Source organism: Variovorax sp. GW822-FHT04A09 (genome assembly GCF_058801005.1).
Genome location: NZ_JBXAMV010000001.1, coordinates 1688514 through 1799662, shown reverse-complemented (window position 1 = coordinate 1799662; position 111149 = coordinate 1688514). Strand labels below are relative to the sequence as shown.

Here is a 111149-nt window from a genome sequence, read left to right as displayed (position 1 = left end):
GCCGTCGCCGTCGAAGTCGACCGCGTACTTGGCGATGCTGCTGGGCATGAACTGCGGCATGCCCATGGCGCCGGCGTAGCTGCCCACGGGTGTGAGCGGGTCGTCGGCGGTGCGGCTTTCGGTGCTCAGGAAGCTCTCGAGTTCGCCGCGGAAGAAGGCGATGCGCTCGGCCGCGCGTGGGTGGCCCTGCGGGAAGTCGAAGGACAGCGTGGCCAGCGCATCGATCACGCGGAAGTTGCCCATGTTGCGGCCGTAGATGGTCTCGACGCCGACGATGCCGACGATGATCTCCGGCGGCACGCCGTAGGTGGCCTCGGCGCGCGCGAGCGTCTCGGCGTTGGCGCGCCAGAAGCGCACGCCGGCCGCGATGCGCACCGGGTCGATGAAGCGGCTGCGGTAGGTCTGCCAGTTCTTCACCGTGCCGACCGGGCCCGGCAGCATCAGGCGCGGCACGTTGGGCAGGAAGCGCGCGGCACCGATGGTGGCGCGCACCCAGTCGCGGTCGAGGTTGCGGCGCTGGGCGACGTCGTCGGCGAACGCCATGGCGTCGTCGCGCGTGGCGTAGGGGGTGCTGCCGCGCACCGGCGTGACGGCGGGGCGGCCATTGGCCTGGGGCTTCTGGGCCAGGGCGCCCGTGGGCCAGGCGACGCAGGCGGCGAGGAGGGCGGTGGCGGCCACTGCGGCGCGCAAGGGCGTGGGAAAGGCGTGTGACATGGGCACGATTGTGCCGCCCGTGCGCATGCGCACTTTCGGGGGACACATGTGGTTGCAGCCGCGCGTCAGGCGCGCGGCGGCGTGGGCGGCCAGGGCAGCCGGCGGAACTCGGCGCGCAGCGCGGCGAGCGAGGCCGATGGGCCGGATGCGGCGGGTGCGTAGCGCTGGGCTTCGAGCTTCAGCAGCCAGTCGCGCACGGCTTGCGCGGCGGGCCCGAAGCGGGCATCGGCGGCCTGGGCCATCTGGCGCGGCGGCGCTGTCTCGGGCAGCGGCAGGCCGGCCTTGGCCAGGCGCGCGCGGGCCCGGCCCAGCAGGCGCAGCCACGGGTCGTGCCGGCTGCGCTCCCACAGCGTCCAGCCGGCGCCGGCCAGGCTCGCGGCCACCAGCAGGTACAGCAGCACGTAGCCCAGGTCTTCCAGGCTCGGGGCGTTGAAGCCGAGGGTCTTGAGCAGGTCGAGCTGGCGGCTCTGCGTGTAGTTGAGCACCCACTGGTTCCAGCCGTTGTTCACGGCCTCCCAGGCGGCGCGCAGGTTCTGCACCAGCGTCGGGCTCATGACGCCGATGGCGCCTGCGAACAGTCCGGGCTGCGGCGTGAGGCGCTGGAACTGCCCGATGCGCCCCGGCGCGACCGAGCCGGTCGGGTCGACGCGCACCCAGCCCGCGCCCTCTTGCCACACCTCGGCCCAGGCGTGGGCGTCGCTCTGGCGCACCACCCAGTAGTTGTCGACGTTGTTGAGCTCGCCGCCCTGGTAGCCGGTGACGATGCGCGCCGGGATCTGCAGGTTGCGCATCAGCACCACGAAGGCCGAGGCGATGTGTTCGCAGAAGCCTTCCTTGCGGTCGAACCAGAACTCGTCGGCGGTCTCGTTGCCATACACGCCGGGCTCCAACGTGTAGGTGTAGCCGCCGGTGCGCAGGCGTTGCAAGGCGGCCTGCACGAAGGCGTTGGCATCGGCGCCGGCCAGCGCGGGGTCGGCACGCATCTGGGCGGCGAGGGCGGCGGTGCGCGGGTTGCTGCCGGGCGGCAGCACCAGGTAGGGCTGGAGCCGGCCACCGGTGCGCACGATCGGGCCGCTCTGGAACTGTGGATGGCTCTCGGCGCGGTAGCGCACGAGGTCCATGATCGGCCGGTTCACGAACCACTGCAGGTCGGGTGTGCCGGTGACCTCGTAGCCGGGCACCTCGGGCGCACGTGGCGCGGCGTCGAGCGTGAGCAGCCACGGGCGCTGGCTGGCTTCGAGCGTGACCTCGTAGCGCACCGGCTCGCCGCGCGTGCGCAGGTTCGGCATCGCCTGCCCGCTGCGCGCCCAGGTCGGCAGCGCGGTCCACTCGCGGCCGTCGAACTGCGCCAGCACGGGGCCGCGGAAGTACAGCTGGCTTTGCGGCGGCGCGCGGTTGTCGTCGAACTTGATGCGCGCCGCGATGCTCCCGTCGAGCGCCAGCTCGGCGATGGTGCCGACCCGCATCGTGTTCGACAGGCCGGTGCGCCCGGCCATGGCGTCGCCGGGCGTGCCCCACAGCGGCGCGAAGCGCGGGAACAACAGGAACAGGGCGAGCATCACGGGCGCGCCCGCCAGTGCCATCCAGCCGGCCAAACGCGCAGCCTGCATCAACGGCGGCCGGCCCACGGGCATGTGGGCGTTGACCAGCGCCGTCAGCAGGCCCAGCAGCGCCAGCAGCATGGTGAAGGCGGTGAGCAGCGACTGCGAATAGAAGAAGTTCGTGAGCATCGCGAAGAAGCCCAGGAAGAAGACCACGAAGGCGTCGCGCCGCGCGCGCAGCTCCAGCGTCTTGAGCGCCAGCAGGCACACGACCAGCGTGACGCCCGCGTCGCGGCCCAGCAGCGTGCGGTGGGTGGCGTAGGTGCCGGCCAGCGCCAGCGCCAGCAGCGCGATGCGCCACCACTTGCTGGGCAGCGGGCGCGCCTGCACTGCCAGCGAGGCGCGCCACAGCAGCACCATGGCAGTGATGGCCGAGCACCACCAGGGCAGCTCGTTCACCTGCGGCAGCAGGATGAGGCCGATGACGCACAGCAGGAACAGCGTGTCCCGTGCGTCCCTCGGCAGCGCGGTGAGTTCGCGTACGACCCGATTCATGCGGCGACCTCGTTCATGCGCACAGCGCCAGCGCCTCGAGGCAGGCGCGCCGGTGCGCCTCGCCCTGCGACGGTTTCACCGTGCGGCCGGCGACGCGCACGCCGTAGTCCACGCCCAGCCGGTCGGCCATCAGCACCCAGGCGCACAGGCGTGACAGGCGGGCCTCGATGTCGGGCAGCGCGGCGGCGTGCGCGTCGAGCCAGAGCTCTTCGCGCTGCGTGTGCTGCGTGTCGCGGCTCACGAGGTCTTCGGAGCCGTTGGCCTGCGCGCGGGCGGCCTTCTTCCAGACCACGAGCTTGAGCGGATCGCCGCGCCGGTAGGCGCGCACGCCGTCGTACTCGCCGGCGTTCTGCGCCCGCATCGCGGCCGACGCGGCGGCTGGGCCGGACAGGGGTTCGCCCGGCGGCAGCGGCGGCGGATGGGCTTCGGGCGTCGGGTACACGAGCAGCTGCGCGGCCGGGCGCCAGACCGTCCACACGCGGAAGGTGCCGAGCGGAAAACGCGTCTCGGCCGTCAGCGGCGGCACCGGGTGCAGGCCGCGCCGCTCGGGCTGGAAGGCGATCTCCACCGTGGCCGTGCCTTCGGCGGGCACGTCGGTCCAGGCCCACTGGCCGCTGCCGCGCACGGCCATGCCGATGCCGTAGCGCACGCTGCGCCGTTCGTTGTGCAGCACCACGCGCAGCACCGCCGCGGCGCCCGCGAACTGCGCCTCGGGCGGCACCATGCGCAGCGCCAGCCCGCGCAGCGTGGCGTGGCACACATGCATGCCCACCGCGACGCTGCCGGCCAGCAGGAAGGTCAGCAGGTAGCCCAGGTTGAGCTGGTAGTTGATCGACGCCACCAGCAGCACCAGCAGCGTGGCCGCCAGCGTCCAGCCGGCGCGCGTGGGCACGATGTAGACGTTGCGCTGGGTGAGCTCGAGCGTGTCCGACGGGGCCCGGCGCGAGAGGAACCAGCCGTCGATGCGCGAGCGCAGGACGCCGACAGGGCTCACGGCAGCGGCACCTCGGCGATCATGGCGCGCACCTGTTCGACGGCGCCGCGGCCGGCGTCGCCCACCGGCGTGAGGCGGTGCGCGATGGTCTGCGGCAGCACGGCCTGCACGTCGTCGGGCGCGACGTAGTTGCGGTTGGCCAGCAGCGCCTGCGCCTTGGCGGCGCGCAGCACGGCGATGCCCGCGCGCGGCGACAGGCCCTGCAGGAACCAGCGGCCCGAGCGGGTCGCGGCGATCAGGTCCTGCAGGTAGTTCAGCAGCGGCTCGGCCGCATGCACCTGCTGCACGCGCTGCTGCAGGGCGGTGAGCTCGCCGGCGGTCAGCATCGCGGGCAGGCCGGCGAGCATCTCGCGGCGGTCGGCACCGGCCAGCAGCTGGCGCTCGGCCGCGCGGTCTGGGTAGCCCAGCGAGATGCGCATCAGGAAGCGGTCGAGCTGCGACTCGGGCAGCGCGAAGGTGCCGAGCTGGTCCTGCGGGTTCTGCGTGGCGATCACGAAGAAGGGCGAGGGCAGGGGGCGGGTCTCACCCTCGACCGTGACCTGCTTTTCTTCCATCGCCTCGAGCAGCGCGCTCTGGGTCTTGGGGCTGGCGCGGTTGATCTCGTCGGCCAGCAGCACCTGCGCGAAGATCGGCCCGGGGTGGAACACGAAGGCCTGCTGGCCCCGGTCGTAGATCGCCACGCCCGACAGGTCGCCCGGCATCAGGTCGGCCGTGAACTGCACGCGCGAGAACTGCAGGCCGAAGGTGTGCGAGAGCGCATGGGCCAGGGTGGTCTTGCCGACCCCCGGCACGTCCTCGATCAGCAGGTGCCCGCCCGCCAGCAGACAGGCCACGCAGTCGCGCACCTGGGCCTCTTTGCCAACAATCACCGTGTTAAGCTGACTCAGCAAAGTGGCTAGCTTCGCAGCAACGTCCATATTTGTATCCATATGCAAACGATACCGTAAGACCTTGCGGCCCCATGCTGCGTGAGGTCTAGACGCGACGACACGAGACACGGCGAGAGATGGGCAAGACAGGCTACTTCACGCATCGCGACTTCTGGAAGCACGACATGGGCAACGGGCATCCCGAATGCCCCGAGCGGCTGGATGCCATCGAAGACCGGCTGCTGTTGACCGGCGTCGGCGACGCGCTGGCGCGGGGCGAGGTGCCCCTGGCCACGCTGGAACAGATCACCCGGGCCCACAGCCACGCGCATGTCGAACACCTCGAGGAGCTGCAGCAGCGCCTCGTGGCCGATGCGCCCGCCGGCGGCCCCGACCATGCGCAGGTCGACCCCGATACCGTGCTCACCCGCTTCACCCTGCTGGCCGCGCGCCGCGCCGCGGGCGCCGCCGTGGCGGCCACCGATGCCGTGATGGCCGGCGAAGTCGAGAACGCTTTCTGCCCCGTGCGCCCGCCGGGCCACCATGCCTGCCGCGAGCAGGCCATGGGCTTTTGCTTCTTCAACAACGTGGCCATTGCCGCGCGGCACGCGCTCGAGGTGCATGGCCTGGACCGCGTGGCCATCGTCGATTTCGACGTGCACCACGGCAACGGCACCGAGAACATCTTGTCGAACGATCCGCGCGTGCTGATGGTCGGGTTCTTCCAGCATCCGTTCTATCCGTACAGCGGCACCGAGCACCCGGCCTCGAACATGCTGAACCTGCCGATCCCGGCCTACACCAAGGGCATGGACGTGCGCGAGCTGGTCGAGGCGATCTGGATGCCCCGGCTCGAGGCCTTCAAGCCGCAGATGGTGTTCATCAGCGCCGGTTTCGACGCCCACCGCGAGGACGAGCTGGGCCAGCTCGGCCTCAACGAAAACGACTTCGCCTGGATCACCGGCCGCGTGCGCGATGTCGCCAAGCGCCACGCGCGCGGGCGCATCGTCTCGCTGCTCGAGGGCGGCTACCACCTGGACGCCCTGGCGCGCAGCGTGGAAGCGCACATCCGCGTGCTGGCGGACCTGTAACCCGGTTGGCGCCCGCGGGGCGTCCTGTTTCTTTCATCGATGAATTTCAATTTCGACGACTTCCTCCAGCGCCTGCGACAGGTCGACGCGCACGGCCTGGGCATCGAACTCACCGTGCTCGTGACCTGCGTGGCCGTGGCATGGGCGGTATGCAAATGGTTCGGGCGCGACCAGCCCAAGGATTCGATCTGGTTCGGCGAGCGCACCTTCGACGGCCTGCTGTTCCCGTTGCTTGCGCTGGTGCTCACCGGCATTGCGCGTCGCCTGGCGCTCGACCTGCTGCCGGTGGTGCTGGTGCTGCGCATCGCCGTGCCGGTGTTCCTGTCGCTGGCGGTCATCCGCCTGGTCGCGCGGGTGCTGCGGGCCGTGTTCCCCACCTCCAGCCTGGTGCGGCTGATCGAGCGCACCATCTCGTGGCTGGCCTGGATCGCCGCCGTGCTGTGGATCGTCGGGCTGCTGCCGCCGGTGCTGGCCGAACTGGACGACATCACGCTGGCCTTCGGCAAGACCCGCGTGAGCCTGCAGACCATCATCCAGGGCGCGTTGTCGGCCGGGCTGGTGCTGATGATCGCGCTGTGGATCTCCAGCACCATCGAGAAGCGCATCCTGCGCGAGGCCGTGAGCGACCTGTCGATGCGCAAGGTGGCGTCGAACGCGGTGCGTGCCTTCCTGCTGCTGATCGGCCTCTTGTTCGCGCTGTCGGCGGTGGGGGTCGACCTCACGGCGCTGTCGGTGCTGGGCGGCGCGCTGGGCGTGGGCCTGGGCTTCGGCCTGCAGAAGCTGGCGGCCAACTACGTGAGCGGTTTCGTGATTCTGCTGGAGCGCTCGATCCGCATCGGCGACAACGTGAAGGTCGACACCTTCGAAGGCCGCATCACCGACATCAAGACGCGCTACACGCTCATCCGCGCGGGCAACGGGCGCGAGGCGATCGTGCCGAACGAGTCGCTCATCACCGGCCGTGTCGAAAACCTGTCGCTGGCCGACCGCAAGTTCAACATCACGACCAACATCGTGGTCGGCTACGAGAGCGACGTGGCGCAGGTGCAGGGCATCCTGTGCGACGCCGCCAAGGCCCAGCCGCGCGTCATGACCGATCCGGCGCCCATCGCCTACCTCGTCACCTTCGCGCCCGACGGCCTGGAGTTCAGCCTGAACTTCTGGGTCGCTGACCCTGACAAGGGCAAGGACAACGTGCGCTCGGCCATCAACATCGCCATCCTCGAAGGGCTGCGCGCCGCCCGCATTGACATTCCCTATCCGCAGCGGGTGCTGCGAGTGGAATCTTTGCCGGCGGGAGTGGCCGCAGCGCCTCCCGCTGTTTTATAATCACGGAAAAGCACGATCGTTCTTTTTTATGGCCCTCGAGGCCGACAAGAAGAATGGAGAGGCAGCCAAGGCCGGCGTCCTAAAATGGCAGGCTGCTCTCGAAGCCCCCCTTTTTGCAATCCAATGGAGTCAAGTCAATGAAGGTTCTTGTGCCTGTCAAACGGGTCGTCGATTACAACGTGAAGGTGCGCGTCAAGAGCGACGGCACCGGGGTGGACATTGCCAACGTCAAGATGAGCATGAACCCCTTCGACGAGATCGCTGTCGAAGAGGCGGTTCGGCTGAAGGAAAAGGGCCTGGTCACGGAAGTGATCGCCGTCTCGTGCGGTGATGCCAAGTGCCAGGAAACCCTGCGCACCGCGATGGCCATCGGCGCGGACCGCGGCATCCTGGTCGAGGCCGCTGAAGAGCTGCAACCGCTGGCCGTGGCCAAGCTGCTCAAGGCGCTGGTCGACAAGGAACAGCCCCAGCTGATCATCCTGGGCAAGCAAGCCATCGATGACGACGCCAATCAAACGGGCCAGATGCTGGCTGCACTGGCCGACCTGCCGCAAGCCACCTTCGCCTCGAAGGTCGACCTGGCAGCCGACAAGGTCACCGTCGCACGCGAAGTCGACGGCGGCATGGAAACCCTGACGCTCACGCTGCCTGCGGTCATCACGACCGACCTGCGCCTGAACGAGCCGCGCTATGTGACGCTGCCCAACATCATGAAGGCCAAGAAGAAGCAGCTGGACACCTTCAAGCCGGAAGACCTGGGTGTGGACGTGAAGCCCCGCCTGAAGACCCTCAAGGTCAGCGAGCCCCCGAAGCGTGGCGCCGGCATCAAGGTGCCCGACGTTGCCACCCTGGTGGACAAGCTCAAGAACGAAGCCAAAGTGATCTGAGGAAGAAACGAACATGACCGCACTCGTCATTGCCGAACACGACCACGCCAGCATCAAGCCGGCCACCCTCAACACCGTAACTGCAGCCCTGGCTTGCGGTGGCGACGTCCACATCCTCGTGGCCGGTGCCAACGCAGCAGAAGCTGCCAAGGCTGCCGCGCAGATCGCCGGCGTGTCCAAGGTGATCGCTGCCGACAGCGCATCGCTGGCCGAGAACCTCGCCGAGAACGTCGCCGCACAAGTGCTGGCGATCGCCGGCAACTACAGCCACATCCTGTTCCCCTCGACCGCCAACGGCAAGAACGTCGCACCGCGCGTGGCCGCCAAGCTGGACGTGGCGCAGATCAGCGACATCACTTTGGTTGTCAGCCCGGATACGTTCGAGCGCCCGATCTACGCCGGCAACGCCATCGCCACCGTGCAGAGCACCGACGCCACCAAGGTGATCACGGTTCGCACGACCGGCTTCGACGCCGCAGCCGCCACCGGTGGCAGCGCGAGCGTTGAAACGGCTGAAGGCGTCGCCGACAGCGGCAAGAGCGCCTTCGTGGGCCGTGAAGTCACGAAGAGCGACCGCCCCGAACTGACGGCCGCCAAGATCATCGTCTCCGGTGGCCGGGCTCTCGGCAGCGCCGAGAAGTTCAACGAAGTGATGACGCCGCTGGCCGACAAGCTCAACGCCGGCCTGGGCGCCAGCCGCGCCGCCGTCGACGCAGGCTACGCGCCGAACGACTGGCAAGTGGGCCAGACCGGCAAGATCGTCGCGCCGCAGCTGTACATCGCTGCGGGCATCTCGGGCGCGATCCAGCACTTGGCCGGCATGAAGGACTCGAAGGTCATCGTCGCGATCAACAAGGACGAAGAAGCGCCGATCTTCTCGGTGGCCGACTACGGCCTCGTGGCCGACCTGTTCACGGCTGTGCCGGAACTCGTGAAGGCGCTCTGATCGCTTCAACGCATTGAGCCAGAAGGCATCGTTCGCGATGCCTTTTTTACATCTGCCGCCCCCCACCGCGGCCCCTGGAGAGAAGACATGAGCTACACCGCCCCCCTCAAGGACATGCTGTTCGACATCGAACACCTGGCCAACATCGGCGAGATCGCCAAGCTGCCCGGCTTTGAAGACGCCGGCCTCGAAACCGCACAGGCCGTGCTCGAAGAGTGCGCGCGCTTCAACCAGGACGTGGTGGCGCCGCTGAACGTCGAAGGCGACCGCAACCCCTCGTCGTTCAAGGACGGCGAAGTCACCACCAGCAAGGGCTTCAAGGACGCCTTCGCGCAGTACGTGTCGGGCGGCTGGCAGGGCCTTCAGCATCCGGCGGACTTCGGCGGCCAGGGCCTGCCCAAGACCATCGGTGCGGCCTGCGGCGAAATGCTCAACTCGGCCAACATGAGCTTCGCGCTGTGCCCGCTGCTGAGCGACGGCGCCATCGAGGCGCTGCTCACCGCCGGCTCCGACGAGCTCAAGGCCGTGTACCTCGAGAAGCTCGTGAGCGGCCAGTGGACCGGCACGATGAACCTCACCGAGCCGCAGGCCGGCAGCGACCTGGCCATGGTGCGCAGCCGCGCCGAGCCGCAGCCCGACGGCACCTACAAGGTGTTCGGCACCAAGATCTTCATCACCTACGGTGAGCACGACATGGCCGAGAACATCGTGCACCTCGTGCTGGCCCGCGTGACCGGAGCGCCCGAGGGCGTGAAGGGCATCAGCCTGTTCGTGGTGCCGAAGTTCATGGTCAACGCCGACGGTTCGCTCGGTGCGCGCAACGACGTGCACTGCGTGAGCATCGAGCACAAGATGGGCATCAAGGCCTCGCCGACCGCCGTGCTGCAGTACGGCGACCACGGCGGCGCGGTGGGTTACCTCGTGGGCCAGGAAAACCGCGGCCTCGAGTACATGTTCATCATGATGAACTCGGCCCGCTACGCCGTGGGCATGCAGGGCATCGCGATCGCCGAGCGCGCCTACCAGCACGCCGTCGCCTACGCCAAGGACCGCGTGCAGAGCCGCCCGGTCGATGGCTCGATCAACGCCAGCGCACCCATCATTCACCACCCGGACGTGAAGCGCATGCTGATGACGATGCGTGCCTACACCGAAGGTTGCCGCGCGATGGCCTCGGTGGCCGCCGCCGCCTACGACGCCGCGCACCACCATCCCGACGCCGACGCGCGCAAGCAGAACCAGGCCTTCTACGAATTCATGGTGCCACTCGTGAAGGGCTACAGCACCGAGATGAGCCTCGAAGTGACCTCGCTGGGCGTGCAGGTGCACGGCGGCATGGGCTTCATCGAGGAGACCGGCGCAGCGCAGTACTACCGCGACGCGAAGATCCTCACGATCTACGAAGGCACCACCGCGATCCAGGCCAACGACCTCGTGGGCCGCAAGACCGCACGCGACGGCGGCCAGACCGCCAAGGCGATCGCCGCGCAGATCGAGAAGACCGAGGCCGAGCTCGCCAAGAGCGACAGCGCTGCAGCTGCTGCCGTCCTCAAGCGCCTGACCGCCGCGCGCCTGGCGTTCATCGACGTGGTCGATTTCGTTGCCGGCCAGACCAAGGCTTCGCCGAACGCCGTGTTCTCGGGCAGCGTGCCGTACCTCATGCTCGCGGGCAACCTGGTGGCCGGCTGGCAGTTGGCGCGCTCGCTGATCGTGGCGCAGGACCAGGCCTCGCACAACGTCGACGTCGCCTTCATGCAAGCCAAGATCGCCACCGCGCGCTTCTACGCCGAGCACATCCTGAACAAGGTGCCGGGCATCCGCGACAGCATCGTCGAAGGCGCCGAGAGCGTCACGGCGCTGGCGCTCGAAGCGTTCTGACGCGCACGCCGCTGTCGCCGATCTGACGGGCGGCAGCGGCCCCTTGCTCTTATAAAACCGAACCCCTTCCCGGAGACGACATGTCCAAGCTGCCTTCTGTTCTCGCGAACCTCCCGCTGCCGATCATCGGCTCGCCGCTGTTCATCATCAGCAACCCCAAGCTCGTGATCGCGCAATGCAAGGCCGGCGTGGTCGGCTCGATGCCGGCGCTCAACGCCCGCCCGGCCGCCCAGCTCGAAGAGTGGTTGATCGAGATCACCGAGGAGCTGGCGGCCTACAACAAGGCCAACCCGGACAAGCCGGCCGCGCCCTTCGCCATCAACCAGATCGTGCACAAGAGCAACGACCGCCTGGAGCACGACATGGAGATGGTCGTGAAGTACAAGGTGCCGATCGTGATCACCTCGCTGGGCGCGCGCACCGACGTGAACGACGCGGTGCACAGCTACGGCGGCGTGACCTTGCACGACATCATCAACAACAAGTTCGCGCAGAAGGCGATCGAGAAGGGCGCCGACGGCATCATCGCCGTGGCGGCCGGTGCCGGCGGCCACGCAGGCGTGAAGAGCCCGTTCGCGCTGGTGCAGGAAATCCGCCAGTGGTTCGACGGCCCGATCGCGCTGTCGGGCTCCATCGCCTCCGGCGGTGCGGTGCTCGCGGCGCAGGCCATGGGCGCCGACTTTGCTTACATCGGCACCGCCTTCATCGCGACCGAAGAAGCGCGCGCGAGCGAGGAGTACAAGCAGGCCATCGTGGACGGCAACTCGGACGACATCGTCTACTCGAGCCTGTTCACCGGCGTGCACGGCAACTACCTGGCGCCCAGCATCGTCAAGGCCGGCATGGACCCGGCCAACCTGCCCGAAGGCGACGTGACGACCATGAACTTCGGCGGCGGCGAAGGCAGCAAGGCCAAGGCCTGGAAAGACATCTGGGGCTCGGGCCAGGGCATCGGCGCGATCACCGAAGTGGCGAGCGCAGGCGCCTTCATCGAGAAGCTCAAGCGCGAATACCAGGAAGCACGACAGCGATTGGCACTTTGAACGGTTCGCACGCACCGGCATCGACCTCCGCTGCGAGCGGTGGCGGCGGGGTTGTGCCCGCGCGGCAGGGGCGCATGCCGCTGCTCGACGTGGTCAAGGGCCTGGCCTGTGCGTTGATCGTCGGGCACCACCTCGCGCGCTACGGCCCGATGCCGGCCGGCGCGCAGGTGCTGGCGCCCGATTTCTTCGGCTGGCTGGCGAACGACGGCCGGCTCGCGGTGCAGGTCTTTCTCGTGATCGCCGGCTTTCTGGCCACGGCGAGCCTCGCGCCCGACGGCGTGCTGCGCGTGGACCGGCCGCTCTCGCGGATCTTCCAGCGCTATGGCCGGCTGGTCATGCCGTACCTGGCGGCGCTCACGGTCTGCGTGCTGGTGGCCGAGGTGGCGCGGCCATGGCTGGGTGAGGAGGTGGTGCCGGCCGAGCCGAGCCTCGGTCAGCTGCTGGCGCACGGGCTGCTGCTGCAGGATCTGCTGAACTACGAGTCGTTGTCGACCGGTGTCTGGTACGTGGCGATCGACTTCCAGCTCTTCGCGCTGGCGCTCGCACTGGTCGGGCTGCCCGCCGTGCTGCGACAACCCACTTCGGCCGCGCGCTGGGCGCCGGTGGCGCTGGTGTTCATCGTGGCCGTGGCGTCGCTCGCACTGTTCAACCGGCAGGCGCGGCTGGACGAAACGGCGTTCTATTTCTTCGGCGCCTACGGGCTCGGCATGCTGGCCTTCTGGGTCGGCCGCGCCACGCGCACCAGCACCTGGTGCAGCGCCGTCGCGCTGCTGGCGCTGGTGGGGGCGGGTGCGCTCGCCATCGACTGGCGCAGCCGCATCGCCATCGCGCTGGTGACTGCGCTGCTGATCGCGGTGGCACAGCGCCAGCGGTGGCTGTCGCCCGCCCACTGGCCCGCGGCGGCCGTGCCGCTGCAGCAGCTGGGGCGCATTTCGTACTCGCTGTTCCTGATCCATTTCCCGGTGCTGCTCGCCGTGAACGCGCTGGTGGCGGGCCTGGGGCCGCACGGGCCGTGGGTCGACCTGCTGGGCATGATCGCGACCTTCGGCCTGTCGGTGGGCGCGGCGGTGCTGCTGTACCGCGGGGTCGAAGCCCGGCCGGCGTCGCTGCGCAGCGTCTGCACACTTTTTGCCGCATTGCTCGTCAGCGGCCTCATCGTGTCGTACTGAAAGGCGCCGCACCCGCTGCGGTGCGGCCCTTTTTCTTCCCATTCCTTTGCAAATCTGTTGCCTTCGGGCTTCAGAGCGGGCAGTCTGCGCGAACTGCCCCTGTTGTGTATGATTGTGAATCTTTCAGTAAATACTGAAAATACACAAAATCAAGGAATGACAGAACCATCGCCGCCACGATCGCCGTTGAAGGCTTTCACGTCGCCCGACATCGGCAGCGTGGTGCAAGGCGTCGCGGCGCTCGCGTGGCTGCCGCAGGCGGCGCTGTTGGCGATGGCGGTCCAGGGACTGGCCAGCGGTGAAGGCATGGCGGCCGTGCTGTGGCCGGCGGTGGGCATCCTCTTGCTCGGCCTGCTGCGCGCGGGCTGCGAAGCCTGGGGCGTGCGCCGCACCTTCGGGCGCGCGAGGGCGCAGTTGACGGCCTTGCGTGCGCAGACCGCGTCCGCATTGGCGGCCGGTTCGCCGCTGGACCGCGAACGCGCGCCCTCCGGTCTCGCGGCCAGCGTGCTCGCCGAACAGGCCGAGGCGCTGGTGCCGTACCTCGTGCGCTACCAGCCCGCGCGCTGGCGCGCGACGGTGGTGCCGCTCTTCCTGCTCGCCGCAGTGGCCTGGTTCTCGTGGGCCGCGGCGCTGGTGCTGCTGGTGGCGGCGCCGCTGATTCCGATCTTCATGGCCATCGTCGGCTGGCGCGCCAAGGCGGCCAGCGAGGCGCAGATGGTCGAGATGGGCGGCATGAACGCCTTCCTGCTCGACCGCCTGCGCGGCCTGGCCACGCTGCGCGCGCTCGACGCGGTCGACGCCACGGCCGACCGGCTCGGCGCCTCCGCGCAGTCGCTGCGCCAGCGCACGATGGCGGTGCTGCGCATCGCGTTCCTGTCGTCCGCTGTGCTGGAGTTGTTCTCCGCGCTGGGCGTGGCGCTGGTCGCGGTCTACATCGGTTTCCACCTGCTGGGTTCACTTGGTTTCGGCGCCTGGGGCCAGCAGCTCAGCCTGGGCGAAGGCCTGTTCGTGCTGTTGCTGGCGCCGGCCTTCTTCGAGCCGCTGCGCGAGCTGTCGGCGGTCTGGCACGACCGCGCGGCCGGCGAGGCGGCGCTGAAGGCGCTCGATGACCTGCAAGGCGGCGCGCTGCCATTGCCCGGCGCGGGTGTCGCGGTCACGCGCGCAGCGACCGGTGCCGCCGGCGCGGGCGCCGCACCGGCCGTGACGGTCCACGGGCTGCATTTCTCCTGGCCCGGCGAGTCGACGCCGCTCTTCGATGGCTATGAATTGCGCATCGGCGCCGGCGAGCACATCGCGCTGGCCGGCCCGAGCGGATCGGGCAAGACCGCGCTGCTCTCGCTGCTGGCCGGGCTGATGCCGGCCACGCGCGGCGAGATCGCCATCGGCGGTGTGCCGCTCACCGAACACACGGCCGCCACATTGCGCCAGCGCACGGCGTGGATGGGGCAGAAGCCCCACGTCTTCGCCGGATCGGTCGAAGCCAACGTGGCGCTGGGCCGTGCCGACATCGGCACGCCCGAGGTGGCCGAGGCGATGCGTTTCGCGGCGCTCGACGACGTGGCGCAGGCCCATCCCGGCACCGCGCTGGGCGAGGGCGGCAGCGGCCTGTCGGGCGGCGAGGCCGTGCGGCTGGCGCTGGCGCGCGTCGCGGTGCATCCGCATGCCGACCTGATCCTGGCCGACGAGCCCACGGCCCACCTGGACACCGCCACCGCCGCGCGCGTGGCCGACGCACTGGTGGCGCTCGCCCGCGGCCGGACCTTGATCGTCTCGACCCACGACCCGGTGCTGGCCGCGCGCATGGACCGCACGGTGAGCCTCGGCCCCGAGCCGCCGGTGGAGAAGGCCGCATGAGCAATCACGCGACCCGTTCCCCCCGCTGGCGCGACCTGCGCCTCGTGCTGCGTCCCTTCCTCGCGACCCAGCCGCGCGCCTTGCTGCTGGGCTGCCTGCTGGCCGCTGTCACCGTGCTCGTGGGCATGGCACTGCTGGGCCTGTCGGGCTGGTTCATCACCGCGACCGCGCTCGCGGGCCTGCATGCGGCCACCGCCTTCACCTTCGATGTCTTCATGCCGTCGGCCGGCATCCGGCTGCTGGCGCTCGGGCGCACCGGGTCGCGCTACGGCGAACGGCTCGTCACGCACGACGCCACCTTCGCCGTGCTCGCCGAGCTGCGCGTGCGGTTGTTCCGCGGCTGGGCACGCCCCGAGGCCGCGCGCGACCTGCTGATGCGGCCGGCGCGGCTGCTGTTCCGCCTCACGTCCGACATCGACGCGCTCGAGTCGCTCTACCTGCGCCTGTTCGTGCCTGCTGCTGCGGCGCTCGGCGCGGCGCTGCTGGCGGGCATCGTGCTCGGCTTCATGCATGTGGGGATGGGCGCGGCGATCGCGCTCTGGCTCTGCGCCGTCGGCTGGGGGTTGGCGTTCCTCATCGCACGGCGTGCGCGGCAGCCGGCCCGGCAGCGCGCGCATGCCGTGGAAGCGCTGCGCGCGCGCGCCGTCGACCTGGTCGCAGGCCAGGCGGACCTCGCGATGGCGGGCCGGCTCGACGCCCAGCGCGCCGCGCTGATGAATGCCGACGCGCACCTCGCGCAGGCCGATCTCGCACTGAACAAGCTCGAAGCCGCGGCCGGCTTCGCCTACGGCAGCGCGGGCACGCTGACGTTGGTCGGCGTGCTGTTGGCTGTCGGCGCGCTGGTGAGCGAGGGCGTCATCGGCGCACCCGGCGCGGCGCTCGCACTGCTGATCGCGCTCACTGCCACTGAACCGTTCGCGGCGCTGCGGCGTGGCGCGCTCGATGCCGGGCGCACCTGGCTGGCCGTGCGCCGGTTGGCACCACGGCTGGACCCGTCGGTGGAAGAGGGCGCGCGCCCCTCTCGCACCGCGCAGACGGCGGCCGTGCAGGTCGACCAGCTCACCGTCATGCATCCTGGCAGCCTCGTCGAAGTGCTCAGCGGCGTGTCGCTGCACCTGAACGCGGGCGAGCGTGTTGCGCTGATCGGCGCCAGCGGCGCGGGCAAGTCCACGCTGCTCTCCGTGATTGCCGGCGACCTCACGCCACGCGCCGGCCAGGTGCAAGCGCAGCCGGCCTGCCTGCTGACCCAGCGCACCGAACTCTTCCAGGACAGCCTGCGCGACAACCTGCGCCTGGCCGATCCGCAAGCGAGCGACGAGCGCCTCTGGTCCGTGCTGCACGCCGCTGGCCTCGACGCCGATGTGCGCGCGCTGGCCACCGGCCTCGACACGCGCCTGGGCGAAGGCGGCCTCGGCCTCTCGGGCGGGCAGTCGCGCCGGCTCGCGCTCGCGCGGCTGCTGCTGCGGCCCGTGCCGCTGTGGCTGCTCGACGAACCGACCGAGGCGCTCGACGCCGCCACCGCGCACGACGTGCTGCAGCGCCTGGCGCAGCAGGCCGGCCCGCGCACGCTGCTGATCGCCACGCACCTGCGCCGCGAAGCCGCGTTGGCCGACCGCCTCGTGTGCATGGCGCAGGGCCGCATCGTCGCCGACCTGCGCCGTGGCACGGAGGCCTTCGAGGCCGCGCTGCGCAGCCTGCGCCCCGATTGATGAGTTGACCGACCGAGCAACGAACGAACAGAGAACACATAAAGGAAGCCCCATGGACCTTGACATCGTCGCGCTCTCGCGCCTGCAGTTCGCCGTGACGGCGCTGTACCACTTCCTGTTCGTGCCGCTCACGCTCGGACTGTCGATCATCCTGGCCATCATGGAGACGGTCTACGTGATGACCGGGCGCGTCATCTGGCGCGACATGACCAAGTTCTGGGGCGTGCTGTTCGGCATCAACTTCGCGATGGGCGTGGCCACCGGCATCGTGATGGAGTTCCAGTTCGGCATGAACTGGAGCTACTACAGCCACTACGTCGGCGACATCTTCGGCGCGCCGCTGGCCATCGAAGGGCTCATGGCCTTCTTCATGGAAGCGACCTTCGTGGGCCTGTTCTTCTTCGGCTGGGACAAGCTCTCGAAGGTGGGCCACCTCACGGCCACCTGGGCCGTGGCCATCGGCTCCAACTTCTCGGCGCTGTGGATCCTCATTGCCAACGGCTGGATGCAGAACCCCGTGGGCGCGGCCTTCAACCCCGCGACCATGCGCATGGAGGTGACCGACTTCGCCGCCGTGCTGACCAACCCCGTGGCGCAGGCCAAGTTCGTGCACACCGTGTCGGCCGGCTATGTGTGCGCCGCGGTGTTCGTGCTCGGCGTGTCGGCGTGGTACCTGCTCAAGGGCCGCCACATCGAACTGGCCAAGCGCTCGATGACCGTGGCCGCGTCGTTCGGCCTGGCCGCCGCGCTGTCGGTGGCGGTGCTGGGCGACGAGAGCGGTTACCTCTCGGGCGAACACCAGAAGATGAAGCTGGCCGCCATCGAAGGCATGTGGGAGACGCAGCCCGCGCCCGCCGCCTTCACCGTGATCGGCTTCCCCGACCAGAAGGCGCGCGAGACGCACTACGCGATCCACATCCCGGCGGTGATGGGCCTGATCGGCACGCGCTCGCTCAACACCGTGATGCCCGGCATCGACGAGCTCGTGAAGCGCGCCGAAGCCCGCATCCGCGAGGGCCTGAAGGCCTACGACGCGCTGCAGAAGATCCGCGAGGCCGGCGGCACCGACAAGGTCACGCAGGGCGTGCGCGGCGACTTCGAGGACAACGGCATCAACATGGGCTACGCGCTGCTGCTCAAGCGCTACGTGGACGATCCGCGCCAGGCCACCGACGAGCAGATCGCCAAGGCCGCGTGGGACACCGTGCCGCAGGTGGCGCCGCTGTTCTGGCTGTTCCGCGTGATGGTGGGCATCGGCATGCTGCTGATCCTGCTGACGGGCACCTTCTTCGTGCTGTCGGCGCGCCGTGCGCTCGACCGCCACCGTTGGCTGCTGAAGGTCGCGGTGTGGGCGATTCCGCTGCCGTGGATCGCCATCGAATCCGGCTGGCTGGTGGCGGAGTTCGGCCGCCAGCCCTGGGTGATCGAGGGCGTGCTGCCGACCGCGGTGGCCGTGTCGAACCTGGGCGTGACGACCTTGCTGATCACGCTCGCGGGCTTCATCGCGATCTACACCACGCTGCTCATCATCGAGATGAAGCTGATGCTCAAGGCCATCCGCAAGGGCCCCGAGGTCGAGCATGCGCCCACCGAGGGCGATGCGCGCTCGCACATTCCACCGGCGCGTGCCGCCACGTCTTCCTCTTCTGCCTCGACCGGGAGCGCCGCATGATCCTCCACACACTCCTCGACTACGACACCCTGCGCTTCATCTGGTGGCTGCTGATCGGCGTGCTGCTGGTCGGCTTCGCGGTGACCGACGGCTTCGACCTGGGCGCCGGCATGCTGCTGCCCTTTGCCGCGCGCAACGACATCGAGCGGCGCGTGGTCATCAACAGCGTGGGCCCGGTGTGGGAGGGCAACCAGGTGTGGCTCATCCTGGGCGGCGGCGCCGTCTTCGCGGCCTGGCCGCAGCTGTACGCGGTGTCGTTCTCGGGCTTCTACCTGGCGATGTTCGTGATTTTGTCGGCGCTGATCTTGCGGCCGGTGGCCTTCAAGTTCCGCAGCAAGCGCGAGTCGCCGCAGTGGCGCGCGCGCTGGGACGGCGTGCTGTTCTTCAGCGGCTTCGTGCCCGCGCTGATCTGCGGCGTGGCCGTGGGCAACGTGCTGCAGGGCGTGCCGTTCCGCTTCGGCGCCGACATGCACATCTTCTACGACGGCAGTTTCTTCGGCCTGCTGAACCCCTTCGCCATCCTCTGCGGGCTGGTGTCGGTGGCGATGCTGGTGATGCACGGCGCGGCCTGGCTGCTGCTCAAGACCGCCGGGCCGGTGGCCGAGCGTGCACGCAGCTACGGCATGGTCGCGGCGGTGCTCACGCTCGTGTTCTACGCGCTGGCCGGCGTGTGGCTGGCCATGGGCATCGGCGGCTTTCGCATCAGCAGCGTGGTCGACGCGGTGGGCCCGTCGAACCCGATGCTCAAGACCGTCGAGCTGCATGCTGGCGCCTGGATGGGCAACTACGCGGCGCACCCCTGGACCATCGCCGCGCCGGCGGCGGGCTTCGTCGGCACGCTGGGCGCATTGCTCGGGCTGGTGCTGCGCCGGCCGGGATTCGCGCTGCTCACGGCGGCACTGGGCATCGCCGGCATCATCCTCAGCGTGGGCGCGTCGATGTTCCCGTTCATCCTGCCCTCGTCGATCGACCCGCGCGCCAGCCTCACGGTGTGGGATTCGTCGTCGAGCCACCTGACGCTGTTCATCATGCTGGTGGTCACCGCGATCTTCATCCCGATCATCGTGGCCTACACCACCTGGGTCTACCACGTGCTGTGGGGCAAGGTCGACGAGCAAGCCATCCGCGACGAGAGCGGACACGCCTACTGAAACGGGAAGGAAAAAGACATGTGGTACTTCGCCTGGATCCTCGGCCTGCCGCTGGCCGCCGCCTTCGCCGTGCTCAACGCCATGTGGTACGAGCTGATGGACGACGAGGCCATCCGCAAGGAAAAGCTCGGCACGCCGGAAACCCCGCAGGGGCAGGAACGGCTGTGAGGGCTGCGAAGGCGTAGCCCTTCGCCCGTTTCCTTCGCCTCGCCGCGCGACTCAGCTGTCGCCCGCGGGGCCCTTGCTCTTCTTCGACGCACCGCCCGTGAGGCGGTCCTTGAGCGTCAGCACCTTCGTCACCGTCGCGCCCATGCCCATGAGCTGCATGGCGGTCTCGGGCGCCAGGCGCTGTACGTCGTCGAACCACTTCATCAGCCGGTCGATCAGGTCGTGCATCTCGCGCATGCGGGCCTGTGCGTGGCGTTCGGCGTCGCTGGTGGGCGATTCGAGCAGCGCGTTGCGCAGCATCGAGAGCGTGGGCTCGATCTCGCGGCGCCGGCGTTCCTCGGCCAGCACGCGGAAGATTTCCCACACGTCCTTCGGCGCCTCGAAGTACTCGCGCCGGTCGCCCGCGTGGTGGCGCAGGTGCACGAGGCGCCAGGCCTGCAGCTCCTTCAAACCCATGCTCACGTTGGAGCGCGAGAACTCCAGCATCTCGGCGATCTCGTCGGCATTGAGTGCGCGCTCCGACAGGAAGATCAGTGCGTAGATCTGGCCGACGGTGCGGTTGATGCCCCACTTGCTGCCCATCTCGCCGAAGTGGGCGACGAACTGGCGGTTGAGGGGAGGGAGGTCGGGTGCGGAAGCCATGCGGCAGATTGTCGCGCCGGATTGCTGGACGTACGGAAGTTTCCGAAAACCCAGCAAGGCGGCGGGGTGCATGAATAACTAGTTTCGGTGATGGGTGGGAAACAAATTATTTACAAAAATAAACGTTTACTGACGGTTTGCCCATTTCTGGTGCAGTCGGCCTCTCTTTTCAAGGTTTTTCTCCCCATGAACAAAGCACATCGCAGCCTCTGGAACTCGTCGTTGGGGGCCTGGGTGGCTGTTTCCGAACTCACGCGCGCACGCGGCAAGCTCGCGGGCGGTGTTGTGCTGGCGGCGGCGGGACTGCTGGCCGGGGTGGGCGCCGCAGCCGCAGTGCCGGACATCATGCTCAACACGTCCGACCGGGGGTGGCAGAGCGATGTCGATCCTCATGTGGTGGGGAACTACAACTACGTCACGGGCTCGGATTGCACTTCTGCCTGCAGAAATTACCGGTCGTACTTTGTCTTCAACGTACCGAACCTGTCCCTGGCGCCGGACCAGGTGATCACGGCGGCGTTTCAGTTCAATGCCTTCAGCCTGGGTGGCATACCGGCCGCAGGCACGGTGCTGCAATTCCACCGGTACACGGGCGACATTCCAGGGCTCTCCTCTCCCGGCGTCGACCTCGCGAGGTTCGACGAACTGGGAAGCGGCCTCGCCATCGGCCAAGCCGAGGTGTCGCCTTCGACGCCGAATTCCAGCGCGCTGACCGTGGCGCTCAATGACGCGGGCTTGGCCGCCATCCTGGCGGGGCAAGGCGGCCAAGTCGCCTGGGGCGGAAGCCTGGCGAGCGCGCTCGGGGGCTACACGTCGTACGTGGCTGGGTACTCGAGTGGCCTCCCGTCTGATGGCAACACGACCCTGCGCCTGACGCCGGTAACCTTGGCTGCCGGCACCTACTACTGGGACCTGGACGGCACATCGGCTGGCGCGGGCGGCAGCGCGCCATCGGGCGTGTGGGGCCGTACGAATGCGCAGCGCTTCTGGAACGTCGACGCGGGCGGAGTTGGCCCGACCGTGGCGTGGATCGACGGCTCGAGCGCCGTGTTCGCGGCGGGCAGCGATGCCACTGGCAGCTACACCGTGACCTTGGGCGACAACGTCACCGTTGCCGGTGTCACCTACCGCGGTGGTGCGAGCGGCAGCCAGCTGACCCTCACGCCTGGCGCGGGCTACAAGATCGGCCTGGGTGCTGGCAACAACGTGTTCGACGCCCAGGCCGCCACGCTGGCGGTGCGCGCGGAAATCACGGGTGGAGGAACCCTGGTCAAGGAGGGCGCGGGCACGCTGAGCCTTGAGGTTGCCAATACCTACACCGGCGGCACGACCCTCAACGCCGGCACCCTGGAGATCCGCGACAGCGGGAGCATCGTCGGCAACATTGCCAACAACGCCGCGCTGGTGTTCAACCGCAGCGCCGACACCACCTTCGCCGGCAACATCAGCGGCACCGGCAGCCTGCTGCAGAAGGGCGCGCGCAAGCTGACCCTGACCGGCGACAACACCTTCACGGGCACCACCACCGTCGTGGCCGGCAACATCCTGCAGATCGGCGCGGGCGGCACCACCGGCAGCATCACGGGGACCATCGCCAACGACGGCGACCTGGTCTTCGACCGCGCGGACAGCCTGAGCTACGCAGGCGTCATCAGCGGCTCCGGCACCCTGTCCAAGAACGGCACGGGTGTGCTGGAACTGACGGGCGCCAGCACCTACACCGGCGCGACCGAGGTCAACGCCGGCACGCTGCGCGTGAACAACACCACCGGCAGCGCCACGGGCACGAGCACGGTGCAGGTCAAGAACGGCGCCACGCTCAGCGGCGGCGGCAGCATCGCGGGCCAGGTCACCATCGCCAACGGCGCGACGCTCGCACCGGGCAGCAACCTCGGCACGCTGACCACGGGCATGCTGCGCTTCGACCCCGGTGCCTTCCTGAACTACGAGCTGGGCCAGGCGGGCACGGTAGGCGGTCCGCTCAATGACCTCGTCAAGGTCAACGGCGGCCTCGTGCTCGACGGCACGCTCAACGTGGCGCAATCGGCCGGCGGCACCTTCGGGCCCGGCCTGTACCGCCTGATCAGCTACACCGGTTCGCTGGTCGACAACGGCTTGAACATCGGCACAGCGCCCGCGGGCACGGCGGCCGGCGACCTGCACGTGCAGTCGTCGGTGCTGGGCGAGATCAACCTGATCAACAGCAAGGGCGTGTCGCTCGGCTTTTGGGACGGCGCGGGCGGCGACGCTTCCACCTACAACGACGGCACGATCAGCGGCGGCTCCGGCACCTGGCGCATCGGCAACTCCACCCTCAACGATCCGTCCGACAGCTGGACCGGCGCCAACGGCAAGACCAACACCGGCTGGAAGCAGAACCAGTTCGCGCTGTTCGGCGGCGCGGCCGGCACGGTCCGGGTGGACAACACGGGCGGCGCGATCAGCATCGATGGCGCGCAGTTCTCCACCAGCGGCTATGTCGTCAACGGCGACGCACTGACGCTGGGCAATGCCAACACCGTCATCAAGGTCGGCGACGGCACGGCCTCGGGGGCGCAGATGCAGGCCACCATCGCGTCGGTGCTGACCGGCGCGGGCGGCCTCACGAAGGACGACCTGGGCACGCTGGTCCTCCAGGGCGCCAACACCTACACCGGCGGAACGCTCGTGCGCGCCGGCACGCTGCAGGGCGACACCACCAGCCTGCGCGGCCCCATCGTCAACGACGCCCGGGTGGTCTTCGACCAGGTGGCCAGCAGCAGCTTCGCGGGCACGATGAGCGGCGCGGGCAGTCTGCGCAAGATCGGCGGCGGCGAGCTGCTGCTCAATTCGGCCAACAGCTACAAGGGTGGCACGCAGGTCGACGGCGGCACGTTGAATGTGGGCGCGACAGGCGCGGTGGGCACCGGCCCCGTGGGCGTGAGCAGTGGCGCCGGCCTGGTCTTCAGTGGCAGCGCGGACGCGGAAAACCTGCAGATCACGGCGGGCGCTGCCCAACCGGGCAACGGTGGCTTCGTCCAGTTCCAGGACAACGCCTCGGCCGGCCGCGCGACCCTGGTGGCGCATGCCGGTGGCTCGATCGACTTCCGCGGCAACGCAACCGCCGGCAACGCCACCATCGAGAACCGCGGCGGCCAGGTCACGGTCTGGTTCGACGCCAAGGCGGGCAAGGCCCACATCACCAACTTCGCCGGCGGCGCGACCAACCTCTGGGACGATGCCTCCGCCGAGCAGGCGACCATCGTCAACGAGGCTGGCGGGACGCTGGACATGCGCGACAACGCAACGGCCGCCCAGGCGAGCGTGGTGAACAAGGCGGGTGGCACGGTCTTCCTGTCCAAGCTCGGCACGCCGGGCACCTCCATCGGTTCGCTCGAAGGCGCAGGCCGGGTGCTGCTCGGCGCGAAGGCACTGACCACGGGCGCCCTGAACACCGACACCGAAATCTCGGGCGTGATCTCCGGCGTGGGCGGCTCGCTCGTCAAGGTAGGCACGGGCACGCTCACGTTGTCGGGCGAGAACACCCACACCGGCGGCACGGCGCTGCGCCAGGGCCGCCTGAACGTGGGCCACAACCAGGCGCTGGGCACCGGCACGCTCTCGATGGACGACGACACCACGCTGGGCTTCAGCGCGGACGGCCTGACGATCGCCAACACGATCAAGCTGACGGGCAACAACGACCCGGTCATCGACACCGGTGCGTTCAGCGGCACGCTGAGCGGTGCGATCAGCGGCGGCGGCTTCATCACCAAGCAGGGCACGGGCACGTTGACGCTGTCGGGCGCCAACACCTACACCGGTGCGACGAACGTGGCGCAGGGCACGTTGAAGGCCGGCGCGGCGAACACGCTGAGCGCGGCTTCTGCGCACAGCGTGGCCACAGGTGCCACGCTCGACCTAGCGGGCTTCAATCAGACCGTCGCGTCGCTGAAGAACAGCGGCACCGTGTCCCTGGCCGGCACGACCGCAGGCACGACGCTCACGGTCAAGGGCGCTTACGTCGGCACGAACGGCGTGCTGAAGCTGAGCACGACGCTCAACGGCACCGGCCCCTCGGACCGCCTCGTGCTCGACGGCCTCACCGCCGTCGCCAGCGGCAAGACCCAAGTGCAGATCAGCAACCTCGGCGGATTGGGTGCACTCACGAGCGGCAATGGCATCGAAGTCATCACCGCACAGAACAGCGCGACCACCACCGCGCAGACCACGAAGGACGCCTTCTCGCTGGCCGGCGGCCACGTCGACGCAGGCGCCTACGAGTACCGCCTGCATGCCGCCGATGCGAAGGGCGCGGGCGAGAGCTGGTACCTGCGCTCCACCACCGATGCGGTGGCGCCGGGCCAGCCGGTGGGCTTGCCCGTCGTCACTTACCGACCGGAGGCTGCGCTCTACGCCGCGCTGCCGGGCCAGCTGCGCCAGGGCAACCTCGCGATGCTGGGCGATGTGCGCAAGCGCGTGGGCGACGACGATGTGAAGGGCGCCGCGAGCACGCCGACGGGCTCCGACCGCCGCGCCTGGGCCCGCGTGCTCTCCACCGACATCGACATCCAGCAGGGCGGCACCGTCTCGCCCACCAGCAAGGGCCGCCTCACCGGCTTCCAGGCCGGTACCGACCTGCTCGCCACGCCGAACTGGCGCGCCGGTCTGTACGTCGGCCAGCTCGACGGCGATGCCCGCGTGAGCGGCTTTGCCAGCGGCATCCGCAACCTCGCGGTGGGCCGCAACGACCTGCGCAGCCAGTACGTCGGCGTGTACGGCACCTACACCGCCGACAGCGGCTTCTATGCCGATGCCGTGGTGCAGTCGGGCCGTCACCGCTACACGGTCGAGCCGATGCTCGGCGCGGGCGTGGGCGGCAAGGGGAACAGCCTGCTGGGCTCGATCGAAGTGGGTCAGTCCTTCGCGATCGGCGGCAGCGGCTGGCGCGTCGAGCCGCAGCTGCAGCTGATCCACCACCACATGGACCTGGGCAACTCGGCCATCGTCGGTGCCATCGCGCAGCCGCAGGCCGACAGCAGCTGGATCGCCCGCGCGGGCGTGCGGGTCAAGGGCCAGCTCGACACCGGCCTGGGCGTGCTGCAGCCCTACGGCCGCGTCAACATCTACAAGACCTCGAGCGGCACCGACATCGCACGCTTCGTGAACGGCGCGACCACGACCGACATCGTGGCACCGACCGGCGGCACCAGCACCGAACTCGCAGGCGGCTTCACGCTGGCGCTGAGCCAGGCGACCAGCCTCTACGGCGAAGTTGGCAAGCTGTGGTCCTCAGGTGGCGATGCCAAGGTGAAGAGCTCGATCAACGGATCGCTCGGCGTGCGGGTCAAGTGGTAGGCGGGTAGCTTCAGGCCTCGGGGTCGGGTCCAGGCCGCCGCCGGTACGACCCCGGCGCCCCGCCGGTCCAGGTCTTGAATGCGCGCTGGAACGCCGCGCTGTCCGAAAAGCCCAGCTCCTCGGCCAGCGCCGCCAGCGGCACGGTGCTGGTGTTCAGGCGCACGATGGCCACGTCGCGCCGCAGCTGGTCCTTGAGCGACTGGAACGAGGTGCCCTCGGTGGCCAGGTGGCGCTGCAGCGTGCTCACCGACATGTGCAGGCTGCGCGCGGCCGTGGCCAGGTCGGCCCAGGCCGGGCGGTGCTGCTGCAGCACGGTGCGCACGCGCGCGCTCACGGCCAGCTCGCCCAGCGGCGGCAGGATCACGTGGGCCGGCGCGGCGGCCAGAAAGTCGCGCATGGCCCGCGCGTCGCGGCGGATCGGCGTGGCCAGCGCGCTGGCGTCGAACCACACGGCCGACAGCGGCTGGCCGAACTGCAGCGGCGCGGGAAACACCTTGTTGTAGCGCGCCGCGTAGGGCGGCTGCTCGAAGCCGAAGTCGAAGCGACGCGCCGTCAGCCGGCCGCCGTGCAGCCAGGCAAAGAGCCGCCAGTACACGCGCAGCATCAGCTCGTGCAGGAAGTTCAGCGGCGCGCTCGGCATGCCCTGCACCCGCAGGCCGAAGCCCGCAAGCGGCCCTTCGTGCAGCAGCACCATCTCGAGGTCGTCCTGCAGCAGGCTGAAGGTGCGGGCCACGCGCCGCAGCGCCACTTCGAGCGTGGGGGCACCCATCGTGGCGCGGGTCATGAGCGCGAAGCTGCCGCAGCGCAGGCGGCGCGACAGGAAGCACAGGGCCTCGTCGTCCAGCCGCTCCATCAGCAGCGCGAACAGCGCCACGTACTGCTCGGCCGTGACGCGCGCGCCCGGCGCGTCGAGCAGGGCGGGGGCGATGCCGGCGTCCTGCAGCGCGGTGTCGATGCAGATCGGCGCGTCGTCGCCGCGCGCGCGCACGCCCGAGAGCATGCCCTGGACGAACACGATCGGGATGGTGACGGGCGGTTGCAGCATGCGTGAGCGGATCAGATCCGGTGGCGGCGCGGGTGTCGATTGAGGTTTTCTGCCATGCGGGCGATGCGAAGCGCAATCGCCGCGGCACGGCGCGGTTTCTACCATGCGCCTACACAAGAACCGAACGGAGACAACCGCCATGTACCTGACCCAGTCGCTGCACCGCAGCGTGCAGCAGCACCCCGACCGGATCGCCGTGCGCGCCGCCGGCCGCACCCTGAGCTTTCGCGCCTATGCCGAGCGGGTCGCGCGCCTGGCGGGCGCCCTGCAGGGGCTCGGCATGCAGCCGGGCGACCGCGTCGCCATGCTGGCGCTCAATTCGGCGCGCTACCTCGAATACCAGATGGCCGTGCCCTGGGGCGGCGGCGTGCTCAACCCCTGCAACATCCGCTGGTCGGCGGCCGAAATCCTGTACTCGCTCGACGACTCGGGCTCCACGCTGCTGCTGGTGGACGACACCTTCCGCGCGGTGGTCGAGCAGATGCGCGGGCAGGCGAGCAGCCTGCGCGAGGTGATCTACTGCGGCGACGGCCCGACGCCGCCCGGCATGCTCGGCTACGAGGCGCTGCTGGAGGCCGCCTCGCCCGTGCCCGACGCCGGCCGCTGCGACGACGACCTGGCGGGCATCTTCTACACCGGTGGTACCACCGGCTTTCCCAAGGGCGTGATGCTGAGCCACACCAACATGGGCAGCTCGGGGCTGGCCCTGCATGCCGAAGGCCTGGCCGCGCCCGACGGCTGCTACCTGCATGCCGCGCCGATGTTCCACCTGGCCGACATGGGCCTGGCCGCGCCGCACTGGCTGGAGGGCAACACGCACGCGATCATTCCGGCCTTCAGCCCCGAGGCGGTGCTGAACGCCATCGAGAACGACCGTGTCACGCACGCGCTGCTGGTGCCCACCATGATCCAGATGCTGGTCGACCATCCGGCGATGCGCGAGCCGCGCGACCTCAGCAGCCTGAAGTGCATCACCTACGGCGCTTCGCCGATCTCGGAGGCGGTGCTGACCCGCGCGATGGCGGCCTTCCCGGGCGTGGACTTCGTGCAGGCCTACGGCATGACTGAGCTGTCGCCGCTGGCCACCGTCAACCCGGCGCGCAACCACACGGCCGAAGGCCAGCGCCGGGGAAAGCTGCGCTCGGCGGGCCGCGCCAGCTACTGCACCGAGGTGCGCATCGTCGACGCCGAGGGCAACGAAGTGCCGCGCGGCACCGTGGGCGAGGTCGCGGTGCGCGGCCCCAACGTGATGCAGGGCTACTGGAACCAGCCCGCGCAGACGGCCGCGGCCGTGCGTGGCGGCTGGATGCACACGGGCGACGGCGCGTACATGGACGACGACGGCTACATCTTCGTGGTCGACCGCCTGAAGGACATGATCATCAGCGGCGGCGAGAACATCTATTCGGCCGAGGTCGAGAACGCCATCAACCAGCATCCGGCCGTGGCGGCCTGCGCGGTCATCGGCATCCCCAGCGAGGAGTGGGGCGAAGCCGTGCATGCGGTGCTCGTGCTCAAGCCGGGCCAGCAGCAGCTGGCGGCCGACGCGCTCATCGCGCATTGCAAGGCGCTGATCGCCAACTACAAATGCCCGCGCAGCGTGGCGGTGGTCGAGGCGCTGCCGCTGTCGGGTGCGGGCAAGGTGCTCAAGACCTGCCTGCGCGAACCGTTTTGGCAAGGGCGCCAACGAAGCGTAGCCTGAGCCCTGTGCCTCTTCCTCTTTCACTCGTTCATTCACTTCAGGAGCCCCTCATGAGCCAGGATGTCCACGTTGTCGGTGTCGGCATGATCCCCTTCACCAAGCCGGGCGCGAACCAGCCCTACCCGCAGATGGCCGCACACGCCACCAATGCCGCGCTGAAAGACGCCGGCATCGGCTATGAGCTGGTGCAGCAGGCCTACGTCGGCTACGTGTACGGCGATTCCACCGCCGGCCAGCGCGCGCTCTACGAAGTCGGTATGACCGGCATTCCGGTCGTCAACGTCAACAACAACTGCTCCACCGGCTCGACCGCGCTGTTCCTGGCGCGCCAGGCCGTGGCCAGCGGCGCGGCCGACTGCGTGCTGGCACTGGGCTTCGAGCACATGAGCCCCGGCGCGCTGGGTGCGGTGTTCAACGACCGCCCGAGCCCGTTCGACCACTTCGAATCGATCACCGACGAGCTGGTCGGCAACGAGCAGGTGCCGTTGGCGCTGCGCTACTTCGGCGGCGCGGGCCTGGCCCACATGCAGCAGTACGGCACGCAGATGTCGACCTTCGCGAAGATCCGCGCCAAGGCCAGCCGCCATGCATCGAACAACCCGGTGGCGCTGTTTCGCACCGTCGTCACCGAAGACGAGGTGATGGCTGCGCCCGTCATGTGGCCCGGCGTGATGACGCGGCTCATGGCCTGCCCACCGACCTGCGGCGCCGCAGCCGCCATCGTCTGCTCGCCGCGCTTCGCCGAACGCCACGGGCTGGACCGCAGCGTGCGCATCAAGGCCCAGGCCATGACCACCGACCGCGCCATCACCTTCGAGGCGCGTGACATGCGCGAGGTGGTCGGCTTCAGCATGGCGCAGGAAGCCGCGCAGAAGGTCTACGACGCGGCCGGTGTCGGCCCGCAGGACATCAACGTGGTCGAACTGCACGACTGCTTCGCGCACAACGAGCTCATCAGCTACGAGGCGCTGGGCCTGTGCCCGGTCGGCGGCGCGGAGAAGTTCGTGGTCGACGGCGACAACACCTACGGCGGCAAGGTCGTCACCAACCCCTCGGGCGGCCTGCTGTCGAAGGGCCATCCGCTGGGCGCCACGGGTCTTGCGCAATGCACGGAGCTGGTCCAGCAGCTGCGCGGCACGGCGGACAAACGGCAGGTCGAAGGCGCGCGGATGGCGCTGCAGCACAACCTCGGGTTGGGCGGCGCCTGCGTGGTCACGCTGTACGAACGCGTCTGAGGGCAGGGCCACCCATGATCGACAAGAAATGGATCGGCCATGAGCTGTCCGCCTCGGTGCTGCCCATCGAGCGCACCCGGCTGCAGTTCTTCGCCAAGGCCATCGGCGAGACCGACCCGGTCTACACCGACGCCGCTGCGGCGCGCGACGCCGGCTACCCCGACCTGCCGGCACCGCCCACCTTCCTGTTCGCCGCCGAGCTGGACTCGGGCGCTTCGGACCAGTTGCTCACCGACCTGCAGATTCCGTTGTCGAAGCTGCTGCACGGCGAGCAGAGCTTCAGCTACCACCGCCCCGCCTGCGTGGGCGACACGGTGACGGTGCGTTCCACCATCAGCGACATCTACGACAAGAAGAACGGCGCACTCGAATTCGTCGTGAAGACCTCGCGCGCCACCAACCAGCGCGACGAACTCGTGGCCGAGCTGCGCACAGTGATCGTCTGCCGTCATTGAGGAAACGAGCATCCATGGCCTCCATCACCTACGACACCGTCCAGGTCGGCGACGAACTTCCCGCGCTGCAACTCCCGCCGGTGAACCGCACCACGCTCGCGCTCTTCGCGGGCGCTTCGGGCGATCACAACCCGATCCACATCGACACCGACTTCGCGCGCAAGGCCGGCATGCCCGACGTGTTCGCGCAGGGCATGCTGGGCATGGCCTGGCTCGGCCGGCTGCTCACGCAGTGGGTGCCGCAGGCGCAGCTGCGCCGCTTCGACGTGCGCTTCCAGGGCATCACGCACCTGGGCCATGCCGTGCGCTGCACCGGTCGCGTGGTCGAGAAGCTGGAGCTGGGCGGCGAACGCTGCGTGCGCGTGGAAGTGCTCAGCGCCAACCAACACGGCCAGACGCGCATCGCGGGCGAAGCCCTGGTGGCGCTGCGCTGACCCCTTGAACGAACGAATGAAAGAAGAGAGAAGAGACATGACACCCAAACTCGAAGGCAAGGTCGCCCTCATCACCGGCTCGGGCCGCGGCATCGGCCGTGCGATCGCACTGAAGCTGGCCTGCGAAGGCGCACGCGTCGTCGTCAACGACCTCGACGCCGAACCGGCCGAAGAGACCGTGCAGGCCATCCGCGCCGCGGGCGGGCAGGCCGTGGCCTGCGTCGGCAGCGTGTCGGCGCCGGACTTCGCCGAGCGCTTCGTGGGCACGGCGGTGAACGAGTTCAAGGGCCTGGACATCATCGTCAACAACGCTGGCTACACCTGGGACAGCGTGGTGCAGAAGATGACCGACGAGCAGTGGTACGCCATGATCGACGTGCACCTGACGGCGCCGTTTCGCATCCTGCGCGCCGCGCAGCCCGTGATCCGCGCGCTGGCCAAGGCCGAGGGCGAAGCGGGCCGGCGCGTGGTGCGCAAGGTGGTCAACATCTCGTCGGTGGCCGGGCTCTTCGGCAATGCGGGGCAGGCCAACTATTCGACCGCCAAGGCTGGCATCGTCGGCATGACGCAGACGCTGGCCAAGGAGTGGGGCCGCATGAACGTCACGGTGAACTGCGTGGCCTTCGGCTTCATCCAGACGCGGCTCACGGCCAGCACGGCCGAGGCCACCACAGCGAACATCGAGGGGCGCGAGATCAAGGTCGGCGTCAATCCCGGCCTGCTGGCGATGATGGAACAGTCGATCCCGCTGGGCCGCGGCGGCACGCCCGAAGAAGCGGCCGGCGCGGTGTACCTGCTGTGTGCGCCCGAGTCGGACTACGTGAGCGGCCAGACGCTCATGTGCACCGGCGGGCTCACGGGGATCTGAGATGCAGTTCGAAGAAGGCATTGCCTGGGGCGTGCAAGACGGCATCGGCCGCATCGTGCTGAAGCGGCCCGAACGCGCCAACTCGGTGTCGCTCGCAAGCAGCCGCGCGCTGGCGCGGGCCATCGACGAAGTGCTCGAAGCGGCACCGCGCGCCATCCTGCTGACAGGCGAGGGCCGCGTGTTCTGCGCGGGCGGCGACATCGACAGTTTCGTGGCGGCGGGCGACAAGCTGCCCGAACTGGTCGACGCCATCCTCGACCGGCTGCATCCCGCACTGCTGCGGCTGGCCCAGAACCCGGCGCCGCTGGTGGTGGCGGTGAACGGCACGGTGGGCGGCGCCGGCGTGGGGCTGGCGCTGTGCGGCGACTTCGTGCTCGCCACCGAGTCGATGAAGCTGCGCACGGGCTACGCGGCCATCGGGCTGTCGCCGGACGCGGGGAGTTCGTATTTCCTGTCGCGGCGCGTCGGGCCGGTGCGCGCGCAGCAATGGCTGATGCTGAGCGACCCGATCGACAGCGCGTGCTGCCTGGCGGCGGGCGCGGTCGATGCGCTGTACCCGGACACCGAGCTGGCGGCGGCTGCCGAAGCGCTGGTGACACGGCTGGCGAACGGTGCCACCGCATCGTTCGCGGGCATCAAGGCGCTGTGCGGCGGTGCCACCGCGCGCCCGATCGAAGAGCACTTCGAGATGGAACACCGCCTGCTGCGCCGACGCGCGGGCAGCGCGGATGGGCGCGAAGGCGTGAAGGCCTTCACCGAGAAGCGTGCGCCGCGCTTCTCGGGCCGCTGAGCGCGGCGGGCTGCTGCAGGCTCAGCTCTTCTTCTTGAAGAGCTTCGTGAGGCCCCACAGCGCGGCACCGCCCGCCACCACGGCGACCTTCGCGAACTTGGCCAGGAAGGCGAGGGCGACCGCGAACAGGCCCAGCTTCTTCGCGGCCGCGCCGGCCACCAGCGCGGCCAGGCCGTAGGCGGCGACCTTGTCGGTGGACGAATTGAAGTCCGCGTACTTCTTGCCGTCGTCGTACTGCAGCGCGCCGAGCAGCTTGGTGGCGTCGGGCTTGTACTTCTCGAGGTCGTTCGCGTTGGTGATGAGGTTCAGGCTCAGGTAGCCCTCGCGGCCCAGCGCGTAGGTGTTGTAGTTGACGCCGGGGTTGCCGCCGTCGCTGCCCTTCTTCTTCGACAGGGCCGACCACACCAGCCGGTGCGTCGCGGCGTCGTACTGCGGCTTCTGCGCCCAGCCCGTGACCTCGATGCCCGGGATGCCGCGCTTGGCGCGTTCCTCGTTCGCGGCCTCGGTGCCTTCCTTCAGGCTCGTGAGCAGTTCGTCGGCGTTCCAGTCCTTGGCGTCGTCGTCCTTGATGTAGCCCTCTTTCACGAACTTCACGACCGCCATCCAGTCGCCGTCGTCGGCGGGGAAGATGGCGCCGATGAAGGTGTCGTCGGTGCGGTTGCCCATGCTGCGCATGAGCTGCGCGGCGGCGGGTGTGGGCACCCAGACGTAGCCCGCGGGCAGCTTCAGGTGGGCCTGGTCGCGCAGCGTGATGTCGGCGGGGCCGGCTTTCTGCACGGCCTTGGCGGCCTTGAAGGCGGCTTCCTGCTCGGCTTCGAGCGAGCTCGCGGTCGAGGCTGTGGAAGCGGTGGTGGGGGATGCGGCGTTGCTGAGGTTGGTGGCCGTCAGGGCGCACGCGAACAGCAAGCCGGCCGTCAGGCGGGCAGTATGAATACGCAAGTTCTCTCTCCTCGGTTGTTGTCGTTTCTGGTGAGACGCGAGGAGTTTATCGGCGCGCGAAGCCGCGCCGGCCGTGGGTTTCAGGGCCAGGGCGTGGGCGGCGGAATCTCGCACACGGGCTCGACGTCGATGCTCTTGAAGTCGGCCGGTGAGACGATTTCCAGGTACTCCATGTCGGGCGAGTAGTCGAAGAGAAAGTGGCGGATGCCGGGGCGCTGGTGCACCACGTCGCCTGCTTCGACGCGCGTCTCCTTGTCCTCGTACATGAAGCGGGCCCAGCCCTTGAGCATGATGACGATCTGGAAGTCCGCCTCGTGGCGGTGCCAGCCGGTGCCCGCTTCCGGTGCCATGTTGGCCTTGACCAGGTGCGCGATCACCTTGCCGTGCGTGGCGGCCGCAATGCCGAGGTCGCGGTACAGGAAGAAGTCTCGCAATCCGCCCGAGACGTACTCGGTGTCACCGGGCTTGACGTGGGAGAACTGGGTGGCGGTTCGGTCCAGCATGGGCGCTCCTTCGCGGGGGATGATGCTGCGATGCAGCATGCATAAACCGTTCCTGCGCACGGCCCATTGCTTGACGGCTCACGGGCCGCTTCAGATACTCAACCGCATGGTTCACTCAGATGCCCTGGACGCCGTGTTTGCGGCCCTGTCCGACCCGACCCGCCGCAGCGTGCTCGAAGCGCTGGGCGAGGGCGGCCTCAGCGTGACCGAGCTCGCCGAACCGCATGGCATGTCGCTGACCGGCTTCATGAAGCACCTGCGCGTGCTCGAAGGCGCCGGCCTCATCTCGCGCACGAAGGCGGGCCGCGTCGTGCGCTGCGAGCTGTCGGCGGGCCCGATGCAGGAGGCTGCCGTGTGGCTCTCGCGCTACGAGAAGTTCTGGACCGGCCGCCTCGATGCACTGGCGCGCTTTCTCTATCACCAGGAGGACACCGAATGGCGAAACCTTCCCCCGGCCCCACCACCAACCCCATCACCGAGCGCCCCTCGCTCACGCTCCGCCGGCACTTCCGCGTCAGCCCCGCCAAAGTCTGGCGCGCGTGGACCGACCCGCAAGCGCTGAAGCACTGGTTCGGCCCCGAGGAAATCGTCGACGTGCCGCTGGCCGAGGTCGACCTGCGCGTGGGCGGGCGCTTTCGCGTGACCATGTTGGCGGCCGACGGCGAGACGCACGACGTGAGCGGCACGTACCTCGAGGTCGTGCCCGAGCGCAAGCTGGTCTTCAGCTGGGCCTGGCGCAGCACGCCCGAGCGCGAGTCGCGTGTCACCGTGCAACTCGAACCCGATGCGGGCGGCTGCGAGCTCGTGCTCATGCACCAGCAGTTCTTCGACGAAGCGGCGCGCGACGGCCACAACCACGGCTGGACCGGCTCGCTCGTCAAGCTCGAGAGTTGGTTGCTCGCCGGCGACACCGGGTGACGGCACAACCGACGGCCATCGCCGACACGCTCGACGCGATCTACCGCACCGAGTCGCGCCGCATCTTCGCCACGCTGGTGCGCCTGCTGGGCGATTTCGACCTGGCCGAAGAAGCCTTGCACGACGCCTTTCGCGCCGCGCTCGAACAATGGCCGCGCGAAGGCGTGCCGGCCAATCCGCGCGCCTGGCTGGTGTCGGCGGGGCGCTTCAAATCGATCGACGGCATCCGCCGGCAGGCGCGCTTCACCGCGTGGGACGACGCCACCGCCCACACCGACACGCTGGCCGACCCCGCGCCCGCCTGGCACGAAGCCGACCCCGATGCCGACGCGCTCGAGGACGACCGCCTGCGCCTGGTCTTCACCTGCTGCCACCCCGCGCTCGCGCCCGACGCCCAGGTGGCACTCACGCTGCGCGAGGTCTGCGGGCTGGCGACCGAGGAGATCGCGCGCGCCTTTCTCGTGCCCGCGCCCACCATCGCGCAGCGCATCGTGCGGGCCAAGGCGCGCATCCGCGATGCGGGCATTCCGTACCAGGTGCCGGGCCTGGCCGAGCTGCCCGAACGGCTCGACGCGGTGCTGCGCGTGGTGTACCTCGTGTTCAACGAAGGCTACGCAGCCTCGTCGGGCCAGAGCGTGACGCGCGCCGACCTCTCGGCCGAGGCGATCCGGCTCGGGCGCTTGGTGGCCGAACTGCTGCCCGACCCCGAGGCGCTGGGCCTGCTCGCGCTGATGCTGCTGCACGACGCGCGCCGCGCCGCGCGCACCTCGGCGCAGGGCGAACTCGTGCTGCTCGACGCGCAGGACCGCAGCCTGTGGCACCGTGGGCAGATCGGGGAGGGCGCGGCGCTGGTCGAGCGCGCGCTGCTGTCGCGCCGCTTCGGTCCGTACACCTTGCAGGCCGCCATCGCTGCGGTGCATGCTGAAGCGGCCGAGGCCGCCGCCACCGACTGGCCGCAGATCGTCGGCCTGTACGACGTGCTGCTGCGGCTCGACCCCTCGCCCGTGGCCGAACTCAACCGCGCGGCGGCCGTGGCGATGCGCGACGGGCCGGCTGCGGGGCTCGCGCTGATCGACGCGCTGCTCGCGCGCGGCGAGCTGGCGAAGTACCACCTGGCGCACGGCGCGCGCGCCGAACTGTGTCGGCGCCTGGGCCGCACCGACGACGCGCGTGAGGCTTATCTGCAGGCACTGTCGCTGGTCCGCCAGCAGCCCGAGCGGCAGTTCCTGGAGCGGCAGCTGGCCTCGCTGCCGGACACGAAAAATTTTTGACAGCCCTTGTCGATTCCGGCCGTCGCCGTTCGACCAGTGGTGTCCCCACTCACATCTGCAAGGAGATTCCGCATGAAATACCTCTGCCTCGTTCACTGCGACGAAGCGGTGCTTCGCGCGCTGCCGCCCGACGAGCGCCGTGCGCTCAATGCCGACTCGATGGCCTACGACCGCCTGCTCGAAGCCGCCGGCCACTTCATCGCCGCCGAGGCGCTGAGCCCGGTGCGCGCCGCCAAGGTCGTGCAGGTGCGCCAGGGCCAGCGCTCGCACGTCGACGGCCCCTATGCCGAAGCGCGCGAGCAACTGTGCGGCTTCATCCTGGTCGAGGCGCGCGACCTGAACGCCGCGATCCAGCTGGCGGGCCGAATTCCGATGGCGCGCTATGGCGCCATCGAGGTGCGTCCCATCGACGTCATGGAAATGATCGAAAACCCCGAGGGGAATGCCGCATGAGATACCTTTGCCTGATCTACGGAACCGACGCGCAGACGAGCCACTTCTCGGCGCAGGACATGGACCACTACATCAACGAACACATCGACTACGACGCCCACCTGCAGGCGCTCGGCAAGCTCGTCGTGGCCGAGGCGCTGCAGCCGGCCGGCACGGCGGTCACGGTGCGCATGCGCAACGACAAGCTCTCGGTCACCGACGGGCCGTTCGCCGAAACCAGCGAGCAGTTGGGCGGCTTCTACCTCGTCGAAGCCGACAGCGAAGAAGAAGCGCTGCAGCTCGCGGCCGGCATTCCCTCGGCGCGCTTGAGCAGCATCGAGGTGCGCAAGGCCCGGTCGGCAAGCGACAGCGGAGCCGGCCCATGAGCGGCGCACCCGACCGGGCGGCACCCGCCCGCGCCACGGCGCGCGAATGGACCGGGCTGGCGGTCATCGCGTTGCCGTGCATGCTCTATTCGATGGACCTCACGGTGCTGAACCTGGCGATCCCGTCGATCAGCGAGGACCTCAAGCCCACCGCCTCGCAGCTGCTGTGGATCGTCGATATCTACGGCTTCTTCGTGGCCGGCCTGCTGGTCACCATGGGCACGCTGGGCGACCGCATCGGGCGGCGCCGGCTGCTGCTGATCGGCGCGGTGGCGTTCGGCGTGGCCTCGGTGCTCGCGGCCTTCTCGACCAGCGCCAACATGCTGATCGCCACGCGCGCGCTGCTGGGCGTGGCGGGGGCGACGCTGGCGCCGTCCACGCTCTCGCTGATCCGCAACATGTTCCTCGACCCGGCGCAGCGCACCGTGGCCATCGGCGTGTGGATCTCCAGCTACTCGGCCGGCGCGGTCATCGGCCCGGTGCTGGGCGGCGTGCTGCTGCAGTTCTTTCCGTGGGGCTCGGTGTTCCTCATCGGCGTGCCGGTGATGGTGCTGCTGTTGGCGCTCGGCCCTTGGCTGCTGCCCGAGTACCGCGACCCCGACGCGGGCGCGCTCGACCTGGCCAGCGTGGCGCTCTCGCTGGGCGCGGTGCTGGCGGCCATCTACGGCATCAAGCAGGTGGCCGAGCACGGGCCCGACGCGGTGTCGCTGCTGGCCATCGCGGCCGGAGCGCTGCTGGGCTGGCTGTTCGCGCGCCGGCAGGGGCGGCTGGCCAACCCGATGATCGACCTGCGCCTGTTCAAGCTGCCGGCCTTCAGCGTCTCGCTGGGGGCCTACATGCTGGCCTGCTTCGTGATGTTCGGGCTCTTTCTGTACAACGCGCAGTACCTGCAGCTGGTGCTGGGCCTGCCGCCGCTGGCGGCGGGCCTGTGGAGCATGCCGGGCGCCGGCGCCTTCATCGTCGGCTCGATGATCGTGCCCGCGCTCACGCGGCGCCTGTGCCCGGCCTACGTGATGGGCGGCGGGCTGGGCGTGGCGGCGCTGGGCTTCGGCATGCTGGTGCTGCTGCCCGCGCAGGGCGGGCTGGCCTGGATGGTGACGAGCGCGGTCATCTCTTCGCTCGGCCTGGCGCCGGTGTTCACGCTGGCCACCGACCTGGTCGTGGGCAGCGCGCCGCCCGAGCGCGCGGGCGTGGCCTCGGCCATCTCGGAGACCAGCTCCGAGTTCGGCGGGGCGCTGGGCATCGCCATCCTCGGCAGCGTCGGCGCGGCGATCTACCGGGCGGCCATGGCCGACGCCGTGCCGGCCGGGCTGGCCGGGCTGGCCGGTGCCGCGGCGGTTGAAGCCGCCCGCAGCACGCTGGGCGGAGCAGTCGCGCTGGCCGGGGAACTGCCCGGTACCACGGGCGCCGCACTGCTCGACGCAGGGCGCGACGCGCTGCTGCGCGCCCTGCGGCTGGTGGCCGGCCTGTGCGCCGTGGTGCTGCTGTTCGTCGGCGTGCTGGTGGCGGTGCGGCTGCGCGGCGTGGGCGCGTCGCATGCGGAAGAGGTCGCCGCACCCCCGGGCGGCGCCGCATTGCCGGAGCGTTGACGAGCCTCCATACTGGGGCTTCCACGACGCACCCCACGACCGAACGGAGGCCCCATGAGCAACGAACTGCGCAAGAAGCTGCATGACCTGGCGGAACTGTCCGACAGCACCTCCGACCCGCAGACCAAGGCCATCGTCGAGGCGATCCGGCTGCAGACGGCGGTGTTGAACGAGCGGCTGTTCAGCATCGAGCTGCAGCTCGGCGCGCTCGCCAAGCGCATGGAAAACACCACCGACTGAGTCGGCTGCCGCTTTGTGGGGATAATCCCCGCCATGAGCGGCAACACCTTCGGAACTCTCTTCGCGGTCACCAATTTTGGCGAGTCGCACGGCCCGGCCATCGGCTGCGTGATCGACGGCTGCCCCCCGGGCATGGCCCTCAGCGAGGCCGACATCCAGGGCGACCTCGACCGCCGGCGCCCCGGCACCAGCCGCCACGTCACCCAGCGCAACGAGCCCGACGCGGTGCAGATCCTGTCCGGCGTGTACGAAGGCAAGACCACCGGCACGCCCATCGCGCTGCTGATCCAGAACACCGACCAGCGCAGCAAGGACTACGGGCAGATCGCCCAGCAGTTCCGCCCCGGCCACGCCGACTTCACCTACTGGAAGAAATACGGCATTCGCGATCCGCGCGGCGGCGGGCGCTCCTCGGCACGCCTCACCGCGCCCATGGTCGCGGCCGGCGCCGTCGCCAAGAAGTGGCTGGCCGAAAAATACGGGATGGTGTTCCGCGGCTGCATGACGCAGATCGGCGAGATCGCCATTCCCTTCGAGAGCTGGGACCACGTCCCCAACAACCCCTTCTTCGCCCCCATCGCCGACGTGAGCGCGCTGGAAGACTACATGGACCGCCTGCGCAAGGCCGGTGATTCGTGCGGCGCGCGTATCCGCGTCACCGCCACCAACGTGCCCGTGGGCCTGGGCGAGCCGCTGTTCGACAAGCTCGACGCCGAGATCGCCTACGCCATGATGGGCATCAACGCGGTGAAGGCCGTGGAAATCGGCGCCGGCTTCGACAGCGTCACCCAGCGCGGCACCACGCATGGCGACTCGATCACGCCGACCGGTTTCCTCAGCAACAACGCCGGCGGCATTTTGGGCGGCATCAGCTCGGGGCAAGACCTCGAGGTGAGCATCGCGATCAAGCCCACCAGCTCGATCATCAGCCCGCGCCAGTCCATCGATGTGAACAACAACCCCGTCGAGGTCATCACCAAGGGCCGCCACGACCCCTGCGTGGGCATCCGCGCCACGCCCATCGCCGAAGCCATGCTCGCGCTGGTGGTGATGGAGCACGTGCTGCGCAACCGCGCGCAGTGCGGCGACGTGAACCCACCCGCTGAGAAGAGCGAAGCTGCGTCGCCGCAGTCGTCTTTCCTGTAGTGTCTGCCGCGCCACCTGTGGCCGCCGGGCGCGGCCACCTGTTGGCGTTCGCTGGCCTGTCGGCCAGCTACTTCGCGCACATCGGTTTCTTCAACCCTTACCTGCCGCTGTGGCTCAAGGACCTGGGCCTGCCGATCTTCACGATCAGCCTGCTGGCCTCGGTGCAATCGATCACGCGCGTCTTCGCGCCCTATGCCTGGGGCGCGCTCAGCGACCACACCGGCCAGCGCGTGAAGCTGCTGCGCTTCAGCGCCGCGGTGGCGCTGGCCAGCTCCTTCGGGCTGTGGTGGCACGGCGGCGCCTGGTGGCTCGCGCTGGTGCTGCTCGTGATGTTCACGCACACCAGCTCGATGATGTCGCTCACCGAAGCGGCCATGGCGCAGATCGTCGCGGGCGACTGGGGCCGCTACGGGCGCATCCGCCTGTGCGGCTCGGCCGGTTTCCTGGTCACCGTGTTCGTCGCGGGCGAGTGGTTCGAGCGCTTCGGCATGAAGCACTTTCCGTACTGGGCCGCCGGCACGCTGGCCGTGGTGTTGCTCGCGACCATGAAGCTGCCCGACCTGCGCGAGCCGCCGGCCGCGCACGACGCCGTGAAGGAGCCCATCGGCCCCGTGCTGCGCATTCCCGCCGTGCGCTGGTTCTTCGCGTCGCTGTTCTTCCAGGTGATGTCGCACTTCTCGGTGTACGCGTTCTTCTCGCTGTACCTCGATTCGATCGGCTACGGCAAGAGCACCATCGGCCTCTTGTGGGCGCTGTCGGTGGTGGCCGAGATCGTCTGGTTCTTCCTGCAGGGCCGGCTCATCGGCCTGTTGCCGATGCCGCGCTGGATGCTGGTGTGCGGCATCGCGGGCGTGGCGCGGCTCGGCCTCACGGCCGGGCTCGGCGGCTTCATCGCGGCGCTGGTCATCGCGCAGTGGCTGCATGCGCTGAGCTTCGCGGCGCACCACACGGCCTGCATCGCCGTGGTGTCGCGCCGCTTCCCCGGCCACCTGCGCGGACGCGGGCAGGCGCTGTTCACGGTGATCGGCTACGGCTTCGGCGGCGTGCTGGGCGTGCTGCTCGGCGGGGCGGTGGCACAGGAGCTGGGCTACCGCACGATGTTCGCGCTGGCGGCGTTGCTGGCGGTGGCGGGGACGCTGTGTGCGTGGCGGATGGTGGTGCTCGAGCCGTCGGGGCGCGTGGCCAAGGCCTGAGCCGGGTTCAGGGGAGGGCGCTTCGGGGGCGAAGTGTCATGGGCCGTACATGACCGAGTCATGGCCGCGACCTACGCTGGGTGCTTCCCAACGTTTTCTCTTGTCATGTCCGATTCCGTCGATCCGCGCGGCGCACGCGCGCTTGCGCTTTCCCCGTCTTCTTCTTCCCCCTCCGCTCCCGACACCGAACGCGTCCCGCCACGCCGGCAGATGCTCAAGCTCGGCGCCTCCCTGCTCACCGTCGGCGGCAGCAGCGCCCTCATCGCCGCCTGCGGCGGTGGTGGCGGCGGCAGCGCCGGCTTTGGCCCGCTGCCGGCCCCCGCACCGGCGCCCAACCCGCCCGCGCCGGAACCCGTCGTGAGCAAGCGTTCGAGCTTCGCGCTGGCCGTGATGCCCGACACCCAGTTCTACGCGCGCTACGCCACCGCCGCCGAGAGCGACCAGTACGACAAGCGCTTCGGCAGCGCGCCCTTCGCGGCGCAGACGAAGTGGATCGCTGCCAACGCCAAGGCACTGCATATTCCCTTCACCATCCACCTCGGCGACGTGGTCGACCAGGTCGGCAAGCCCGACCAATGGAAGGTGGCCGATGCCGCCATGAAGGTGCTCGAAGACGCGAAGCTGCCCTACAGCGTGCTGGCCGGCAACCACGACGTGCTGAACGACGTCGACTACGGCGTCGACCCCGTCAACGGCACCGATGCCGCCCGCAACCTGGCCGCCGAGCCCTACCTGCAGTGGTTCGGCACCGAGCGCGCGAAGAAGCAGGCCACCTTCGGCGCGCGCGACACCAGCGGCTTCCACGAGTACCACGTGTTCGAGGCGCAGGGCCAGAAGTTCATGGTGCTGTCGCTGTCGTGGCGCGTGTCCGACGCGGGCATCGCGTGGGCGCGGCAGGTGATCGCGAAGAACCCGACGCTGCCCGTGATCCTGGTCAACCACCAGCTGCTCAACATCGCGCCCGACGGCACCAGCCCGCTGGAAACCGACTACGGCAAGATGCTGTGGGAGAAGCTGATCCGCGACAACGACCAGATCTTCATGACGCTCAACGGCCACCACCACGGCGCCGCGCACCTCACGAAGACCAACGACTTCGGCCACAAGGTCGAGGAGATGGTGGTCGACTACCAGATGGCCTACCAGGGCGGCAACGGCCTGATGCGCCTGTACGAGTTCGACCTGACGAACAAGCAGATCAAGGTGCTGTCGTTCTCGCCCTGGGTGCCGCAAAAGCCCGCCGCCACGCTGAACGCCTTCGACCAGGCCGTGCTCACCACGCCCAACGAGGCCTTCACCATCGAGATGGATTTCGCGCAGCGCTTCGCCGGCTTCAACAAGGGCTTTGCCGCGGGCGAGGCCACGGTCGAGCAGTCGTTGGTCGAGCAGGCGAAGGCGCTGATCCTGGCCAACTACAAGGACCCCGAAGCCACCGTGCAGCGGCCCGCCGCCGATGCGGAGGACTACCCCAAGGTCGCGAACACGTTGGCGCACTGGCGCTTCGTCGGCGGTGCGGTGAACCAGCCGGTGCTGCCGGGCACCGTGATCGCGGACGTGACGGGCGTGAACCCGCTGCGCCGCGATGCCCTGAACCAGAGCGTCATCCGCAATGCAGCCGACGGCGACATCATCTGGACGGACGACCGCCACCGCCTCTCTGCCGCGCCGGGCTCGGTGCGCTTCCTGAACACCAACAGGAACGAACCGCCTCGGATGAGCTACTTCCTCACTGACGCGGCAGCGCCGATCAATGCGCACACGCTGGATCAAGGCTACACGGTCGAAGCCTTCGTGAAGATCGACAAGGCCTGGACCAGCGAGAACCACAAGTGGATGAACATCATGACGCGCGACGGCCTCAGCGGGAAACTGCCCGGTTTCCTGGGTGACGCCGAGGCGCCGCCGATGCTGTTCGCCATTTCGAGCCTGCGCGAAGTGCAATGGGAGGTCGTGCCGAGTCCGGCGGGAACGCCCCGGGCCAAGACCAACTGGTCGGGCGAGGTCATTGCCGACCGCTGGGTGCACATCGCGATCGTCAATGACCCGGTGTCGCACGACACCACGATGTACGTCGAAGGCGCGCCGGTGTTGCGTAACGCCGCGGCGGCGCAGGGCCTGGCTTCGGTCTCGGCCACCTCGCAATGGGTGGTGGGCGGCGGCTCCTGGAATGGTGCGCGCGCCGACGGCTTCTTCGGCCACATCGGCGAGGTGCGCGTGGTGGCCTCGGCCCTGGCGCCGTCGCAGTGGCTGACGGCGCGCAGGGCGGGCTGAGCGCCCTGCGAGGTCGGTAGGTAGCCCGGGAGAAGGGCTACTTCTTCTTCCCGGCCTTCGCCGGCTTGCCCTTGGCGGGGGCGGCACCCTTGCCGCTCCCGCCGGTCTCCTTCTCGAACACCGCAAAGTACTCCGAAGCCATCTTGCGCAGCGAGCGCCCGATGTTCGCGTAGTCGTACTCGTTGAGGTTGGCCAGCGACACGCGCCCCGAGGGGTGCTTGCCGCCGAAGCCGCGACCGGGCAGCAGCACGATGCTGGTTTCGGCTGCGATGCGGAACAGCGCTTCGTTCGGCTGCAGCTTGGTGAGAATCCACTTGCCGAAGCGCTCGCCGTGCATCTGCGTGGCGATGTCCTGCAGGTCGAGCAGGTGGTAGTAGCTCACCGAGTTCGGGTCGGGCGGCAGGGGCAGGCCCAGCTCGCGGTACAGCGCCTCCTTGCGGCGCGAGACGATGTGCTTCATCGACTTCTTGTAGGTCTCGCCCTCGTCCATGAGGCAGAACAGCGAGAACATCACCATCTGCGCCTGCACGGGCGTGGAGAGGCCGGCTGTGTGGTTCAGCGCCACGGTGCGGCTGTCGGCCACGAGGCGGTCGATGAACTTCAGCTTGCGCGGCTCGGTGGTGATGGAGCTGTAGCGCGCGTCGAGTTCCTTGCGCTTGGCCTCGGGCAGGGCGGCGATCTTGCGGTCGAGGATGTTGTCCTCGTGCGTGGCGACCACGCCCATGCGCCAGCCGGTGGCGCCGAAGTACTTCGAGAACGAATACACCAGGATGGTGTTCTGCGGGCAGATCGCGAACAGCGACAGGAAGTTGTCGGCGAAGGTGCCGTACACGTCGTCCGTGAGGATGATGAGGTCGGGCCGCTGCTTCACGATGTCGGCGATGTAGCCCAGCACCTCGTCGCTGATCTTCACCGAGGGCGGGTTGCTCGGGTTGCACAGGAAGAAGGCCTTGACCTTCGGGTCGAGCAGCTTCTGCAGCTCCTTCTTGGTGAACTGCCAGTTGTTTTCCGGCGGCGCATCGATCAGTGCTTCGATGAGCTGGTAGTCGTTCAGGTGCGGGATCTCGATGTAGGGCGTGAAGATCGGCATGCCCAGCGCGATGGTGTCGCCGGGCGACAGCAGGTGGTTCTCGCGCAGGCTGTTGAACAGGTAGGTCATGGCGGCGGTGCCGCCTTCCACCGCGTACATGTCGAACTTGCCCACGAAGGGGTGGGTGCCGATCATTTCCTTGTGGATGTACTGGCCCACGACGATCTCGGTCAGGCGCAGCATGCGGTCGGGCACCGGGTAGTTGCAGCCCAGGATGGCCTCGCACATCTCGTAGATGAAGTCGCCGGCCGACAGGCCCAGCTGGTCGCGCACGTAGGACACGGCGGCCTCGATGAAGCGCACGCCGGGCTCGCCCTCGTGCGACTTGGCGAAGAGCTCGAAGCGCGCCTCGATGCCCTCGCGCTGCGGAAAGCCGCCCACGTCGGCCATGTAGATGTACGAGCGCTCGGCCTCGGTCATCGCGAACAGACCGAACTGGAAGAAGCCGTGGCGCGGGGTGGTGGCCAGGAAGTTCGGGTTGCCGCGGCCGGCGTTGAGCATGAGGCGGTCACTCTGTCGTGCGACCTGGATCAGCGCATCCTTCAGTTCGAACGGGCTCAGGCCGCCCAGCTTTTTCACGTCGCCGAAATCCATGGAGTACTCCTTGGTTGATAAAAAGAAAGAAGAAAGAAAAGGGAAGGCGCGATGCTCAGACCAGCGCCACGATCAGCGGCCCCAGCAGCGTGAGGAACACGTTGGCCAGCGCATAGGTGATGGCGAAGGGCACGGTGGGAATGGCGTTCTCGGCCTTGCCCAGCACTTCGCCGAAGGCCGGGTTGGCGCTGCGCGAGCCGCTCAGCGCACCCGCGAAGACGGCCGTGTTGTCGTAGCGCAGCACGTAGCGCCCGAACAGCATCGTGAGGATCATCGGTACCAGCGTGACGACCACGCCGACGCCGAAGATGGTCAGGCCCAGTTCCTTGATGGTCTGCACGGCCTGCAGGCCCGACGTCAGGCCGACCACGACCACGAAGCCCGCCAGGCCCAGGTCTTTCAGCAGCTGCACCGCGCTGGGCGGCAGCGCGCCGAAGGTCTGCTTCTTCGCGCGGTACCAGCCGAACAGCAGGCCCGACAGCAGCGCGCCGCCGCCGGCGCCGAGCGTCAGCGGAATGGCGCCGATCTTCACGCTCAGCAGGCCGACCAGCAGGCCCACCACCAGGCCCGCGCCCAGGTACACGAAGTCGGTCTTGGCGCTGGGCACGATCACGTCGCCGACGAGGGAGGCGACGCGCTTCACGTCCTGCTCGGCGCCGAAGATCGACACCAGGTCGCCCACCTGCACCACGGTGTCGGGCTTCATCGGCAGCACCTGGCCCATGCGACTGAGCTGCACCACGAAGATGCCGTGGCGCACGCCGCCGGCGGTGGCCTGGCGGATCTGGTCGACGGTCTTGCCGCCGAAGTCCTTGTTGGTGAGCACGATCTCGCGCTTGTTCAGCGTCAGCTCCATGCCGTCGACGGCGTCGACCTCCTTGCCCAGCAGCGGCGCGCTCGCCACCACGGCATCGCGCCGGCCCACGGTGAGCACGTAGTCGCCCTGGCGCAGCACGAGCGTGGGGCTGACCTCGACGAACTTGCCGTCGCGCTTCACGCGCTCGATGGTGATGGTGGTGGCCGGGTTGGCGTTCTCGATGTCGGCCACCGTGCGCTGCGGGTCGGTCGTGAGCTGGTAGATGCGCCCGACCAGCGAGGGCGCGGCTTCTTCCTGGTCGGGGCCGAGCACCTTCACGCCGGCCTGCATCGCGGTCTCGGCCGCGATCGCGTCGTCGCGGATGCTGCGGCCCATGAGCTTGGGCAGGATGTTGACGCACACGATGATCGCGCCGAACGAGCCGAACACGTAGGTCACGGCGTAGCCGATGGCCACGTTGCCCTGCAGCCGCGCGGTCTCGGCCGCGGCGAGGCCGAGCTTGCCGATGGCGTCGCCCGCGGTGCCGATGATGGCGCTCTGCGTGAGGCCGCCGGCCGCCACGCCCGCCGCCAGGCCCTTGTCGAGCCCGAACAGCTTGGCCATGACCACCACCGTGGCCAGGCCCGTGGCCGCCATCACGGCGGCCAGGATGATCTCCTTGATCGATTGCTTGCCCAGCGAGCTGAAGAACTGCGGACCGCTCTCGAAGCCCACGGCGTAGATGAACAGCGCGAACAGCACGGCCTTCACGCCGCCGTCGATCTGCACGCCGACCTGGCTCACGATCACCGCCACCAGCAGCGAGCCGGCGACGCCGCCGAGCTGGAACTTGCCGAACTTGATCTTGCCGATCCAGTAGCCGACAGCCAGCGAGAGGAAGAGCGCCATTTCGGGCGACTTCTTGAAGAGTTCATGCAGCCATTCCATAGGGGAAGTCCTTTCAGTGCATCAATGAGAAGAAGAGAGAAGAAAAGGGCGTGGAGCGTCTCGGGTCGTTGTCTTATTTCGCGTGCTGCACCAGTCCGGCCAGGGCCACGATGAGCGGGCCCATCAGCGGCAGCACGACGTTCGAGATGGCGTAGGTGATCGTGTAGCCCAGCAGCGGCGTGGCGTTGCCCGCGGCGTTCTGCACGGCGCTGAGCGCGGGCGTGCTGCACTGCTGGCCGGCGATGGCGCCCAGCAGCACCGGTGCTTCGAGCTTGAGCAGGCGGTGGCCGACGAACAGCGAGATGCTGGCCGGCACCACCGCGACGGCGATGCCCACCAGCGGCAGCGCAACGCCGAACTTCTGGACCAGCGCCAGCGCCTGCGGCCCCGAGGCCAGGCCCACGCAGGCGATGAAGGTGGCCAGGCCCAGGTCCTTCATGAGCGCCAGCGCGTCGGCCGGCACGCTCAGGCGGTGCGGGTGCTTCGACTGGTACCAGCCGAAGGCCAGCCCCGTGAGCAGTGCGCCGCCGCCGGTGCCGAGCGAAAACGGAATGCCGCCGAGCTTCGCGCTGAAGCTGCCGATGAACACGCCCAGCAGGATGCCCGCGGCGGCGAAGCTGATGTTGCTGCGCGTGGAGGCGATCACGCGGTCGCCGACCTGCGCGATGGCGCTCGCCACCTCGGGCGCGGGGCCGTAGAGCTGGAGCACGTCGCCGCGCTGCAGCGTGAGGTCGTTCACGAGCGGCATGGCGTGGCCGTCGCGCGCCACGCCCACCACCTGCACGGCGGACGGCAACTCGTTTTCCAGCATGCGCAGCCCGCGGCCGAACCACTCGCGGCGGTTGGCGACGACCTCGGTGGTCTCGACCACGGTGTCGAAGGCGGTGGTGTCGGCGAACTCGCGGCCCAGCAGCTCGCCCACGTTGACGAGCGCGCTGCGCCGGCCGATGGCCAGCACCTGGTCGCCCACGCGCAAGTGCAGCCCGGGCTCGACCGCGAGGCTCTGGCCGTCGCGCACCACGCGCTCGATGCTGGCCTGGCGCCCGAGGATCGCCGTGAGCTCGCCGACCGAGCGGCCGCGTCCCACGGTGACGCGGAACACGCGCCCGACCATTTCGGGCGTGGCGCTGGCGGCGTCCGGGTCGTCGGCGCCGCCGCCCATGGTCTTCCAGAGCTTGTCGGCTTCGGCGCGCAGGTTCACGCGCAGCAGCAGCGGAAACACCTGGCTCGTGACCACCACGATGGCGATCAGCCCGAACACGTAGGTGATGGAGTAGGCCGTGACCACGTTGGCCTGCAGCTGCGCGATCTCGGCGGCCGAAAGCGACAGCTTCGAGATCGCGTCGGTCGCCGTGCCCACCACCGCCGATTCGGTGGCCGCGCCGGCCATCAGCCCGGCGGCCGTGCCGCGGTCGAGCGACAGCAGCACCGTGGCGCCGAGCACCAGCGCGAGCACCACCACCACCTCGACCAGGCACAGCAGGCCCAGCCGCAGGCCCTTGGCGTCGAGGTTGGCAAAGAACTGCGGACCGCCCGCGTAGCCGAGCGCAAAGATGAAGAGCATGAAGAACACGTTCTTCACGCTGTCGTCGAGCCGGATGCCCAGTTGGCCGACCACCAGCGCGGCAATCAGCGTGCCGCAGATGCCGCCCAGCTGGATCGGGCCGAAACGGATCTGGCCCACCGCGTAGCCAATGCACAGCACCAGAAACAATGCGATCTCCGGACTGTTTCTGAGTATTTCCACAAGGTGGCCGAACATGTGCCGCGATCCCTCCGGGTTATTTCTTCATTCGAGCGGGTCGGCGGATCGCAACGAAAAAAGGAGCACTGCATCCATTGGCATCAACGGCTGGCGAGTGGTGGGGCTCCAGCGAAAACTTTATTTTTCGTTTTGCGAATTGCCGATTCTTTGCATCTTCGATGACGATAAATCAACATCCATGACAATTGTCAAAATCAGAAAAGAATTGAGCGAGCGGCAATAGAAACGAGGCCGTTTGAATTACAAATTACGCGCTGCACGGAATCCTCCGTCGCAGTCAGCTCTGACCGCACGAACCTGTCCGGCCTCGGGTTTCCGATAACTCAAGTTGCTTGATTTAGTCGGTCGACTGCTCGATAGTCCCCCTCGTCCGAATGCCTTCCCGCTCGTTGGCGGGTGGTCATCCGGTTCCATAGCAAGTACGGCAGGCGCTGTGCGCCCGCCCCCCCTGAAGGAGACAACCTCATGTTCATCAGCCCGCGCTTCGTTCCCGCCCTGGCCGTCCTGGCCCTCGCCGCCTCGGCCACGTCCACGGCCCTGGCCGCCGACCCGCCCGTCATCGGCCTGGTCACCAAGACCGAGACCAACCCCTTCTTCGTGAAGATGAAAGAGGGCGCGCAGGAAGAAGCCAAGAAACTCGGCGCCAAGCTGCTGTCGGGGGCAGGAAAGGCCGACGGCGACAACGCGGGCCAGATCACGGCGATGGAAAACATGATCGCCGCCGGCGCCAAGACCATCCTCATCACGCCCAGCGACGCCAAGGCCATCGTGCCGGCGATCAAGAAGGCGCGCGACAAGGGCGTGCAGGTGATCGCACTCGACAGCCCAGCCGATCCGCCGGACGCCACCGACGCGCTCTTCGCCACCAACAACTACACGGCCGGCGTGCTCATCGGCGAATACGCCAAGGCCGCGATGGCCGGCAAGACGCCCAAGATCGTCGCGCTCGACCTGCTGCCGGGCCACCCCGTGGGCGCGCAGCGCCACAACGGCTTCATGAAGGGCTTCGGCCTGCCGGCCAACGACGCCAAGTCGAACGAGCTGTCGAAGTCGCCCGAGATCGTCTGCATGGCCGACAGCTTCGGCGACCAGGCCAAGGCGCAGACCGTGATGGAGAACTGCCTGCAGAAGGCGCCCGACGTGAACCTGGTCTACACCATCAACGAGCCCGCCGCGGCCGGTGCCTACAACGCGCTCAAGCGCGCGGGCAAGGAGAAGGGCGTGATGATCGTCTCGGTCGACGGCGGCTGCCAGGGCATCAAGGACACGGCCGCCGGCATCATCGCCGCGACCTCGCAGCAGTACCCGCTGAAGATGGCCGCCATGGGCGTGGCCGCGGGCGTCGAATTCGCCAAGACCGGCAAGAAGGCCTCGGGCTACGTCGACACCGGCGTGACGCTCATCGCCGGCAAGAGCGTGGCCGGCGTCGACAGCAAGGACACCAAGACCGGCACCGAGCTGTGCTGGGGCAAGAAGTAAACGGCCCCGGTCTATAGGGAGGCACACCGATGGCGAAATCTCCGACGCACCACATCCCGTGGGGCGCCCTCGGGCCGTGGCTGGCCCTGCTCGGCGCCTGCATCTTCTTCGCGACGCAGTCCGAGCGTTTTCTCACGGGCGGCAACCTGTCGCTGATCCTGCAGCAGGTGATGGTGGTGGGCGTGATCGCCATCGGCCAGACGCTGATCATCCTCACGGCCGGCATCGACCTGTCGTGCGGCATGGTGATGGCACTGGGCGGGATCATCATGACGAAGTTCGCCACCGAGCTCGGCATGCCGGTGCCGGTGGCCATCCTGTGCGGCATCGGCGTGACGACGCTGTTCGGCCTGCTCAACGGCCTTTTGGTCACGCGCATCAAGCTGCCGCCGTTCATCGTGACGCTGGGCACGCTGAACATCGCGTTCGCGATCACGCAGCTGTATTCGTCCTCGCAGACCATCACCGACCTGCCCGCCGGCCTCACGGGCCTGGGCACCACCTTCACCATCGGCAGCGCCGAGGTGGCGTGGGGCTCGGTGCTCATGCTGGCGCTCTACGCGCTCGCGTGGTTCGTGCTGCGTGAGACGGCGGCCGGCCGGCATGTCTACGCGATCGGCAACAACGCCGAGGCCACGCGGCTGGTGGGCATTCCCACGCAGCGCGTGCTGCTCGCGGTGTACGTGGCGGCGGGCGTGTTCTACGGCATCGCCTCGCTGCTGTCGGTGGCGCGCACCGGCGTGGGCGACCCGAACGCGGGCCAGACCGAAAACCTGGACGCCATCACGGCCGTGGTGCTCGGCGGCACCAGCCTGTTCGGCGGGCGCGGCATCGTGCTGGGTTCGCTCATCGGCGTGCTCATCGTGGGCGTGTTCCGCAACGGGCTCACGCTGATGGGCGTGTCGTCGATCTACCAGGTGCTGGTGACGGGCGTGCTGGTGATCCTGGCGGTGGCGGCCGATCAACTCTCGCGCAAGGGAGCCCGCTGATGAACACCGTGGCCAACCCCAAGATCGTGATGCAGGCCAAGGGCCTGGTGAAGCGCTACGGCCAGGTCACCGCGCTCGACGGCGTCGACTTCGAGCTGCGCGAAGGCGAGATCCTCGCGGTGATCGGCGACAACGGCGCGGGCAAGTCGTCGCTCATCAAGGCGCTGTCGGGCGCCATCGTGCCCGACGAAGGCCAGATCCTGCTCGACGGCGCGCCGGTGCATTTCCGCAACCCGCTGGACGCGCGCCGGGCCGGCATCGAGACGGTCTACCAGGACCTCGCCGTCGCGCCCGCGATGACCATCTACGAGAACCTCTTTCTCGGCCGCGAGCTGCGCCGCCCCGGCTTCCTGGGCAACGTGCTGCGCATGCTCGACAAGAAAAAGATGCTGCTCGAAAGCACGGCGCGCATGGCCGACCTGAAGGTCGGCATCCAGTCGATGACGCAGGCCGTCGAAACGCTCTCGGGCGGCCAGCGCCAGTGCGTGGCCGTGGCGCGCAGCGCGGCCTTCGCGCGGCACGTGGTCATCATGGACGAGCCCACCGCCGCGCTCGGCGTGAAGGAGGGCAACATGGTGCTTGAGCTGATCCGCCGCGTGCGCGAGCGCGGCCTGCCCGTGGTGCTCATCAGCCACAACATGCCGCACGTGTTCGAGGTGGCCGACCGCATCCACGTGGCGCGCCTGGGCAAGCGCGCGGCCGTGCTCAATCCGAAGAAGATCAGCATGAGCGACACCGTGGCCGTGATGACCGGTGCCATGACCGCCGACCAGTTGCCTGCGGAGGCGCATGCTTGATACCGATGCCCTCGAGCGCCCGTCGGCCTTGCTGCGTCCGCGCGGCTCCAACCAGGTGGGCATGCGCCAGTTCAACGAGCGCGTGGTGCTGCAGGCGCTGCGCGTGCACACCAGCCTGCCCAAGGCCGACCTCGCGCGGCTCACGGGCCTGAGCGCGCAGACCATCGGCCTCATCACCGCGCGGCTCGAGGACGACGGCCTCATCGTCAAGCAAAGCCGCGTGCGCGGGCGCATCGGCCAGCCCTCGGTGCCGCTGGCGCTCAACCCCGACGGCGCCTTTGCCATCGGCGTCAAGCTCGGGCGGCGCGGGGCCGAGTGGCTGCTGATCGACTTCGCGGCGCGGGTGCGCGAGCACCACGCGATCCGCTATGAATTTCCAGATGCCGGGGCGCTGCTGCCCGTGATCGCCGAGCACATCCACCGCCTGCGCGACGGGCTCGGGCCGCTGGCCGCGCGCAATGTGGGCGCAGGGCTGGCGGCGCCGTTCCAGCTTGGCGGCTGGCACCGCACGCTGGGGCTGTCGAAGGCGCAGTCGGACGAGTGGAACCAGATGGACCTGCTGGCCGAGGTGCGCGCGCGCACCGACGTGCCCGTGGGCTTCGCCCGCGACACCGTGGCGGCCTGCGTGGCCGAGCTGGTGACCGGGCGCGGGCACGACCTCAAGAGCTTTCTTTACATCTTCGTCGACACCTTCGTGGGCGGCGGGCTGGTCATCAACTCGCACCTGCACACCGGCGCGCACGGCAACGCGGGCGCGCTCGCGTCGATCCCGATGCGCACCGAGAAGCCCTCCGAAGGCCTGTCGACCCAGGTGGTGGCCGAGGCGTCGCTGTGGGAGCTCGAGCAGCGCCTGCGCGCCGAAGGCCTCGACGCCACGGCCGCCTACGACGACCGCGCGCTCGAAGCGCCGTTCGCCGCGGCCACGCAGGCCTGGCTCGGCAGCGCGTCGCGGGCGCTGGCGCATGCCATCGTCAGCAGCACGGCGGTGCTCGACCTGGCCGACGTGGTGATGGACGGCTCGATGTCGCGCGCGCTGCTCGACGCGTTGCTGGTGCAGACCCGCACGGCGCTCGCGCAGTGCAACTGGGAAGGCCTGTGGGCGCCGCAGCTGCATGGGGGCAGGGCGGGGGCGCAGGCCTGCGCGCTCGGCGGCGCGATGTTGCCGCTGCACGCCAACTTTGCGCCGGACCACGATGTGTTTCTGAAGGCGGGGTGAGCCGCTCAAAAGCTCAGAGGTTTGCTGAGGCGTGCAGGTCGCGCGGCAGTCGCAGCGTGGTCGCGCGAGCGCCTGCGGGGCACGGCCCGTCGGAGTAGGCCGCATCGCCCTCGGGCATGACGCACTTGTTCACCTCGACGACGGCAGGCACGGACTTGGCGGCCGGCGTTTCGGGGCCGATCACCGGGGGCTCAAAGTTCGCGTTTGTCGGGCTGACGGGTGCTGAGGATGCGCTGGGCGCCGCATCCGGCAACGTTTCGCGGGCGGTCGACCTGTCGGGTTCGGCGGGCACGACTGCCGTGGTCAAGAGCGCAGCACGCGCCGCGCTCTCGTGCACCAGGTCTTTCAAGGTCACGTAGAAGAGCGACATCGCCACCAGCGCCACGCCCAGGCACGGGGCCCAGTACCGCCGGGGGTCGCCTGCGGGCGGTCGGGCCCGCGAGGTCAACGCCGCGGCCATGCCAGGCCTCCGTTCTGCAACACGCCGGCCAGCTTCGCGATGCCGCCGGTGCCGCTCGCCGCCCGGCCGATCAGCGCGCCGCCGGCGGCGCCCGCGACGATCCGCATCAGGAACGATCGGCTGCGGCCCGCGGCCAGCAACAGCAGCACGCCGGCGCCGAGCACGACGAGGTGTTCGCCGGGGTAGTCGGCGCGCGCCGCATCCACCTGCTTGATCTTGTCGATCGTCTGTTTCAGGTCCATGGCTGAAGCTCCTTGTCGTGTTCAGCCGTTCTTACCGGTGAGCGCCGGGCTCCGCTGTAGGCCGGCGCCATGCGCGGTGACGGAATCCGCCGCGAAAACGCCGTGGAGAAAGCCGCATCGCACGGGAAGCGGGGCGCTCTCGATAATGCAACCCGCTTGTAGAGAACCCCACAGAAGCACAGAAGTAGAGAACCGCGAAATGAGTGCAGCAGATTTTCTTTTCGCCCCCGAGGTGCAAAAGCTCTTGATGGTCGCCTACGCGGCGCCCCAACAACCCTTGTCTTCCAGCGAGCTGGCCCATCGCTCGAAGCTCGACCCGGCCGATGCGGAGCGCACCCTGGCGCACCTCGTCAGCAGCGGCATCCTGAAGAAGCAAAAGCCGAAGGCCGAGGAGGCCGAGACCTTCTCGATCGACCGCGCGTTCATCTTCCACGACGAACTGCGCAACATCGCGCTCAAGTCGTTCGCCGCGGCGGAGCCGGTTCGCGCGATGCTGCGCGGCAAGTTCAAGGCCTCGGTCGTGCGCGCCTTCGTGCTCGCGGAGGACGAAGACGGCACCCTGGAGCTGCTCGTCGTGCACGGCCAGTCGATGCCCGACGAAGCCACCCTGGCGGCCGCCTGCCGGAAGCTCTCGAAGAACATCCACCGTCACCTGAAGGTGCACGTCATCTCGAACGCGAAGTTCAACGGCCTCACGCCTCGCGATGCACTCATGCCGAAACCCGCGGCGCTCGAGATCATCAAGCCCGGGGATACGAAGGCGCCGCTGCCCGTCGAGAAGGTCGGTCTCTTGCAGAGTGCGAGGAAGAAGTTGGCGACGCTGTCGCGTTCGTCGGCGTGATCGCCTGGCTTTTGTCCTGTGAGGCCAGCGGCCGTTGCAGGCCGCGACGGACCCCGACGTGTTCCTGAAGGCGGCCTGAGCCGGGGAGGAGGGCGCGCTGGGGGACAATCGAAGCAACCCCCTCGACATCACAGCATTCCACGATCATGTCCCGCCTCGACGACCCCCGCCACGACGCCGAAGTCGGCTCCCGCGACAGCACCCTCGACACCACCCGCATCGACGACGTGCGCATCGGCGCCGTGCGTCCCCTCATGACCCCCGCGCTGCTGCAGGAGCGCGTGCCCGTGCGCGACAACACGCTCGCGCTGGTCGAAGGCAGCCGCGCGGCCATCGCCGACGTGCTGCACGGCCGCGACGACCGCTTGGTGGTGGTGGTCGGCCCGTGCTCCATCCACGACCACGACCAGGCCATCGAGTACGCGCAGCGCCTGAAGACGGTGGCCGATTCGCTGCAGGACGACCTGCTGATCGTCATGCGCGCCTACTTCGAGAAGCCGCGCACCACCGTCGGCTGGAAGGGCTACATCAACGACCCGCACCTGGACGGCAGCTTTGCCATCAACGAAGGCCTGGAGCGCGCGCGGCGCCTGCTGCTGGAGCTGACCACGCTGGGCCTGCCGACCGGTACCGAGTTCCTCGACCTGCTGAGCCCGCAGTTCATCGCCGACCTGATCGCCTGGGGCGCCATCGGCGCGCGCACCACCGAGAGCCAGAGCCACCGCCAGCTGGCCTCGGGCCTGAGCTGCCCGGTCGGTTTCAAGAACGGCACCGACGGCAGCGTGAAGGTGGCGGCCGACGCCATCCTCGCGGCGCGTGCGCCGCATGCCTTCATGGGCATGACCAAGATGGGCATGGCGGCGATCTTCGAGACGCGCGGCAACGACGACTGCCACGTGATCCTGCGCGGCGGCAAGGCGCCTAACTATTCGGCGGCGGATGTCGCTTCGAGCTGCGAGGCGCTGCTGGCCAACGGCCTGCGCCCGCAGGTGATGATCGACGTCTCGCACGGCAACAGCAGCAAGCAGCACCAGCGCCAGATCGTGGTGGCCGAGGACGTGGCCGCGCAGATCGCGGGCGGCGAGCGGCGCATCACCGGGATCATGATCGAGAGCCACCTCGAGGAAGGCCGTCAGGACCTGAAGCCCGGTGTGCCGCTGAAGCACGGCGTGTCGATCACCGATGCCTGCATCGGCTTCGCGCAGACGGTGCCGGTGCTTGAGGGGCTGGCGTCGGCGGTGAAGGCGCGGCGGCGGTTGGCCAAGGCCTGAGGCTGACGAGGGGGCAGGGCGACTCCCTGCCGCCTGCGCCCGGGCGGGTCCGGGCAACGCTTTGAGCCGGCCCGCATCGACTTCCTGAGGCTGCCCAGCCTCGGGCGCCACCAAGCCCTGCGCTTGTTGCGACCACTTCCCCACCCGCTATCGACCGCACCAAGGCCTCCACTTCGCGGAGGCAGGGGAGCTTTGACTGTGGTGGAAATGTAAACAATGCAAACAGTTTTCCAATTGTTACGAGAACTAGATCACGAAATTTGAGCCGAGGCGCCGTGAATCCGAGGGCAAACGGGCCGGTTGTGGGGCATCCTTGCGCCACTTTGTAGTCAAAACGTATGCAAAATGATTACAAAATACCGACCTGTCAGGTCTTATTGATTACATTTGGAGTGCTTTCATGCTCAAGCTCGCAGTCGCCGCGGCGGCCACCGCCACCCTCGTTTTCGCATCCGGTTCGGCCCTGGCTGACACCGCCGGTGCCAGCTTCCAGGTCAAGATGACCATCGTGCGCAGCTGCGCGGTGACGGCCGGCAGCGCCTCCGACATCAGCCTGGGCACCACCGTGCAGCCCACCGCCACCAACCAGACGGGCAACAACACCATCTCGGTCACCTGCTCCAAGACCACGCCCTACACCGTCGGCCTGCTGCCTTCGTCCACCAACGGCGGCACCACCGACGGCACGGGTGCCATGTCGTCCGTCGCCAACTCGGCCACCAACACCGACAAGGTGCCCTACGCGCTGTACTCCAACGCGGGCAACAGCACCGTGTGGGGCAACACCACCGGCACCGGCGCCAATGTCGTCGGCGGCACGGGCACCGGTGCGGCGATCACGCACACGGTCTACGCCAAGAACACCAACGCCAACTTCACCCCGGACAGCTACGCCGACACCGTGACGGTGACGGTCACGTACTGAGCCAGAGCTGAATCACCGAGCCAGAGCTGAATCGTGAGACGTGCACTTGCCATCCTTGGACTGTGGGGCGCATGCCTGCTTGGCGGCGGTGCGGTCCAGGCGGCCGGCCTGCAGGTCTCGCCCGTCACCCTGACGCTGGCGCCGACACGGCAGGGCGATGGGCTCTGGCTGAGCAACACGGGAACGGCGCCGCTGGATGCGCAGATCCGCGTCTTCCGATGGACGCAGGTGGACGGACAGGACCGCATGGAGCCGGCGGACGGACTGGTCGTCAGCCCGCCCATGCTGCAGCTGCCCACCGACGGGCGGCAGCTGGTGCGCGTGATCCGCAACGGCCCGCCGCCCGCGGGCCCGGCGGAAGAGGCCTACCGCGTGCTGGTGGATGAGCTGCCCGTGCCCCAGGCGGCGGGCGCGGCGGCGGACGGCAAGAAGAGCAACCTGAACTTCGTGATGCGGCACTCGCTGCCCATCTTCGTGTCCCCGGCGGGCGCGGAGCCGGCGCCCGCGCAGTTGCGCTGGAGCCTGCGGCGCGAGGACGGCAAGGCTGTGTTGGAAGTCAGCAACAGCGGCGGGGTGCATGCCCAGCTCGCGGACCTCGTGTTCACCGGCGCGGACGGCCGCGCCGTCGCCGCCTACACCGGCTTGCTGGGCTACGTGCTGCCCGGCGCCACCATGCGCTGGCCGCTGAAGACGTCGCCCGCCGCCCTGGCTGGCGCGGGTCGCTGGCAGGTCATGATCGATGGCAGAACGACGGACGCCAACCTCGCGCCGCTGGCGCGCTGAGCGGGCCGGGTTCGCTGCGAGGGCCTTGCTGGCTCCGTTTGCACTGGCCCTGACCACGCTCCCCGCCCACGCAGCGCCCGCCGCGCAGTCCGTGCCGGGGGCCATGACGCTGTACCTGGAGGTCAGCCTCAACGGCATGGCGCGCGGGCTGCACCCGTTTCGCCTGCAGGCCGGGGCCTTGTCGGCCTCCCGCGCGGTGCTGTGCGAACTGAGTTTCTCCCTGCCCGACAACGGCGCCGAATGGCTGCCCCTGCGCGACCTGCCCGGGCTGGTGGCGGACTACGACGCCGCGCGCCAGCAACTGAGCCTGACCGCGCCGCTGGCGATGCTGCAGCTGCCCACGGCCACGGTGGGGCAGGCGGCCGTCACCGCGCAGCCCCTGAGCACCTCCACCGGCCTGCTGCTGAACTACGACCTCTATGGCACCCAGGGCAGGGGCGGCAGTGCCAGCCTGAGCGCCTTCGGCGAGCTGCGCGCCTTCCGCGGCGCCAGCGTGCTCAGCACCACCTGGCTGATGCAGCGCACGCACGACACCCAGGGCTGGAAGGACCAGTCCGTGCGCATGGACAGCACCTGGAGCATGGCCTTCCCCGACAGGATGCTCACCCTGCGCGTGGGCGATACGCTCACCGGCGCCGTGCCCTGGTCGCGCGCCACGCGCATCGGCGGCATCCAGCTGTCGCGCGACTTCGGCCTGCAGCCCTACCGGCAGACCGCGCCGCTGCCCAGCTTCATCGGCTCGGCGACGATGCCTTCGGACGTGGAACTGTTCATCGACGGCATCCGCCAGTACAGCGGCCAGGTGCCGGCGGGGCCCTTCCAGCTCAACGCGCTGCCGCGCATCAACAGCACGGGCACGGCGCAGGTGGTGGTGACCGACGCGCTGGGCCGCGCCGCCACGCTGAGCTTCTCGCTCTTCGACAGCAGCCGCCTGCTGGCGCCCGGGCTGAGCGACTGGACCGTGGACCTGGGCGTGGTGCGCCGCAACTACGGCCTGCGCTCCTTCGACTACGGCAAGCAGCCGGTGCTGACCGGCACCTGGCGCCGGGGCCTCAGCGACAGCTTCACGGTGGAAGCGCATGGCGAAGTGACGCGCGGCCTGGCGCTGGCCGGCGCGGGGGGCGTGTGGCAACTGGGCGCCGCGGGCACGCTGTCGGCGGCGCTGGCGGGCAGCCGGCACGACGCCGACACCCCGGGCGGCAGCCGCAGCGGCACGCAGACCAGCCTGGGCTACCTGTGGCGGCAGGAGCGCCTGTCGGTGGGCCTGAACGGCAGCCGCACCCAGGGCGACTACCGCGACGTGGCCACGGCCTACGGCTCGGCACCGGCCAAGGGCAGCGCCAGCGCGAGCGTGGGCTATGACATGGGTGGCTTGGGCAACGTCAGCGTGAGCTACCTCTACCTGCGCCCGGTCGGGCAGAACGCGTCGCGCTACGCCAGCGTGAACTGGTTCCGTTCGATCGGGCGCACGACCTCGGTCTCGGTGGGCATGAACCAGAACCTGGACAAGCGCAGCGACCGCGGCATCTTCGTCGGCCTGAGCTGGTCGTGGGACGCGCAGACCAGCGTGAGCGCTGGCGTGCAGCGCAGCGGCGACCAGGGCACCGTGGGCACCGTCAGCGCGCAGCACTCCCCCCTCGGTGACGGCGGCTGGGGCTGGCGCGCCACCGCGCGCACGGGCGGCGGCACGACCGGCGGGCAGGCCGAAATCAACTACCTGGGCCCCTACGGCCGCGTGCAGGCCGGCGTGAGCGAGATGGGCGGCGGCCGCGCCAGCCGCTACGCCTACGCCGGCGCCAGCGGTGCGCTGGTGCTGATGGGCGGCGGGGTGCTGGCCGCGCGGCGCATCGACGACGCCTTTGCGGTGGTGGACACCGACGGCGTGGCCGGCGTGCCCGTGAAGCTCGAGAATCGCCCGGTGGGGCAGACCAACTCGCGCGGGCTGCTGCTGGTCGTGCCGGTGAACGCCTACCAGAACAACAAGCTGGCGATCGACCCGATGGACCTGCCCGCCGACGTGCGCATCGAGCGCGCCGAGAGCCTCATCACCCCGGCCGGCCGGTCGGGCGCACGGGCGCATTTCGGCATCACGCCCGTGCGGGCCGCCCACGTGGCACTGACGGACGCGCAGGGCCAGCCCTTGCCGCTGGGCAGCCGCGTGCAGGTGAACGGGCAGGAGGGTGGGGGCGCGGTGGTGGGCTACGACGGCTGGGTGTACCTGGACACGCTCGACGTGCGCAACACGCTGGCCGTGCGCACGCCCGACGGCGCGATGTGCCGGGCGCAGTTCGACTGGCGGCGTCCCGAAGGCGGTGGTTTGCAGAAAGAGCGGTTGACATGTGGACGTTGAGATTCGTGAAACTGGCGCTGGCCTTCTCGTGCCTGCTGGGCATGGGTGCGGCGCATGCCGACCCGAGCTGCTGGGTCGCCAGCCAGCCGAGCTTCGCCTTCGGCACCGTCACGGCGTCGGCTGCGACGGACACCACCGCCACGGTCGGCTTCGCGTGCCAGAACGACACCGGCCAGACCATGTTCTTGAGCTACTGCGTGTACGTCTCCCAGGGCAACGAGATCGCCGGCTACGCCCCGCGCTACATGACCAACTGGAACGGTTCGCAGATGGCCTACAACATCTATGCCGACGCGGCCCGCAGCGGCATCGTCGGCCCGCCGCCGGGCGGCGGCACCTACGCCAGCGCGGGCGGCACCTTCGTGCTGCCGGCCAGCGGCGGCAACGTCGCGTTGAACATCCCGCTGTACGGTCGCGTGCCGTCCGGGCAATCGCTGGCGGCGGGCAGCTACCAGGCCAACATCTACAACTCCGAGGTCGTCTGGGGCATGAAGAGCGGCAACGCGCCCGACAGCTGCACCGCGAGTTCGGCCAAGTACGTCGGCAGGACGAACTTCTACACGCAGGTCACGGCCCTCTATTCCAACGCCTGCACCGTCAGCGTGGCGGCCACCGACCTGGACTTCGGCAGTGCCAGCTCGCTCAGCGCCGCGGTCAACGGCACGGCCGCCATCACGATGGCCTGCCCGCCCAGCACCGCCTGGAAGGTAGGACTGAGCAATGGCGTGAACGTGGCAGGGACGCAGCGGCGCATGGCGGGCGGCACCGGTGACTACATCCAGTACGAGCTGTACCGCGATGCCGCGCGTTCGCTGCGCTGGGGCAACACCGTCGGCACGGACACGGTCGACGGCAGCGGCAACCCCGGCAGCAGCATTCCGGTCTATGGGCGGGTGCCGGCCCAGACCAATGTGACGCCGGGCAGCTACAGCGACACGATCACGGTCACCGTGACCTACTGAATCGCCATCGCCCCAGGGCCGGGCCGCGCATCAGATCGGCGCGTAGGTCCCCGTGCCGTCCGGCCAGGCCGTCAGCACCTCGTAGCCGTCGGCCGTGACCGCGACCATGTGCTCCCACTGCGCGGACAGCGAGCGGTCCTTGGTCACGACGGTCCAGCCGTCGGCCAGCTGCTTCGTTTCGGCGCGGCCCGCGTTGAGCATCGGCTCGATGGTGAAGACCATGCCCGGCTCGAGCACCAGGCCCGCCCCGCGCCGCCCGAAGTGCAGCACCTGCGGTTCGTCGTGGTAGATGCGGCCGATGCCGTGCCCGCAGTATTCGCGCACCACGCTGAAGTGCTCGCGCTGGGCGACCGACTGGATGGCGTGGCCCACGTCGCCCAGCGTCGCGCCGGGCTTCACCTGTCGGATGCCGGCGCACAGCGCTTCGTAGGTCGTCTCCACCAGCCGGCGCGCCAGCACGCTCGGCGCACCGACGAAGAACATGCGGCTGGTGTCGCCGAACCAGCCGTCCTTGTTGACGGCGACGTCGATGTTGACGATGTCGCCCGCCTTCAGGATCTTGTCGGGCGAGGGGATGCCGTGGCACACGACCTGGTTCACCGAGGTGAGGATGGTCTTCGGATAGCCCAGGTAGCCCACGTTGGCGGGAATGGCGCCCTGCACCTTCACGATGTGTTCGTGGCAGAGGCGGTCGAGCGCTTCGGTGCTCACGCCGGGCACGACGTGGGGCTCGATCATGGCCAGGACCTCGGCGGCCAGCTGTGCGGCGCGCCGCGCCATCACCAGCTCTTCGGCGGACTTGAGTGGAACGTCGTGTGCCATCAGTGCTGCTTGCCGTTCGCGGGGGCGCGGGGCTTGCCGGGTGGCGCCGAAGTGACTGTCGCGGCAATGTCCAGCCCGCCCGAGAGCTCGGCCTGGATCAGCAACTGGCAGACCTCCCGGTAGTCCAGGTCGGGATGCATCTCGGTCAGCATGCCGACCCGCATCCAGTGCTCTGCCTGCGCATTGATCGACCGGCTGAGGGCGTTGCCCGCCACGCGCAGGTTCTCGTGCATCAGGTCTGAAATCTTGACGATGCCCATGGGCCACCTCTGTATGAAACGTATATGGATTGTATGCGTTTCATGTGGTCGGGTGTTGGGGGCCGGTCTACGCGCTCTTGTCCCGCGCGATCAGCAGGTTGCGCGCTTCCACCAAGAGCGGCTTCACGGTCTCGAAGGTCGCGGCGCTCGGGTTGATCACGCTCACCCAGTGCATCTTGGCGTACACCGGGTGCGGCATCAGCCGGTCGATCGCGGTGTAGTCGACGTCAATTGGCGGCTGCTCGCCGAACAGTGCGCGAAAGGAGTCCTTGCCCACGCCGACGTTCAGGCGGAACACGCCGGGCCGGTTCAGCTTCGAGGCGCTGTCGAACTCGTTGTCCTTCGTCACGATCGTGGCGAAGGGGAACTTGTTGTCCGCGCCGTGGAAGAAGAAGGTGTTGTCGTCGGCCACTTCGAAATGGCCGCCGCCGAGCATGTCGATGAGGTGTTGGGTGATGTCGTCTTCGGTCATGGAGATTGGATGAGGTCAAGGCTTCCAGCGCCGCAGGCCGAGCTCGTCGGCCAGTGCCTGGTAGGCCTTGATGCGCGCCTGCACGTAGTCGTCGAGTGCGGCGCCGGTGAGGGCGAAAGGATAAAGGCCATGCCGCTCGCGCAGCGCCGCGTAGCCCGGCGCGGCCGTGGCCTCGGCGAAGGCGGCGGTCCAGGCGCGCACGGCGGCGTCGGGCACGTTGGCGCTCAGGTAGACGCCGCGCACGGTCGGCCAGACGATGTCCGCGCCTTGCTCGCGCGCGGTGGGCACGCCCGTGAGCGCACCGCCCAGCCGCGCTTCGGACAGCACCGCGAGCAGGCGCAGCGGCGCACCGCCGGCGATGGCCTGCAGCGCCTCGGCGGCGTCGCCCGGGAACGCGTCGACGTGCTTGCCCTGCAGCGCGCCCAGCGCATCGCCGCCGCCTTCGAAGGACACGAAGCGCATCGCCTTCGGCGCGCCGCCGGCCGCGCGCACCAGCAGTGCGGCCTTCACCCAGTCCTGGCTGCCGACCGTGCCGCCCGCGCCGAAGACCACGCGTGACGGGTCCTGGCGCAGCGCGGCGATCAGGTCCTGCAGGCGGCGGTAGGGCGAATCGCGGTGCACGGCGACCACGCCGTAGTCGGTGCCCAGCGTGGCGATCCAGCGCACGGCCGAGGGCGGGTGCGGCCCGAAGCGGCCCTGCGCGAGGTTGAGCAGCGAGCCGCTCGAGAACGCGACCAGCGTGCCCGGCCCGCCGAGCTGGCCGCTCGCGATGCGGTCGAAGGCCACTGCGCCGATGCCGCCCGGCAGGTAGCGTTGTGCGAGCGGCGCGCGCGCGGGGCGCACGGCCTGCAGCGCATCGCGCGCCAGGGCGCAGGTCAGTGCGAAGCCGCCGCCGGCCTTGGCGGGAATCACGCATTCCGCCGGGCCTTCGGACGCATCGCCCGCGGCCGCCGTCGCGTGCAGCGCGACAGGCGCGAGCCACGCGGACAGCGCGCGCAGCGCATGGCGACGGGTGAGAGCGAAGGGGCGTGGCATTGAAGGGAAGGCGGGCGGCGGTTCACCCCGCAGGCCGGGGCCACCAGATGATGGCATGCAGGCCCGGGCCGGCGCCGCGCGCTTCCAGCCGCAAGTCGCCGCGATGCCGCTGCGCGATGGAACGCACGATCGCCAGGCCGAGTCCGAAGCCGCCCTGGTCCGCGCGCGTGCCGCGCCGGAAGCGCTGGCCCAAGGTGGCGCGCTCGTCCTCGCTCAGGCCGGGGCCGTCGTCCTCCACGTTGAGGCTCCAGCCCGCGGCGTCGCCGGCCGCGAAGAGCGTGATCGTGCCGGCCGCCGGCGTGTAGGCGATGGCGTTGGCCACGAGGTTGCTCAGCGCTTCGCGCAGCAGGCCCCGGTCGCCCACCGCGTGCAGGTCGGGTGAGGGCGCATGGATGCCCAGGTCGATGCGCTTGGCGCGCGCCAGCGGCAGCAGGTCGACCGCCACCTCGCGCAGGAGTTCGGCGGTGTCGAATTCGGCGGGCGCCACGGCCACGGTGTCGCTGCGGCCCAGCGCCAGCAGCTGCTGCGCGCTGCGCGTGGCGCGGCCGATCTCGGCGCCCAGCGCGTCGAGCGCGGCGCGCACCTGCGTCGGGTCGTCCTCGCGGCGTGCGTAGTCGGCCTGCATCTGCAGCGTGGTCAGGTGCGTGCGCAGCTGGTGTGAGGCATCGTCGAGAAATTGCCGTTGTTGTGCGACCAGTTCCTGCGTGCGCGCCATCTGCTGGTTCACGGCGGCGACCAGCGGGCGCACCTCGGCGGGCAGGTCGGTCTCGGCGATGCGCGTGAGGTCGTCGGGCGTGCGTGCCTGCACCTCGCGCGCCAGCCGCGACAGCGGGCGCAGCGCCGCGGCCAGCGCCAGCGCGGTGCCGCACAGCAGCATCGCGAGGATCAGCCCGTCGCGCAGTGCGGCGCTGCGCACGAAGCGGCTTGTGAATTCCTGGCGCGAGCGCGTGCTCTCGCCGACCTGGATCAGCACGCTGCGCCCGGTGCTGCCGGCCGGCGCGCGGTCCAGGTCGCGCCGGTAGGCCGCGAGCCGCACGGCCTCGCCGAAGTAGGTGGCGTCGTAGAAGGCCGGCACGCCCATCGGCGGCTCGACGGGCGGCGCGGGCAGGTCGGCGCTGCCCAGCTCGACGAGCCCGTCGGAGGTCGCGACGCGAAAGAACACCTGCCCGCTGGCCGTGAGCTCGAAGAACTCGAACATCGTGTACGGCAGCTCGACCGACAGCCCGCCCGAGGCCGTGGAGATGTTCGCGTCGATCGACTTGAGTGCGCCGAGCAGCGAGCGGTCGTACGCGGCGTTGGCGGCGGCCAGTGCGTCGTGCCGCGTCATCCACAGCTCGATGCCCGTCACCAGCAGCAGGGCGGGGAACAGCAGCAGCGCGAGCCGCTGCCACAGGCTGGTGCGGCGCATGCGGTCGGAGAAGCGGCGCAGCGCGCTCACTCAATCCGCTTCCAGCACGTAGCCCAGGCCGCGCAGCGTGACGATGCGCACCCCGCTGCCGTCGAGCCGCTTGCGCAGCCGGTACACCAGCACCTCGATGGCTTCGAGGTGCACCTCGTCGTCGTCGGAGAACACGCGATCGAGGATCTGCTGCTTCGACAGCGGCTCGCCGCTGCGCTGCACCAGCGCGCGCAGCACGGCCTGTTCGCGCGGCGACAGCGCGAGCGCCTCGCCGCCCAGCGTGAACTGCCGGCGCGCGCCGTCGTACACCAGCGGCCCGCAGGCCAGGCGCGGATGCTCCACGCCGCGCGCGCGGCGCACCAGCGCATGCAGCCGCGCTTCGAGTTCGGCCAGCGCGAAGGGCTTGGCGAGGAAGTCGTCGGCGCCTGCGTTGAGGGAGGCGACACGCTCGTCCAGCGAATCGCGCGCCGTGAGGATCAGTGCCGGCAGCCGCTGGTCGCGTTCGCGCAGTCGCTGCAGCACCGTGTGCCCGTCCATGCCGGGCAGGCCCAGGTCGAGCACCAGCGCGTCGTGGTCGCGCTGCTGCAGGGCCCGGTCGGCCAGCCGGCCGTCGTCCACCCATTCGACCTGGATGCCCGCATGCTCCAGCGCCTTGCAGAGCCAGGTGCCCAGGGTGTGTTCGTCTTCGGCCAGCAGGATGCGCATGGCGCCGATGCTAGGGCCTGCCTGCCTCAATCAGGCTTGATGTTTGCCCTTGCGATGACCTTCTGCCAGCGGTTCTGTTCGGCGGTGATGAACTGCGCGAACTGCTCCGGCGTGCCACCCACGGCCTCGGCCGCATCGGCCGTGAGCCGCTGCATCGAGTCGGGCGACTTCACGGCCTTCATGGTCTCGGCCGACAGCTTGGCCATCTGCGGGGGCGTGATGCTGGCCGGTGCCAGCATGCCGTACCACTGCGTCATCTCGAAGCCGGGGAAGCCCTGCTCGGCCACGGTCGGCACGTCGGGCAGCTGTGCCAGGCGCTTGGCCGAGCCGGTGGCGATGCAGCGCACCTTGCCGGCCTTGATGAACGGAATGATCGCCGCCGCGCCGATGGCCGAGGCATCGAGCCGGCCCGAGAGCAGGTCGGTCACCATCGGGCCGGTGCCGCGGTAGGGCACGTGCAGCATGAAGACCTCGGCCGTCATCTTCAGGTACTCGAAGGCCAGGTGGCCGGCGCTGCCGTTGCCGGCCGAGCCGTAGCTCAGCTTGCCGGGCTTGCTCTTGGCATAGGCGATGAATTCCTTGAGGTTCTTCGCCGGCACGTCGGGGTGCACCACGTACAGGCTGGGCACCTTGGCCAGCAGGCTCACGGGCTTGAAGTCCTTGTTCGCGTCGTAGGGCAGCTTGGCGAAGATGTAGGGGTTCACGGCCAGCGTGCCGATGTGGCCGAGGATCAGCGTGTGCTGGTCGGTGGCGCGCGCCACTTCGCTCATGGCGATGTTGCCGGCCGCGCCGGGCTTGTTGTCCACGAACACGCTCTGGCCCAGCGTGCGCGACAGCTCGGCGGCGGTGGAACGCGCCACGATCTCCGAGCTGCCGCCCGGCGCGAAAGGCACGACGAAGCGGATCGACTTGCTGGGCCAGGCATCTTGCGCCGAGGCCATCGACGGCAGCAGGCCGCCGAGGGTGAGGGCGCCGCCGGCTTGCAGCCAGTGGCGGCGGCTCAGGGGAACGTCGGTGGGGAAGCGGTCGGACATGGCTTGTCTCCAGTGTTTTTTGGATGGAAGCCCGCATCCTGCCGGGCGGATGCTGTCGGAATGCTGTCAGTGCCTCAGATCAGGTTGCGCATCGCCTGCGCCGTCTCGCGCAGCACCGGCAGCACGCGGGCCACCGCGTCTTCCGAACTCTCGTGCCCCATCGGCATCGTGATGTTGAGCGCGCCCACCAGCGTGCCGTGGCGGTCGCGCAGCGGCACGGCGATGCCGCGCGAGTTCAGGTCGAGCTGCTGTTCCGACAGTGCCCAGCCCTGGGCGCGGATGCGCGCCAGCTCGAGCTTCATGCGCTCCATGCTCGCGATGGTGTGCGAGGTGAACACCGTGAGCTGGCGCGTGGCGAGCCAGTCGTTCAGTTCGGCGTCGCTGCGCAGCGCCAGCATCAGCATGCCCGAGGCCGTCACCTGCGCGGGCACGCGCGCACCCAGCACGTAGCCGGTGCTCATGCTGCGGTTGGGGCCGTTGCGTGCGATGTAGACCACCTCGTCGCCGTCCATCACGCTCAAGTAGGCGATCTCGTTGGTGCCGGCCGCCACGCGCTGCAGGAAGGGCTGCACCACGCGCGGCAGGCGGGCCGACTCGAGGTACGACTGCCCCAGGCGCAGCACGCGCGGCGTGAGCCAGAACAGCTTGCCGTCGCTGGCCACGTAGCCCATGTGCTGCAGGGTGAGCAGGTAGCGCCGTGCGGCGGTGCGCGTCATGTTCGTGCGCTGGCCGGCCTGGCTGGCCGTGAGGCGCGGGTTGGCGTCGTCGAAGGCCTCGATGATGCTCACGCCGCGCTCCAGCCCGGCGATCCAGTCGCGCTTGTCCAGGCCGGCGGGCGGCGTCGAGTCGTCGGGGCTGGTGCTGTTCATGGGCGGAAGTGTGCCCGCGTCCGGCACGGCGGCGGGGTCCGAGTGGCTAAGTAAAAACCCGCAATTTGATCGATTGACGAACTTAAAAGATCGATCATCGAACGTTTGATGCCCCGTATGCCAGCAGGCTGCGCGCGAAGGGACTATAAAGCCCGCTGTTCCGCCCCGAAACGAGCGATTGACGAACGGAAGCACGCCCATGAGCCCCATCATCACCGGCAGCACCCAGGCCTACCTCATCCCCGGCGACCCGGTCCGCAACGTGCGGCTGCCGCGCATGTTCAACGCGGCCTTCGCGCGCTACGGCATCGACGCCGTGCTGGTGCCCATGCAGGTGCCGGTGCGCGACTTCGCGGTGTTCATGAAGTCGGCCTTCCTGGCGCGCAACGTGCGCGGCATGGTGATCGCGCCGCCGCACAAGCCGCGCGTGGTCGACCTGCTCGACGGCTGCGGCCTGTTCGGCCGCGTGGCGGGCTCGGTCAACGTGGTGCGCCGCACCGAGGGCGACCAGCTCGAGGGCGACCTGTTCGACGGCGAAGGCCTGATCGGCGCGCTCGATCGCTGCAACGTGCCGTTCCGCGGCAAGCGCGTGCTGATCCTCGGCGCGGGCGTGAGCGCCGCGGCCATCGGGGTGGCGCTGGCCGAAGGCGGCACGGTGAACGGCGCCGAGCACATCGCCTTCTTCGACACCGCCTCCGGCAAGGCCGCGGGCGTGGCCGCCAAGCTCGACGCTTTTTTCGACGCGACCGTGGTCGCGGTCGACAGCAACGCGCCCGAGGGCTACGACCTCGTGATCAACGCCACGCCGCTGGGCCTGGCCGAAGACGACGCGTTGCCGCTGGACGTGGCGCGCATGGAACCGCACGCGGCGCTGTTCGACATCCTGCTGCGCAACCAGCCCACGCCGCTGGTGCGCGCGGCGCGGGCGCGCGGGCTCAATGCGCAGGCCGGCTTCGAGATGCTGGTGCAGCAGATGCCGCACTACTTCCGCTACTTCGGCCACATCGACGCGGCCGATGCGATGCAGGCCGACGCCGACTTTTTGCGCGAGCTCATCTATCCGCCGGCGATGCACGCTGAGATCGCAACCCCGTTGCGCTACCAATCCCCGAGCGTGGCCTGATCCCGCTCCTTCCTGAACAAGACGACTTCCCATGATCTCCGGCAAGACCACGCTCATCGCCCACATCGGCTACCCCACCGAGGCCTTCAAGGCGCCGATGATCTACAACCCCTGGTTCGACAAGCAAGGCATCGACGCGGTCGTCGTGCCCATGGGCGTGAAGCCCGAGGACTATGCGGTGTCGCTCGCGCAGATCTTCAAGTTCTCGAACCTGCGTGGCGCGTTGGTCACGATGCCGCACAAGGTCACGACGATGTCGCTGGTCGACGAGGTCACGCCCACCGCGCGCGTCGCAGGCGCCTGCAACGCCGTGCTCAAACGGCCCGACGGCAGCCTGCTGGGCGACCAGTTCGACGGCGCGGGTTTCGTGCGCGGCGTGGAGCGCAAGGGGCGCCTGTTCAAGGGCACGCGGGTGCTGGTGTCGGGCACGGGCGGTGTCGGGTCGGCCATTGCGGCGTCGATCGCGGCGGCCGGCGCGGCCGAGCTGATGCTGTTCGACATGAGCGACGCTTCGGCGCAGGCACTGGCCGCGCGGCTGCGCGAACACTATCCGCAGATGAAGGTCACCACCGGCTCGAAGGACCCGGCCGGCTACGACGTGGTCGTCAACGCCACGCCGCTGGGCATGAAGGACTCCGACCCGCTGCCCTTCGACGTGGACCGCATCGCGCCCGAGACCTTCGTCGGCGAGGTCGTCATGAAGACCGAATACACGCCGCTGCTGCAGGCCGCCAAGGTCAAGGGCTGCCAGGTGCAGGTCGGCACCGACATGCTGTTCGAGATGATCCCGGCCTACCTCGAGTTCTTCGGCTTCGGCACCGCCTCGCCCGAAGAGCTGCGCGCCGTCGCGCAATTGAAATACTGAAAACACCGGAACACGCATGAGCATTTTTGAAGGCTTCCTTTCCACCTCCGAAACGCTGGGCGCCTTCAGCGACCGCGCCTTCGTCGACGCCATGCTGCGCTTCGAGGCCGCACTCGCGCGCGCGCAGGCGGCCGAAGGGCTGATTCCCGAGAGCGCTGCGCATTCGATCGTCGGCAGCTGCAAGGTCGAGCTGTTCGACGTGGCCAAGATCGTGCGCGAGAGCGGACGCGCCGGCAGCGTCGCCATCCCGCTGGTGAAGGCGCTGCGCGAAGCGGTGGGCCTGTTCAATGCCGAGGCTGTGCCCTTCGTGCATTTCGGCAGCACCAGCCAGGACGTGATCGACAGCGCGATGGCGCTGGTCACACGCGAAGCCGTTGCGCTGGTCGAGGCCGATCTGGCCAAGGCCGCCGACGCACTGCTGCGCCTGGCGGTGCAGCACGCCGACACGCCGATGCTCGCGCGCACGCTGATGCAGCCGGCCTCGGTCACCAGCTTCGGCTTCAAGTGCGCCGGCTGGGCCGCGCCGCTGGTGCGCAGCCGCACCCGCCTGCGCGCCGCTGCGAAGCACGCGCTGCAGCTGCAGCTCGGCGGCGCCGTCGGCACGCTGGCGCAGATGAAGGGGCAGGGCGCCGCGGTGCGCCAGCGCATGGCCAAGGAACTCGGCCTGGGCGACCCCGGCGCCACATGGCACACGCAGCGCGACGAATGGGTCGCGCTCGGCTGCGAACTCGGCCTGCTCACGGGCAGCCTGGGCAAGGTCGCGGTCGACATCTCGCTGCTCGGCCAGTACGAAGTGGCCGAGGTCGCCGAGCCCAGCGAACCCGGGCGCGGCGGCTCGTCGGCGATGCCGCACAAGCGCAACCCCGTGGCCTCGATGGTCGCCATCGCCGCCGCGCACCGCGCGCCGCAGCGCGTGGCGGCCTTGCTCGGCGCCATGCCGCAGCAGCACGAGCGCGCGCTCGGCGCCTGGCAGGCCGAGCTGGCCGAATGGCCGCAGCTGTTGATGTCGGCGCACGGCAGCGTGCGCGCCATGGCCGGCGCCTTGCCCGGCCTGCAGGTCGATGCGGCGCGCATGCGCGCCAACATCGACCGGCTGCGCGCCGAGCTGCCGCGCGACGCGGCGGACGAATGGTTCGACCCGGCGCTGGCCGTGAACGCCGGCCAGACCGCACTGGCGCAGGTGAAAGCCCTGCAAGCCCAACTCTCATCCGACAAGGAACTCTCGCCATGACCGCCCCCGACACCCCGAGCAATCCTTACGAAGACGGCCTCGTCAACCGCCGCCGCGTGCTCGGCGACGCGTGGGTCGACAAGTCGCTCGCCAACCGCAACGGCTTCAACGCCGAGTTCCAGGAGCTCATCACGCGCCACGCGTGGAACGACATCTGGGGCCGCCCCGCGCTGGGCGACAAGACGCGCCGCTTCATGGTGCTGTCGATGATGCTGGGCATCCATGCGTACGAAGAGTTCGCCATGCACGTGCGCGCCGCGCTCGACGGCCCGCCCGAGTCGCGCCTCACGCCCGACGAGATCAAGGAAGTGATCATGATGGCCGCGATCTACTGCGGCGTGCCGGTGGCCAACCACGCCTTCGGCATCGCGACGAACATCCTGCGCGAGAAGGGCCTGCTGCCGCCAGTGGCGGCGCAGTGAGCACTACGGAAGGCCGGGGAGGCAAGGGCCGGTTCGACGTCGGCTTCACCTTGCTGCTGCCGCTGCTGCTCGCAGCACAACCGGTCGCTACCGACAGCTACCTGCCGGCGCTGCCCGCCATCGCGGGCGAGCTCGGTTCGGCCAGCACCAGCCTCACGCTGTTCGTGCTGGCCTTCGGCTTTGCGCAGCTGCTGTGCGGCCCGCTGGCCGACCGCTTCGGGCGCCGGCCGGTGCTGCTCGCGGGCCTGGGCTGCTATGCCATCGCGGCCTTCGGCGGCGCGTTCGCCGGCAGCGTGGCGGTGCTCGCGGGCTGGCGCACGCTGCAGGGTTTTTCGATGGCGGCGATTCTCGTGTGCTCACGCGCCGCGGTGCGCGACCTGTATCCGGCGCACGAGGGCCCGCACGTCATGGCACGGGGCCTCACGGGGCTGGGCATGGTCGGGCTGGTGGCGCCGCTGCTGGGCGCCTGGCTGGTGCAGGGCGCAGGCTGGCGCTGGGTGATGGTCGCGATGGCGGTCTATTCACTGGCGCTGTTCGCGCTGTGCTGGCGCTCGTTCGGCGAAACGCGCAAGCCACTGGCCGGAGGCGAATCGTCCGCGCCGCGCGGCAGCACGCGCGCCGTGTTCGCGAGCCGCGCCTTCCGCGCCTGGGCCTCGGTGGCGGCGGCCACCTACGGCGGGCTGTTCTGCTTTCTGCTGCTTTCGCCGATGGTCTACATCGGCTACCTCGGCTGGTCGCCTGCGTGGTACGGCTGGATTCCGGCCGGCGGCTCGCTGGTCTACATCTTCAGCACCACGATGTGCCGCAGCCTGCTGCGCCGCTTCGGGCCGATGCGCACCGTGCGCCTGGGCGCGGTGCTGAGCATCACCGGCGCCGTGATCCAGGCGCTGGGCTGCTGGCTGATGCCGCACAGCGCGGTGCCGCTGCTGGCGGGCCACGCCGTGTACTGCCTCGGCCACGGCATCCACCAGCCCTGCGGGCAGGCCGGCGCCGTGGGCGACCTGCCGCACCTGGCGGGGCGGGCCGTGTCGTGGTCCGGTTTCGGCATGATGATGGTCGCGTTCTGCGTGGGGCAGGTCGCCGCGCTGTTCGTCGACACGAGTTTTTCGTACGGCGCCTGGCCGATGGTGGTGCCGATGCTGATGGCCGGCACCGTGCTGCTGGCCATCGCGTTCCTGTGGCTGCCGCGCCTTGCGCAACCTGCTTCTCCATCCTCTCCCCAGAAGGACTCCACACCATGACCACTTCCTCCCCCCGCCTGAATATCGTGCGCGAAGGCGACGGCCCCTTCGTCGTGCTCAGCCATGCGCTCGGCTGCGACCTGCACATGTGGGACGGCGTGGCCGCGCAGCTCGCGCGCGCCCACACGGTGATCCGCTACGACCACCGCAACCACGGCGGCTCCGAGGTGGTGCCCGGCGTGCTGCGCGTGGAAACGCTGGCGCAGGACGCGTCCGAGCTGATCGCGCGCGAGACGGGCGGCGAGCCCGTGCACTTCGTGGGCCTGTCGATGGGCGGCATGACCGCGCAGGCGCTGGCGGTGCGGCACGCCGCGCAGCTCAAGACCGTGGTGATCGCCAATTCGGCCGCGCACTACCCGGACCAGGCCCCGTGGCGCCTGCGCGCGGAAACCGTGGCCGCCAAGGGCGTGGCCGCCATCGCCCCGGGCGCCGTGGCGCGCTGGCTCACGCCGGCCTACGCCGCCACGCCCGAGGGCGCGGTGGCCGCGCGCACGCTGCACGACACGCTGGTGCGCACCGACGCGCAGGGCTACATCGAGAGCTGCAACGCCGTGGCCGCCATCGACTTTCGCGACAGCAACCGCCGCATCGCCACGCCCACGCTGGTGATCGGCGGGCTGCAGGACGAGGCCACGCCCCTGGCCATGTCCGAGGCCATGGTGGCGCAGATCCCGGGCGCGCGGCTGGCAACCATCGACGCCGCGCACCTGAGCGCGGTGGAGCGCCCGGTCGAGTTCGCGCAGATGCTGATCGATTACTGGCGCAGCCTCTGAAAAAACGCCCGGCCCGCACCCCCGTGCGGGCTAGGTGTAACCCCTATTTCGTGCGAATGATGATCGGTGACGTGCGATCATCGATCAGACGGGGCTGATTTGCATTGTGGCGCGCCCGGGCTCTTTCTACAGTCCATCCCCATGCACCGCGCCATTGCCACCGTCTCGCTCAGCGGCACCCTCCGCCAGAAGCTCGAAGCCATCGCGGCCGCGGGCTTCGACGGCATCGAGCTGTTCGAAGCCGATTTCGTCAACTTCCGCGGCACCGCCGCCGAGCTGCGCCGCATCGTGGCCGACCTGGGCCTGGCTATCGACCTGTACCAGCCCTTCCGCGACTTCGAAGGCATGCCCGAAGCGCAGTTCCACCGCAGCCTGGAGCGCGCCGAACGCAAGTTCGACCTCATGGAAGCCATGGGCGCGCCGCTGGTGCTGTGCTGCTCCAACACCTCGCCGCTGTCGGTGAACGACCCGGCGCGCGCCGCCGCCCAGCTGCACGCGCTGGCCGAACGCGCCGCGCGCCGCAACCTGCGCGTGGGCTTCGAGGCGCTGGCCTGGGGCCGCCACACCTCGCGCTACGCCCAGGCCTGGGACATCGTGCAGCGCGCCGACCACCCGCACCTCGGGCTGATCCTCGACAGCTTCCACACGCTGTCGCTGAAGGACGACCCGGCGGGCATCGCCGCGATTCCGGGCGAGAAGATCTTCTTCGTGCAGATGGCCGATGCGCCGCTGTTGTCGATGGACGTGCTGCAGTGGGCGCGCCACCACCGCTCGTTCCCGGGGCAGGGCGATTTCGACGTGGTCGGCTTCTTCGAGCAGGTGCTGCGCGCGGGCTACACCGGGCCGCTGTCGCTGGAGATCTTCAACGACATCTTCCGCGAGACGCCGAACCGCCGCACCGCCGTCGATGCGATGCGCTCGCTGCTGTACCTCGAAAGCGAAACGCGCGAGCGGCTCGCCCACGGGAATGCGCCCGTGCAGCCGCAGCGCGTGGAGCTGTTCAACCCGCCGCCCGCGCCGGCGCTCTCGGGCCTGTCGTTCATCGAGTTCGCGGCCGACGAGGCCTCGGCCGTCACGCTCGGCGCGCTGCTCGGGCAACTGGGCTTTCGCCGCGTGGGGCGCCATCGCTCCAAGGCCGTCACGCTGTACCGCCAGGGCGGCATCCACTTCATCGTCAACGCGCAGCCCGATTCGTTCGCGCGCCGCCGTTTCGAGGCGCACGGCACCTCGGTCTGCGCGCTGGGCGTGCGCTGCGCCGACCCGCTCGCGGCCGTGGGCCGCGCGAGCGCCATGCGTTCGCAGCGCCACGACAGCCCGGTCGGGCCGAACGAGCTGCGCGTGCCGGCCATCGTGGCGCCGGGTGGCAACCTGATCCATTTCGTGCCCGAGGCGCTGGGCGCCAACGGGCTGTACGAGACCGACTTCATCCTCGAAGACGCGGGGCCCGACGCGCACGATGCCGGCCTCACGCGCATCGACCACGTCGCGCTGGGCCTGGCGCTCGACCAGCTCGACACCTGGGTGCTGTTCACGCGTGCCGTGCTCGGCCTGGAGCCCGGCGAGAGCTTGGAGCTGGCCGACCCCTTCGGCCTGATCCGCAGCCGCGGCGTGGCCAATGCCGACCGCAGCCTGCGCCTGGTGCTGAACGTGTCACTGAGCCAGCGCACGCGCACCGCGCGCACGCTGAGCGTGACCGGCGGCGGCGCGGTGCACCACATCGCGCTCGATTGCGACGACATCTTCGACACCGTGGCCCGGCTGCGCGCCAACGGCACGCGCTTCGTGCCGATCTCGGACAACTACTACGACGACCTGGCCACGCGCATCGACGTGGCGCCCGAGCTGCTGGCGCGCATGCGCGAAGCCGGCGTGCTGTTCGACCGCTCGGCGGCCGGCGACTACCTGCACATCTACACCGAGAGTTTCGACGGCGGCCTCTTCTTCGAGGTCGCACAGCGCGTGGGCGGCTACGACGCCTACGGCGCGCTCAACGCACCCGCGCGCATGGCGTCGCAGGCGCAGCAGCCCCAACAACAAGACTGATTTTTTCCCCTCGCATCCGACACCTTCGTCACACCACTGGAGACAACCCATGGCCCACCCATCCGCCAAAGAGCCGCAAGGCAAGCACCAGTCGAGGAAAGCCGCCGCCAGCGGCTGGATCGGCTCGGCGCTGGAGTACTACGACTTCTTCATCTATGCCACCGCCGCGGCGCTGATCTTTCCGCAGATCTTCTTTCCCAAGGGCGACCCGACCACGGCCATCATCGCGTCGCTCGCGACCTACGGCGTGGGCTATGTCGCGCGCCCCATCGGCGCCTTCGTGCTCGGCCACTGGGGCGACACGCACGGGCGCAAGCAGGTGCTGGTGCTGTGCATGTTCCTGATGGGCTTCTCGACCGTGGCCGTGGGCCTGCTGCCGACCTACGACCAGGTCGGCCTGCTGGCCCCGGCGCTGCTGGTGTTCCTGCGCCTGGTGCAGGGCTTCGCGGTGGCCGGCGAAATCTCGGGTGCGAGCTCGATGATTTTGGAGCACGCGCCGTTCGGGCGCCGCGGCTTCTTCGCGAGCTTCACCTTGCAGGGCGTGCAGGCCGGCCAGATCCTGGCGGCCGCCGTGTTCCTGCCGCTGGCGCACTACATGCCTGAAGAGTCCTTCAACTCGTGGGGCTGGCGCATTCCGTTCCTGCTGAGCTTCATCGTGATCGTGGCCGGCTACATCATCCGCCGCGAGGTCGACGAGACGCCGGCCTTCGCCGAAGTCGACCAGAAGGGCGAAGTGGCCAAGGCGCCGATCGTCCAGGCGCTGACCGACAGCTGGGGCGACATGCTGCGCGTGATCTGCATGGCGCTGATGAACGTGATTCCCGTGGTCGCCACCGTGTTCGGCGCGGCCTACGCGGTGCAGGCCGCCTACGGCATCGGCTTCCAGAAAGACGTGTACCTGTGGATTCCCGTGCTGGGCAACATCCTGGCCGTGCTGGTGATCCCGTTCGTGGGCAACCTGTCGGACCGCATCGGCCGCAAGCCGCCGATCATCGTGGGTGCGCTGGCGTCGGGCCTGCTGTCGTTCGTGTACCTGTACGCCATCAGCATCAAGAACGTGCCGCTGGCCATCTGCATGTCGCTCTTGATGTGGGGCATCGTGTATCAGGGCTACAACGCGACCTTCCCGAGCTTCTACCCGGAGCTGTTCCGCACCCGCAACCGCGTGTCGGCCATGGCCATCTCGCAGAACATCGGCACCACCTTCACCGCGCTGCTGCCGGCGCTGTTCGCCGCCGTGGCGCCTCCGGGCTCGACGAACATCTGGTTCACCGTGGGTGCGATCACCTTCGCCGTGACCGTGCTGGCCGCGCTGGCCGCCATGAGCGCCCGCGAGACCTACCGCGTCCACATGCACGACCTGGGCAACCCGAACGCGGTGCCGGTCGACAAGGCCGAGTACGACCGGCTGCGCGAAGAAACGCTGGCCAGCGCCCGCACGGAGCGCGAGCGCCGCAAGGCCATGGCCTGAAGACCCCGCGCGCACAAAGGGGTTGTGGCGCCATGAAGAATGGCGCCATGACCGCCCATCTCAAGATCGATTTCGTCTCCGATGTCTCCTGCCCCTGGTGCGCCGTGGGTCTCGGCTCGCTCGAGGCCGCCCTGAAACGGGTGGCGCCGGAGGTCACGGCCGAACTGCATTTCCAGCCCTTCGAGCTGAACCCGCAGATGCCGCCCGAAGGCCAGGACACCTTCGAGCACCTGAACCAGAAGTACGGTTCCTCGCGCGAGCAGCAGGCCCAGGCCCGCGAGGCGATCCGCCAGCGCGGCGCGGCCGTCGGCTTCGAGTTCAGCGCCGGGGGCCGGCCCCGCGTGTACAACACCTTCAACGCCCACCGCCTGCTGCACTGGGCCGAACTGGAAGACCCGGCCAAGCAGGTGGCGCTCAAGAAGCTGCTGCTCAAGGCCTACTTCACCGACAGCCAGAACCCTTCGGACATCGAGGTGCTGGTGCGCGCGGCGACCGAGGCGGGGCTCGACGCGGCGCGGGCCCGCGAGATTTTGGCCGGCGACGAGTTCGCGCAGGAAACCCGCGAACGCGAGCGCCTGTACACCGACGCCGGCATCCATTCGGTGCCCGCGATCATCATCAACGACCAGCACCTGATCTCCGGCGGCCAGCCGGTCGAGGTGTTCGAGCGCGCGCTGCGGCAGATCGCGGGCGCGGAGCCCAGCCGCACGGCCATGGCCTGAACGTGCGGGGCCGCGGCCCTGCCGTTTTGTCCTGAAACGAAGCTGACCTTCAGCTTTACCTGAGCGCGTGGCGAGGTCGGTCAACCGCCTACATCGCGAAGCGGTTGATCGGTTCATGATCGACCGCATGCCGTTTCCGAAGCTGCACTGTTCGCGCGCGATCGTCGTGACGCTGGCCGCCGTGCTGGCGCTCACCGCCTGTTCCACCGGCCTGCTGCGCCCCGAGGGCCCGCCGCTCACGGCGCTGGGCCATGCCGCCGACACGCCCGCTGCGCAACTGCGATGGCTCGATCGTGTGAGCTGGGGCGCCAACGCCGGCAGCCAGGCCGAGCTGGCGCGCGACGGCCTGCCGCGCTGGATGGGCCGGCAGCTGCGTCCCGCGCCGCGTCCGCTGCCCGCGGCGGCGCAGGCGCAGATCGACGCCATGGCCATTTCGCGCACGCCGCTCGACCAGCTCGTCTTCGCACTCGATGCCCGGCGCAAGGCCGCCGACGCCTTGCCCGACGAAGAAGCGAAGAAGGCCGCACGCACGGCCTACCAGCAGGAACTCAACACCCTCGCGCGCGAGGCGCAGCAGCGCTTCCTGCTGCGCGCGCTGTATTCGCCCAACCAGCTGCAGGAGCAGATGACCTGGTTCTGGATGAACCACTTCAACGTCAGCATCCGCAAGGACCTGGTGCGCGCGATGGTCGGCGACTACGAAGAGAACGCCATCCGCCCGCACGCGCTCGGCAAGTTCCGCGACCTGCTGGGCGCCACCGCGCGGCACCCGGCCATGCTGCGCTACCTCGACAACGCGCAGAACGCCGCCAACCGCATCAACGAGAACTACGCGCGCGAGCTCATGGAGCTGCACACGCTGGGCGTGGGCGGCGGCTACACGCAGGCCGACGTGCAGGAACTGGCGCGCGTGCTGACCGGCGTGGGCGTCAGCGTGCAGCCGCCCGACGCAGCGCCGCCCGCGGTGCGCCCGGCCGTGCGCGCCGACTACGTGCGCCAGGGCCTGTTCGAGTTCCACCCGAACCGGCACGACTACGGCCCGAAGACCTTCCTGGGCCAGCCCATTCAAGCGCGCGGCCTGGCCGAGGCCGACGAGGCGCTCGACCGCCTGGCGCGCGCGCCGGCCACCGCACGCTTCATCTCGCGCAAGCTCGCCGTGTACTTCGTGGCCGACGAGCCGCCGCCCGCGCTGGTCGATCGCATGGCCGCCACCTTCACGCGCAGCGACGGCGACATTGCCGCCACCTTGCAGACGCTGTTCGAATCGCGCGAGTTCGCGGCCTCGCTGGGCCGCAAGTTCCGCGACCCCGTGCACTACGTGGTGGCGGGCGTGCGGCTGGCCTACGACGAGCGCGTGGTGCTCAACACCACGCCGATGATCGGCTGGATCAACCGCATGGGCGAGACCCTGTACGCCCACGAGACGCCCGACGGCTACCCGCTCAACGAGGCCGCCTGGGCCAGCGCGGGGCAGATGAACACCCGCTTCGAAATCGCGCGCGCCATTGGCACGGGCGGCGCCGTGCTGTTCCGCACCGACGACAAGGCGCCGCTCGAGAAACCGCCGTTTCCGCCGCTGGCCGAGTCGCGCGCCGTGCATGCGCTGCAGCCCGGCCTGAGCGCCGACACGCAGCAGGCGCTCGCGCAGGCGAAGAACCCGCCGGAGTGGAACACCTTCCTGCTGGCATCGCCCGAGCTGATGCGGCGTTGAAAAGAGGGACCGTCATGCAACGTCGACACCTGCTGCAACTCATCGCCGCCACGCCGCTGGCCGGCGCCGCCGCGCGCGTGGTTGCCGCGCCCGCGGCCGAGGGCACCAAGCTGCTCGTCGTGTTCCTGCGCGGCGCCTACGACAGCACCAGCCTGCTGGTCCCCACCGCGAACAGCGACTTCTATTACGCCTCGCGGCCCAACATCGCCATCCCCCGGCCCGGCACGCCCGACGGCGCGTTGCCGCTCGATGGCGGCGACTGGGGCCTGCACCCCGCGCTCGCGCAGAGCGTGCTGCCGCTGTACCAGCGCAAGCAGGCGGCCTTCATCGCCTTCGCCGGCACCGACGACCTCACGCGCAGCCACTTCGAGACGCAGGACGCCATCGAGCTCGGCGTGGCGCCCGACAACGCGCGGCGCGACTACCGCTCGGGCTTTCTCAACCGGCTGGCCGGCGTGCTCGGCGCCGGACCGCTGGCCGACGTGTCGCCCATCGCCTTCACCGACCAGCTGCCCATCGTGCTGCGCGGCGACGACGCCAAGGCCGCCAACATGGCGCTCGCGGGCGTGGCGCGGCAGGCCCTCGATGCGCGGCAGAGCCAGATCATTGCGTCGATGTACCGCAACACCGCGCTCGCGCAGCCCGTGGCCGAGGGCTTCCAGGTGCGCGACGAGGTGGTGCGCGCCATGCAGGCCGAGATGGACGCCGCCAGCCGCAACGCCATGAGCCCCAAGGGCTTCGAGCAGGTCGCGCGCCGCATGGCGCTCTTGATGCGCGAGCGCTTCGACATCGGCTTTGTCGATGTCGGCGGCTGGGACACCCACGTGGGGCAGGGCGCAGCCAAGGGCTACCTGGCCAACCGTTTCGAAGAACTGGGCCGCGGCGTGGCCGGCTTCGCGCAGGAGATGGGCGAGCCCGCCTGGCGCCAGACCGTGGTGGTCGTCGTCAGCGAGTTCGGCCGCACCTTCCGCGAGAACGGCAACCGCGGCACCGACCACGGGCACGGCACCGTGTACTGGGTGCTCGGCGGCGGCCTGGCCGCACAGGCGGGCGGGCGCGTCGTGGGCGAGCAGCAGCCGCTGACGCAGGCCACGCTGTTCCAGAACCGCGACCACGCGGTGCTCAACGAGTACCGGGCGGTGCTGGGCGGGTTGTTCCAGCGGATGTACGGGCTGTCGACTGCGCAGGTGGCGCGGGTGTTCGGCGGTGCGACGACGAAGGACCTGCGGCTGGTCTGACGGCCCCGAGGGCAACCCTCATTCCCGATCTTTTCCGGACGCGTCGTTCGTTCCCGCTACCGCGCGGCCGCAGGGACAAGCGTCGCCGCATTTACTTGTTTTCGGGGATGGTCCCGGCGCACGGCAATTACAAAAATAGACATTCAGAAACAATTGGGCGCTCCAGCCGGAGAGCGGGTTTCTCCAAAGAGGCGTCGGATGCTTTCCAAGCGAGCGAGTTCTTACGGGCGCTGCAGCGCCATGGCCGGTGTGATCGTGCTGCTGGCGGCCTGCGGCGGTGGTGGGGGAGGCGGCGGTGGCGCGGGTTTCCTGCCGATGGCCGCGCCGGCACAGCCGCAGCCCGAGCCGGCGCCTCCCGTGGTCGTGACCCACACGGTCGGTGGCACCGTCACTGGCCTCGCCGGCAGCCTGGTGCTCCAGAACAATGCGGGCGACGACCTGAAGCTCACGGCCGATGGCAAGTTCACCTTCACCACCGCGCTCGTCGAAGGTGCGGCCTACGAGGTCAGCGTACGCACCCAGCCTCTGTGGCAGTTCTGCACCGTCAGCAAGGGCAGCGGCAAGGCGGCGGCCGACGTTGGTGACGTGGCGGTCGCGTGCTCGGCGGTGCAGGCGCAGGTGTCCACGTTCGCCGGCTCCGGCACGATCGGCTCGGTCAATGGCAACGGCAGCGCGGCGTCGTTCTATCTCCCGTACAGCGTGGTCCTCGACAAGAGCGGCAGCCTGCTCGTGTCGGACACGGCAACGAACCTGGTGCGAAAGATCTCGCCCGCTGGCGATGTCACGACCTTTGCGGGCGGTGGCAACAACGGCACTTCGCAAGACGGCAACGGCGCGGCAGCCTCGTTCTCGGGCCTGTCCGGTCTTGCGCTGGACGCCACGGGCAATGCCTATGCTGCGGAATTCGGCGGCAACCGCATCCGCAAGATCACGCCAGCGGCCGACGTGACCACGCTCGCGGGCAGTGGCGCCATCGGGTCGCTCGATGGCCACGGCACCTCTGCCACGTTCAAGACCCCTTCATCGGTGGCCACGGACGCCGCCGGCAACATCTACGTGCTCGAATTCATCGGCGCCGTTGTCCGCAAGATCACGCCGGCCGGCGACGTCACCACGCTGGCCGGTTCGGGCACCGCGGGCTTTGCTGACGGCACGGGGACTGCGGCATCCTTCGGGCAGGCCTACGGCATCGCGACCGACGCGGCCGGGAACATCTACGTGGCTGACAGCAGCAACAACCGCATCCGCAAGATCACGCCCGGCGGCGTGGTCACGACGCTGGCGGGCTCGGGCCAGGCCGGGGCGGCCGACGGGGCCGGCAACTCGGCATCTTTCCACCAGCCGGGCGGCCTGGCGGTGGACAGCGACGGCATCATCTACGTGGCCGACACGGGCAACAGCCTGCTGCGCAAGATCACGCCGGCGGGCGTGGTCTCCACGATCGCCGGCCAGCCTGGTGTGCTGGGCGCGCAGAACGGCATCGGCACGGCAGCCACGTTCAAGCAGCCTTATGGGGTGACGGTGGATGCCGCTGGCAATCTGTACGTGGCCGACACCTTCAACAACCTGATCCGCAAGGTCACGCCGGCTCGCACGCCCTGATCCCGAGGCATCGCGGCAGCGTCGGTGAGGGCAGGGGCCGCCATGCGACGGCCACGCCACCGAGAATCGGGGTATGCCTCATGCCGTCTCCCTCCTTCGCGCCGCGCGCCTGGCGCGCAGCGCCAAGCCTTTTCTTGCCCGTGGCGGTTTCAAGCGCGAGCGCTGTGCGGGCTGCCGCCTGGTGCCCAGCCATTGCATGTGTGCCGTGCGCCCTCCGGTGGCCACGCGCGCGGGGGTGTGCCTGCTCATGGCCGACATCGAGCCGCTCAAGCCCACCAACACGGGGTGGCTGGTGGCCGATGTGGTGCCCGAAACCTTCGCCTTCGGCTGGGCCCGCACCGAGACCGATCCCGCGCTGCTGGCGCTGCTGGACGACCCGCAATGGCAGCCCTACGTGGTGTTCCCGGGGCAGTACGCGGCGCCCGAGCGCGTGGTGCTGGGCGTTCCTTCGTCGCCTGATGCGGCCGGTGGCGGCAGCGCGAAGCGCCCGCTCTTCATCCTGTTCGATGCGACCTGGGCCGAGGCCCGCAAGATGTTTCGCCGCAGCCCTTACCTCGACCGGTTGCCGGTGCTGAGCCTGAAGCCGGCGCAGATCACGCAGTACAAGCTGCGCAACTCCGGCCGCGACGACCACTTCTGCACCAGCGAGGTGGCGGCGATGTGCATGGACCTGGCCGGCGAACACGCTGCGCAGCAGACGCTGGACGCCTACCTGGGCGTGTTCACGCACCACTACCTGTGCGCGAAGAACCAGCAGCCGGTGGCGTGGGACGGCGCCGCGCACCAGCGGCTGCGCGAGGTGGCCGCGCGGCGCGATCAGGCCGCCTGAGACCGTCTGCGCGGGTGGGCCTCAGCGCAGGTCGAACAGCGCCGCCGCGTTGCCCCAGGCGATGCGCTGCGCCACGGCGGGCGGCAGGTCGCCCAGCCAGGTGCGGTAGCCGCGCATGATCTCGTCGTAGGCGCTCCAGCGCTGGTTGACCCAGGTGTCGGAGCCGACCATGAAGCGGTCGGGGTGCTTGAGGATCAGCGCGCGCCACTCGGGGCACAGGCGCCCGCCCTCGCAGGTCAGGCCGGGGCGGTACGAGAGTTCGCCCATCAGCAGCGGGTAGCGCTCCAGCATCGCCTGCACGCGCTCGACCGGCGTGCCGCCGATGCCGGTGTGGGCCCAGATGAGGCGCAGCGCGCGGCCCTTCGACGGCGCATTCGCCATCAGCAGGTCGACGGCCACGTCGTCTACGTGCGCGAGCACCGCGAGCTTTTTCTCTTCGGCCAGTGCGATCAGTTTCTTTGCCACGGGGCCGTTGGCGTTGGCGCTCTCGTACAGGTGGAATTCACCGAGCCCGCGGTAGGGGCCGCTGGCGGTGCCGCGCGCCAGTTCGGCCAGCACCATCTCGTGGATGCTCTCGTCGCGGAACCAGTTGTTGTAGTCGTCGCGGTTGCGGTACAGGCGCACGAAGGGCACCACGGTGACGCCGGCGGCGCGGGTCTCGCGCGCGGCGGCCAGGGTCTGCGTGCCGGCGTTGGGCCGCGAGTTCGCGATGATGGCCTTCACCTGGTTGCGCTGCATGCGCGCGAGCGCCTCGGTGGGCGGGAAGGGGCCGGCATTGCCGTCCCAGGCTTCCTGGTTGTAGTGCAGATGGGTGTCGAACAGCGGGCCGTTGTAAGGCGCGGCGGTTTGCCCGTGGGCTTGGGACAGGGCCAGGGCCGCGCAGGCGGCGAAGCGGGCAATGAAGCGCATGGGGTTCTCGCGGTGAGGGCCGGGGAGCCGGATTACATCACCACAGATCACCGCATCGGCACAGCCGCGCCCTTGTCGCCGGGCGCGACCTCGAGGCGATCGCGCGGGCCGGCGTCAGCTGCCGGTCGGGTGCGTCGTCGCCTTGCGGCTGCCATCCAGCGAGTACAGCTGCGGGCGGTCTTCCACCGCGACCGCCACCGCCTCGGTGCCGTGCTCCGCGGCGCGCGGTTGCCGGTACAGCTCGTTCTCGAGCCGGCGGGCACGTTCCGCGTACATGCGGGCGAGGGCGCTGTGATGCTCTGCGGCAGCTTGGTGTTCGATGCGTGCCATCTGCGCCTCTTCGAGCAGTGCCGAGGCACGTTTCAAATAGGCCGTGTGGGTGGGCCGAAACAAGAAGTCGAACATGGTTTCACACTCCTTTCCGCTGCAACAACGGTGCAATCATTGTGAACGAATGGCCTCAAAACGCCATCGCTTCCTGTGGCTGCGACGCATCGAAGAAGCGTTCTGTTTCACTTGAGTCAGACAGAATCGGTGGAAGAGAGAGGGTTCGATCACCGATGAGCAATGAGGTTCGTTTTTGTCTGGAATACCGGCTTGCCGAAGGCGGGCCCGCGCATGCCGTGCAGACCGCGTGGATGGTCGATTCACCGGCCACGCGTGCGCAGATCGAGGAAATGATTGTCAACGCGCGCGCGATGAACGCCGCGCAGGCGAAGTGGTGGGTGGAGGAGCGCCAGGGGGGCGACGCCCCGCGCTGAAACGGCCGGCGGGCCTCAGTCGCGCATGTTCGCGAACTTCACCAGCGTTGCGTACTTCGCCGTGTCCTCGCGCATGATCTGCCCGAGGTCTTCCTTGCCCGTGGCGGGAATGGAGCCGCCTTCTTCCAGGCGTCGGCGGATCGCCGGGTCGGCCAGGCCGGCCTGCAGCGCCGCGCGCAGGCTCTGCACGATGGGCGCGGGCAGGTCCTTCGGGCCCGCGAGCGCGAACCAGCCGCTCAGCTCATAGCCCTTCAGCTGCGGATGCTCGCCGAGCGCCGGCACCTGCGGCAGGCCGGGAAAGCGCTTGGCCGACGAGACACCCAGCGGCACGATCCGTCCGCCCTGCAGGAACGGTGCCGCGGCGGTGGGCGACACGATCGCGAAGTCGAGCGTGCCGCCGACCAGGTCGCTCGTGAGTGGCGCGGTGCCGCGGTAGGGAATGTGCGTGAGGAACAGGCCCGCGCGCTGCTTGATCTGCTCGCCCACGAAGTGCAGCGTCGAGCCCACGCCCGAGCTGCCGTAGCTGTACTTGCCGGGGTTGCGCTTGGCCAGGGCGATGAACTCGTCGAGGTTCTTCACGCCCACCTTCGGACTCGCCACCAGCAGCACGGGCGCGAAGGCGAGCAGGCTGACGGGGGTCAGGTCTTTCACCGGGTCGTAGCGCTGCGCTGGGTTCACGAGCACCGTGGCCGCCATCTCGTTGCTGGAGCCGGCCAGCAGCGTGTAGCCGTCGGCCGGGCTGCTCACCGCGCGCTGCGCCGCGACCACGCCCGCCGCGCCGGTCACGTTTTCGACCACCACCGTCGCGCCGAGCTTGGCCGAAAGAATGTCCGCCGCCACGCGCGCGGCCATGTCGACCGAGCCGCCCGGCGCGTAGCCGACCAGCAGCTTGATGGGCTTGGCGGGGTAGGTACCCTGCGCGAAGGCGGGGGCGGCGGCACAGAAGGCGGCGGCGCCGAGCGCGCTCAGTGCCACGCGGCGCGAAACGGAAGAAGCAAGACGGGTCATCGCGGTTCCAGTACGGGGAAGTGGGAAAAGGAAGAGGCCCGCTCAGGCCTGCGCGGCGAGGAAGCGGCGTACCAGCTGCACCCAGTAGCTGGCCGCGATCGGCAGGATCGCGTCGTTGAAGTCGTAGCCGGGGTTGTGGACCATGCAGCCGCCGGTGCGGTGGTGCTCGCCTTCGCCGTTGCCCACGATCAGGTAGCTGCCGGGGCAGCGCTCCAGCATGAAGGAGAAGTCCTCGCTGCCCGTGAGCGGCGCCAGCGGCGGCAGCAGGCCGTCGTCGCCCAGCCAGTCGCGCGCGACCTGCCGTGCGAAGCGCGTGGATTCCTCGTCGTTCACCAGCGCGGGGTAGCGCCAGTGGTAGTCCACCTCGGCCTTCACGCCGAGCGTGACGGCCTGCGCCTGCGCCAGCTCGGTGATGCGCTCGCGCAGCATGGCGCGGATCTCGGGCCGGTAGGCGCGCACCGTGAGGCGCATCTGCACGCTGTCGGCAATCACGTTGGGCGCGTCGCCGCCGTGGATCGCGCCCACCGACACCACCGCCATCTCGCGCGGGTCGACGTTGCGCGACACGATGGTCTGCAGCGCCACGACGATGTGCGCCGCCGCCACCACCGGGTCGGCCGACAGGTGCGGCGCCGAGCCGTGTCCGCCGCGCCCCGTCACCGTGATCGTGACCGAGTCGGACGAGGCCATGAACGAGCCCTCCTTGAAGCCGAACTTGCCCGCCGGAAAGCCGGGCATGTTGTGCAGCGCGAAGATGGCGTCGCAGGGAAAACGCTCGAACAGGCCTTCTTCCACCATGCGGCGCCCGCCGCCCAGGCCTTCCTCGGCCGGCTGGAAGATCAGGTGCAGCGTGCCGTCGAAGCCGCGCTCCTGCGCGATGACGCGCGCGGCGGCCAGCAGGATGCTGGTGTGGCCGTCGTGGCCGCAGGCGTGCATCTTGCCGGGCACCTGGCTGGCATAGGGCAGGCCGGTCGCTTCCTGGATCGGCAGCGCGTCCATGTCGGCGCGCAGGCCCAGGCGCCGCGTGCCCGTGCCGCATGTCAGCGTGGCGACCACGCCGGTGCCGGCCAGGCCGCGGTGCACCGCGTAGCCCCACTCGGCCAGGCGCGTGGCCACCAGCTCGCTGGTGACGTGCTCTTCGTAGGCCAGTTCGGGGTGCGCGTGGATGCGGTGGCGCAGGCCGACCATCTCGGGCGCGACCTCGCGCACGGCGGGCAGCACGCTCTCGAGGGCGGCGGCGTTGTCGACGGTGTAGGTCGTCATGGGGGAATCTGTCTCCTTGCTGTCTTGCGGCGAGTCTAGGAATTCGCTGCCTGCGGGGGCAGACAGGCGCCGCCATGCGGAGGCGGGCGGCGCCTGTCACTGTGGGGGGCTGCGGATAATCGGCCGCCATGAAGCTGCACCAGCTCCGCTATCTCGCCGCCGTCGCCTCCGAAGGCAGCATCCGCGCCGCCGCGCGGGCACTGGGCGTCACCCAGGCCACGGTCACGCAGGGCCTGCGCGAACTGGAGGCGCATGCGCAGGTGGCGCTGTTCACACGCCACGGCGGCGGCATCGCTTTCACGCCGGCCGGGCTGGAGCTGCTGGAGCATGCGCAGCGCGTGCTGGCCCAGCTGCGCCAGGCCGAAGACACGCTCTCACGCCACCGCGACACCGGCGCGCAACAGCGCCTGACCGTGGCCATCACGCCCTGGATCACGCAGACCCTGCTGCCGCGCGTGGTGTCGCTGTTTCGCGAAGAGCTGCCGCACGTGCAGCTCGAGATGTTCGATGGCCTCTCGGCGCTCAGTTACCCGCGGCTGCGCGAGGGCAGCCTCGACCTGCTGATCGGCCGCATCGGCCCCGACGAGGCCATGCAAGGGCTGCAGGCGCAGCCGCTGTTCCGCTACGACATGACGGTGGTGGCGCGCCGCGGCCACCCGCGGGCCGGCGCGCAGTCGATGGCCGAGCTGCTGCAGGACGACTGGGTGCTCAACTTCACGCCGGGCGAGGGCGCGAGCTTTCTCGACAACCTGTTCCGCCAGCACGGCCTGGCCGCGCCCGTGCAGCGCATCCAGCTGGCGCATTCGCCGTCGATGATGCTGGGCCTCGTGCGCAAGACCGACATGCTCACCTTCTGCCCCTGGCCGCTGGTGGAAACCGAGAGCCTGCGCTATGCGCTGGTGACCTTGCAGCTGCGCGAGCGCTTCCACAGCAACGTCGTGGGCATCGTGCGCCGTGCGCAGGAGGCGCCGTCGCATGCGGCGGCGCGCTTCATTGCGCACTTCCTGGCGCAGCTGCCGGTGTGGCAGGCCTCGGACGATCCGGAGCTGCGGCGGGTGCTGCACTCGGTGGATTTCATCGAGGCGGCACCGGACGGCCCGTTGCCTCACCCGTGATAGTCGCTCCACGACATGCGCACCATGCCCGGTGGCGTGGGCGCGCCGGCTGAGGCCAGCGTCACCGGCGGATCGTCGTCCACGCGGCTTTTGGCGCGCGAGTCCCAGTCGTCGAGAAAGACCTGCTGGTAGTACTGCGCCACTTCTTCGTTGTGGATGATCAGTCCGGCGTCGCGGTTGCGCAGCACGCCGTCGCCCGACCAGTTGGTGCTGCTCACCAGCACCGCCTGGCCGTCCACGATGATGCCCTTGTTGTGGATGCTGCCCTGGACGCGGAACACGTCCTGGTTGCAGCCCGCCTCGACCAGCTTGCGGATGTTGTCGGCCGCGCTGGTGCTGCCCAGGATGATGCGCAGGTCGAGGTCCGGCTCGGTGCTGCGCTGTGCCAGCTTGCGCAGCAGCGCGCGAAAGTCGGCGTCCTTGTCGGCATCGCTCCAGGTGATGTAGGCGAACTGCAGGTACAGCGAGGTCTGCGCGCTGTCGATGAGCGCGTTGATGTGCGGCAGGTAGTTGTCCGGCGTGAGCACGGGCTGGACTTTCACCGTGGTCTTCACCGCCGGCAGCCGCGCAGGCTCGACGGGCACCACCGGCCCCGCGAAGGCTACGGCCTGTTCCAGCAGGTGGTCGAGCGGCACGAACACGTCGGGCAACGTGAGCTTGGGCGCCACGTCCAGCGCCGCGTCGGCGGCGCCGTCGGCTTCTTCCTTCTCGGAGGCCTTGAGGTCGTGCAGGATGTACTTCTCGAACACCTTCGAGAGCACGGCGTCGTTGCAGATCACGTGCCACTCGCGGTTGCCCTTGCTGAACATGCCCTTGGCCTGCGCGGGCGTGGCCACGGGGTCGATGTCGGGCTGGCTGCGCTTGCTCCAGTTGCCGCTCGACAGCCAGAAGGCCTTGTGGTCGCGCACTGCCACCTTCTCGTGGTACGCGCTGGCGAAGCGGCGGCCCTTGCCGCACTGCACGAGCCAGGCCCTGAAGTCGGCCTCCTGCTGCAGCTTGCGCAGCTTCTTGCGGATGACCTGCTCTTCTTGCGTCATGCCGTCGTCCCAGCTCAGCGCCGCCGCGATGCCGCCGTCGCGCACGAGGTCGATGAAGACCTGCGCGATGTGGTCGGCGTTGAAGTCGTACATCGCCACCGACAGCGAGCGCGTGGTGCCCTCGAGAAAGGGCCGCAGCACCGGCCACCCCGCATCGGGGCCGACGTGGCACAGGAAGGGCTGCTTCACGTTGTAGACCTTGTCGATGGGCTGGCCTGCGGGCGGCTTGTAGACGAGGCCGACGGCGGCTTCGGCGAGTGCGTTCACCGTGTCCTCGAAGTCCGCACTGGCGGCCAGCTGGCGCGCGGGGTCGGCCTGCATCACGCAGACGCGGTACGGACCGAGCTGCCGCGGCGCGCGCTCGGCCGCGGGCACCTCCGACAAGGGCCGCTTGCGGTCGACCAGCACGATCACGGCGGGCTCGCGCAGGAACCGGCCATCGACCAGCGGAAAGCCCGGCTCCGCCGCCACGTAGCCGGGCAGGGCGGCCAGCTGCGCCTGGTGGGTGGCGATCACCGACCGGACCGCCGCGCGCGCGGCATCGTCGAGCACTTTCATGGGTGTTCCTTGGGATGGGTTGTGGTGCACGCGTGTGCGGGCGCCTGCCGGCATGGCATGCGCGAAGGCAGCGACCCGGGTGGGTCGCGTGTCAGGGGAATCAGGAGATGTTGGGCAGCCGGCGCGACAGCTCGACCGACTCGACGGCCGGGTCGGCTTCGAGCTGCTGGAGCTTGTCGAGCGGGATCTCGGCCGAGAACAGGCCCGGCGAGATGTCGGCGCGCGCGGCGATGTAGTCCGGGCGCTCGGCGCCCTCGCACAGCTTGACCAGCACGACGACGCGCTCGCCCGACACCGGCGCGGGGGCGGCCGAAAAGTCGAGCTTCTTGAGCGAGCGCAAATCGATGGGCATGAGAGGGCAGATGGGGGCGGGAACACAGATTACACCCCCCGCTCGAGTTCGGCACAACCGCACCGGGCGTGGGGGTCATGGCTGGATCGTCAGATCGCGCCGCTGCCGGCCCGGCCGTCGCCGCGCTGCGGGTCCCAGCCGGCCGGCCCGCCGCCGGGCTTGACGCCCGCCTTCAGCCTGGCGCGGATGTCGGCGATGGTCAGCTTCTTTCCCGCTTTGTGGGCCTTGGCCAGCATCAGCGCGACCAGCCCCGTCACCGCCGGCGCCGCCATGCTGGTGCCCGACTTCTTCACCATGCCGTCCTTCGTGCGCGACTGCGCGGCCTTCACCTGCACGCCGGGTGCGCTGACCTCGGGCTTGGGCCGGCCGTCGCGCGTAGGGCCCGCGCTCGAGAAGCTGGCGGCGGGCTCACCCGTCTTGCGGGCGTCGTACGCACCGACCACGATCGACAGTTTTCCTGTCGACAGCGAGCCCAGCAGGTGCGACTTCACCGGCTGGCCGAAGTACGACTGGCCGCTGTCCAGGCGTTCGAGCCAGGCGTGGAACGGCACGTCGTCGGCGGCCAGGGCGTGCAGCCGCACCTTGAACTCGCCGTCGGGCCAGTTGGGTGCGAGCCAGATGCCGATCACGTTGTCCTTGTTGTTCGGGTCGGTGATGCGGCTGCTGAGGAACGCGGCGATCTCGCCGTTGCCCGCGCCGAGCGGAAAGTTTTCGCCCGGTGCGACGCTGGCCAGCACCTCGCCATCGGGGCCCAGCAGCTCGGCGCGCAGGCGCTGGCTGCCGCCGTACCAGAGCTCGAACTCGCCGCCCTTGCCGTTGACCAGGGTCCACGACACATCCAGGTGCCCGTTGCCGGTCACCGTGCCCGCCGTGTGCGTGTTGTCTTCCTGCGAATTGCCGGCCGCCAGCACGATCGCGCGGTTGGGCTTTTGCGACACGAGCGCATCGAAGCCCTGCTCGACCAGCGAGGTGCCGTCGTGCGGGCCGCCGTTGGTGCCCAGGCTCAGGTTGACGACGCAGGGCCTGTCGCCCGCGCGGTCGAAGATGAACTTCACCGCCTCGAGCATCTGCACCGAATCGCCGAAGGAGCTGAACACGGCGTTGTGGCCGGTCCACGCGATGTCGCGGGCCGACATCTCGACGAAGATCAGGTCGGCCTTCGGCGCCACGCCGGGTTGCAGCGACCCCCGCCCATTGCCGCCGGCAATGTCCATCACATGCGTGCCGTGCGAACCCGGGCTGCCCGGCATGCCCGCGCCGGGGTCGTAGCCCAGCGCCTTGTACGGGTCGGACTTCTTCAGCGCCTTGTCGATGTCCGCCGCCTCGAAGAGCCGGCCGTAGCCGTAGGGGCTGTTGGCCTTGGCCGGCGCGCCTTGCTGCCACAGCGCCAGCAGGCGCGTCTTGCCGTTGGCCTTGACGAAGTTCTGGTGCGCGAAGTCGCCGCCCGAATCGACCACGCCGATCACCACGCCGGCGCCGCCCGCCGTGCCGGCGAGCGCGGGGTTGTCGGCCTGCACGCCCATCGATGCGATGGTGTTGTTCAGCGCCGGCAGCACGGGTTGCGAGGCCTTCATGCTGAGCACGGCCGGATGCTGGCGAATGACTTCTGCCTTGCCCAGCGGAATGCGGCCCGTGACGAGCACCGTGCCGTCGTCGGCGGTGCCGATGTCGGAGCCCGCATCGACGTCGGGAATGTCGGCCCACTCGGCATGGCTGGTGACGCGCGCCACCACCGGCACCGAGTCGCCGTCGGCGGACGAGATGGGCATGCTCTGCTTGCCCGCGCGGCGGTTCATCACCGCCAGCTGCAGCCGCGGGTCCATCGAGGTCTCGACGTCCATCGGCAGGCGCTGCAGCTGTGCGAGCCCGAAGGTCGACACCGGAGAGAGCCGCGTGCACAGCGCGTCGGCCGTGCCGGCGAGCGCGGCGGTGAGGGCGGGGGAGGCTTCGCCCGGCAGGTGGCCCGCGGCGGGCGCATCGGCATGGGCCGACTGCGCCACCATCGCGGCGGCCATCTCGGGCGGAAGGTCGACCCAGCTGTTGAGCAGCTTGATCTGCCCAGTCACGTGGAGCCGCACGCTGCCGGACGACAGCGCCGGCGTCAGCACCCCGTGCGGCATCCTGGGGACTTTCGTATCGGCGGGCGAGGGCTTCTTCGCGGCGACGCGCTTCTTGGCTGGGGCCATCGGTCGGATCTCCTTGCGCAGGGGGACGGGTGGGTACCGCGAGGTGTAGCAGATTGCCGTGTCATCTGTCACCCCGGCTTGGGCAAGGATGCGGTCAGAATCGCCGCATGAAAGTGGTGTTCAAGCTTCTGTTCGCGTACCTGGTGGCGAGCCTGCTGTCGACGGGCCTTGCACTGGTTCTCTTTCCGCTGCACGCGCATGTGCCTGCGGTGGTGGTGCTGCTCGCGTTTCCGCTGGTGCCGTGGACCCTGCTTGGCAACCTCGCGAGCGAGGGCTTCAGGGCCCGGGAGGTGGGGCCGCTGTTGGTGTTCGTGCTGGCGTTCGGCGGCGTGGCCTGGCTGATGCTGCGCGCGTCATCGAAGGCCGCGCAGCGATAGCAACGCCGGGCTCACTTCGCGCCGATCTCGAAGACATCGCCGTTCGTCGGCGTCGCGTTCTCGTGATAGATGTCGTAGAGGTATTGTGCGAGGTCGGCCGGCGCCACATCCGGTGGAATCGCGAGCTGGGCGAGGCCCAGTTTTCCATCGGCGCCGACCCAGTGGCTGCGCCAGCGGGCATCGGTCATTTCGACGCGCAGGGTGCGGCCGAACACGTTGAAGAGGTGGCGCATCGTCTGGGCTCCGGGCATGCACGAAAAGAGATGAGGGGACCGCCACTGTAGCGCCCTCGTCGTATGCACAATGGGCCGAATCGCCCGTCACATCCACTTCAGAGTCCGCATGGCAGACCTCAACGTACGCAAGACCTACGAAGCGGCCGTGGCCGCGCTCGGTCCTGCTGCCGAGCGGATGCTGGCCGATGGTGTGAGTGAAGAACAGGTGGCGCGCTGGATCTTCGCGCAGCGGGACGATCTCAAGCTGCACTACCGCGCGCTGACGCCGTCGGACGCGCTGCAGGCCCTCGAAGCCAGGTCGCACAGCCGCTATGGCAACACGCTGGGCCCGTCGATCGAGCAACTGCGAAGCGCGGGCAAGTCGTGGCGGGACATCATCGATTCGGCGGCGCGGCCGGGGACTCACTACCGCCAGGGCGATTGATCGTTCGTTCGCTACTTGCCGCTGCGCCAGCGACCGGAGTTCGCGCAGACCTGCGCCGGTTCGCCGTTCACCCGGACCTGTTCTTCATCGAGCCGCGACGCGGTGAGCGGATCGACATCGAAGCCGACGCCGAGCAGGCGTGCCACCTGCGCGTCTTCGATCGACAGCTCCCAGGTCAGGAACAGCTGCGTGCGATCGAGCGAAGACGGGAAGTCGGCTGCATCGAAGCCGTGGTCGCTGCGCGGCACGACGGCGTGGGGCTGGCCGGTGTCGAACAGCAGGGCCGTGCCCCGGGTGAGCGGGATTCGATGGCCCGTGACGGGGAAATGCACGTCCAGTCCCTTGTCTTCGCTGAGGAACAGGTTGCAGAACGCCGCGCCGCCGTACTGCGCGCCGTCGTGGTGGTAGCGCGCGCCGCGGCAGGCCATCAGGGCGACGTCGCTGGCCGGCAGCAGCGACGCGGGCAGGCCCAGCGTGCCGAGCCAGCCGGACATCGCCTGCACGCACTGCGCATAGTCGGGCCAGCGCGTGCGTGCGCGGGCCAGCGGCATCGGTTCGACATCGCCGGGTTCGAGCGGCACGTTCGTGGCGATCTCCCGCTGCCAGTCGGCCACGAGGCGCGCCGGGGGCTCGGGCACGTCGAGCATGGCCGCGTGCACGATGCCGCTCACGCTGCGGCTGCGCAGCGTGTCGCCGTGCCAGAAATAGGAGGTCAGCAGGTCGTGCATGCGAGGGCTTTCAAGGCACGGAGGGTACACGCGGCGCGGCGCCGGGCACCGGGGAGCGACGGCCGATGCGGCATACTCCCACCCCCTCCCAACTCGCCAGAATTCCGCTGAATGGACAAGGAAGTCGACCCCTCCGTGCTCGCCGCCATCGATGAGATGCGGCTCTCCGGACCGCGCCTCACGCCGGTCGAAATCGTCGCCAAGATGGGGGTGTTCGACGCACGCGACAAGCCGTTCGAGCACGCCTGGCTCGCCACCGGCGACAACGTCATCGCCACCATCTGGGGCGAGTACGTGAGCGTGGCGGCCGGTGGCCGCTGGTTCTACCTGGAATCGCTCGACGCCCAGCGCCGCCCCGGCGGCGGCGTGCGCAGCGCCCAGCAGGCGCAGCGCGCCAAGGACCGCCTGGCCCTGCTCAAGCGCACCTTCGACGCCGGCCAGGGCTTCCGCGCCGTGCTGCAGACCAACCGCGTCGCCATCGCCGAGCTCGAGAGCAACAAGAGCGCCAAGGTGTCGACCCGCGTGCGCGACGACGCCGAATGGCACGTCGCGAGCTGGGAGCCCGAGCAGCAACTCGCCGTGCTGGTGCGCGGCGCGCGCGGCTGGGCGCCGACCGAGGCCGACATCACGGCCGCCAAGGCCCGTGGCGGCGTGCCGGCGGCCGACGATGCAGACGCGGCCCCGGCCGGCCCGACCACGACGGACGCCGTCCAGGCCGCCGCCATGGCCTACGTCATGGGCCACTTCAAGGGCTACGGCTACAACGCGGAAGACGTCACCAGCAAGGCGCAGGGCTACGACATCGAGGTGTCGAACGCCAAGGGCGCGATGCTGCTCAAGGTGGTCGTGAAGGGCACCGCCCCGGCGCTGCCAACCTTCGCGCTCACGCCCGAGGAAAGCCTGTGCGCCGTGCGCGAGCCGCTGTGGCGCCTGCTGGTGGTGGCCGACGCGGGCAGCGCGACGGCGGCGCACAAGATCTACAAGCCGACCGAAGTCGACCAGGCGCCGGGCTTCCAGCGCAAGGCCTGACCGGCCTCCCAGGCCACGCCGCGGCTGCACCAGTGCGCCGCGGGCGTTTCCAAATTCTTACAACTGAGCCCCCGGAAACCCGTCGTTTCCAACGGTAAAGTTCCGCCGTCCGGCGCGAACAGTTCGTGCCTTCGCCCCTCTGTTCGCCCCTTTCATGTCCAACCTCATCGTGCACGGCGGTACGCCCCTTCGCGGCCGCATCATTCCCTCCGCCAACAAGAACGCGGTGCTGCCGGTGCTGTGCGCCACCTTGCTCACCGGCGAGCCGCTGCGGCTGCACGGGGTGCCCGACATCACCGACGTGCGCAAGATCCTCGACATCTTCCGCACGCTGGGCAGCGAGGTCCGCATGGACCACGAGAGCGGCACGCTCGAACTGCACCACCGCGCCACGACCTTCGATGCGGCGCTCCACCGCCTGCCCGAGGAAATGCGCTCGTCGATCATGCTGGTGCCGCCGCTGCTGGCGCGCTTTGGCGTGGCGCGGCTGGAAGACAACGTCAAGGGCTGCACGCTGGGCGTGCGCGAGATCGATCCGCACGTCGAGGTGTTCCAGCGCTTCGGCGGCCAGGTGGAGCGCACCGAGGGCTCGCTGCTGGTGTATGCACCCGGCCGGCTCACGCCCACCGACCACTGGCTGGACTACGCCTCGGTGACGACCACCGAGAACTTCGTGCTGTGCGCGGCCGCCGCGGGCGGCACCTCGACGCTCACCAACGCGGCCTCGGAGCCGCATGTGCAGGAGTTCTGCCGCTTCATGGCCATGATCGGCGTGCGCATCGAGGGCATGGGCACCTCGCGGCTCACGGTGCATGGCGGCGGCGCGCTGGGTGGCGGCGAGTTCCGCTTCGACGAAGATTTCCACGAGATCACCACCTTCCTGGCGCTGGGCGCGATCACCGGCGGCGACGTCGTGGTGCGCAACAGCGCACCGGGCAACTTTCCGCTCATCGACCGCACCTTTGCCAAGTTCGGCGTGCAGATCGAGCATGCCGACGGCTGGTCGCGCGCCATCCGCAGCGGCCCGCTGAAGGTGCAGACGCCGTTCACCAGCAACGTGCTCACCAAGGTGGAGGCCGCGCCGTGGCCGTACTTCCCGGTCGACCTGCTGCCGATCTTCATCGCGCTGGGCGTGCGCGCGCAGGGCAACGCGATGTTCTGGAACAAGGTGTACGACGGCGCGCTGGGCTGGACCGGCGAGCTGTCGAAGTTCGGCGCGCACGTGTTCTCGTCCGACCCGCACCGGCTCATCACCTTCGGCGGCCACGCGCTCACGCCGGCGGTGGTCGAGAGTCCCTACATCATCCGCGTGGCGATCGCGCTGTTCATGGTGGCCGCGAGCATCGAAGGCAAGTCCGAGATCCGCAACGCCACGCCGATCCGGCGCGCCCATCCGCGCTTCGTGGAAAACCTGCGCAGCCTGGGCGTGCAGGTGGAGTGGACCAGCGAGGAGTGAGCCTGCGGCAGGCTGCGCGCTGCTCCTGCTGACCTGTCCCGCTGCCCGATGACCCCGCGGGCGCCGCGCTCAACGGCTTGGCTGGACAATGCCGTGCATTCGACACACGGACACAGGAGCGCACCCCGAATGACGACGTTGCAACAGATCCTCGGCACCGAACTTCCATTGATCCAGGCGCCGATGGCCGGCGCGCAGGCCAGCGCGATGGCGATCGCGGTGTGCAACGAAGGCGCGCTGGGGTCGCTGCCGTGCGCGATGCTCGGCCCCGACGCGATGCGCAGCGAACTCGCGGCGATCCGCGCGGGCACCGACAAGCCCTTCAACGTCAACTTCTTCGCCCACACTCCGCCCACGCCGGACGAGGCACGCGAGGCCGCCTGGCGCGCCGCGCTGGGGCCGTACTACGCCGAGTTCGGCATCGACTCCGCGGGCATCCCGACCGGCCCCGGGCGCAACCCCTTCAGCGCCGAGGTGGCCGACCTGCTGGCCGAGTTCAAGCCGCCGGTGGTGAGCTTCCATTTCGGGCTGCCGCCCGAGCCGCTGCTGGCCAAGGTGCGCGGCTGGGGCGCGAAGGTGCTGGTTTCGGCCACCACCGTCGACGAGGCGCTGTGGCTCGAGGCGAAGGGCGTCGACGCGGTCATCGCGCAGGGGCTCGAGGCCGGCGGGCACCGCGGCCATTTCCTGTCGCACGACCTCACGAAACAGCTCGGCACTTTCGCGCTGCTGCCGCAATTGGTGCGTGCATTGAAGGTGCCGGTGATCGCAGCCGGCGGCATCGCGGATGCCGACGGCGTGGCCGCGGCCATGGCGCTGGGCGCGGCCGGCGTGCAGGTCGGCACGGCCTACCTGCTGACGCCCGAGGCCATGACCAGCGCGCTGCACCGCGCGGCGCTGAAGAGCGAGGCCGCGCGCCACACGGCGCTCACCAACCTGTTCACCGGCCGACCCGCGCGCGGCATCGTCAACCGCGTGATGCGCGAGCTGGGCCCCATCGGCCCGGCGCCGGAATTTCCGCTCGCCACCTCGGGCATCGCGCCGCTGCGCGCCAAGGCCGAAGCGCAGGGCAGTGGCGATTTTTCTCCGCTGTGGTCGGGGCAGAACGCCACCGGCTGCCGCGAGGTGTCCTCGGCCGAGGTCACGCGGGCGCTGGCCAAGGGCTTTCGCTGAGCCGCGCCGTCCATCATTTTTCGAGGCTTTCGAGACCCTTCCGACCCATGACATCGCTCCATCTGCCCCTGCAGTTCCTGCACCACCCCGCACCCTCGGGCGGCCCTGAACCCTGGCTGCTCGTGCTGATGCACGGCGTGGGCAGCAACGAGCAGGACCTGTTCGGTCTGGCGCGCATGATGCCGCCGCAGTTCCACGTGCTGAGCCTGCGCGCGCCGTATGTGCTGTCGCCCGGTTCCTACGCGTGGTTCGAGTTCCAGGTGCTGGCCGACGGCGGGCGCCGCATCGACGAAGAACAGGAGCGCGAAAGCCGCTTTCTCATCGGCGAGATGGTCACGTCGGCGTCGCAGCAGCTGGGCATTCCGCCCGAGCGCGTGGTGGTCGGCGGCTTCAGCCAGGGCGGGATCATGTCGCTGTCGCTGCTGCTCACGCAGCCCGAGAAGCTGCGCGCCGCACTGGTGTGGCACAGCCGGCTGCTGCCCGAGGTGGTGCCGCACATCGCACCGCCCGAGGCCTTCGCGGGCAAGGCGCTGTGGGTGAGCCACGGCAGCGCCGACAACGTGATTCCGCCGAGCGCCGCGCAGGCCACGCGCGAGCTGGCGCGCGGGCTGCCGCTGGCGCTGTCGGGCTCGGACTTCCCGGGCGCGCACGAGATCCGCCCCGCCGAGCTGCAGGGCACGCTGGCGTGGCTGCAGGCGCTCAGCGCGCCGACAGCCGCGCCATGACCATCGCCTCCATCTCGGCAACCCACGCATCGCCCGCCGCGTCGTCGGGCTGCACCAGCAGCCGGTAGCGGCGACCGCCCCAGGCGGCGGTCAGCAGCGCCTGCACGGTGGCGGGCGAGGGCGGCGGCTGCAGGTCGCGGCAGGCGGCGAAGGCCTGCGTCCAGCGCGCGAGCAGCTCGTCGTACACGCGGCGGTGGTGCTTGGGCTCGGCCACGCGGTGCTCGAGCATCAGCATCTCGTGGTCGAAGGCGGGCAAGCCGTCGATGCGCGTGTCGCAGGTGAGGCGCACGAGGCGCTGCGTGCGTTCGCGCCAGCCGATGTCGGGTGGCGCAATCACCTCTTCGTCGAGCTGCGCCAGCAGCGCCTCGACGCAGTGGCGCACATAGCCCGAGAGCAGGGCTTCCTTGTCGGGAAAGTAGTCGTAGAAGGTGCCGACCGCGATGCCGGTTTCGAGCGCCACGGCGCGCGTGGTCACGCCTTCCCAGCCCTGCGCGCGCCAAATCCGAACAAAGGCGTCGTAGATGGCCTGCACGGTGAACTTGCCGCGCGCCTGCGTGGGGCGTTTCAGGGGCTTGGAGCGGGGTGCGGCGGGCATGGACCGGGTTTCCGAACCCGCGGCGAAGCGGGCCGTCCTACAGTTTGCGAATGAACAACGCATTCACTTTAACCCGCCTCGAAACGCGCAAGAACGCACTCGGGACCACCCGCATCGTCACTTCGGAAGACGCCGGCAAATTGCAGCCGGGCGAGGTGCTGATGCAGATCGAGCGCTTCTCGCTCACCACCAACAACATCACCTACGCGGCCTTCGGCGATGCGGTGATGAAGTACTGGCAGTTCTTTCCCACCGGCGACGCCGACTGGGGCCACATGCCGGCCTGGGGTTTTGCCGACGTGGTGGCGTCGAATGTCGAAGGCGTGGCGGTGGGCGAGCGCTTCTACGGCTACTTTCCCATTGCGAGCCACCTGCGCATGCAGCCGGTGCGCGTGACGCCGCGCGGCTTCTACGACGGCGCGCCACACCGCAGCGAGCTGGTGTCGGCCTACAACCAGTACATGCGCTGCAGCCACGACGCGGGCTACGTCGCCGCGCTGGAGGACTACCAGATGCTGGTGCGCCCGCTGTTCATCACCTCGTTCATGCTGGCCGACTTTCTCGAAGACAACGCCTTCTTCGGCGCGACGCAGGTGGTGGTGTCGAGCGCATCGAGCAAGACGGCGTTCGGCACGGCCTTCTGCCTCGGCCGCCGCGAGGGCCTGCAGCTGATCGCCGCCACGTCGGAAGGCAACCGCGCCTTCGTCGAGGCGCTGGGCTGCTACGACCGCACGGTGGCCTACGGCGAGATCGCCACGCTCGCGGCCGACGTGCCCACGCTGTACGTCGACTTCGCGGGCCACGACGCGCTGCGCGCCACCGTGCACCACCACTTCGGCGAATCGCTGGTGTACGACTGCTATGCGGGTTCGGCGCAGAAGACCGAATTCCTCGGCGACACCAGCGCGCTGCCCGGCCCCACGCCGAAGCTCTACTTTGCGCCCGTGCAGATCCGCAAGCGCAATGCCGACTGGGGCCCGCAGGAGGTCAACCGCCGCTTCAACGACGCGCAGGGCCGCTTCATCGCCGAGCTGAGCCGCCCGGGCAACCGCTGGATGACGCTGGCGCAGGGCCGCGGCTTCGCGCATGCGCAGGCCGTGATCGCCGACCTGCACGCAGGCCGCGTCGATCCGCGCGAAGCGCACGTGGTGCGCATCGGCGGCGAGTGACAGCGTGAGCGACTGAACTTCGGCGCGGGTGGGGCGTCACAGGGGGTTACGAGAACGTGGCGATCGTGCGGGCCGTGCAGGCCATCCTGGTGCACCATTGCCTTTCGTCTCCCCACTGCCCTTCGCAAAAGGAAACCGCCCATGTCCGACGCCGACTCCCCCCGCGACACCCCTGAATTCCGACCCCGCAAGGAAGCGCCGATGGGCACCATCGTCGGCCTGGCGCTGGTCGTGCTGGTGGCGGCTTATTTCGGCTGGCGCTGGTACCAGCAGCAGCAACTGGCGCCGCTGCCGGCCGCACCCGTGGCCGTCGCGCCGAACGACGCGCCCCCCGAGCCGCCCAAGGCCGAAGAGCCGAAGGGCCCGCAGAACCCGGTCGAGGCGCTGGCCCCGCCCGATGCCGCGCTGCCCGCGCTGGGCAGTTCCGACGCGCGCGTGATGAAGGCGCTCACCGAGTTGCTGGGCGGCAAGGCCGTGGCGGCCTACCTGCAGTCCGACGGCGTGGTGCGGCGCTTCGTCGCCACCGTCGACAACCTGCCGCGCGAGCAGGCGCCCGCGAGCAAGTGGCCCGTGCAGCCCGCGCCGCAGCGCTTCATCACCGAGGGGCCACAGCAGGGCGGCGTGCAGACCATCGCGGCGAACAACGCCGCGCGCTACAACGGCATCGTGATGTTGGCGGGGTCGGTCGATCCGGCCAAGGCAGCAGCGGTATATGCGCGGCTGTACCCGCTGTTCCAGCAGGCGTACGAAGAGCTGGGCTATCCGGGCCGCTATTTCAATGACCGCTTCATCGCCGTGATCGACCACCTGCTGCAGGCGCCTGAGCCCACCGGCCCGGTGCAGGTGAAGCTGGTCGAGGTGAAGGGCGACATCCCCTCGCAGCGGCCCTGGGTGCGCTACGAGTACGCCGATCCGAAGCTCGAATCGCTCTCGGCCGGCCAGAAGATCCTGGTGCGCATGGGGCCCGAGAACGAGCGCAAGATGAAGGCCAGCCTGCGCGGGCTGCGCGCGCAGATCGCCACCGGCGAGATCGCGAAGAAGAAGCAGCCCTGAGGCGCGATGCACTGACAGCGCCCCGCCTGCACGCCCTGTAGGCGCGGGCCGATTGCATGCGGCGCGAAGGGTCGAGATGATTTGCGCCTACGACTTCGAGGGCAAGCCATGAACCTGATGAGCGTCGATCTTTACCAGAGCACCACCGACCCCGGGAAATTCCTGGCGCTTCCCGCCGGCACCGACCCGACCGAACTCATGGGCCCGATGACCTTCGATCGGGACTACGCGCACATCAAGCGCTACCAGGCGGCCTTCGCCTTCGATCCGTCCGAAACCTACGTGGGCGTGAACGCCGCGAAGATCGCCGCGGACCTGCTCACCGTGAAGTGGGCGATGTACCGCCGCGAAGGCTGAATGGCGGGCGGCTGGCGCCGCCTCGCCTTCGTCAGGCCTCTTCGGTTTCCTGGTACTCGCCCACCGGCACGCAGCTGCAGAACAGGTTGCGGTCGCCGTAGACGTTGTCGACGCGCCCGATCGGCGGCCAGTACTTGGCCTGCTTGAGTTCGGCCAGCGGGAACGCGCCGAGTTCGCGCGAGTACGGGTGGCTCCACTCCGTGCCGAGCAGGCTCGCGGCGGTGTGCGGCGCGTGCTTGAGCGGGTTGTCGTCCTTCGACCAGACGCCTTCTTCCACGCGGCGGATCTCGCCGCGGATGGCGATCATCGCGTCGACGAAGCGGTCGAGCTCGGCCAGCGGTTCGCTTTCGGTGGGCTCCACCATCAGCGTGCCGGGCACGGGGAAGCTCAGCGTGGGCGCGTGGAAGCCGTAGTCGATCAGGCGCTTGGCCACGTCTTCGGCGGTGACGCCGCTGGTGTCCTTGAGCGGGCGCAGGTCCAGGATGCACTCGTGCGCGACGTGCCCGTTGGGGCTCGCGTACAGCGTGGGGTAGTGGTCCTTCAGGCGCGCGCTGATGTAGTTGGCGCTCAGGATGGCCGTTTCGGTCGCGGCCTGCAGGCCCTTGGCGCCCATCATGCGGCAGTACATCCAGCTGATCGGCAGCACGGCCGCATTGCCCAGCGGCGCGGCCGACACGGCGCCCACGCCGTTCGAGGGCACGCCGGCCGTGGCATGGCCCGGCAGGTACGGCACGAGGTCCTCGACCACGCAGACCGGACCGACGCCCGGGCCGCCGCCGCCGTGCGGAATGCAGAAGGTCTTGTGCAGGTTCAGGTGGCTCACGTCGCCGCCGAACTCGCCCGGCGCGGCCACGCCGACCAGCGCGTTCATGTTGGCGCCGTCGACGTACACGCGGCCGCCGTGCTCATGCACGAGCTCGCACAGTTCCTTCACGCGCGTTTCGAACACACCGTGCGTGCTGGGGTAGGTGATCATCACGGCGGCCAGGTGGGCGCTGTGCTTCTCGCAGGCGCGCTTGAGGTCGTCCATGTCGACGTTGCCCTGCGCGTCGCAGGCCGTCACCACCACCTGCAGGCCCACCATCTGGGCGCTGGCCGGGTTGGTGCCGTGGGCCGAGGAGGGAATCAGGCAGATGTTGCGGTGGCCCTGGCCCTTGGCTTCATGGAAGGACTTGATGGCCAGCAGGCCCGCGTACTCGCCCTGCGAACCCGCGTTGGGCTGCAGGCTGATGCCCGCGTAGCCGGTGGCCTCGCACAGCCAGGCGCGCAGCTGCGCGTCGAGCTGGGCGTAGCCCTGCAGCTGGTCGGCGGGCGCGAAGGGGTGGATGTTGGCGAACTCGGGCCAGGTGATGGGGATCATCTCGCTGGTTGCGTTGAGCTTCATGGTGCAGCTGCCCAGCGGGATCATGCTGCGGTCGAGCGCGAGGTCCTTGTCCGACAGGCTGCGGATGTAGCGCAGCATCGCCGTTTCGCTCTTGTGGGTGTTGAACACCGGGTGCGTGAGGAAGGCGCTGGTGCGACGCAGGTCCTCGGGAATCAGCGGCGTGGTGCTGGCGGCCAGCTCGTCGAAGCGCGGCATCGCGGTGCCGGCGGGCACGAACAGGGCCCACAGGGTCTCGATGTCGGCGCGCGTGGTGGTTTCGTCCAGCGAGATGCCCAGGTGCTGCTGCAGGCGCTGGCGCAGGTTGACGCCGCCGGCCTGCGCGCGTTCGATGATCGCGGCCGTGTCGTCGCCGGTGCGGATCGTCAGCGAGTCGAAGGCGGTGGTGTTCACCGGCTCGCGGCCCATCTGCGACAGGCCCTTGGCGAGGATGGCGGTGAGCACGGCCACGCGCTGCGCGATGCGCGTGAGGCCGTCGGGGCCGTGGTACACGGCGTACATGCTGGCGACCACGGCCGGCAGCACCTGCGCGGTGCAGATGTTCGAGGTGGCCTTCTCGCGGCGGATGTGCTGCTCGCGCGTCTGCAGCGCGAGGCGGTAGGCCGGCTGGCCGTGCGTGTCGACGCTCACGCCGACGAGGCGGCCGGGCAGCGAGCGCTTGAACGAATCGCGGCAGGCGAGGTAGGCGGCATGCGGGCCGCCGTTGCACAGCGGCATGCCGAAGCGCTGCGTGGTGCCGCAGACGATGTCGGCATCGAACTCGCCGGGGGCGACCAGCAGCGTCAGCGCCAGCAGGTCGGCCGCGACGATGAAGGCGGCGTCGCACTGGTGTGCGTGGCCCGCGAGCGGGCGCAGGTCGTGCACGTGGCCGGTGGTGGCGGGGTACTGCGCGAGCACGCCGAAGAACTCGCCGCTCACCATCAGGTGCGGCAGCGTTTCCGACACGGTGCTCACCTTGACCTCGATGCCCAGCGGCGCGGCGCGCGTCTTGATGACTTCGATGGTCTGCGGATGGCAGTCGCCCGACACGAGGAACACGTTGCTCTTGCTCTTCACGCTGCGCTTGGCGAGCGTCATGGCCTCGGCGGCGGCCGTGGCCTCGTCGAGCATCGAGGCGTTGGCGATGGCCATGCCCGTGAGGTCGCACACCATCGTCTGGAAGTTGAGCAGGGCTTCCATGCGGCCCTGCGAGATCTCGGCCTGGTAGGGCGTGTAGGCGGTGTACCAGGCGGGGTTCTCCAGGATGTTGCGCAGGATCACGCCCGGCGTGTGCGTGCCGTAATAGCCCTGGCCGATGAAGCTCTTGAACACCTTGTTCTTCGACGCCAGCGTCTTCAGCTCGGCCAGCGCGTCGGCCTCCGTGACCGGCGCGGGCAGGCGCATCGGCCGGGCGCGGCGGATGGCTGCGGGCACGATGCCGTCGATGAGCTCCGCGCGCGTTTCCGAGCCGATCACCGGCAGCATGCGCGCCTCGTCCGCCGCATCGATGCCGATGTGGCGGGCGAGGAATTCTTCGGCGTTCTCTAGTTCTTGCAAAGAGGGAAGGGCGGGAATCGGCATGGCGGTGAAGGCTCGGGGAGAAGGAACGAAGGTGCGAGGAAGCTGCTGTTCAGCGGATCAGGATTCGGCGGCGAACTTGTCGTAGCTGGCGGCGTCGAGCAGGGCGTCGAGCTGCGCGGGCTCGCTCAGCTTGACCTTGAAGAACCAGCCGGCGGCCAGCGGGTCGCTGTTGGCCAGCGACGGGTCGGCGCGCAGCGCTTCGTTCACTTCGGTGATCTCGCCCGACACGGGCATGAACACATCGGCGGCGGCCTTCACCGACTCGACCACACCGGCGACTTCGCCCTGCGCGAAGGTCTTGCCCACTTCAGGCAGGTCGACGAACACCACGTCGCCCAGCGCGTCCTGCGCATGCACGGTGATGCCGACGGTGGCGGCGCCGCCTTCGGCCGCCACCCATTCGTGGTCCTTGGTGTATTTGATGCTCATGAAAAAACTCCTCGTGGAAAAAATGGAATCGGGGTGCAGAGCCTAGCCGGGTCTGCGGGGTTCAGTGTCGGTCAGCCGCGGTAGTAGCGCGTCGGAACGAAGGGCATGGTCGAGACCTCCATCGGCACCGGCTTGCCGCGCACGATGGCCTGCACGCGCGTGCCGGGCTCGGCGAAGGCGGCGGCTACGTAGCCCATGGCCACGCAGCGGTCGGCTGTGGGGCCGAGCAGGCCGCTGGTGACGGCGCCGATGTCGTGGCCTTCGAGCGACTGCAGCAGCGTACCGTCGCGCACCGGGATGCGTTCCAGTGCCACGAGGCCGACGCGTTTGCGCGTGAGCGTCTTGTGGTCGGTGTGGCCGGCCGCGCCCGAGGCGACGGCGGCCAGCTGGGCCAGCACCTTGGCCGCGCCCGGAAAACCGCCTTCGCGCGCACCGCCCGCGCGACGCACCTTCTGGATCGCCCAGTTGAGCGAGGCTTCGACCGGGGTGGTGGTGGTGTCGATGTCGTTGCCGTACAGGCACAGGCCGGCTTCGAGCCGCAGCGAGTTGCGCGCGCCCAGGCCGACGGGCTTCACCTCGGGCTGCGCGAGCAGCAGGCGGGCGAGGGCGTCGGCATCCTTGGCGGCCACCGAGATCTCGAAGCCGTCTTCGCCGGTGTAGCCGCTGCGGGTGACGAAGGCCGCGATGCCGCCGATCTGCACCGCGCCGCCGGTCATGAACACGAAGCGCTCGATGCCGGGCGACAGGCGCGCCAGCGTGGCGGCGGCCTGCGGACCCTGCAGCGCCAGCAGCGCGTGGTCGGGCAGGGGCTGCACCTGGCAGCGCGCGCCGATCCTGGCCTGGATGTGGGCGATGTCGGCCACCTTGCAGGCGCCGTTCACGATCACGAAGAGCGAGCCATTGCCTTCGTTGAAGAACATCAGGTCGTCGAGGATGCCGCCCTCGTCGTTCAGCAGCAGGCCGTAGCGCTGCTTGCCGGCGGGCAGATCGACCACGTCGACGGGCATCAGGGTTTCGAACGCGGCGGCGGCATCGGGGCCGACGAGGCGCAGCTGGCCCATGTGCGAGATGTCGAACAGGCCGGCCGCATCGCGCGTGTGCTTGTGCTCGGCCATGAGGCCGGCGGGGTACTGCACGGGCATGGAATAGCCGGCGAAGGGCACCATGCGGGCGCCGAGCTCCACGTGGAGGTCGTACAGCGGGGTCTTGAGAAGTTGGGCGTCGGAAGCGGAGGAAGCGGCCACGGGGCACTCCAAAGGGGCAGTCGAAATCCATGGCTGCAACGCCACGGGCCACCCCTGCTGTCCGCTTTACCTGAGAGATTCGCCCCACGATCGGGGTTTGCTCCTTCGGTGGGCCGCATGCAATGCCACGGCCTCTCTCCAGCAAGGAAACGCCGGTGGTTGCCGGCGTCTTGTCAGTCCTTTTGCCTGAGCGTTCGGGGAACCCCTGCGCCTTCGGCGGCCCCGTCGCGCGGGGCTCTCTCCTGACCCGGCGAGTGTAGTGGATCGCGGGGCCGGGGCTGGCGGCTCAGTGCACGGTTTCCGCCGGCGGCAGCAGCTTGTCGATGCGCTCGCGCAGCGAGTCGGCGCGCTCGGGGCCGGCGGCCTTCTCGATCTCGGAGAGCATCAGCGCGGCGATGGTCAGCATGGCCTCGCGGTCGCGGGCCTCGCGCAGGGCGTCGCGCATCTGGTTGGCGAAGCGCGGGTCGCGGCGCACGAACATGCGCTCGCAGATGTCGAACAGGAACATGCGCGTGGTGGCCAGCGAGCGCTTGCCGTCGAAGCTGTCGGCCGAGGTGGCGACCTGGATCGGCTCGGCGGCGGGGACGGGCGTGGGGGCCGGTGCAGGCGGTGGCGCGACCGGCCGCGCAACCTGCAGGTAGCCGCGCTGCATCAGCCCCTGGATCGCCTGCTCGGCCTCGACGCGGCTGGGGAACAGCGGGCTGAAGTCGGTCAGCGAGCGCCGGCCGTCGGCCATGAGCAGCAGGGCGCGCTCACGCTGGCTGAGCGTGCGCTGCCCGGCCTGGAGTTCGTCGCGTGCCTTCTCGGTCTTGGTGGGGAACATGGCGGCCACAGCTTTCGGAGGTCGAAGGCTGCAGCATCGTTGCAAGTGGTGACATCTTCGTGAACCATTTGCCTTACAGGGACAAGGCGGCGCGCGTCAGTTGCCCGCGCTCTCCTTGCGGATCAGCCAGCGCGGGCCCACGCGCTGCAGCTCGAGGGTCTTGCGGTCGGTCTCGGTGAGCGCGTCGGCGCTGTAGACCTGCCGGAACTGCGCGCTGGCCGAGGTGCCCTGAACGCTGATCACCAGCCCCTCGATGCCCACGCTGATGCGCGACTTGCCCGTGATGCGGGCGCGCCGGTCGGCCTCCCAGCGCTCGCGGGTCTGGCCGCGCGCGGGGGTGAAGTCGCTCGCGTAGGCCGCGAGGTAGCGCTCCACGTCGCGCGCGGACCAGGCGGCGGCCCAGGCGCGCACGGCGCTTTCCACTTCGGCGAGGTGGGTGACGGGATTGGTGGGATTGGCGGGGGCGGCTGCTGGTGCAACGGCTGCAACGGGCGCGGCGGCCGGTGTGGCCGCGATACCGGCGGTGGCCAGCAAGCCGGCAGCGACAAGGCTGCTGCCCTGGGCGACGATTCGGTGCATGGCGTCCTTCTCTTTCCTTCTTCTTGTCTGTCAGGCTCGACGTCGAAGCTTGCGTCGATTCTGGCAGTGAAAGAGGAGGCGTGCGGCGTTGAATCGCCCACGGATTTCGGTGGTCCGTGGTTCAGGGCGCGTGCACAGGACACCGGGTACTTCCCTCCGCGAATGTCCCCCGCCTTCGGCTCCTCCTTGATTTCGCTGCGGGAAGCACCCGGTGCCCTGTGCACCGGGTGCGCGGGGCAGAGCTCAGGCCGCCGCAGCCTCGCCCGCCATCACCTGCACCGTGCGGTTGCGCAGCCGCAAGGCCAGCACGGTCGCGACGCACAGCACGCACAACACCACCGTGAGCGTCACGCCGAGCCCGCGCGCATCCGACAGCAGGCCGAACAGCGGCGACACCAGCCCGCCGACCGAGAGCGCAAGACCGAGCGTGATGCCGCTGGCGGTGGCCGGGTTGCGCGGCAGGTAGTCCTGCGCGAGCGTCACCTGCGCGGCGAAGGGCAGGAACATGCTCATGCCGAGCCACGCGGTGCAGGCCAGCGCCGCGCCGGGCGTGGAGGCGAGCACGAGGCCCGCCATGGCCGGCAGCGCGAGCAGGTAGCCGCAGCGGATCGTGCCCATGCGCCCGATGCGGTCGCCGAGCCAGCCGCCGGCCAGCGTGCCCACGGCCCCTGCGGCGGTGAAGGCGGTGAGCGCCGCGGCGCCCTGGAAGGTGCTGCCGTGCAGGTCGCGCGTGATGCGCAGCGAGAGCATCGACAGCACCGTGACGTAGGGGATCGACCAGCCCACGATGGTCGCGACCAGCAGGCTGAAGGCGCGCCAGTCGTTGTGCGGCTTCAGCACCTGGGCGCGGGCCTGCGCGGCGCGCGCCGCCGTGGCCGCGTGGTGGGCGGCTGCGCTGCGCCGCGCATTGGCCGCGACCCACACCACGCCCATCGCCACCGCGGGAATGCCCAGCAGATAGCTGCGCGACAGGCTGCCGCCGCCGACCACCGTGGCCGCCAGCACGGGCGCGAACGAGGCGCCGATGGTGCCGCCCACCGAGAACACGCTCATCGCCTTCTGCGAGGCGCCGCCGGCCGCGCGCGCGGCCACGGTGGCGGGCGGGTGGTAGGCCGCGATGCCCAGCCCGCACAGCGCGACCGCGATCCAGGTCAGCAGGTAGCTCTGGCTCAGGCCCGCCAGCACCACGCCCAGCGCCGCCACCAGGAAGCCCACGGGCACCAGCCAGGCGCGCGGGTGGCGGTCGGCATACAGACCGAACAGCGGCTGCACCACGCTCGACAGCCCGGTGGCCGCCAGCATCAGGCCGCTCACGGCCGTGTAGCTGTAGCCGCGCTCCAGCACCATGAAGGGCAGCAGCGCGGGCACGAGGCCCTGGTAGAGGTCGTTGACGGCATGGGTGCCGGTGAGCAGCCCGAGTCGGCGCGTGTTCATGCGATGGCTTCTTTCTTCGATGTCCGGTTTGAGAAAAAGGGAGGAAAAGCCATCGTAGGAAGACACGGAAAGATGTTCTTGCTACGAATGTGCAAACATCGTCGTGAAATGGACAAACTGAATCTGCGCCCCGACGAGGGCGAATCGACCCCGCGCGCGGTGGCCGTGCTGGCCACCGATCCGGCGGGCGACGCCTTCATTCCGCCGCATGCGCACCGGCGCGGGCAGCTCATCCATGCGATCTCGGGCGTGATGATGGTCGGCGCGGCGGCCGGCAGCTGGGTGGTGCCGCCGGGGCGCGGCGTCTGGGTGCCGCCGGGCATGACGCACCAGATACGCATGGCGGGCGAGGTGAAGATGCGCACCGTCTTCGTCGAGCCCGGCACGCGCGCCGACCTGGGGGCCGAGTGCCGCGTGATCCATGTGGGTGCGCTGTTGCGCGAGCTGATCGTGGCGGCCGTGTCGCTGCCGCTGGACTACCCGCCGGGCGGGCGCGACGAGCGCGTGATGGAGCTGATCCTCGACGAGATCGAGGCCGCGCCCGCGTTGTCGCTGCATGTGCCGATGCCGCGCCACGCACGCCTGGCCGCGCTGTGCGAGGCGCTGATCCGCGACCCCGCGCAGCCCGCCACGCTCGACGGCTGGGCCGTGCGGCTGCACATGAACGCGCGCACGCTGGCCCGGTTGTTCGAACGCGAGACCGGCATGACCTTCGGCGCGTGGTGCCGCCAGGCGCGGCTGCTCCTGAGCCTGCCGCGGCTGGCCGCGGGCGCGTCGATCCTGGAGGTGGCGCTGGCGCACGGCTACGAGAGCCCGAGCGCCTTCACCGCGATGTTCCGCCGCACGCTCGGCATGCCGCCGAGCCAGTACCTGCACCCGCCGGCCTGAGGCGGGTGAAGGCGGGGGGCGGGAGCGGCCTGCGCCGCTACTTGAACCCGAGCGCGCGCGGCAGCCAGGTGCTCAGCATCGGCACGAAGGTCAGCAGCATCAGCACCGCGCCGTGCGCCCACAGGAAGGGCACCAGCTCCTTCACCAGCGCCGACATCGGCACCTTCGACACGTTGCAGGTGACGAACAGCAGCCCGCCCACCGGCGGCGTGATCATGCCCAGCGTGAGGTTGAAGATCACGATCATCGCGAAGTGCACCGGATCGACGCCCAGCTTGATCGCCACGGGCGCAAGGATCGGCGCCAGCACCATCACGCCCGGCAGCGGCTCGATGAAGATGCCGAACAAGAGCAGGAACACGTTGACGATGATCAGGAACATCCACGGCGAGAGGTTCATGCTGATGAGCCATTCGGCCATCTGCTGCGGAATGCCCTCGATGGTCAGCACCCAGGCGAACGAGGCCGACAGCCCGATGATGATCAGCACCGACGCCGACAGCAGGGCCGAGCGCGACAGGATGTCGGGCAGCATCTTCCACTCGAGCGTGCGGTAGATGAACTTGCCGCACACCAGCGCGTAGAACACCGCCACCACCGAAGCCTCGGTGGGCGTGAACCAGCCGGCGCGCATGCCGCCCAGGATCACCACCGGCAGCAGGATCGCGGGAATCGCCTTCCACGTCGTGACGAGGATCTCGCGCAGCGGCGGCGTCTGGCCGTCGCCCTTGTAGTTGCGCTTCTTCGAGACGTAGAAGTTCACCACGCACATCGCCACCGCGATCAGGATGCCCGGCACGATGCCGGCCACGAACAGCTGGCCGACCGACACGGTCTCGTCCTGCAGCGCGTAGATGATCATGATGATCGAGGGCGGAATGATCGGCCCCACGATGGCCGTGGAGGCCGTCAGCGCCGCCGCGTACGAGCGGTCGTAGCCGGCCTTGTCCATCATCTTGATGAGCATCGAGCCGGGGCCGGCCGCGTCGGCCAGCGCCGAGCCCGAGATGCCCGAGAAGAAGGTCAGCGACACCACGTTGGTGTAGCCCAGCCCGCCGCGGCGGTGGCCGACGAACTGGCCCGCAAAGCGCAGCAGCACCTCGGTGAGCGAGCCGCCGCTCATGAGCTCGGCGGCCAGGATGAAGAAGGGCACGGCCATCAGCGGAAAGCTGTCGATGCCGGTGAAGGTTTCCTTCAGCAGCACCATCAGCGGGTAGCTTTCCGCGAGGATCAGGGTGGCGGCCGTGGCCAGGCCGAGCGCGAAGGCCACGGGCACGCCGATGGCCAGGAACACGCAGGCGGAGACGATCAGGACAATGCTGGCATCCATGGTCTTCTCCTTACAGCGAGGCCGACGCGTTGGCGTCGAAATGCGCGTCCGACGCGAACTCGCGGTTCAGCACGTAGCCGCGCACCACCAGCAGCCAGTGCACGATCAGCAGCACGCCGCCGATCAGCATCGCGCTGTAGATGTAGGCGAACGGAATCTGCGTCACGGCGGTGAGCTGGAACATCGTGCGTTCCATGTAGAGCCAGCCGTACCAGACCATGAAGCCGAAGAAGGCGAACAGCAGCCCGGCCACCACGATGCGCACCGCCACGGCCGCGGGCCGGGGCAGGGCGTCCTGCAGGTTCTCGACGGCGATGTGGCCGCCGTAGCGCAGCACCGGTCCGGCGCCCAGGAAGGTGAGCCAGATCATCATGTGGCGCGACACCTCTTCGGCCCATTCGATCGACTGGTTCGTGGTGTAGCGCAGCACGACGTTGGTGAAGATGATGACGGACATGGCCGCCAGCAGGAGGATCAGCGCCCACCGGTTGGCGGCGAGAAAGTAGCGCTCGAAGGCTTGCACGTTGTGGTTCTCTGTGGTGTCGGAAATGCGAAGCGCCCGGCACACTGAGGCGGGCCGGGCGCGGTCGGATCGGAGCGGTCTTACTTGACGTCCGTGATCTTCTTGATGT

The 111149-nt window shown here is 69.4% G+C and carries 104 protein-coding genes and 2 riboswitches (2 of these 106 cut by a window edge); of the genes, 64 read left to right on the top strand and 40 right to left on the bottom strand.

Annotated elements, in window-relative coordinates:
• The 4 genes from mltB to AC1RLW_RS08090 form a co-directional block, all read right to left on the bottom strand.
• Positions 1-714: the 5' portion of a lytic murein transglycosylase B gene (gene mltB, locus AC1RLW_RS08105; protein ID WP_062482271.1), read on the bottom strand. It extends 390 nt beyond the left edge of the window; only the first 714 of its 1104 coding nucleotides appear in the window; it begins with the start codon at positions 712-714; its stop codon lies off the left edge, out of view.
• A gap of 65 nt (positions 715-779) precedes the next feature.
• A complete protein-coding gene (locus AC1RLW_RS08100; protein WP_493192706.1) occupies positions 780-2810 on the bottom strand; it encodes a transglutaminase TgpA family protein in 2031 nt (676 codons plus the stop codon).
• 13 nt (positions 2811-2823) lie between these two features.
• On the bottom strand, positions 2824-3804 hold the full coding sequence (locus AC1RLW_RS08095) for a DUF58 domain-containing protein (RefSeq protein WP_493192705.1): 981 nt from the start codon (positions 3802-3804) through the stop codon (positions 2824-2826).
• The gene (locus AC1RLW_RS08090) at positions 3801-4721 is read right to left on the bottom strand and encodes an AAA family ATPase (RefSeq protein WP_062482262.1); all 921 of its coding nucleotides are present in this window, start codon (positions 4719-4721) and stop codon (positions 3801-3803) included. The genes AC1RLW_RS08095 and AC1RLW_RS08090 overlap by 4 nt, the downstream gene beginning before the upstream one ends.
• An 89-nt stretch (positions 4722-4810) precedes the next feature.
• Between AC1RLW_RS08090 and AC1RLW_RS08085 the strand changes: the two genes are divergently transcribed.
• The 12 genes from AC1RLW_RS08085 to cydX all read left to right on the top strand — a co-directional run bounded on the left by AC1RLW_RS08085 (position 4811) and on the right by cydX (position 19570).
• Positions 4811-5764 carry a histone deacetylase family protein gene (locus tag AC1RLW_RS08085; protein WP_056583365.1) on the top strand — a complete coding sequence of 318 codons (954 nt, stop codon included), beginning with the start codon at positions 4811-4813 and terminating at the stop codon, positions 5762-5764.
• 39 nt (positions 5765-5803) lie between these two features.
• Positions 5804-7093 carry a mechanosensitive ion channel family protein gene (locus AC1RLW_RS08080; RefSeq protein ID WP_493192704.1) on the top strand — a complete coding sequence of 430 codons (1290 nt, stop codon included), beginning with the start codon at positions 5804-5806 and terminating at the stop codon, positions 7091-7093.
• A 137-nt stretch (positions 7094-7230) separates the two neighbouring features.
• Positions 7231-7980: an electron transfer flavoprotein subunit beta/FixA family protein gene (locus AC1RLW_RS08075; protein ID WP_493192703.1), complete on the top strand. Its 750-nt coding sequence runs from the start codon at positions 7231-7233 to the stop codon at positions 7978-7980.
• Between the two features lie 13 nt (positions 7981-7993).
• Entirely contained in the window at positions 7994-8926 is a 933-nt protein-coding gene (locus AC1RLW_RS08070; protein WP_493192702.1) for an electron transfer flavoprotein subunit alpha/FixB family protein, read from the top strand.
• A gap of 87 nt (positions 8927-9013) precedes the next feature.
• Positions 9014-10804, top strand: coding sequence for an acyl-CoA dehydrogenase (locus tag AC1RLW_RS08065; protein WP_062482680.1), 1791 nt, complete (start codon positions 9014-9016; stop codon positions 10802-10804).
• A gap of 80 nt (positions 10805-10884) precedes the next feature.
• Positions 10885-11847 carry an NAD(P)H-dependent flavin oxidoreductase gene (locus AC1RLW_RS08060; RefSeq protein WP_062482679.1) on the top strand — a complete coding sequence of 321 codons (963 nt, stop codon included), beginning with the start codon at positions 10885-10887 and terminating at the stop codon, positions 11845-11847.
• 74 nt (positions 11848-11921) lie between these two features.
• The gene (locus tag AC1RLW_RS08055) at positions 11922-13016 is read left to right on the top strand and encodes an acyltransferase family protein (RefSeq protein ID WP_493192701.1); all 1095 of its coding nucleotides are present in this window, start codon (positions 11922-11924) and stop codon (positions 13014-13016) included.
• A gap of 156 nt (positions 13017-13172) precedes the next feature.
• A complete protein-coding gene (gene cydD, locus AC1RLW_RS08050; RefSeq protein ID WP_493192700.1) occupies positions 13173-14870 on the top strand; it encodes a thiol reductant ABC exporter subunit CydD in 1698 nt (565 codons plus the stop codon).
• The gene (gene cydC / locus AC1RLW_RS08045) at positions 14867-16579 is read left to right on the top strand and encodes a thiol reductant ABC exporter subunit CydC (protein WP_493192699.1); all 1713 of its coding nucleotides are present in this window, start codon (positions 14867-14869) and stop codon (positions 16577-16579) included. Before cydD ends, cydC begins: the two co-directional genes overlap by 4 nt.
• A gap of 52 nt (positions 16580-16631) precedes the next feature.
• Complete coding sequence (locus AC1RLW_RS08040) at positions 16632-18251, top strand: cytochrome ubiquinol oxidase subunit I (protein WP_095744809.1); 1620 nt, start codon at positions 16632-16634, stop codon at positions 18249-18251.
• Positions 18248-19402, top strand: coding sequence for a cytochrome d ubiquinol oxidase subunit II (gene cydB, locus AC1RLW_RS08035; protein ID WP_062475791.1), 1155 nt, complete (start codon positions 18248-18250; stop codon positions 19400-19402). Before AC1RLW_RS08040 ends, cydB begins: the two co-directional genes overlap by 4 nt.
• Before the next feature lie 18 nt (positions 19403-19420).
• Positions 19421-19570 (top strand): cytochrome bd-I oxidase subunit CydX, encoded by a 150-nt coding sequence (gene cydX, locus AC1RLW_RS08030; RefSeq protein WP_062475789.1) that lies wholly within the window; start codon positions 19421-19423, stop codon positions 19568-19570.
• Positions 19571-19621: 51 nt separating this feature from the next.
• On the opposite strand, the gene AC1RLW_RS08025 is transcribed toward cydX, so the two are convergent.
• The gene (locus tag AC1RLW_RS08025) at positions 19622-20212 is read right to left on the bottom strand and encodes a GbsR/MarR family transcriptional regulator (protein WP_307694085.1); all 591 of its coding nucleotides are present in this window, start codon (positions 20210-20212) and stop codon (positions 19622-19624) included.
• A 186-nt stretch (positions 20213-20398) separates the two neighbouring features.
• Between AC1RLW_RS08025 and AC1RLW_RS08020 the strand changes: the two genes are divergently transcribed.
• Positions 20399-25549: an autotransporter outer membrane beta-barrel domain-containing protein gene (locus AC1RLW_RS08020; RefSeq protein WP_493192698.1), complete on the top strand. Its 5151-nt coding sequence runs from the start codon at positions 20399-20401 to the stop codon at positions 25547-25549.
• Positions 25550-25559: 10 nt separating this feature from the next.
• Here the strand turns inward: AC1RLW_RS08020 and AC1RLW_RS08015 are convergent, their stop codons facing one another.
• Positions 25560-26594 (bottom strand): AraC family transcriptional regulator, encoded by a 1035-nt coding sequence (locus tag AC1RLW_RS08015; protein ID WP_139703804.1) that lies wholly within the window; start codon positions 26592-26594, stop codon positions 25560-25562.
• 139 nt (positions 26595-26733) lie between these two features.
• Between AC1RLW_RS08015 and AC1RLW_RS08010 the strand changes: the two genes are divergently transcribed.
• The 6 genes from AC1RLW_RS08010 to AC1RLW_RS07985 are packed head-to-tail and all read left to right on the top strand — an operon-like array spanning position 26734 to position 32078.
• The gene (locus AC1RLW_RS08010) at positions 26734-28296 is read left to right on the top strand and encodes a long-chain-fatty-acid--CoA ligase (RefSeq protein ID WP_493192697.1); all 1563 of its coding nucleotides are present in this window, start codon (positions 26734-26736) and stop codon (positions 28294-28296) included.
• Between the two features lie 50 nt (positions 28297-28346).
• Positions 28347-29531 carry a lipid-transfer protein gene (locus AC1RLW_RS08005; protein WP_493192696.1) on the top strand — a complete coding sequence of 395 codons (1185 nt, stop codon included), beginning with the start codon at positions 28347-28349 and terminating at the stop codon, positions 29529-29531.
• Positions 29532-29545: 14 nt separating this feature from the next.
• Complete coding sequence (locus AC1RLW_RS08000; protein WP_493192695.1) at positions 29546-29986, top strand: MaoC family dehydratase N-terminal domain-containing protein; 441 nt, start codon at positions 29546-29548, stop codon at positions 29984-29986.
• 14 nt (positions 29987-30000) lie between these two features.
• Positions 30001-30420, top strand: a complete 420-nt coding sequence (locus AC1RLW_RS07995; protein ID WP_493192694.1) for a MaoC family dehydratase — start codon at positions 30001-30003, stop codon at positions 30418-30420.
• 37 nt (positions 30421-30457) lie between these two features.
• Positions 30458-31288, top strand: coding sequence for an SDR family NAD(P)-dependent oxidoreductase (locus AC1RLW_RS07990; RefSeq protein WP_493192693.1), 831 nt, complete (start codon positions 30458-30460; stop codon positions 31286-31288).
• A gap of 1 nt (position 31289) precedes the next feature.
• Positions 31290-32078, top strand: coding sequence for an enoyl-CoA hydratase/isomerase family protein (locus AC1RLW_RS07985; protein WP_493192692.1), 789 nt, complete (start codon positions 31290-31292; stop codon positions 32076-32078).
• Between the two features lie 21 nt (positions 32079-32099).
• On the opposite strand, the gene AC1RLW_RS07980 is transcribed toward AC1RLW_RS07985, so the two are convergent.
• Positions 32100-33017, bottom strand: coding sequence for a DUF2167 domain-containing protein (locus AC1RLW_RS07980; protein WP_493192691.1), 918 nt, complete (start codon positions 33015-33017; stop codon positions 32100-32102).
• A gap of 80 nt (positions 33018-33097) precedes the next feature.
• Positions 33098-33520 (bottom strand): cupin domain-containing protein, encoded by a 423-nt coding sequence (locus tag AC1RLW_RS07975; protein ID WP_062475795.1) that lies wholly within the window; start codon positions 33518-33520, stop codon positions 33098-33100.
• A 106-nt stretch (positions 33521-33626) separates the two neighbouring features.
• On the opposite strand from AC1RLW_RS07975, the gene AC1RLW_RS07970 reads away from it, so the two are divergent.
• From AC1RLW_RS07970 to AC1RLW_RS07925, 10 genes are all read left to right on the top strand, one after another.
• A complete protein-coding gene (locus AC1RLW_RS07970; RefSeq protein ID WP_493192690.1) occupies positions 33627-34082 on the top strand; it encodes an ArsR/SmtB family transcription factor in 456 nt (151 codons plus the stop codon).
• On the top strand, positions 33992-34438 hold the full coding sequence (locus tag AC1RLW_RS07965) for an SRPBCC family protein (protein ID WP_493193066.1): 447 nt from the start codon (positions 33992-33994) through the stop codon (positions 34436-34438). Before AC1RLW_RS07970 ends, AC1RLW_RS07965 begins: the two co-directional genes overlap by 91 nt.
• Positions 34435-35709 carry an RNA polymerase sigma factor gene (locus AC1RLW_RS07960; RefSeq protein ID WP_493192689.1) on the top strand — a complete coding sequence of 425 codons (1275 nt, stop codon included), beginning with the start codon at positions 34435-34437 and terminating at the stop codon, positions 35707-35709. Before AC1RLW_RS07965 ends, AC1RLW_RS07960 begins: the two co-directional genes overlap by 4 nt.
• Before the next feature lie 72 nt (positions 35710-35781).
• Complete coding sequence (locus tag AC1RLW_RS07955; RefSeq protein WP_139703818.1) at positions 35782-36162, top strand: YciI family protein; 381 nt, start codon at positions 35782-35784, stop codon at positions 36160-36162.
• The gene (locus tag AC1RLW_RS07950) at positions 36159-36527 is read left to right on the top strand and encodes a YciI family protein (RefSeq protein ID WP_493192688.1); all 369 of its coding nucleotides are present in this window, start codon (positions 36159-36161) and stop codon (positions 36525-36527) included. Before AC1RLW_RS07955 ends, AC1RLW_RS07950 begins: the two co-directional genes overlap by 4 nt.
• Positions 36524-38116: an MFS transporter gene (locus AC1RLW_RS07945; RefSeq protein WP_493192687.1), complete on the top strand. Its 1593-nt coding sequence runs from the start codon at positions 36524-36526 to the stop codon at positions 38114-38116. The genes AC1RLW_RS07950 and AC1RLW_RS07945 overlap by 4 nt, the downstream gene beginning before the upstream one ends.
• Positions 38117-38170: 54 nt before the next feature.
• Complete coding sequence (locus tag AC1RLW_RS07940; RefSeq protein WP_062475744.1) at positions 38171-38356, top strand: hypothetical protein; 186 nt, start codon at positions 38171-38173, stop codon at positions 38354-38356.
• Positions 38357-38389: 33 nt separating this feature from the next.
• Positions 38390-39502, top strand: a complete 1113-nt coding sequence (aroC, locus tag AC1RLW_RS07935) for a chorismate synthase (RefSeq protein WP_493192686.1) — start codon at positions 38390-38392, stop codon at positions 39500-39502.
• Positions 39502-40695, top strand: coding sequence for an MFS transporter (locus AC1RLW_RS07930; protein ID WP_369647543.1), 1194 nt, complete (start codon positions 39502-39504; stop codon positions 40693-40695). The genes aroC and AC1RLW_RS07930 overlap by 1 nt, the downstream gene beginning before the upstream one ends.
• A 105-nt stretch (positions 40696-40800) precedes the next feature.
• Positions 40801-42966, top strand: coding sequence for a LamG-like jellyroll fold domain-containing protein (locus AC1RLW_RS07925; RefSeq protein WP_493192685.1), 2166 nt, complete (start codon positions 40801-40803; stop codon positions 42964-42966).
• A gap of 37 nt (positions 42967-43003) precedes the next feature.
• On the opposite strand, the gene AC1RLW_RS07920 is transcribed toward AC1RLW_RS07925, so the two are convergent.
• The 3 genes from AC1RLW_RS07920 to aspT (AC1RLW_RS07910) all read right to left on the bottom strand — a co-directional run bounded on the left by AC1RLW_RS07920 (position 43004) and on the right by aspT (AC1RLW_RS07910) (position 48141).
• A complete protein-coding gene (locus AC1RLW_RS07920) occupies positions 43004-44650 on the bottom strand; it encodes a bifunctional aspartate transaminase/aspartate 4-decarboxylase (protein ID WP_493192684.1) in 1647 nt (548 codons plus the stop codon).
• A gap of 55 nt (positions 44651-44705) precedes the next feature.
• The gene (aspT, locus tag AC1RLW_RS07915) at positions 44706-46394 is read right to left on the bottom strand and encodes an aspartate-alanine antiporter (RefSeq protein ID WP_493192683.1); all 1689 of its coding nucleotides are present in this window, start codon (positions 46392-46394) and stop codon (positions 44706-44708) included.
• Between the two features lie 73 nt (positions 46395-46467).
• Positions 46468-48141, bottom strand: coding sequence for an aspartate-alanine antiporter (gene aspT, locus AC1RLW_RS07910; protein ID WP_493192682.1), 1674 nt, complete (start codon positions 48139-48141; stop codon positions 46468-46470).
• A gap of 483 nt (positions 48142-48624) precedes the next feature.
• Here aspT (AC1RLW_RS07910) and AC1RLW_RS07905 point away from each other — a divergent pair, with 483 nt between their 5' ends.
• From AC1RLW_RS07905 to AC1RLW_RS07890, 4 genes are read left to right on the top strand one after another with little or no spacing between them, the layout of a single operon-like run.
• Positions 48625-49638, top strand: a complete 1014-nt coding sequence (locus AC1RLW_RS07905; RefSeq protein WP_062475722.1) for a sugar ABC transporter substrate-binding protein — start codon at positions 48625-48627, stop codon at positions 49636-49638.
• A gap of 29 nt (positions 49639-49667) precedes the next feature.
• Complete coding sequence (locus AC1RLW_RS07900) at positions 49668-50627, top strand: ABC transporter permease (RefSeq protein WP_062475719.1); 960 nt, start codon at positions 49668-49670, stop codon at positions 50625-50627.
• Positions 50627-51424, top strand: a complete 798-nt coding sequence (locus AC1RLW_RS07895) for an ATP-binding cassette domain-containing protein (protein ID WP_070059425.1) — start codon at positions 50627-50629, stop codon at positions 51422-51424. The genes AC1RLW_RS07900 and AC1RLW_RS07895 overlap by 1 nt, the downstream gene beginning before the upstream one ends.
• Positions 51417-52640, top strand: a complete 1224-nt coding sequence (locus AC1RLW_RS07890; RefSeq protein ID WP_493192681.1) for an ROK family transcriptional regulator — start codon at positions 51417-51419, stop codon at positions 52638-52640. Before AC1RLW_RS07895 ends, AC1RLW_RS07890 begins: the two co-directional genes overlap by 8 nt.
• A 13-nt stretch (positions 52641-52653) precedes the next feature.
• Here the strand turns inward: AC1RLW_RS07890 and AC1RLW_RS07885 are convergent, their stop codons facing one another.
• On the bottom strand, positions 52654-53100 hold the full coding sequence (locus AC1RLW_RS07885; RefSeq protein WP_493192680.1) for a hypothetical protein: 447 nt from the start codon (positions 53098-53100) through the stop codon (positions 52654-52656).
• Positions 53085-53342, bottom strand: coding sequence for a hypothetical protein (locus AC1RLW_RS07880; RefSeq protein WP_095744831.1), 258 nt, complete (start codon positions 53340-53342; stop codon positions 53085-53087). Before AC1RLW_RS07880 ends, AC1RLW_RS07885 begins: the two co-directional genes overlap by 16 nt.
• 199 nt (positions 53343-53541) lie before the next feature.
• Here AC1RLW_RS07880 and AC1RLW_RS07875 point away from each other — a divergent pair, with 199 nt between their 5' ends.
• The 6 genes from AC1RLW_RS07875 (at position 53542) to AC1RLW_RS07850 (ending at position 60474) form a co-directional block, all read left to right on the top strand.
• Positions 53542-54183, top strand: a complete 642-nt coding sequence (locus AC1RLW_RS07875; protein WP_493192679.1) for a hypothetical protein — start codon at positions 53542-53544, stop codon at positions 54181-54183.
• Between the two features lie 146 nt (positions 54184-54329).
• Complete coding sequence (locus AC1RLW_RS07870) at positions 54330-55454, top strand: 3-deoxy-7-phosphoheptulonate synthase (RefSeq protein WP_493192678.1); 1125 nt, start codon at positions 54330-54332, stop codon at positions 55452-55454.
• A gap of 400 nt (positions 55455-55854) precedes the next feature.
• A complete protein-coding gene (locus tag AC1RLW_RS07865) occupies positions 55855-56379 on the top strand; it encodes a Csu type fimbrial protein (protein WP_307694065.1) in 525 nt (174 codons plus the stop codon).
• Between the two features lie 33 nt (positions 56380-56412).
• Entirely contained in the window at positions 56413-57162 is a 750-nt protein-coding gene (locus tag AC1RLW_RS07860) for a fimbrial biogenesis chaperone (protein ID WP_157755020.1), read from the top strand.
• A 25-nt stretch (positions 57163-57187) separates the two neighbouring features.
• A complete protein-coding gene (locus AC1RLW_RS07855; protein ID WP_493192677.1) occupies positions 57188-59512 on the top strand; it encodes a fimbria/pilus outer membrane usher protein in 2325 nt (774 codons plus the stop codon).
• Positions 59500-60474: a Csu type fimbrial protein gene (locus AC1RLW_RS07850; protein ID WP_095744839.1), complete on the top strand. Its 975-nt coding sequence runs from the start codon at positions 59500-59502 to the stop codon at positions 60472-60474. Before AC1RLW_RS07855 ends, AC1RLW_RS07850 begins: the two co-directional genes overlap by 13 nt.
• A 30-nt stretch (positions 60475-60504) precedes the next feature.
• Here the strand turns inward: AC1RLW_RS07850 and map are convergent, their stop codons facing one another.
• From map to AC1RLW_RS07810, 8 genes are all read right to left on the bottom strand, one after another.
• A complete protein-coding gene (map, locus tag AC1RLW_RS07845; RefSeq protein WP_493192676.1) occupies positions 60505-61296 on the bottom strand; it encodes a type I methionyl aminopeptidase in 792 nt (263 codons plus the stop codon).
• Positions 61296-61556 carry a ParD-like family protein gene (locus AC1RLW_RS07840; protein WP_493192675.1) on the bottom strand — a complete coding sequence of 87 codons (261 nt, stop codon included), beginning with the start codon at positions 61554-61556 and terminating at the stop codon, positions 61296-61298. The genes map and AC1RLW_RS07840 overlap by 1 nt, the downstream gene beginning before the upstream one ends.
• A 67-nt stretch (positions 61557-61623) precedes the next feature.
• Entirely contained in the window at positions 61624-62028 is a 405-nt protein-coding gene (locus AC1RLW_RS07835; protein WP_493192674.1) for a DUF6194 family protein, read from the bottom strand.
• A gap of 15 nt (positions 62029-62043) precedes the next feature.
• Positions 62044-63063, bottom strand: coding sequence for a Bug family tripartite tricarboxylate transporter substrate binding protein (locus AC1RLW_RS07830; RefSeq protein ID WP_493192673.1), 1020 nt, complete (start codon positions 63061-63063; stop codon positions 62044-62046).
• A 22-nt stretch (positions 63064-63085) separates the two neighbouring features.
• Positions 63086-64471, bottom strand: a complete 1386-nt coding sequence (locus AC1RLW_RS07825) for a sensor histidine kinase (protein ID WP_493193065.1) — start codon at positions 64469-64471, stop codon at positions 63086-63088.
• Between the two features lie 30 nt (positions 64472-64501).
• Positions 64502-65167 (bottom strand): response regulator, encoded by a 666-nt coding sequence (locus tag AC1RLW_RS07820; protein WP_062482520.1) that lies wholly within the window; start codon positions 65165-65167, stop codon positions 64502-64504.
• Positions 65168-65193: 26 nt separating this feature from the next.
• Positions 65194-66201 (bottom strand): Bug family tripartite tricarboxylate transporter substrate binding protein, encoded by a 1008-nt coding sequence (locus AC1RLW_RS07815; RefSeq protein WP_062482518.1) that lies wholly within the window; start codon positions 66199-66201, stop codon positions 65194-65196.
• 74 nt (positions 66202-66275) lie between these two features.
• Complete coding sequence (locus AC1RLW_RS07810; RefSeq protein ID WP_056573982.1) at positions 66276-67070, bottom strand: IclR family transcriptional regulator domain-containing protein; 795 nt, start codon at positions 67068-67070, stop codon at positions 66276-66278.
• Positions 67071-67269: 199 nt separating this feature from the next.
• Here AC1RLW_RS07810 and AC1RLW_RS07805 point away from each other — a divergent pair, with 199 nt between their 5' ends.
• The 13 genes from AC1RLW_RS07805 (at position 67270) to AC1RLW_RS07745 (ending at position 82341) form a co-directional block, all read left to right on the top strand.
• The gene (locus AC1RLW_RS07805) at positions 67270-68193 is read left to right on the top strand and encodes a shikimate dehydrogenase family protein (RefSeq protein WP_095947409.1); all 924 of its coding nucleotides are present in this window, start codon (positions 67270-67272) and stop codon (positions 68191-68193) included.
• Between the two features lie 31 nt (positions 68194-68224).
• Positions 68225-69058, top strand: coding sequence for a shikimate dehydrogenase family protein (locus AC1RLW_RS07800; protein WP_493192672.1), 834 nt, complete (start codon positions 68225-68227; stop codon positions 69056-69058).
• Positions 69059-69074: 16 nt separating this feature from the next.
• On the top strand, positions 69075-70289 hold the full coding sequence (gene pcaB / locus AC1RLW_RS07795) for a 3-carboxy-cis,cis-muconate cycloisomerase (RefSeq protein ID WP_095744850.1): 1215 nt from the start codon (positions 69075-69077) through the stop codon (positions 70287-70289).
• Positions 70286-70711: a carboxymuconolactone decarboxylase family protein gene (locus AC1RLW_RS07790; protein WP_095947412.1), complete on the top strand. Its 426-nt coding sequence runs from the start codon at positions 70286-70288 to the stop codon at positions 70709-70711. Before pcaB ends, AC1RLW_RS07790 begins: the two co-directional genes overlap by 4 nt.
• Positions 70708-71952, top strand: coding sequence for an MFS transporter (locus tag AC1RLW_RS07785; RefSeq protein ID WP_493192671.1), 1245 nt, complete (start codon positions 70708-70710; stop codon positions 71950-71952). Before AC1RLW_RS07790 ends, AC1RLW_RS07785 begins: the two co-directional genes overlap by 4 nt.
• Positions 71949-72725 carry an alpha/beta fold hydrolase gene (locus AC1RLW_RS07780; protein ID WP_493192670.1) on the top strand — a complete coding sequence of 259 codons (777 nt, stop codon included), beginning with the start codon at positions 71949-71951 and terminating at the stop codon, positions 72723-72725. Before AC1RLW_RS07785 ends, AC1RLW_RS07780 begins: the two co-directional genes overlap by 4 nt.
• A 141-nt stretch (positions 72726-72866) precedes the next feature.
• A complete protein-coding gene (locus tag AC1RLW_RS07775; protein WP_493192669.1) occupies positions 72867-74768 on the top strand; it encodes a bifunctional sugar phosphate isomerase/epimerase/4-hydroxyphenylpyruvate dioxygenase family protein in 1902 nt (633 codons plus the stop codon).
• A gap of 49 nt (positions 74769-74817) precedes the next feature.
• The gene (locus AC1RLW_RS07770; protein WP_095744853.1) at positions 74818-76239 is read left to right on the top strand and encodes an MFS transporter; all 1422 of its coding nucleotides are present in this window, start codon (positions 74818-74820) and stop codon (positions 76237-76239) included.
• A gap of 47 nt (positions 76240-76286) precedes the next feature.
• Entirely contained in the window at positions 76287-76961 is a 675-nt protein-coding gene (locus AC1RLW_RS07765) for a DsbA family oxidoreductase (protein ID WP_493192668.1), read from the top strand.
• Between the two features lie 115 nt (positions 76962-77076).
• A complete protein-coding gene (locus AC1RLW_RS07760; protein WP_493192667.1) occupies positions 77077-78672 on the top strand; it encodes a DUF1800 domain-containing protein in 1596 nt (531 codons plus the stop codon).
• Between the two features lie 14 nt (positions 78673-78686).
• On the top strand, positions 78687-79910 hold the full coding sequence (locus AC1RLW_RS07755; protein ID WP_369647514.1) for a DUF1501 domain-containing protein: 1224 nt from the start codon (positions 78687-78689) through the stop codon (positions 79908-79910).
• A gap of 198 nt (positions 79911-80108) precedes the next feature.
• A complete protein-coding gene (locus AC1RLW_RS07750; protein ID WP_493192666.1) occupies positions 80109-81512 on the top strand; it encodes an NHL repeat-containing protein in 1404 nt (467 codons plus the stop codon).
• A gap of 73 nt (positions 81513-81585) precedes the next feature.
• The gene (locus AC1RLW_RS07745) at positions 81586-82341 is read left to right on the top strand and encodes a tRNA-uridine aminocarboxypropyltransferase (protein WP_493192665.1); all 756 of its coding nucleotides are present in this window, start codon (positions 81586-81588) and stop codon (positions 82339-82341) included.
• Between the two features lie 21 nt (positions 82342-82362).
• Here AC1RLW_RS07745 and AC1RLW_RS07740 read toward each other — a convergent pair whose 3' ends face one another.
• A complete protein-coding gene (locus tag AC1RLW_RS07740; protein WP_493192664.1) occupies positions 82363-83250 on the bottom strand; it encodes an amidohydrolase family protein in 888 nt (295 codons plus the stop codon).
• Between the two features lie 114 nt (positions 83251-83364).
• Positions 83365-83655: a hypothetical protein gene (locus AC1RLW_RS07735; RefSeq protein WP_493192663.1), complete on the bottom strand. Its 291-nt coding sequence runs from the start codon at positions 83653-83655 to the stop codon at positions 83365-83367.
• Positions 83656-83810: 155 nt separating this feature from the next.
• Between AC1RLW_RS07735 and AC1RLW_RS07730 the strand changes: the two genes are divergently transcribed.
• Positions 83811-84011: a hypothetical protein gene (locus AC1RLW_RS07730; protein WP_062474379.1), complete on the top strand. Its 201-nt coding sequence runs from the start codon at positions 83811-83813 to the stop codon at positions 84009-84011.
• 15 nt (positions 84012-84026) lie between these two features.
• On the opposite strand, the gene AC1RLW_RS07725 is transcribed toward AC1RLW_RS07730, so the two are convergent.
• Both AC1RLW_RS07725 and AC1RLW_RS07720 read right to left on the bottom strand, forming a co-directional pair.
• Complete coding sequence (locus AC1RLW_RS07725) at positions 84027-85019, bottom strand: Bug family tripartite tricarboxylate transporter substrate binding protein (protein ID WP_493192662.1); 993 nt, start codon at positions 85017-85019, stop codon at positions 84027-84029.
• Between the two features lie 42 nt (positions 85020-85061).
• Positions 85062-86282 (bottom strand): M20 aminoacylase family protein, encoded by a 1221-nt coding sequence (locus tag AC1RLW_RS07720; RefSeq protein WP_493192661.1) that lies wholly within the window; start codon positions 86280-86282, stop codon positions 85062-85064.
• Positions 86283-86410: 128 nt separating this feature from the next.
• On the opposite strand from AC1RLW_RS07720, the gene AC1RLW_RS07715 reads away from it, so the two are divergent.
• Entirely contained in the window at positions 86411-87397 is a 987-nt protein-coding gene (locus AC1RLW_RS07715; RefSeq protein ID WP_493192660.1) for a LysR family transcriptional regulator, read from the top strand.
• Here AC1RLW_RS07715 and AC1RLW_RS07710 read toward each other — a convergent pair.
• The 3 genes from AC1RLW_RS07710 to AC1RLW_RS07700 form a co-directional block, all read right to left on the bottom strand.
• A complete protein-coding gene (locus AC1RLW_RS07710) occupies positions 87388-88992 on the bottom strand; it encodes a phospholipase D-like domain-containing protein (RefSeq protein WP_493192659.1) in 1605 nt (534 codons plus the stop codon). The genes AC1RLW_RS07715 and AC1RLW_RS07710 overlap by 10 nt on opposite strands.
• 100 nt (positions 88993-89092) lie before the next feature.
• Positions 89093-89344, bottom strand: coding sequence for a cell division protein FtsQ/DivIB (locus tag AC1RLW_RS07705; RefSeq protein WP_070095020.1), 252 nt, complete (start codon positions 89342-89344; stop codon positions 89093-89095).
• Between the two features lie 89 nt (positions 89345-89433).
• Complete coding sequence (locus tag AC1RLW_RS07700) at positions 89434-91530, bottom strand: S8 family serine peptidase (RefSeq protein WP_493192658.1); 2097 nt, start codon at positions 91528-91530, stop codon at positions 89434-89436.
• A gap of 107 nt (positions 91531-91637) precedes the next feature.
• Here AC1RLW_RS07700 and AC1RLW_RS07695 point away from each other — a divergent pair, with 107 nt between their 5' ends.
• A complete protein-coding gene (locus AC1RLW_RS07695; RefSeq protein WP_447743384.1) occupies positions 91638-91907 on the top strand; it encodes a hypothetical protein in 270 nt (89 codons plus the stop codon).
• A gap of 11 nt (positions 91908-91918) precedes the next feature.
• On the opposite strand, the gene AC1RLW_RS07690 is transcribed toward AC1RLW_RS07695, so the two are convergent.
• Positions 91919-92140, bottom strand: a complete 222-nt coding sequence (locus AC1RLW_RS07690; protein WP_143599026.1) for a DUF7661 family protein — start codon at positions 92138-92140, stop codon at positions 91919-91921.
• A gap of 109 nt (positions 92141-92249) precedes the next feature.
• On the opposite strand from AC1RLW_RS07690, the gene AC1RLW_RS07685 reads away from it, so the two are divergent.
• Positions 92250-92567 carry a hemagglutinin gene (locus tag AC1RLW_RS07685; protein WP_493192657.1) on the top strand — a complete coding sequence of 106 codons (318 nt, stop codon included), beginning with the start codon at positions 92250-92252 and terminating at the stop codon, positions 92565-92567.
• An 11-nt stretch (positions 92568-92578) separates the two neighbouring features.
• Here AC1RLW_RS07685 and AC1RLW_RS07680 read toward each other — a convergent pair whose 3' ends face one another.
• Positions 92579-93295, bottom strand: a complete 717-nt coding sequence (locus AC1RLW_RS07680) for a hypothetical protein (RefSeq protein ID WP_493192656.1) — start codon at positions 93293-93295, stop codon at positions 92579-92581.
• A gap of 111 nt (positions 93296-93406) precedes the next feature.
• Here AC1RLW_RS07680 and AC1RLW_RS07675 point away from each other — a divergent pair, with 111 nt between their 5' ends.
• From AC1RLW_RS07675 to AC1RLW_RS07660, 4 genes are all read left to right on the top strand, one after another.
• The gene (locus tag AC1RLW_RS07675; RefSeq protein WP_493192655.1) at positions 93407-94324 is read left to right on the top strand and encodes a protein NO VEIN domain-containing protein; all 918 of its coding nucleotides are present in this window, start codon (positions 93407-93409) and stop codon (positions 94322-94324) included.
• Between the two features lie 154 nt (positions 94325-94478).
• A complete protein-coding gene (locus AC1RLW_RS07670; RefSeq protein WP_062474398.1) occupies positions 94479-95780 on the top strand; it encodes a UDP-N-acetylglucosamine 1-carboxyvinyltransferase in 1302 nt (433 codons plus the stop codon).
• 129 nt (positions 95781-95909) lie between these two features.
• Positions 95910-96950, top strand: coding sequence for an NAD(P)H-dependent flavin oxidoreductase (locus AC1RLW_RS07665; RefSeq protein WP_493192654.1), 1041 nt, complete (start codon positions 95910-95912; stop codon positions 96948-96950).
• A gap of 47 nt (positions 96951-96997) precedes the next feature.
• Positions 96998-97675 (top strand): alpha/beta hydrolase, encoded by a 678-nt coding sequence (locus AC1RLW_RS07660; protein WP_070059384.1) that lies wholly within the window; start codon positions 96998-97000, stop codon positions 97673-97675.
• On the opposite strand, the gene AC1RLW_RS07655 is transcribed toward AC1RLW_RS07660, so the two are convergent.
• Positions 97650-98270: a TetR/AcrR family transcriptional regulator gene (locus AC1RLW_RS07655; protein WP_493192653.1), complete on the bottom strand. Its 621-nt coding sequence runs from the start codon at positions 98268-98270 to the stop codon at positions 97650-97652. The two genes, AC1RLW_RS07660 and AC1RLW_RS07655, sit on opposite strands and share 26 nt — an antisense overlap.
• Before the next feature lie 50 nt (positions 98271-98320).
• On the opposite strand from AC1RLW_RS07655, the gene AC1RLW_RS07650 reads away from it, so the two are divergent.
• From AC1RLW_RS07650 to AC1RLW_RS07640, 3 genes are all read left to right on the top strand, one after another.
• Positions 98321-99439 carry a DUF2855 family protein gene (locus AC1RLW_RS07650; RefSeq protein ID WP_493192652.1) on the top strand — a complete coding sequence of 373 codons (1119 nt, stop codon included), beginning with the start codon at positions 98321-98323 and terminating at the stop codon, positions 99437-99439.
• Positions 99440-99580: 141 nt separating this feature from the next.
• Positions 99581-100492 carry a DUF3014 domain-containing protein gene (locus AC1RLW_RS07645; RefSeq protein WP_493192651.1) on the top strand — a complete coding sequence of 304 codons (912 nt, stop codon included), beginning with the start codon at positions 99581-99583 and terminating at the stop codon, positions 100490-100492.
• 108 nt (positions 100493-100600) lie between these two features.
• Entirely contained in the window at positions 100601-100849 is a 249-nt protein-coding gene (locus AC1RLW_RS07640) for a hypothetical protein (RefSeq protein WP_493192650.1), read from the top strand.
• A 31-nt stretch (positions 100850-100880) separates the two neighbouring features.
• Here AC1RLW_RS07640 and gcvP read toward each other — a convergent pair whose 3' ends face one another.
• From gcvP to AC1RLW_RS07610, 6 genes are all read right to left on the bottom strand, one after another.
• Positions 100881-103790, bottom strand: a complete 2910-nt coding sequence (gene gcvP, locus AC1RLW_RS07635) for an aminomethyl-transferring glycine dehydrogenase (RefSeq protein ID WP_369632346.1) — start codon at positions 103788-103790, stop codon at positions 100881-100883.
• Between the two features lie 57 nt (positions 103791-103847).
• Complete coding sequence (gcvH, locus tag AC1RLW_RS07630; protein ID WP_062474411.1) at positions 103848-104219, bottom strand: glycine cleavage system protein GcvH; 372 nt, start codon at positions 104217-104219, stop codon at positions 103848-103850.
• 71 nt (positions 104220-104290) lie between these two features.
• Positions 104291-105463 carry a glycine cleavage system aminomethyltransferase GcvT gene (gcvT, locus tag AC1RLW_RS07625; protein WP_070059552.1) on the bottom strand — a complete coding sequence of 391 codons (1173 nt, stop codon included), beginning with the start codon at positions 105461-105463 and terminating at the stop codon, positions 104291-104293.
• A gap of 47 nt (positions 105464-105510) precedes the next feature.
• A riboswitch (glycine riboswitch) is annotated at positions 105511-105615 on the bottom strand.
• A 12-nt stretch (positions 105616-105627) separates the two neighbouring features.
• Positions 105628-105718: riboswitch (glycine riboswitch) on the bottom strand.
• Between the two features lie 31 nt (positions 105719-105749).
• Positions 105750-106286, bottom strand: coding sequence for a hypothetical protein (locus AC1RLW_RS07620; protein WP_062474467.1), 537 nt, complete (start codon positions 106284-106286; stop codon positions 105750-105752).
• A 96-nt stretch (positions 106287-106382) separates the two neighbouring features.
• Positions 106383-106865 (bottom strand): L,D-transpeptidase Cds6 family protein, encoded by a 483-nt coding sequence (locus tag AC1RLW_RS07615; RefSeq protein ID WP_159272259.1) that lies wholly within the window; start codon positions 106863-106865, stop codon positions 106383-106385.
• A gap of 243 nt (positions 106866-107108) precedes the next feature.
• Positions 107109-108299, bottom strand: a complete 1191-nt coding sequence (locus tag AC1RLW_RS07610; protein ID WP_492678251.1) for an MFS transporter — start codon at positions 108297-108299, stop codon at positions 107109-107111.
• A 108-nt stretch (positions 108300-108407) separates the two neighbouring features.
• Here AC1RLW_RS07610 and AC1RLW_RS07605 point away from each other — a divergent pair, with 108 nt between their 5' ends.
• Complete coding sequence (locus tag AC1RLW_RS07605) at positions 108408-109187, top strand: AraC family transcriptional regulator (RefSeq protein ID WP_493192649.1); 780 nt, start codon at positions 108408-108410, stop codon at positions 109185-109187.
• A gap of 37 nt (positions 109188-109224) precedes the next feature.
• Here the strand turns inward: AC1RLW_RS07605 and AC1RLW_RS07600 are convergent, their stop codons facing one another.
• From AC1RLW_RS07600 to AC1RLW_RS07590, 3 genes are all read right to left on the bottom strand, one after another.
• Positions 109225-110517, bottom strand: a complete 1293-nt coding sequence (locus AC1RLW_RS07600; protein WP_493192648.1) for a TRAP transporter large permease — start codon at positions 110515-110517, stop codon at positions 109225-109227.
• A 10-nt stretch (positions 110518-110527) separates the two neighbouring features.
• The gene (locus AC1RLW_RS07595; protein ID WP_062474469.1) at positions 110528-111040 is read right to left on the bottom strand and encodes a TRAP transporter small permease; all 513 of its coding nucleotides are present in this window, start codon (positions 111038-111040) and stop codon (positions 110528-110530) included.
• Positions 111041-111120: 80 nt separating this feature from the next.
• Positions 111121-111149, bottom strand: partial view of a TRAP transporter substrate-binding protein gene (locus AC1RLW_RS07590; RefSeq protein ID WP_062474422.1) — the 3' end only. The gene runs 946 nt beyond the window's last position; the window shows 29 of its 975 coding nt (coding positions 947-975); its start codon lies off the right edge, out of view; it ends in the stop codon at positions 111121-111123.

Coding starts and splice junctions, on each gene's coding strand:
- AC1RLW_RS08100 (WP_493192706.1), bottom strand. CDS start 2,810: ATGAATCGGGTCGTACGCGAACTCACCGCGCTGCCGAGGGACGCACGG.
- AC1RLW_RS08090 (WP_062482262.1), bottom strand. CDS start 4,721: ATGGACGTTGCTGCGAAGCTAGCCACTTTGCTGAGTCAGCTTAACACG.
- AC1RLW_RS08085 (WP_056583365.1), top strand. CDS start 4,811: ATGGGCAAGACAGGCTACTTCACGCATCGCGACTTCTGGAAGCACGAC.
- AC1RLW_RS08080 (WP_493192704.1), top strand. CDS start 5,804: ATGAATTTCAATTTCGACGACTTCCTCCAGCGCCTGCGACAGGTCGAC.
- AC1RLW_RS08075 (WP_493192703.1), top strand. CDS start 7,231: ATGAAGGTTCTTGTGCCTGTCAAACGGGTCGTCGATTACAACGTGAAG.
- AC1RLW_RS08070 (WP_493192702.1), top strand. CDS start 7,994: ATGACCGCACTCGTCATTGCCGAACACGACCACGCCAGCATCAAGCCG.
- AC1RLW_RS08065 (WP_062482680.1), top strand. CDS start 9,014: ATGAGCTACACCGCCCCCCTCAAGGACATGCTGTTCGACATCGAACAC.
- AC1RLW_RS08060 (WP_062482679.1), top strand. CDS start 10,885: ATGTCCAAGCTGCCTTCTGTTCTCGCGAACCTCCCGCTGCCGATCATC.
- AC1RLW_RS08055 (WP_493192701.1), top strand. CDS start 11,922: ATGCCGCTGCTCGACGTGGTCAAGGGCCTGGCCTGTGCGTTGATCGTC.
- cydD (WP_493192700.1), top strand. CDS start 13,173: ATGACAGAACCATCGCCGCCACGATCGCCGTTGAAGGCTTTCACGTCG.
- cydC (WP_493192699.1), top strand. CDS start 14,867: ATGAGCAATCACGCGACCCGTTCCCCCCGCTGGCGCGACCTGCGCCTC.
- AC1RLW_RS08040 (WP_095744809.1), top strand. CDS start 16,632: ATGGACCTTGACATCGTCGCGCTCTCGCGCCTGCAGTTCGCCGTGACG.
- cydB (WP_062475791.1), top strand. CDS start 18,248: ATGATCCTCCACACACTCCTCGACTACGACACCCTGCGCTTCATCTGG.
- cydX (WP_062475789.1), top strand. CDS start 19,421: ATGTGGTACTTCGCCTGGATCCTCGGCCTGCCGCTGGCCGCCGCCTTC.
- AC1RLW_RS08025 (WP_307694085.1), bottom strand. CDS start 20,212: ATGGCTTCCGCACCCGACCTCCCTCCCCTCAACCGCCAGTTCGTCGCC.
- AC1RLW_RS08020 (WP_493192698.1), top strand. CDS start 20,399: ATGAACAAAGCACATCGCAGCCTCTGGAACTCGTCGTTGGGGGCCTGG.
- AC1RLW_RS08015 (WP_139703804.1), bottom strand. CDS start 26,594: ATGCTGCAACCGCCCGTCACCATCCCGATCGTGTTCGTCCAGGGCATG.
- AC1RLW_RS08010 (WP_493192697.1), top strand. CDS start 26,734: ATGTACCTGACCCAGTCGCTGCACCGCAGCGTGCAGCAGCACCCCGAC.
- AC1RLW_RS08005 (WP_493192696.1), top strand. CDS start 28,347: ATGAGCCAGGATGTCCACGTTGTCGGTGTCGGCATGATCCCCTTCACC.
- AC1RLW_RS08000 (WP_493192695.1), top strand. CDS start 29,546: ATGATCGACAAGAAATGGATCGGCCATGAGCTGTCCGCCTCGGTGCTG.
- AC1RLW_RS07995 (WP_493192694.1), top strand. CDS start 30,001: ATGGCCTCCATCACCTACGACACCGTCCAGGTCGGCGACGAACTTCCC.
- AC1RLW_RS07990 (WP_493192693.1), top strand. CDS start 30,458: ATGACACCCAAACTCGAAGGCAAGGTCGCCCTCATCACCGGCTCGGGC.
- AC1RLW_RS07985 (WP_493192692.1), top strand. CDS start 31,290: ATGCAGTTCGAAGAAGGCATTGCCTGGGGCGTGCAAGACGGCATCGGC.
- AC1RLW_RS07975 (WP_062475795.1), bottom strand. CDS start 33,520: ATGCTGGACCGAACCGCCACCCAGTTCTCCCACGTCAAGCCCGGTGAC.
- AC1RLW_RS07970 (WP_493192690.1), top strand. CDS start 33,627: ATGGTTCACTCAGATGCCCTGGACGCCGTGTTTGCGGCCCTGTCCGAC.
- AC1RLW_RS07955 (WP_139703818.1), top strand. CDS start 35,782: ATGAAATACCTCTGCCTCGTTCACTGCGACGAAGCGGTGCTTCGCGCG.
- AC1RLW_RS07950 (WP_493192688.1), top strand. CDS start 36,159: ATGAGATACCTTTGCCTGATCTACGGAACCGACGCGCAGACGAGCCAC.
- AC1RLW_RS07945 (WP_493192687.1), top strand. CDS start 36,524: ATGAGCGGCGCACCCGACCGGGCGGCACCCGCCCGCGCCACGGCGCGC.
- AC1RLW_RS07940 (WP_062475744.1), top strand. CDS start 38,171: ATGAGCAACGAACTGCGCAAGAAGCTGCATGACCTGGCGGAACTGTCC.
- aroC (WP_493192686.1), top strand. CDS start 38,390: ATGAGCGGCAACACCTTCGGAACTCTCTTCGCGGTCACCAATTTTGGC.
- AC1RLW_RS07925 (WP_493192685.1), top strand. CDS start 40,801: ATGTCCGATTCCGTCGATCCGCGCGGCGCACGCGCGCTTGCGCTTTCC.
- AC1RLW_RS07920 (WP_493192684.1), bottom strand. CDS start 44,650: ATGGATTTCGGCGACGTGAAAAAGCTGGGCGGCCTGAGCCCGTTCGAA.
- aspT (WP_493192683.1), bottom strand. CDS start 46,394: ATGGAATGGCTGCATGAACTCTTCAAGAAGTCGCCCGAAATGGCGCTC.
- AC1RLW_RS07905 (WP_062475722.1), top strand. CDS start 48,625: ATGTTCATCAGCCCGCGCTTCGTTCCCGCCCTGGCCGTCCTGGCCCTC.
- AC1RLW_RS07900 (WP_062475719.1), top strand. CDS start 49,668: ATGGCGAAATCTCCGACGCACCACATCCCGTGGGGCGCCCTCGGGCCG.
- AC1RLW_RS07895 (WP_070059425.1), top strand. CDS start 50,627: ATGAACACCGTGGCCAACCCCAAGATCGTGATGCAGGCCAAGGGCCTG.
- AC1RLW_RS07890 (WP_493192681.1), top strand. CDS start 51,417: ATGCTTGATACCGATGCCCTCGAGCGCCCGTCGGCCTTGCTGCGTCCG.
- AC1RLW_RS07885 (WP_493192680.1), bottom strand. CDS start 53,100: ATGGCCGCGGCGTTGACCTCGCGGGCCCGACCGCCCGCAGGCGACCCC.
- AC1RLW_RS07880 (WP_095744831.1), bottom strand. CDS start 53,342: ATGGACCTGAAACAGACGATCGACAAGATCAAGCAGGTGGATGCGGCG.
- AC1RLW_RS07875 (WP_493192679.1), top strand. CDS start 53,542: ATGAGTGCAGCAGATTTTCTTTTCGCCCCCGAGGTGCAAAAGCTCTTG.
- AC1RLW_RS07870 (WP_493192678.1), top strand. CDS start 54,330: ATGTCCCGCCTCGACGACCCCCGCCACGACGCCGAAGTCGGCTCCCGC.
- AC1RLW_RS07865 (WP_307694065.1), top strand. CDS start 55,855: ATGCTCAAGCTCGCAGTCGCCGCGGCGGCCACCGCCACCCTCGTTTTC.
- AC1RLW_RS07850 (WP_095744839.1), top strand. CDS start 59,500: ATGTGGACGTTGAGATTCGTGAAACTGGCGCTGGCCTTCTCGTGCCTG.
- map (WP_493192676.1), bottom strand. CDS start 61,296: ATGGCACACGACGTTCCACTCAAGTCCGCCGAAGAGCTGGTGATGGCG.
- AC1RLW_RS07840 (WP_493192675.1), bottom strand. CDS start 61,556: ATGGGCATCGTCAAGATTTCAGACCTGATGCACGAGAACCTGCGCGTG.
- AC1RLW_RS07835 (WP_493192674.1), bottom strand. CDS start 62,028: ATGACCGAAGACGACATCACCCAACACCTCATCGACATGCTCGGCGGC.
- AC1RLW_RS07830 (WP_493192673.1), bottom strand. CDS start 63,063: ATGCCACGCCCCTTCGCTCTCACCCGTCGCCATGCGCTGCGCGCGCTG.
- AC1RLW_RS07825 (WP_493193065.1), bottom strand. CDS start 64,471: ATGCGCCGCACCAGCCTGTGGCAGCGGCTCGCGCTGCTGCTGTTCCCC.
- AC1RLW_RS07820 (WP_062482520.1), bottom strand. CDS start 65,167: ATGCGCATCCTGCTGGCCGAAGACGAACACACCCTGGGCACCTGGCTC.
- AC1RLW_RS07815 (WP_062482518.1), bottom strand. CDS start 66,201: ATGTCCGACCGCTTCCCCACCGACGTTCCCCTGAGCCGCCGCCACTGG.
- AC1RLW_RS07810 (WP_056573982.1), bottom strand. CDS start 67,070: ATGAACAGCACCAGCCCCGACGACTCGACGCCGCCCGCCGGCCTGGAC.
- AC1RLW_RS07805 (WP_095947409.1), top strand. CDS start 67,270: ATGAGCCCCATCATCACCGGCAGCACCCAGGCCTACCTCATCCCCGGC.
- AC1RLW_RS07800 (WP_493192672.1), top strand. CDS start 68,225: ATGATCTCCGGCAAGACCACGCTCATCGCCCACATCGGCTACCCCACC.
- pcaB (WP_095744850.1), top strand. CDS start 69,075: ATGAGCATTTTTGAAGGCTTCCTTTCCACCTCCGAAACGCTGGGCGCC.
- AC1RLW_RS07790 (WP_095947412.1), top strand. CDS start 70,286: ATGACCGCCCCCGACACCCCGAGCAATCCTTACGAAGACGGCCTCGTC.
- AC1RLW_RS07780 (WP_493192670.1), top strand. CDS start 71,949: ATGACCACTTCCTCCCCCCGCCTGAATATCGTGCGCGAAGGCGACGGC.
- AC1RLW_RS07775 (WP_493192669.1), top strand. CDS start 72,867: ATGCACCGCGCCATTGCCACCGTCTCGCTCAGCGGCACCCTCCGCCAG.
- AC1RLW_RS07770 (WP_095744853.1), top strand. CDS start 74,818: ATGGCCCACCCATCCGCCAAAGAGCCGCAAGGCAAGCACCAGTCGAGG.
- AC1RLW_RS07765 (WP_493192668.1), top strand. CDS start 76,287: ATGACCGCCCATCTCAAGATCGATTTCGTCTCCGATGTCTCCTGCCCC.
- AC1RLW_RS07760 (WP_493192667.1), top strand. CDS start 77,077: ATGATCGACCGCATGCCGTTTCCGAAGCTGCACTGTTCGCGCGCGATC.
- AC1RLW_RS07755 (WP_369647514.1), top strand. CDS start 78,687: ATGCAACGTCGACACCTGCTGCAACTCATCGCCGCCACGCCGCTGGCC.
- AC1RLW_RS07750 (WP_493192666.1), top strand. CDS start 80,109: ATGCTTTCCAAGCGAGCGAGTTCTTACGGGCGCTGCAGCGCCATGGCC.
- AC1RLW_RS07745 (WP_493192665.1), top strand. CDS start 81,586: ATGCCTCATGCCGTCTCCCTCCTTCGCGCCGCGCGCCTGGCGCGCAGC.
- AC1RLW_RS07740 (WP_493192664.1), bottom strand. CDS start 83,250: ATGCGCTTCATTGCCCGCTTCGCCGCCTGCGCGGCCCTGGCCCTGTCC.
- AC1RLW_RS07735 (WP_493192663.1), bottom strand. CDS start 83,655: ATGTTCGACTTCTTGTTTCGGCCCACCCACACGGCCTATTTGAAACGT.
- AC1RLW_RS07730 (WP_062474379.1), top strand. CDS start 83,811: ATGAGCAATGAGGTTCGTTTTTGTCTGGAATACCGGCTTGCCGAAGGC.
- AC1RLW_RS07725 (WP_493192662.1), bottom strand. CDS start 85,019: ATGACCCGTCTTGCTTCTTCCGTTTCGCGCCGCGTGGCACTGAGCGCG.
- AC1RLW_RS07720 (WP_493192661.1), bottom strand. CDS start 86,282: ATGACGACCTACACCGTCGACAACGCCGCCGCCCTCGAGAGCGTGCTG.
- AC1RLW_RS07715 (WP_493192660.1), top strand. CDS start 86,411: ATGAAGCTGCACCAGCTCCGCTATCTCGCCGCCGTCGCCTCCGAAGGC.
- AC1RLW_RS07710 (WP_493192659.1), bottom strand. CDS start 88,992: ATGAAAGTGCTCGACGATGCCGCGCGCGCGGCGGTCCGGTCGGTGATC.
- AC1RLW_RS07705 (WP_070095020.1), bottom strand. CDS start 89,344: ATGCCCATCGATTTGCGCTCGCTCAAGAAGCTCGACTTTTCGGCCGCC.
- AC1RLW_RS07700 (WP_493192658.1), bottom strand. CDS start 91,530: ATGGCCCCAGCCAAGAAGCGCGTCGCCGCGAAGAAGCCCTCGCCCGCC.
- AC1RLW_RS07695 (WP_447743384.1), top strand. CDS start 91,638: ATGAAAGTGGTGTTCAAGCTTCTGTTCGCGTACCTGGTGGCGAGCCTG.
- AC1RLW_RS07690 (WP_143599026.1), bottom strand. CDS start 92,140: ATGCGCCACCTCTTCAACGTGTTCGGCCGCACCCTGCGCGTCGAAATG.
- AC1RLW_RS07685 (WP_493192657.1), top strand. CDS start 92,250: ATGGCAGACCTCAACGTACGCAAGACCTACGAAGCGGCCGTGGCCGCG.
- AC1RLW_RS07680 (WP_493192656.1), bottom strand. CDS start 93,295: ATGCACGACCTGCTGACCTCCTATTTCTGGCACGGCGACACGCTGCGC.
- AC1RLW_RS07675 (WP_493192655.1), top strand. CDS start 93,407: ATGGACAAGGAAGTCGACCCCTCCGTGCTCGCCGCCATCGATGAGATG.
- AC1RLW_RS07670 (WP_062474398.1), top strand. CDS start 94,479: ATGTCCAACCTCATCGTGCACGGCGGTACGCCCCTTCGCGGCCGCATC.
- AC1RLW_RS07665 (WP_493192654.1), top strand. CDS start 95,910: ATGACGACGTTGCAACAGATCCTCGGCACCGAACTTCCATTGATCCAG.
- AC1RLW_RS07660 (WP_070059384.1), top strand. CDS start 96,998: ATGACATCGCTCCATCTGCCCCTGCAGTTCCTGCACCACCCCGCACCC.
- AC1RLW_RS07655 (WP_493192653.1), bottom strand. CDS start 98,270: ATGCCCGCCGCACCCCGCTCCAAGCCCCTGAAACGCCCCACGCAGGCG.
- AC1RLW_RS07650 (WP_493192652.1), top strand. CDS start 98,321: ATGAACAACGCATTCACTTTAACCCGCCTCGAAACGCGCAAGAACGCA.
- AC1RLW_RS07645 (WP_493192651.1), top strand. CDS start 99,581: ATGTCCGACGCCGACTCCCCCCGCGACACCCCTGAATTCCGACCCCGC.
- AC1RLW_RS07640 (WP_493192650.1), top strand. CDS start 100,601: ATGAACCTGATGAGCGTCGATCTTTACCAGAGCACCACCGACCCCGGG.
- gcvP (WP_369632346.1), bottom strand. CDS start 103,790: ATGCCGATTCCCGCCCTTCCCTCTTTGCAAGAACTAGAGAACGCCGAA.
- gcvH (WP_062474411.1), bottom strand. CDS start 104,219: ATGAGCATCAAATACACCAAGGACCACGAATGGGTGGCGGCCGAAGGC.
- AC1RLW_RS07620 (WP_062474467.1), bottom strand. CDS start 106,286: ATGTTCCCCACCAAGACCGAGAAGGCACGCGACGAACTCCAGGCCGGG.
- AC1RLW_RS07615 (WP_159272259.1), bottom strand. CDS start 106,865: ATGCACCGAATCGTCGCCCAGGGCAGCAGCCTTGTCGCTGCCGGCTTG.
- AC1RLW_RS07610 (WP_492678251.1), bottom strand. CDS start 108,299: ATGAACACGCGCCGACTCGGGCTGCTCACCGGCACCCATGCCGTCAAC.
- AC1RLW_RS07605 (WP_493192649.1), top strand. CDS start 108,408: ATGGACAAACTGAATCTGCGCCCCGACGAGGGCGAATCGACCCCGCGC.
- AC1RLW_RS07600 (WP_493192648.1), bottom strand. CDS start 110,517: ATGGATGCCAGCATTGTCCTGATCGTCTCCGCCTGCGTGTTCCTGGCC.